Annotated in this window: 105 protein-coding genes, 1 tRNA gene and 3 riboswitches (2 of these 109 cut by a window edge); of the genes, 41 read left to right on the top strand and 65 right to left on the bottom strand. The window is 58.7% G+C overall.

The genetic code is table 11. From position 1 onward, the window contains the following. The 5 genes from WG939_RS10650 to gatC form a co-directional block, all read right to left on the bottom strand. Positions 1–499, bottom strand: partial view of an ABC transporter ATP-binding protein gene (locus tag WG939_RS10650; RefSeq protein WP_339985573.1) — the 5' portion only. 239 nt of this gene lie to the left of the window's left edge; 499 of the gene's 738 nt are visible here — the first part of the coding sequence; the start codon lies at positions 497–499; the stop codon falls past the left edge of the window. Next, on the bottom strand, positions 496–1,515 hold the full coding sequence (locus WG939_RS10645; RefSeq protein WP_445227901.1) for a FecCD family ABC transporter permease: 1,020 nt from the start codon (positions 1,513–1,515) through the stop codon (positions 496–498). The genes WG939_RS10650 and WG939_RS10645 overlap by 4 nt, the downstream gene beginning before the upstream one ends. A 42-nt stretch (positions 1,516–1,557) precedes the next feature. Further along, positions 1,558–1,677, bottom strand: a riboswitch (cobalamin riboswitch). Between the two features lie 2 nt (positions 1,678–1,679). After that, complete coding sequence (locus WG939_RS10640) at positions 1,680–2,720, bottom strand: NAD(P)-dependent alcohol dehydrogenase (protein ID WP_339985571.1); 1,041 nt, start codon at positions 2,718–2,720, stop codon at positions 1,680–1,682. Positions 2,721–2,932: 212 nt separating this feature from the next. Next, positions 2,933–4,423, bottom strand: a complete 1,491-nt coding sequence (gene gatA, locus WG939_RS10635; protein ID WP_339985569.1) for an Asp-tRNA(Asn)/Glu-tRNA(Gln) amidotransferase subunit GatA — start codon at positions 4,421–4,423, stop codon at positions 2,933–2,935. A gap of 3 nt (positions 4,424–4,426) precedes the next feature. Further along, on the bottom strand, positions 4,427–4,720 hold the full coding sequence (gatC, locus tag WG939_RS10630; protein WP_339985567.1) for an Asp-tRNA(Asn)/Glu-tRNA(Gln) amidotransferase subunit GatC: 294 nt from the start codon (positions 4,718–4,720) through the stop codon (positions 4,427–4,429). Between the two features lie 163 nt (positions 4,721–4,883). Between gatC and WG939_RS10625 the strand changes: the two genes are divergently transcribed. After that, positions 4,884–5,543: an amino acid-binding ACT domain protein gene (locus tag WG939_RS10625; protein WP_339985565.1), complete on the top strand. Its 660-nt coding sequence runs from the start codon at positions 4,884–4,886 to the stop codon at positions 5,541–5,543. On the opposite strand, the gene ligA is transcribed toward WG939_RS10625, so the two are convergent. Beyond that, a complete protein-coding gene (ligA, locus tag WG939_RS10620; RefSeq protein ID WP_339985563.1) occupies positions 5,536–7,566 on the bottom strand; it encodes an NAD-dependent DNA ligase LigA in 2,031 nt (676 codons plus the stop codon). The genes WG939_RS10625 and ligA overlap by 8 nt on opposite strands. Before the next feature lie 66 nt (positions 7,567–7,632). On the opposite strand from ligA, the gene WG939_RS10615 reads away from it, so the two are divergent. From WG939_RS10615 to WG939_RS10595, 5 genes are all read left to right on the top strand, one after another. Then, a complete protein-coding gene (locus WG939_RS10615) occupies positions 7,633–8,304 on the top strand; it encodes a 3'-5' exonuclease (RefSeq protein WP_339985561.1) in 672 nt (223 codons plus the stop codon). 185 nt (positions 8,305–8,489) lie between these two features. Then, positions 8,490–9,086 carry a peroxiredoxin gene (locus WG939_RS10610; RefSeq protein ID WP_339985559.1) on the top strand — a complete coding sequence of 199 codons (597 nt, stop codon included), beginning with the start codon at positions 8,490–8,492 and terminating at the stop codon, positions 9,084–9,086. 71 nt (positions 9,087–9,157) lie between these two features. Then, positions 9,158–9,682 (top strand): carboxymuconolactone decarboxylase family protein, encoded by a 525-nt coding sequence (locus tag WG939_RS10605; protein WP_339985557.1) that lies wholly within the window; start codon positions 9,158–9,160, stop codon positions 9,680–9,682. A gap of 406 nt (positions 9,683–10,088) precedes the next feature. After that, the gene (locus tag WG939_RS10600; protein WP_339985554.1) at positions 10,089–10,562 is read left to right on the top strand and encodes an RNA polymerase sigma factor; all 474 of its coding nucleotides are present in this window, start codon (positions 10,089–10,091) and stop codon (positions 10,560–10,562) included. Beyond that, a complete protein-coding gene (locus WG939_RS10595) occupies positions 10,555–11,514 on the top strand; it encodes a DUF4179 domain-containing protein (protein ID WP_339985552.1) in 960 nt (319 codons plus the stop codon). The genes WG939_RS10600 and WG939_RS10595 overlap by 8 nt, the downstream gene beginning before the upstream one ends. On the opposite strand, the gene WG939_RS10590 is transcribed toward WG939_RS10595, so the two are convergent. From WG939_RS10590 to mnmA, 5 genes are all read right to left on the bottom strand, one after another. Next, the gene (locus WG939_RS10590; RefSeq protein WP_339985550.1) at positions 11,511–11,906 is read right to left on the bottom strand and encodes a cupin domain-containing protein; all 396 of its coding nucleotides are present in this window, start codon (positions 11,904–11,906) and stop codon (positions 11,511–11,513) included. The genes WG939_RS10595 and WG939_RS10590 overlap by 4 nt on opposite strands. Before the next feature lie 5 nt (positions 11,907–11,911). Next, on the bottom strand, positions 11,912–12,664 hold the full coding sequence (locus WG939_RS10585; protein WP_339985548.1) for a hypothetical protein: 753 nt from the start codon (positions 12,662–12,664) through the stop codon (positions 11,912–11,914). Between the two features lie 78 nt (positions 12,665–12,742). Next, complete coding sequence (locus WG939_RS10580; RefSeq protein WP_339985546.1) at positions 12,743–13,798, bottom strand: hypothetical protein; 1,056 nt, start codon at positions 13,796–13,798, stop codon at positions 12,743–12,745. An 89-nt stretch (positions 13,799–13,887) separates the two neighbouring features. Beyond that, positions 13,888–14,787, bottom strand: a complete 900-nt coding sequence (locus tag WG939_RS10575) for a hypothetical protein (protein ID WP_339985544.1) — start codon at positions 14,785–14,787, stop codon at positions 13,888–13,890. A gap of 5 nt (positions 14,788–14,792) precedes the next feature. Beyond that, on the bottom strand, positions 14,793–15,866 hold the full coding sequence (mnmA, locus tag WG939_RS10570) for a tRNA 2-thiouridine(34) synthase MnmA (RefSeq protein WP_339985541.1): 1,074 nt from the start codon (positions 15,864–15,866) through the stop codon (positions 14,793–14,795). A 48-nt stretch (positions 15,867–15,914) separates the two neighbouring features. Here mnmA and WG939_RS10565 point away from each other — a divergent pair, with 48 nt between their 5' ends. The 6 genes from WG939_RS10565 (at position 15,915) to WG939_RS10540 (ending at position 22,093) form a co-directional block, all read left to right on the top strand. After that, positions 15,915–17,600, top strand: coding sequence for a hypothetical protein (locus WG939_RS10565; protein WP_339985538.1), 1,686 nt, complete (start codon positions 15,915–15,917; stop codon positions 17,598–17,600). Then, positions 17,593–19,182 carry a hypothetical protein gene (locus WG939_RS10560; protein WP_339985536.1) on the top strand — a complete coding sequence of 530 codons (1,590 nt, stop codon included), beginning with the start codon at positions 17,593–17,595 and terminating at the stop codon, positions 19,180–19,182. Before WG939_RS10565 ends, WG939_RS10560 begins: the two co-directional genes overlap by 8 nt. Positions 19,183–19,221: 39 nt before the next feature. Next, positions 19,222–19,650, top strand: a complete 429-nt coding sequence (locus tag WG939_RS10555) for an ArsR/SmtB family transcription factor (RefSeq protein WP_339985534.1) — start codon at positions 19,222–19,224, stop codon at positions 19,648–19,650. Beyond that, positions 19,647–20,612, top strand: a complete 966-nt coding sequence (locus WG939_RS10550) for a serine hydrolase domain-containing protein (protein WP_339985532.1) — start codon at positions 19,647–19,649, stop codon at positions 20,610–20,612. The genes WG939_RS10555 and WG939_RS10550 overlap by 4 nt, the downstream gene beginning before the upstream one ends. Next, positions 20,603–20,836 carry a hypothetical protein gene (locus WG939_RS10545; protein ID WP_339985530.1) on the top strand — a complete coding sequence of 78 codons (234 nt, stop codon included), beginning with the start codon at positions 20,603–20,605 and terminating at the stop codon, positions 20,834–20,836. Before WG939_RS10550 ends, WG939_RS10545 begins: the two co-directional genes overlap by 10 nt. 84 nt (positions 20,837–20,920) lie before the next feature. Further along, positions 20,921–22,093, top strand: a complete 1,173-nt coding sequence (locus tag WG939_RS10540) for an HNH endonuclease signature motif containing protein (RefSeq protein WP_339985528.1) — start codon at positions 20,921–20,923, stop codon at positions 22,091–22,093. 49 nt (positions 22,094–22,142) lie between these two features. Here WG939_RS10540 and thiC read toward each other — a convergent pair whose 3' ends face one another. From thiC to WG939_RS10480, 12 genes are all read right to left on the bottom strand, one after another. Beyond that, positions 22,143–23,819, bottom strand: coding sequence for a phosphomethylpyrimidine synthase ThiC (thiC, locus tag WG939_RS10535; RefSeq protein WP_339985526.1), 1,677 nt, complete (start codon positions 23,817–23,819; stop codon positions 22,143–22,145). Then, positions 23,811–23,924, bottom strand: a riboswitch (TPP riboswitch). It overlaps the preceding gene by 9 nt. 7 nt (positions 23,925–23,931) lie before the next feature. Further along, the gene (locus WG939_RS10530; RefSeq protein ID WP_339985523.1) at positions 23,932–24,663 is read right to left on the bottom strand and encodes an energy-coupling factor ABC transporter ATP-binding protein; all 732 of its coding nucleotides are present in this window, start codon (positions 24,661–24,663) and stop codon (positions 23,932–23,934) included. Then, on the bottom strand, positions 24,660–25,346 hold the full coding sequence (locus WG939_RS10525) for an energy-coupling factor transporter transmembrane component T family protein (RefSeq protein WP_339985521.1): 687 nt from the start codon (positions 25,344–25,346) through the stop codon (positions 24,660–24,662). The genes WG939_RS10530 and WG939_RS10525 overlap by 4 nt, the downstream gene beginning before the upstream one ends. Then, positions 25,315–25,602: an energy-coupling factor ABC transporter substrate-binding protein gene (locus tag WG939_RS10520; RefSeq protein WP_339985519.1), complete on the bottom strand. Its 288-nt coding sequence runs from the start codon at positions 25,600–25,602 to the stop codon at positions 25,315–25,317. The genes WG939_RS10525 and WG939_RS10520 overlap by 32 nt, the downstream gene beginning before the upstream one ends. Next, positions 25,599–26,246 carry an energy-coupling factor ABC transporter permease gene (locus WG939_RS10515; protein WP_339985517.1) on the bottom strand — a complete coding sequence of 216 codons (648 nt, stop codon included), beginning with the start codon at positions 26,244–26,246 and terminating at the stop codon, positions 25,599–25,601. The genes WG939_RS10520 and WG939_RS10515 overlap by 4 nt, the downstream gene beginning before the upstream one ends. Positions 26,247–26,290: 44 nt before the next feature. Continuing rightward, positions 26,291–26,449, bottom strand: a riboswitch (cobalamin riboswitch). A gap of 13 nt (positions 26,450–26,462) precedes the next feature. Next, positions 26,463–27,119, bottom strand: coding sequence for a hypothetical protein (locus WG939_RS10510; protein WP_339985515.1), 657 nt, complete (start codon positions 27,117–27,119; stop codon positions 26,463–26,465). Between the two features lie 7 nt (positions 27,120–27,126). Further along, positions 27,127–28,206, bottom strand: coding sequence for a cysteine desulfurase family protein (locus WG939_RS10505; protein ID WP_339985513.1), 1,080 nt, complete (start codon positions 28,204–28,206; stop codon positions 27,127–27,129). Further along, positions 28,203–29,069 (bottom strand): electron transfer flavoprotein subunit alpha/FixB family protein, encoded by an 867-nt coding sequence (locus tag WG939_RS10500; protein ID WP_339985511.1) that lies wholly within the window; start codon positions 29,067–29,069, stop codon positions 28,203–28,205. The genes WG939_RS10505 and WG939_RS10500 overlap by 4 nt, the downstream gene beginning before the upstream one ends. 12 nt (positions 29,070–29,081) lie before the next feature. Continuing rightward, entirely contained in the window at positions 29,082–29,861 is a 780-nt protein-coding gene (locus WG939_RS10495; protein WP_339985778.1) for an electron transfer flavoprotein subunit beta/FixA family protein, read from the bottom strand. Further along, on the bottom strand, positions 29,861–30,994 hold the full coding sequence (locus WG939_RS10490; protein ID WP_445227906.1) for a THUMP-like domain-containing protein: 1,134 nt from the start codon (positions 30,992–30,994) through the stop codon (positions 29,861–29,863). The genes WG939_RS10495 and WG939_RS10490 overlap by 1 nt, the downstream gene beginning before the upstream one ends. Further along, the gene (locus WG939_RS10485) at positions 30,988–31,749 is read right to left on the bottom strand and encodes an NUDIX hydrolase (protein ID WP_339985509.1); all 762 of its coding nucleotides are present in this window, start codon (positions 31,747–31,749) and stop codon (positions 30,988–30,990) included. Before WG939_RS10485 ends, WG939_RS10490 begins: the two co-directional genes overlap by 7 nt. Before the next feature lie 10 nt (positions 31,750–31,759). After that, on the bottom strand, positions 31,760–32,629 hold the full coding sequence (locus tag WG939_RS10480; protein WP_339985507.1) for an ABC transporter ATP-binding protein: 870 nt from the start codon (positions 32,627–32,629) through the stop codon (positions 31,760–31,762). A 49-nt stretch (positions 32,630–32,678) separates the two neighbouring features. Between WG939_RS10480 and WG939_RS10475 the strand changes: the two genes are divergently transcribed. Together WG939_RS10475 and glgB are read left to right on the top strand one after the other, a co-directional pair. Continuing rightward, on the top strand, positions 32,679–34,682 hold the full coding sequence (locus WG939_RS10475; protein WP_339985775.1) for an alpha-1,4-glucan--maltose-1-phosphate maltosyltransferase: 2,004 nt from the start codon (positions 32,679–32,681) through the stop codon (positions 34,680–34,682). A gap of 1 nt (position 34,683) precedes the next feature. Then, complete coding sequence (glgB, locus tag WG939_RS10470) at positions 34,684–36,801, top strand: 1,4-alpha-glucan branching protein GlgB (protein ID WP_339985505.1); 2,118 nt, start codon at positions 34,684–34,686, stop codon at positions 36,799–36,801. Here glgB and WG939_RS10465 read toward each other — a convergent pair. Further along, on the bottom strand, positions 36,798–37,619 hold the full coding sequence (locus WG939_RS10465; RefSeq protein ID WP_339985503.1) for a tetratricopeptide repeat protein: 822 nt from the start codon (positions 37,617–37,619) through the stop codon (positions 36,798–36,800). The genes glgB and WG939_RS10465 overlap by 4 nt on opposite strands. Then, positions 37,612–37,911: an MTH1187 family thiamine-binding protein gene (locus WG939_RS10460; RefSeq protein WP_339985501.1), complete on the bottom strand. Its 300-nt coding sequence runs from the start codon at positions 37,909–37,911 to the stop codon at positions 37,612–37,614. Before WG939_RS10460 ends, WG939_RS10465 begins: the two co-directional genes overlap by 8 nt. Before the next feature lie 42 nt (positions 37,912–37,953). On the opposite strand from WG939_RS10460, the gene mce reads away from it, so the two are divergent. After that, positions 37,954–38,406 (top strand): methylmalonyl-CoA epimerase, encoded by a 453-nt coding sequence (mce, locus tag WG939_RS10455; RefSeq protein ID WP_339985499.1) that lies wholly within the window; start codon positions 37,954–37,956, stop codon positions 38,404–38,406. On the opposite strand, the gene WG939_RS10450 is transcribed toward mce, so the two are convergent. From WG939_RS10450 to rho, 17 genes are all read right to left on the bottom strand, one after another. After that, a complete protein-coding gene (locus WG939_RS10450; RefSeq protein WP_339985497.1) occupies positions 38,403–38,675 on the bottom strand; it encodes a hypothetical protein in 273 nt (90 codons plus the stop codon). The genes mce and WG939_RS10450 overlap by 4 nt on opposite strands. Then, complete coding sequence (gene nucS / locus WG939_RS10445) at positions 38,675–39,364, bottom strand: endonuclease NucS (RefSeq protein ID WP_339985495.1); 690 nt, start codon at positions 39,362–39,364, stop codon at positions 38,675–38,677. Before nucS ends, WG939_RS10450 begins: the two co-directional genes overlap by 1 nt. Position 39,365: 1 nt before the next feature. Next, positions 39,366–39,821, bottom strand: a complete 456-nt coding sequence (locus tag WG939_RS10440; protein ID WP_339985493.1) for a DUF2550 domain-containing protein — start codon at positions 39,819–39,821, stop codon at positions 39,366–39,368. A gap of 121 nt (positions 39,822–39,942) precedes the next feature. Next, positions 39,943–40,317 (bottom strand): F0F1 ATP synthase subunit epsilon, encoded by a 375-nt coding sequence (locus WG939_RS10435; RefSeq protein WP_339985491.1) that lies wholly within the window; start codon positions 40,315–40,317, stop codon positions 39,943–39,945. Between the two features lie 14 nt (positions 40,318–40,331). Beyond that, entirely contained in the window at positions 40,332–41,780 is a 1,449-nt protein-coding gene (atpD, locus tag WG939_RS10430) for a F0F1 ATP synthase subunit beta (protein WP_339985489.1), read from the bottom strand. Positions 41,781–41,783: 3 nt separating this feature from the next. Continuing rightward, positions 41,784–42,761, bottom strand: coding sequence for a F0F1 ATP synthase subunit gamma (locus WG939_RS10425; RefSeq protein WP_339985487.1), 978 nt, complete (start codon positions 42,759–42,761; stop codon positions 41,784–41,786). 57 nt (positions 42,762–42,818) lie between these two features. Continuing rightward, entirely contained in the window at positions 42,819–44,459 is a 1,641-nt protein-coding gene (gene atpA / locus WG939_RS10420) for a F0F1 ATP synthase subunit alpha (protein ID WP_339985485.1), read from the bottom strand. A gap of 56 nt (positions 44,460–44,515) precedes the next feature. After that, positions 44,516–45,334 (bottom strand): F0F1 ATP synthase subunit delta, encoded by an 819-nt coding sequence (locus WG939_RS10415; RefSeq protein WP_339985483.1) that lies wholly within the window; start codon positions 45,332–45,334, stop codon positions 44,516–44,518. A 5-nt stretch (positions 45,335–45,339) separates the two neighbouring features. Then, a complete protein-coding gene (locus tag WG939_RS10410; protein WP_339985481.1) occupies positions 45,340–45,909 on the bottom strand; it encodes a F0F1 ATP synthase subunit B in 570 nt (189 codons plus the stop codon). A gap of 39 nt (positions 45,910–45,948) precedes the next feature. Next, on the bottom strand, positions 45,949–46,191 hold the full coding sequence (locus tag WG939_RS10405; RefSeq protein WP_339985479.1) for an ATP synthase F0 subunit C: 243 nt from the start codon (positions 46,189–46,191) through the stop codon (positions 45,949–45,951). A 96-nt stretch (positions 46,192–46,287) separates the two neighbouring features. Beyond that, positions 46,288–47,100 carry a F0F1 ATP synthase subunit A gene (gene atpB / locus WG939_RS10400; RefSeq protein ID WP_339985477.1) on the bottom strand — a complete coding sequence of 271 codons (813 nt, stop codon included), beginning with the start codon at positions 47,098–47,100 and terminating at the stop codon, positions 46,288–46,290. A 364-nt stretch (positions 47,101–47,464) separates the two neighbouring features. Continuing rightward, positions 47,465–47,815 (bottom strand): hypothetical protein, encoded by a 351-nt coding sequence (locus tag WG939_RS10395; RefSeq protein WP_339985773.1) that lies wholly within the window; start codon positions 47,813–47,815, stop codon positions 47,465–47,467. 71 nt (positions 47,816–47,886) lie between these two features. Then, positions 47,887–49,023 carry an MraY family glycosyltransferase gene (locus tag WG939_RS10390; RefSeq protein WP_339985475.1) on the bottom strand — a complete coding sequence of 379 codons (1,137 nt, stop codon included), beginning with the start codon at positions 49,021–49,023 and terminating at the stop codon, positions 47,887–47,889. 2 nt (positions 49,024–49,025) lie between these two features. Beyond that, positions 49,026–49,676 carry an L-threonylcarbamoyladenylate synthase gene (locus tag WG939_RS10385; RefSeq protein WP_339985473.1) on the bottom strand — a complete coding sequence of 217 codons (651 nt, stop codon included), beginning with the start codon at positions 49,674–49,676 and terminating at the stop codon, positions 49,026–49,028. A 41-nt stretch (positions 49,677–49,717) separates the two neighbouring features. Further along, complete coding sequence (gene prmC / locus WG939_RS10380; RefSeq protein WP_339985471.1) at positions 49,718–50,548, bottom strand: peptide chain release factor N(5)-glutamine methyltransferase; 831 nt, start codon at positions 50,546–50,548, stop codon at positions 49,718–49,720. Next, positions 50,548–51,621, bottom strand: coding sequence for a peptide chain release factor 1 (gene prfA / locus WG939_RS10375; RefSeq protein ID WP_339985469.1), 1,074 nt, complete (start codon positions 51,619–51,621; stop codon positions 50,548–50,550). Before prfA ends, prmC begins: the two co-directional genes overlap by 1 nt. After that, positions 51,621–53,606: a transcription termination factor Rho gene (gene rho / locus WG939_RS10370; protein ID WP_445227900.1), complete on the bottom strand. Its 1,986-nt coding sequence runs from the start codon at positions 53,604–53,606 to the stop codon at positions 51,621–51,623. Before rho ends, prfA begins: the two co-directional genes overlap by 1 nt. Before the next feature lie 222 nt (positions 53,607–53,828). Between rho and WG939_RS10365 the strand changes: the two genes are divergently transcribed. Beyond that, on the top strand, positions 53,829–55,544 hold the full coding sequence (locus tag WG939_RS10365) for a long-chain fatty-acid--CoA ligase (protein WP_339985465.1): 1,716 nt from the start codon (positions 53,829–53,831) through the stop codon (positions 55,542–55,544). A gap of 158 nt (positions 55,545–55,702) precedes the next feature. Here WG939_RS10365 and thrB read toward each other — a convergent pair whose 3' ends face one another. From thrB to WG939_RS10335, 6 genes are all read right to left on the bottom strand, one after another. Next, a complete protein-coding gene (gene thrB / locus WG939_RS10360; RefSeq protein ID WP_339985463.1) occupies positions 55,703–56,608 on the bottom strand; it encodes a homoserine kinase in 906 nt (301 codons plus the stop codon). Beyond that, a complete protein-coding gene (thrC, locus tag WG939_RS10355; protein WP_339985461.1) occupies positions 56,608–57,678 on the bottom strand; it encodes a threonine synthase in 1,071 nt (356 codons plus the stop codon). The genes thrB and thrC overlap by 1 nt, the downstream gene beginning before the upstream one ends. A gap of 3 nt (positions 57,679–57,681) precedes the next feature. After that, on the bottom strand, positions 57,682–58,971 hold the full coding sequence (locus WG939_RS10350) for a homoserine dehydrogenase (protein ID WP_339985459.1): 1,290 nt from the start codon (positions 58,969–58,971) through the stop codon (positions 57,682–57,684). Positions 58,972–59,044: 73 nt separating this feature from the next. After that, positions 59,045–60,379, bottom strand: a complete 1,335-nt coding sequence (gene lysA, locus WG939_RS10345; protein WP_339985457.1) for a diaminopimelate decarboxylase — start codon at positions 60,377–60,379, stop codon at positions 59,045–59,047. Then, positions 60,379–62,031, bottom strand: coding sequence for an arginine--tRNA ligase (gene argS, locus WG939_RS10340; RefSeq protein ID WP_339985455.1), 1,653 nt, complete (start codon positions 62,029–62,031; stop codon positions 60,379–60,381). The genes lysA and argS overlap by 1 nt, the downstream gene beginning before the upstream one ends. Positions 62,032–62,085: 54 nt before the next feature. Further along, entirely contained in the window at positions 62,086–63,687 is a 1,602-nt protein-coding gene (locus tag WG939_RS10335) for an L-lactate permease (RefSeq protein ID WP_339985452.1), read from the bottom strand. A 283-nt stretch (positions 63,688–63,970) separates the two neighbouring features. On the opposite strand from WG939_RS10335, the gene WG939_RS10330 reads away from it, so the two are divergent. The 6 genes from WG939_RS10330 to WG939_RS10305 all read left to right on the top strand — a co-directional run bounded on the left by WG939_RS10330 (position 63,971) and on the right by WG939_RS10305 (position 69,945). Next, positions 63,971–64,756, top strand: coding sequence for a (Fe-S)-binding protein (locus WG939_RS10330; protein ID WP_339985450.1), 786 nt, complete (start codon positions 63,971–63,973; stop codon positions 64,754–64,756). Then, positions 64,753–66,261, top strand: a complete 1,509-nt coding sequence (locus WG939_RS10325) for a lactate utilization protein B (protein WP_339985448.1) — start codon at positions 64,753–64,755, stop codon at positions 66,259–66,261. The genes WG939_RS10330 and WG939_RS10325 overlap by 4 nt, the downstream gene beginning before the upstream one ends. Further along, on the top strand, positions 66,254–66,898 hold the full coding sequence (locus WG939_RS10320) for a LutC/YkgG family protein (protein ID WP_339985446.1): 645 nt from the start codon (positions 66,254–66,256) through the stop codon (positions 66,896–66,898). Before WG939_RS10325 ends, WG939_RS10320 begins: the two co-directional genes overlap by 8 nt. Positions 66,899–66,974: 76 nt before the next feature. Continuing rightward, positions 66,975–67,047, top strand: a tRNA-Arg gene (locus WG939_RS10315). 87 nt (positions 67,048–67,134) lie between these two features. Continuing rightward, entirely contained in the window at positions 67,135–67,983 is an 849-nt protein-coding gene (locus tag WG939_RS10310; RefSeq protein WP_339985444.1) for a hypothetical protein, read from the top strand. A gap of 183 nt (positions 67,984–68,166) precedes the next feature. After that, positions 68,167–69,945 (top strand): Ig-like domain-containing protein, encoded by a 1,779-nt coding sequence (locus WG939_RS10305; protein WP_339985442.1) that lies wholly within the window; start codon positions 68,167–68,169, stop codon positions 69,943–69,945. A gap of 54 nt (positions 69,946–69,999) precedes the next feature. Here WG939_RS10305 and WG939_RS10300 read toward each other — a convergent pair whose 3' ends face one another. Further along, positions 70,000–70,233: a PspC domain-containing protein gene (locus WG939_RS10300; protein WP_339985440.1), complete on the bottom strand. Its 234-nt coding sequence runs from the start codon at positions 70,231–70,233 to the stop codon at positions 70,000–70,002. Between the two features lie 111 nt (positions 70,234–70,344). Continuing rightward, the gene (locus WG939_RS10295) at positions 70,345–70,806 is read right to left on the bottom strand and encodes a MarR family winged helix-turn-helix transcriptional regulator (protein WP_339985438.1); all 462 of its coding nucleotides are present in this window, start codon (positions 70,804–70,806) and stop codon (positions 70,345–70,347) included. 254 nt (positions 70,807–71,060) lie between these two features. On the opposite strand from WG939_RS10295, the gene WG939_RS10290 reads away from it, so the two are divergent. Then, complete coding sequence (locus WG939_RS10290) at positions 71,061–71,585, top strand: YceI family protein (protein WP_339985435.1); 525 nt, start codon at positions 71,061–71,063, stop codon at positions 71,583–71,585. A 47-nt stretch (positions 71,586–71,632) separates the two neighbouring features. Here WG939_RS10290 and WG939_RS10285 read toward each other — a convergent pair whose 3' ends face one another. From WG939_RS10285 to WG939_RS10270, 4 genes are all read right to left on the bottom strand, one after another. Further along, positions 71,633–74,233 carry an AAA family ATPase gene (locus tag WG939_RS10285; protein ID WP_339985433.1) on the bottom strand — a complete coding sequence of 867 codons (2,601 nt, stop codon included), beginning with the start codon at positions 74,231–74,233 and terminating at the stop codon, positions 71,633–71,635. Positions 74,234–74,236: 3 nt separating this feature from the next. Next, positions 74,237–75,355, bottom strand: coding sequence for a metallophosphoesterase family protein (locus tag WG939_RS10280; RefSeq protein ID WP_339985431.1), 1,119 nt, complete (start codon positions 75,353–75,355; stop codon positions 74,237–74,239). Positions 75,356–75,422: 67 nt separating this feature from the next. Beyond that, complete coding sequence (locus WG939_RS10275) at positions 75,423–76,223, bottom strand: hypothetical protein (RefSeq protein ID WP_339985429.1); 801 nt, start codon at positions 76,221–76,223, stop codon at positions 75,423–75,425. Continuing rightward, on the bottom strand, positions 76,224–79,292 hold the full coding sequence (locus WG939_RS10270; RefSeq protein WP_339985427.1) for a DEAD/DEAH box helicase: 3,069 nt from the start codon (positions 79,290–79,292) through the stop codon (positions 76,224–76,226). It lies immediately after the preceding gene. A gap of 191 nt (positions 79,293–79,483) precedes the next feature. Between WG939_RS10270 and putP the strand changes: the two genes are divergently transcribed. The 3 genes from putP to WG939_RS10255 are packed head-to-tail and all read left to right on the top strand — an operon-like array spanning position 79,484 to position 82,157. Next, the gene (gene putP / locus WG939_RS10265; protein WP_339985425.1) at positions 79,484–81,028 is read left to right on the top strand and encodes a sodium/proline symporter PutP; all 1,545 of its coding nucleotides are present in this window, start codon (positions 79,484–79,486) and stop codon (positions 81,026–81,028) included. Between the two features lie 46 nt (positions 81,029–81,074). Beyond that, a complete protein-coding gene (locus tag WG939_RS10260) occupies positions 81,075–81,698 on the top strand; it encodes an HNH endonuclease family protein (RefSeq protein ID WP_339985423.1) in 624 nt (207 codons plus the stop codon). 3 nt (positions 81,699–81,701) lie between these two features. Further along, complete coding sequence (locus WG939_RS10255; RefSeq protein WP_339985421.1) at positions 81,702–82,157, top strand: DUF2269 domain-containing protein; 456 nt, start codon at positions 81,702–81,704, stop codon at positions 82,155–82,157. 247 nt (positions 82,158–82,404) lie between these two features. Here the strand turns inward: WG939_RS10255 and WG939_RS10250 are convergent, their stop codons facing one another. Further along, positions 82,405–84,429, bottom strand: a complete 2,025-nt coding sequence (locus WG939_RS10250) for a DEAD/DEAH box helicase (protein WP_339985419.1) — start codon at positions 84,427–84,429, stop codon at positions 82,405–82,407. A 121-nt stretch (positions 84,430–84,550) separates the two neighbouring features. Here WG939_RS10250 and WG939_RS10245 point away from each other — a divergent pair, with 121 nt between their 5' ends. Both WG939_RS10245 and WG939_RS10240 read left to right on the top strand, forming a co-directional pair. Further along, entirely contained in the window at positions 84,551–85,357 is an 807-nt protein-coding gene (locus WG939_RS10245) for a hypothetical protein (protein ID WP_339985417.1), read from the top strand. 97 nt (positions 85,358–85,454) lie between these two features. Beyond that, the gene (locus WG939_RS10240; RefSeq protein WP_339985415.1) at positions 85,455–86,804 is read left to right on the top strand and encodes an amino acid permease; all 1,350 of its coding nucleotides are present in this window, start codon (positions 85,455–85,457) and stop codon (positions 86,802–86,804) included. Positions 86,805–86,897: 93 nt separating this feature from the next. On the opposite strand, the gene WG939_RS10235 is transcribed toward WG939_RS10240, so the two are convergent. The 6 genes from WG939_RS10235 to WG939_RS10210 all read right to left on the bottom strand — a co-directional run bounded on the left by WG939_RS10235 (position 86,898) and on the right by WG939_RS10210 (position 91,739). Continuing rightward, on the bottom strand, positions 86,898–87,824 hold the full coding sequence (locus WG939_RS10235) for a hypothetical protein (RefSeq protein ID WP_339985413.1): 927 nt from the start codon (positions 87,822–87,824) through the stop codon (positions 86,898–86,900). 255 nt (positions 87,825–88,079) lie between these two features. After that, positions 88,080–88,685: an energy-coupling factor transporter transmembrane component T gene (locus tag WG939_RS10230; protein ID WP_339985411.1), complete on the bottom strand. Its 606-nt coding sequence runs from the start codon at positions 88,683–88,685 to the stop codon at positions 88,080–88,082. Further along, positions 88,682–89,338 carry an ECF transporter S component gene (locus WG939_RS10225; protein WP_339985771.1) on the bottom strand — a complete coding sequence of 219 codons (657 nt, stop codon included), beginning with the start codon at positions 89,336–89,338 and terminating at the stop codon, positions 88,682–88,684. Before WG939_RS10225 ends, WG939_RS10230 begins: the two co-directional genes overlap by 4 nt. 106 nt (positions 89,339–89,444) lie before the next feature. Next, positions 89,445–90,512, bottom strand: a complete 1,068-nt coding sequence (locus WG939_RS10220) for an ATP-binding cassette domain-containing protein (protein WP_339985409.1) — start codon at positions 90,510–90,512, stop codon at positions 89,445–89,447. After that, the gene (locus WG939_RS10215; protein WP_339985406.1) at positions 90,497–91,390 is read right to left on the bottom strand and encodes a nucleoside hydrolase; all 894 of its coding nucleotides are present in this window, start codon (positions 91,388–91,390) and stop codon (positions 90,497–90,499) included. Before WG939_RS10215 ends, WG939_RS10220 begins: the two co-directional genes overlap by 16 nt. Positions 91,391–91,472: 82 nt before the next feature. Continuing rightward, positions 91,473–91,739 (bottom strand): hypothetical protein, encoded by a 267-nt coding sequence (locus WG939_RS10210; protein ID WP_339985404.1) that lies wholly within the window; start codon positions 91,737–91,739, stop codon positions 91,473–91,475. Between the two features lie 82 nt (positions 91,740–91,821). Between WG939_RS10210 and WG939_RS10205 the strand changes: the two genes are divergently transcribed. The 6 genes from WG939_RS10205 to WG939_RS10180 all read left to right on the top strand — a co-directional run bounded on the left by WG939_RS10205 (position 91,822) and on the right by WG939_RS10180 (position 98,915). Further along, positions 91,822–92,214, top strand: a complete 393-nt coding sequence (locus tag WG939_RS10205) for a (deoxy)nucleoside triphosphate pyrophosphohydrolase (protein ID WP_339985402.1) — start codon at positions 91,822–91,824, stop codon at positions 92,212–92,214. Continuing rightward, complete coding sequence (locus WG939_RS10200; protein WP_339985400.1) at positions 92,214–95,111, top strand: DEAD/DEAH box helicase; 2,898 nt, start codon at positions 92,214–92,216, stop codon at positions 95,109–95,111. Before WG939_RS10205 ends, WG939_RS10200 begins: the two co-directional genes overlap by 1 nt. A 107-nt stretch (positions 95,112–95,218) precedes the next feature. Further along, complete coding sequence (locus WG939_RS10195) at positions 95,219–96,025, top strand: hypothetical protein (RefSeq protein ID WP_339985398.1); 807 nt, start codon at positions 95,219–95,221, stop codon at positions 96,023–96,025. Positions 96,026–96,127: 102 nt separating this feature from the next. Then, positions 96,128–96,925, top strand: coding sequence for a hypothetical protein (locus tag WG939_RS10190; protein WP_339985396.1), 798 nt, complete (start codon positions 96,128–96,130; stop codon positions 96,923–96,925). A 79-nt stretch (positions 96,926–97,004) separates the two neighbouring features. Continuing rightward, positions 97,005–97,943, top strand: coding sequence for a hypothetical protein (locus WG939_RS10185; protein WP_339985394.1), 939 nt, complete (start codon positions 97,005–97,007; stop codon positions 97,941–97,943). A 21-nt stretch (positions 97,944–97,964) separates the two neighbouring features. Further along, positions 97,965–98,915, top strand: a complete 951-nt coding sequence (locus WG939_RS10180) for a hypothetical protein (RefSeq protein ID WP_339985392.1) — start codon at positions 97,965–97,967, stop codon at positions 98,913–98,915. Positions 98,916–99,152: 237 nt separating this feature from the next. On the opposite strand, the gene WG939_RS10175 is transcribed toward WG939_RS10180, so the two are convergent. Beyond that, entirely contained in the window at positions 99,153–100,373 is a 1,221-nt protein-coding gene (locus WG939_RS10175; RefSeq protein WP_339985390.1) for an MFS transporter, read from the bottom strand. Positions 100,374–100,461: 88 nt separating this feature from the next. Here WG939_RS10175 and WG939_RS10170 point away from each other — a divergent pair, with 88 nt between their 5' ends. Beyond that, the gene (locus tag WG939_RS10170) at positions 100,462–100,944 is read left to right on the top strand and encodes a hypothetical protein (protein WP_339985388.1); all 483 of its coding nucleotides are present in this window, start codon (positions 100,462–100,464) and stop codon (positions 100,942–100,944) included. Here the strand turns inward: WG939_RS10170 and WG939_RS10165 are convergent. Together WG939_RS10165 and WG939_RS10160 are read right to left on the bottom strand one after the other, a co-directional pair. Then, on the bottom strand, positions 100,941–101,792 hold the full coding sequence (locus WG939_RS10165) for a hypothetical protein (protein ID WP_339985386.1): 852 nt from the start codon (positions 101,790–101,792) through the stop codon (positions 100,941–100,943). The genes WG939_RS10170 and WG939_RS10165 overlap by 4 nt on opposite strands. A gap of 115 nt (positions 101,793–101,907) precedes the next feature. After that, positions 101,908–102,627, bottom strand: a complete 720-nt coding sequence (locus WG939_RS10160; protein WP_339985385.1) for a (2Fe-2S)-binding protein — start codon at positions 102,625–102,627, stop codon at positions 101,908–101,910. A gap of 40 nt (positions 102,628–102,667) precedes the next feature. Here WG939_RS10160 and WG939_RS10155 point away from each other — a divergent pair, with 40 nt between their 5' ends. From WG939_RS10155 to WG939_RS10130, 6 genes are all read left to right on the top strand, one after another. Continuing rightward, positions 102,668–103,480, top strand: a complete 813-nt coding sequence (locus WG939_RS10155) for a shikimate 5-dehydrogenase (RefSeq protein ID WP_339985383.1) — start codon at positions 102,668–102,670, stop codon at positions 103,478–103,480. Between the two features lie 52 nt (positions 103,481–103,532). Then, entirely contained in the window at positions 103,533–104,318 is a 786-nt protein-coding gene (locus tag WG939_RS10150; RefSeq protein WP_339985381.1) for a hypothetical protein, read from the top strand. Position 104,319: 1 nt separating this feature from the next. Continuing rightward, positions 104,320–108,072: an ABC transporter ATP-binding protein gene (locus tag WG939_RS10145; protein ID WP_339985379.1), complete on the top strand. Its 3,753-nt coding sequence runs from the start codon at positions 104,320–104,322 to the stop codon at positions 108,070–108,072. Positions 108,073–108,298: 226 nt separating this feature from the next. After that, positions 108,299–112,033, top strand: a complete 3,735-nt coding sequence (locus WG939_RS10140; RefSeq protein WP_339985377.1) for a multifunctional oxoglutarate decarboxylase/oxoglutarate dehydrogenase thiamine pyrophosphate-binding subunit/dihydrolipoyllysine-residue succinyltransferase subunit — start codon at positions 108,299–108,301, stop codon at positions 112,031–112,033. A gap of 122 nt (positions 112,034–112,155) precedes the next feature. After that, positions 112,156–112,743: a hypothetical protein gene (locus tag WG939_RS10135; RefSeq protein ID WP_339985375.1), complete on the top strand. Its 588-nt coding sequence runs from the start codon at positions 112,156–112,158 to the stop codon at positions 112,741–112,743. Positions 112,744–112,969: 226 nt separating this feature from the next. Then, entirely contained in the window at positions 112,970–113,584 is a 615-nt protein-coding gene (locus tag WG939_RS10130) for a hypothetical protein (protein WP_339985373.1), read from the top strand. A gap of 47 nt (positions 113,585–113,631) precedes the next feature. On the opposite strand, the gene ileS is transcribed toward WG939_RS10130, so the two are convergent. Beyond that, positions 113,632–115,343, bottom strand: the 3' portion of a protein-coding gene (gene ileS / locus WG939_RS10125) for an isoleucine--tRNA ligase (protein ID WP_339985370.1). It continues 1,417 nt past the right edge of the window; only the last 1,712 of its 3,129 coding nucleotides appear in the window; its start codon lies off the right edge, out of view; the stop codon is at positions 113,632–113,634.

Here is a 115,343-nt window from a genome sequence, read left to right as displayed (position 1 = left end):
ATTGGTGGCGCACGTCGAGGTGGTTCGTTGGCTCATCCAGCAGCACAACAGGCGTATCTTGCGCAATCACCCGCGCAAGATGCACTAGCCTGCGCTGACCACCAGAGAGTTCTGCGCACTTCCGGTGTTTGAGTTCAGCGATTCCTACCTGTTCCAGCGCATCAGTCACGTCGACGCTGTTCTGCCAGGGCTTGATATATGGCAGGCGGCCCAGACTCACTGCGTCCTCAACCGTGAAGTCCGAATCAAGCGATTCCTCCTGCCCGACGAAGGACATGAGCTTGGCCCGATCCTTGGGCTTCATAAGGTGAATATCCCTCTCGTCCAGCAGGATCGTGCCTGCCGACGGCGTCGACAAGCCCGCCATAGTGCGCAGGAGCGTCGTCTTTCCCACTCCGTTCACCCCAACGATGGCGCAGGAGGATTCCATTTCAAAGGTCACGTCGCGGACGATGGTGCGACCCGAAATTGCACAGTCAACATGTCGGAGAGAAATCACAAGTTACCTCCGAAGCGGTAACTACGACGCCCCATGATGAAGAGGAACAGAGGCGCACCAATTATGCCGGTGACCACGCCTAATGGGATTTCTTGTGGCGGAGCCGCAACGCGAGAGATCATATCCACCCACAGCAGAAACACCGCGCCCAGTGCCATCGAGATTGGCACCATCGCCCGATGTGTGCTGCCAACGAGCATTCGAGCCAAATGAGGGATGATGAGGCCAACAAAACCGATACCGCCAGCTACAGCGACCAACACTCCAACTAACACTGCGTGGCCGAAGAACAGGATACGTCGCAGATTCTTCACATCAACCCCCAGGGCAGCCGCGGTGTCAGCACCAACGGCGAGTGCGTCCAGGTGACGGGAAATGAGCAGTACCAGTGCCACTGAAACTACGAGCACAACCGCAGGAATCAACAGTTTCGCCCAGGTTGCTCCCGAGACTGATCCCAGCATCCAAAACATCACCGATTGCGCAGCACGTCCGTCGCTCGAACGGAAGATCAGAAAACTTGCCACCGCTGAAAACGCCGAGGACAACACAACGCCAGACAAAATCAGCCGCAGCGGAGTCAGCCCTCCTTGCCACCGAGCAACCAAAAATACGCACAACGTGGCAGCTAGCGCTCCCAGCAATGCTCCCAAAGACAAGGCATACATGCCACCGATGACGCCGAAGGTAATGACTGCGGTTGCCCCGACGCTGGCGCCACTCGACACACCGAGTAGGTACGGGTCAGCCAATGGATTGCGGACCAGTGTTTGCATGACGATTCCGGCGAGCGCAAGGCCGGCACCAACGAGCATGGCGAGTAAGCCCCTCGGCACACGCAGTTGCCACACTACGGCGTCAACTGGGCTGCCAGAGGCAGGTTTACCAAAGAGATGCGATGCCACTACGGCGCTAACGTCGTGCCAAGAGTAGGGCACGGCCCCAAGTTTGAGGGAATAGACAAAACTCAATGCCCCACACAAGGTGAGGCATCCAAACAGCACTTTGGGTGGCACTATTCTCCAAGCTGATACGGTTTCACCCTGGTCGCGAGGGGAAACAATACGGGCTACTTGGAAGGTATCGGGCTGTGACCGTTGCGCGCCAGCTCTGGAATTTCACCAGATTCCCTTATTAATGAAAACAAGTAGCGATAACCCAAAAGAGCTTAACAGATCTCCTAGAAGGTCTCGGTATCGATCACGAAACGGAACTGGACATCGCCGGCGACCACACGATCGTAGGCGGCATCCACGTCCTCCACACTAATCTTTTCGATGCGCGCACCGAAGCCGTGCTTGGCGCAGAAGTCCAGCATCTCCTGCGTCTCGGCGATGCCACCGATATTGGAGCCGGTGAGCACCTTGCGTCCGCCGATGAGCGCACCAAATTTCAGCGACTGCGCAGTTGGTGGCAGGCCAACTACTGCCATGACACCACGTGGCTTCAGCAGCCCTAGGTACTTGTTCAATTCAATGTCAGCACTGATCGTGTTGAGGATGAAGTCGAATTCGGCTCGGTGATCGGTGAAGAAGTTCTCTTCCGTTGTAGCCAGGGTGCGGGATGCTCCGAGTTCCTTCGCAACTTCCGCCTTCTTCAGGCTGCGGGACAGGACGGTGACGTCCGCTCCCTTAGCAACGGCAATCTGGACACCCATGTGGCCCAAACCGCCCAAGCCGAGAACTGCAACCTTCTGCCCTGCCTCAACCTTCCAAGTAGCCAATGGCGAGTAGGTGGTGATGCCCGCGCACAGTAGGGGCGCTGCGACATCGAAGTCGAGCTCGTCTGGGATGCGGCAGACGAAGTTTTCGTTCACCACGATCTTTTGCGCGTAACCACCTTGGGTAATCGTGCCGTCCACGTCTGTGGAGTTGTACGTACCTACAGAATGGGAGCAGTTGTTTTCAAAGCCCGCCTTGCATTCATCACATTCTTGGCAGGAGTTCACCAGGCAGCCGACGCCGACGCGATCGCCGACTTTCCACTTTGTCACTTTGGAGCCCACAGCTTCGACGACTCCCGCGATCTCATGACCAACCGTGAGCGGGAAGTGCGCCTCACCCCATTCATTGCGGATGGTGTGAATGTCGGAGTGGCAGATACCTGCGGCCTTGATGTCAATGACGACGTCGTCTTCGCGCGGGTCTCGGCGCTCGATGGTGACAACGCGGAACGGTTCTTCTGGACCGGTCTTTTGCAGGGCCTTGGTTGGGATACTCATGGCAGCCAGTGTAGGGATCATGCCCCCAACCTGCATATTTGCAGACTTTTTCAATAATCGATTGTCGTAATGGGTTGGTCGTAAAACCCCGCTTTACACCCAGACATGCGGCCAAAAACGGGGGTTTTACGACCAATCCTTCACGACATTTCCGGCAACGAGCACGAAAAGGCCCCCACCACATAAGTGGCGGGGGCAATCTCTAGAAGCCGTTACTTCCTACCCGCTTCGAAGGCTGCACCTACGCGGTACAGGCGATCATCGGCGAAGGCAGGCGCCATGATCTGCAATCCGACCGGCAATGAAGTGTCGGAAGCAAGGCCGGCCGGAACCGACATGCCGCACAGGCCGGCGAGGTTCAGCGGCAGGGTGCACAGGTCGAAGTTGTACATCGCCATTGGGTCGGAGACCTTTTCGCCCAGCTTGAAGGCGGTGGTTGGCGTGGTTGGAGCCACGAGGACGTCGCACTTTTCGTAAGCGGCGGCAAAGTCCTGTGCGATGAGGGTACGGACGCGCTGTGCCTGCAGGTAGTAGGCGTCGTAGTAGCCGACGGACAGGGCGTAGGTGCCGAGGATGATGCGGCGCTTGACCTCTGGGCCGAAGCCTTCGGCGCGGGACAGTGCCATGACTTCGTCGGCGGAGCGGGTGCCGTCGTCGCCGACGCGCAGGCCGTAACGCATGCCGTCGAAACGCGCGAGGTTGGAGGACACCTCACATGGGAGGATCAGGTAGTAGGCGGCGAGGGCGTCGTCGAAGTGCGGGCAGTCAACCTCGACTACCTCGGCGCCCTGCTCCTGCAGCTGCTTGACGGAGGCGTGGAATGCTTCGAGCACGCCTGGCTGCCAGCCTTCGCGGTCGAACTGCTTGACTACGCCAACCTTGACGCCCTTCAGATCACCCTGTGCGCCCTCGCGAGCTGCGGCTACGACTGGTGCAACCGGACGGTCCACGGAGGTAGCGTCAAACTTGTCGTGACCTGCGATGACCTCGTGCAGCAGCGCGGTGTCCAGGACGGTGCGCGCGGTCGGGCCAGCCTGGTCGAGGGAGGATGCGCAAGCGATGAGGCCGTAACGAGAAACTGTGCCGTAGGTCGGCTTTACGCCAACAGTGTTGGTCAGCGCTGCCGGCTGGCGGATGGATCCGCCGGTGTCGGTGCCGATGCCGAGTGGGGCCTCACCGGATGCGATGGCCGCAGAGGTACCGCCACCGGAGCCACCTGGGGTGCGCTCAAGGTCCCAAGGATTCTTGGTCGGGCCGAAAGCGGAGTTTTCAGTGGACGAGCCCATGGCAAATTCGTCCATGTTGGTCTTGCCCAGGATTGGGATGCCGGCCTCGCGGATCTTGCGGGTGACGGTGGCGTCGTAAGGGCTCATGTAGCCCTCGAGGATCTTGGACGCTGCGGTGGTTGGCGCGTCGGTGGTGGTCAGCACGTCCTTGAGTGCGAGCGGAACACCGGCGAGTGCGGATGGGACGTCGCCTTCTGCAACGCGCTTATCGACGTCCTCGGCAGCCTTCAGAGCGGCCTCTGCGCCGACGTGGAGGAAGGCATGCAGTTCGCCATCGATGTCGTTGATGCGGTCCAGGTGAGCCTGGGTGACCTCTACCGAGGAGACCTGCTTAGTGTGGATGAGTTCTGCGAGTTCCGCTGCCGACTTGGAAGTCAGTTCGCTCGCGCCTTCTGCTCCGACTAGGTACTTGTTCATGGATTACTCCCCCAAAATCTGTGGCACAACGAAGCGCTGCTCTGCAGCGTCTGGCGCCTGGTCGAGTGCTTGTTCGGCGGTGAGGGTCTTTTCCACGACGTCTTCACGCATGGTGGTTTCGATGTCGTGGGGGTGGCTCATCGGCTTGACGCCGTCAGCTGCGACTTTTCCGACTGCGCTGACGTTTGCGATGATGCTGTCGATCTGCTCTGCGTAGATGTCCAGTTCTTCATCGCTCAAGGCAAGCCTGGAAAGTTTAGCCAGGTGAGCGACCTCTTCGCGCGAAATCTCAGGCACGAGTGTTACTCCATTCGGTAGTTATGACAAAAGACGCTATTCAAAAAGTGTAGCTGAACAGCACCTTGGGGGCGCGTAGGGGTTGAAATGGAACAAAACCATAGTGACGTTCGTTATATTCTGTGAATAGTGTTGCCCACCCCGCGAAAGGCGGACCACTTCAATGTCGTATCTCATCCGTGTCATGATCCCTGATGCTCCTGGTAGCCTCGGTCGTCTCGCTGATGCTTTGGGGCAGATTAAGGGCAACATTGAATCCGTGGACGTGGTAGAAAAGTCGACCACTGGTGAGGTGACAGACGATATCGTCGTTTCCCTGCCTCAGGGCACGCTTCCTGACGCCATCATCTCCGCTGCTCAGGCGCTGCCGGGCGTGATCGTCGATTCCATTCGCCCGTTCTCGGGTCGCGTTGATCGTCGTGGTCAGATCGAAATGCTGGCGGGTGTTGCGCAGAACTTACGCAAACCAGAAAAAGCCATGGCAGAGTTCGTCGACGTGCTCCCCCGCACCATGACCTCGGGTTGGGCAATTGTGCTGGACAATGGCGACACGATGTCTCGCCTTGCAGCCTCCAGCGCCGCCCCCGAGGACGACGGGACGCACCCGCCTCACGCGGACGTCGACAAGGCGCGTGTGCTGCGCGACGAAGAAAAGTGGGTGCCGGAAAGTTGGCGCCTTCTCGACGCCTCCCTCTGCGCCTCCCCAATCGGAAACACAGGCCTGATGCTCGTGGTTGGCCGACCTGGTGGCCCGGATTTCCTGGCCACCGAAGTCGAACAGATTGGCCTGCTCTGCGATATCGTCGGCTCGATCCTTAAATAGCGCCGGTCTCCAGCAGTTGCACGAACTGCGCTTCGTTTAGAACGGGAACGCCCAGTTCGCGGGCCTTAGTTTCTTTCGATCCGGCGTTTTCTCCGGCCACCACATAGGTAGTTTTCTTCGACACGGAACCGGCTGCCTTGCCACCACGTGACACGATGGCTTCCTTGGCGGAGTCGCGACTAAAACCCTCCAACGTTCCGGTCACCACAATGGTCAGGCCTTCCAACACCTGTTCCGGCAGGTCAGTGACAGAATCCTCCATGGTGACGCCTGCCTCAGCCCACGTGTCCACGATGGTGCGATGCCAATCAACGTCGAACCAATCCTTGAACGACTGCGCGATGATCGCACCCACGCCCTCGGTGGTGGCCAAATCCTCCACTGAAGTGTCCCGGAGCACCTCCATCGAGCGATACCGGGCTGCGAGTGCTCGCGCAGCGGTCGGGCCGACGTGGCGGATAGACAGTGCAACGAGCACTCGCCACAGGTCCACGTTCTTGGCTTCCGCCAGATTCTTAAGCAGCTTCTTGCCGGAAGCATTGACCTTGCCTGCCTTTGTTACGTACACGCTGGTACGAGCAAGGGCATCCTCATCAAGATTGAACAGCTCTGCTTCGTCGATAAGCACGCCGGAGCGGATGAGGTCATGGGCCCCCTTCTCCCCCAGCGCTTCGATATCGAAGGCGCCACGGCCCGCGAGGTAGGTCAGTCGCGCTCCGAGCTGACCTGGGCAGGAACGGGTGTTGGGGCAGCGCCAGTCGGCGTCGCCTTCCTTGGCGGGTGCGAGCACAGCGCCACACTCCGGGCAATTCTTTGGGAAGACGTATTCCCGCTCGCTGCCATCACGCTTTTCGACGATCGGGCCGAGGACCTCGGGGATGATTTCGCCCGCCTTGCGGATGACCACGGTGTCACCGATGAGGACACCTTTCCGCTTGACCTCTCCAGGGTTGTGCAGGGTAGCCATTGAGACGGTGGAGCCTGCGACGAATACCGGCTCCATCACCGCAAATGGGGTGACACGGCCGGTGCGACCGACGCCGACTTGGATGTCGAGGAGCTTGGTGGTGACTTCCTCCGGCGGATACTTATAGGCAATAGCCCATCGTGGCGCACGGGCGGTGGCACCGAGTGCGCGTTGGGAGGCGATGTCGTCCACCTTGACCACGAGGCCGTCCATTTCGTGGATCGCGTCGTGGCGGTGGCCCTCCCAGTACTTCATCTTTGCCACGACCTCATCGGCAGTAGCTACTGCCTCCGTGTATTCGGAAACGGGCAGTCCCCAGGCCTTGAGCGCGTGGTAGGCGTCCAGCTGACTCGTTGGGGCGAAGCCTTCGAGGGCACCGATGCCGTGGCAGATCATGCGCAGTTTGCGCTTCTTCACGTCCTCCGGGCTCTTTTGACGCAAGGAACCAGCGGCGGCGTTGCGAGGGTTGGCGAAAGGCTTGCCACCTTCGGATACGCGCAGGGCGTTGACTTCTTCAAAGTCTTCAACCGCGATAAACACCTCGCCTCGAACTTCGAGAACTTCTGGGATCGGGTACTCGCCTGAATCAATCAATTCATCTGGAATATCTGGAATCACACGTGCATTCTCAGTCACGTCCTCTCCAGTCCAACCGTCACCGCGAGTTGCGGCTCTCTGGAATTTTCCATGGCGATACACAAGGTCGATGGACAACCCATCAATTTTCAGTTCGGTGAGATACCGAGTGGCCGGAGTTCTATATATCCAATCACGCAGCTCAACTTCATCGAATACATTGTCCAAGCTCATCATCCGCTCCAGATGTGTCACGTTTGCGAATGACGAACTAGCTGGTGCACCGACTTCCATCGTTGGGGAGTTGGGCACAGCTAGCTCTCTATGCTCTCTTTCAAGAGACTCAAGCTTCTGCAACAGCTTGTCAAAGTCAGCGTCAGGGATTTCCGGAGTGCCGTTGTAGTACAGATCCCGGTGTCGCCTTACTTCTTCGGCAAGATCGTTCCATTGTTTCCGCAGCTGCGCATGAATATCAGTCACGATCCCCGATTGTACTTCGAACGCTTAGGGGCACCCGTGTCCGGCGGTCGGTCTAAAGTTTGGGGCATGACTTCCTTTAGCCCATCCAAGATGCTGACGTTCGACTTGGAGACGACCTCAGCCAATCCTTTTGAAGCGCGCATTGTTACCTCTGCGCTGGTGCGTATTGAGGGCAGCAATGTGCAGCCCGAGGAGCTACTCGCTGACCCCGGAGTGGAGATCCCCGTCGAGGCCCAGAAAGTACACGGCATCACCACGGAATACGCTCGTGAACACGGCAAGCCTCATGATGAGGTAGTTGCACACACCGTCCAGGCGATCCAAAAGGCCTGGGAGGAGGGCCTGACTCTGATCGTCTTCAATGCACCTTATGACCTCACCGTCCTCGGACAGCTCTCCCCCGGCTTCGTCGTTTCCGGCCCGGTCTACGATCCTTTTGCCATCGACAAGATCAAAGACCCCTACCGCAAGGGCAAGCGCACGCTCACCGATTTGTGCGCGCTTTACGACGTCAAACTGGACAACGCACACGAGGCGACCTCCGACGCCCTCGCAGCCGCCCGCATTGCGTGGAAGCAGGTGCGCCAATGGCCCGATCTCGGCACGATGCCAATCGACGAGCTCATGGAATTTCAAGCAGTGGGTTACTACCGCTCCCAGGAAAGCTTCAAGCGCTACCTAGAAGGCAAGGGCTCGGACGCCAGCTCCGTTAACCTCTCCTGGCCCATGCAAAGCTAATTACCCACTGTTTAATTAATAGCTAAACACTTTCCCTGCAGCATGGACCCCTAGATTAGCTTTTACTATCAGTGATTAATACACCCACAGCATGAAACTCTTGCCGGGTGTTGCAAGCGCAGGCATAATGGCTATCAGGACCGGGGCACACGCTCCGGTAAACACTTCAAACGAGGAGAACACACATGGCAATCTTGACCGTTGGAGAGCAGTTCCCAGAGTTCAAGCTGACTGCACTCAAGGGTGGCGACCTCCACGAGGTTAACGCTCAGTCCCCAGAGGATTACTTCGAAGAGGTTTCCCTGGACAAGTACGAGGGCAAGTGGAAGATCGTCTTCTTCTACCCAAAGGATTTCACCTTCGTTTGCCCAACTGAAATTGCTGCCTTCGGCAAGCTCAACGAGGAGTTCGAGGATCGCGACACCGTTGTTCTCGGCGGATCCACCGACAACGAGTATTCCCACTTCAACTGGCGTGCAACCCACCCAGAGCTGAAGACCGTTCCATTCCCGATGTTCGCTGACGTGCGCCATGACCTGATCCGCGCACTGGGCGTTGAGAACGAGGGTGGCGTTGCTGACCGCGCTACCTTCATCATCGACCCAGACGGCGTTATCCAGTTCGTCTCCGTCACCCCAGACGCTGTTGGCCGTAACGTTGACGAAGTTCTGCGTGTTCTCGACGCTCTGCAGTCCGAAGAGGTCTGTGCTTGCAACTGGCAGAAGAACGACCCAACCAAGAACATCGACAAGCTCGAGGTTGTACAGGAATCCCTGAAGTAGGATCCCCACCTTGCCCCGCCGGTCGAGCCAGCGGGGCACCTTTTTACCCAAATTCCGACGAAGGAGAAATAATGTCCATCGATAACCTGAAGTCTTCCCTGCCAGAGTGGGCAAAGGACCAGAAGCTCAACATCGGTTCCCTCACCCGTTCCACCGAGCTGAATGAAGAGCAGCTCTGGGGCGCTCTCGTTGCAGCTGCAGCTGCTACCAAGAACGACACCGTGATCTCCGAGATCGTCGACGAGGCAAAGACCCACCTCTCCGACGAAGCACTGAACGCCGCTTTCGGCGCTGCCACCGTCATGGCAATGAACAATGTTGCGTACCGCTCTCGCCACATGCTCGGCGATGATTACTCCCAGGTCAAGATGGGCCTGCGCATGAACATCATCACCAACCCTGGCGTTGAGAAGGCCAACTTCGAGCTGTGGTCCACCACCGTTTCCGCAATGAACGGCTGCGAGGCTTGCCTCGTTTCCCACGCAGAGACCGTGAAGGCTGAAGGCCTGACCAAGGAGCAGGTCTGGGAGGCAGTGAAGATCGGCGCTGTGGTCAACGCTGTAGCACAGGCTGTCCAGATCGAGGCTGCTAAGTAGCCCATTCCTCGTTGAAAACCCATCGCCTCAAATGAAGCGGTGGGTTTTCATTTTGAGAACTCCCCCTTCTTGAAATACTCCCCCAATAAGGGTGGGTGCGAAAGTACCGTGTTTCGGCCAAGTCATTGGCAACGCTATTCCACCAAGCCATCATGGAACGCGCACACATTTTCATTTCCAAGAAGGGAGATACGTTATGGAAACTGCAAGCATCGTTCTCGAGGCCCTGGGTTCTATCTTCAAGGTCATCGGTGAGATCGTAGGCAACGCAAAGTAGCCTTACTCCAACAATTGGTTGCTTGACACAGCTGCGGAACTACCAAGTTCCGCAGCTCTTTCTTTTTCTCTCCGCTGTCAGATTCTGGCCTCCCCAGTCGTGTTATAGGTGAAAGTTAGAAAGGAACCTATGAATAGACAAGCAGAGGCCACACGCCTGGTCGGGGAATATTCCGATCTGATCGTTCGACTCTGTCATTCCTACCTGCAATCAACCGCCGATGCCGAGGACATCTGTCAAGAGGTGCTCCTCAAGGCACTCGACAACCGACAGCGTTTCACCAGCACCGAGCATGAAAAGGCCTGGATTATCCGAGTGACCTGCAATAAGTGCAAGGATCTGCTGAGGTCACCCGCCCGGCGGCTACGTGCAGAGGAGGCCGAGGCCGTCGATAAGCCTGCGCCGAGCTACGGCCCGCTTACCGACGCCATCGCCACGCTCCCCCGCGACCAAAGAATCGCTGTGTACCTGCATTACTACGAAGGCTACCGGGCAGCCGAGATTGCGGAGATGCTGCCCAGCACGCCGGATGCCGTGTATCAGATACTCAGCCGCGCCCGCGCCACGCTGCGGGAATCATTGATTGGAGATCGTCATGCTTGATAGGGATACGCTCATTCGTGAGCAGTTGGCCACAGAATACGAGCAGATTGGATTGTCGGAGGCACGGAAACAGCAGCTGATTGTGTCCCTTGCTCCTCGCAAGCGCACACCTGCCTTCGCCTGGCGCCGCGGAACCTCGCGTGTCCTCATCGCGGGAACCGCTGCGTTGGCTCTTGCGGGAAGCGCCGTGGCGGTAACCTCGTCAACTGGTATTACTCCTGCCGAGATGGCCTCTGATTTGTTTGGCCAGCCGGCGAAAACCGAAATTGTGGACAAGATTGGCAGGCCTATTGGGGCGTCGGATACGAGCAATGGTGTGCGAATTACAGCTGACTCTATTATTGGCGACGCACGCAACTTTGCGGTGGTGTACACGATCGAGAAGGAAGATGGCTCGGCGTTTGATCTGCCCGAACCGTCAGACAGTGGCTTGCTAAGGCTCAATTTCCAGCATTCGATGACCCGGATTCCGGGTGATGCCGGACTTGGAGGGAGCGCGTACTTCTTCGATCGAGATCCGGGCGATAATGCGATCCAATATGTCGAGCAGTCCTCAGTGTTCGGCATTGATTCGCTGCAAGGAAAAACCGCAAAGGTCAAACTCAAAGATCTGTCGTCGGTTGGCGGCACCATCGTGGCGGAGGGCACCTGGAAGCTTTCGTTCGATATTGGCTACGAGGAGATGAGCAAGGAACTTCCTGCGGGACAAAGAGCTGGTGAGACCACGGTGACTCGAGCCGAGGCGTCTCCGCTTGCCATCAACCTGGAGTATGAAGGCCCCAACTCACAACTCGGTCCGGCGGAAGCCACCCTGATAGGCGGCAACGCCATCCCTCTCACGTCGGGACCATTGTCCTGCCATCAAACGTTGGGTAAGCAACAGTGCAGCACGTCGCTGAGTTTTCCGCACCTCATGGATCCAGAGCAAGTGCAGGAACTCCGGTTGAATTAGGAACTGTGACGCTCACCAGTGAGCATTGTGAGCAGGAGAATGCTTCGGCCCGGAGCGTCCGCCGGGCAGAGAACCGAGTGTGGAATGTGGTCCCGCAAGTGCACCACTACGCCAGGCTCAAGGCGCGTTGTGGCCCCGGCGACCTCAAAATCCAGCTGTCCGGCAAGACACTGCACAGTAATCGGGTGGGCTGCCTTGTGCTCTGGCAACTCTTGCCCTGGCGCGAAGGTGAAGGCAATGATGTTGGCGCCGTCGCCCTGGAGCAGTCGCTGAACTGCTGGACGTGTGCGTTCAGGCTGAGCTTCGGGCGCCTGTTCCATCAGTCGCATCACAGTGGCATCGGCGCCAACAATCGCTGGAGCACCAAATGTTTCCGGCTTATTAGTATCCATAGGCCCTATTCAACCACTTCACCTTCCAGGAAGTCAGTGGCCTCATCCTTGCGACCCATGTCCTTGCACATGTCGAGGACGGTGGCACGAGTGGCTTCAACGACGGACTTGGCAAGCAGGTAGTTTGCACCACCGCCGAGAGCTGCACCGACGCCCATTGGAACGACCTTGCCGAGGGTGAACACACCGTAGCGGGTTCCGAAGCGTAGCGCGAAGTGGCGGGCGAGCAGGAAGTTGACCTGCTTCATCACCTCCACGGACTTCTTTTCCAGGAGGAAGTGGCCCCAGTCCTGCCCCGCGACTTCCTTCACTGCTGGCGAGTTGCTGCCACCGAGGAGAATGCTCATCACGAGGGCGCGCTCGTGCTCTTCGTCGGGAAGCTCAATGTTCATTACCTTCATGACGCCGTAGACGTGCGCGCAAGACAGGGCTAGGAAAGACACCGAGTCTGCGACAGCTCCGCCGAGGGCGGTGATGGTGCCGATGCCAGGCATGGTGGCGGCGGCACCTACTGCAGCGCCGGTGCCGGCGGTCTGCTGCATGAGGCGTCGTTCCAGGGTGGCGATGGCGTCTGCCTGGCTAATATTTGGGTCTTCGTCGTAAATGATCTCTACGTGCTTGTGGGCCAGGTACTTTGCCGGGCCAAAGGCCTGTTCGAAGGCCGCGGTCGGGTTGAGTTTTTCTGCCTGCTTCTTGGCGGATTCACCGATCTTGTTAAAAACGTCCTTGGCTGCCTTGATACGTGCGTCACTGAACATGAAAATAGCCCTTCCTTGGTGCATCAACTGTCTGTCACAAGCTTGGATGCACGGAAGGGCTGATTTGTTCCCGAGGTATTACTTCAATTCAAAGAAGCGCTTGTTTCCTACAAAACCAGGGGTCACGGCCAGGACACCGTTTTGAGCGTCAGCCGCTGGGACCTCAAATGGGAGGTTACCTGTGACTGTTGCACCGTTGTACATGACCTTGGAGGAATCGATGCGGTCAGGCGCCATGAGGAATGTATCGGTCCAAGAGATGCTGTTTCCGGATGGGGTGACAAAGTCGACCACTGGGAACAGGTACTCGCCTTCTGGCTTGTTGCCTTTGTACTTGTAGGTCAGGTTGACCAGGATCTGTTCATTACCAGGCTTGGCATCGTCGTTGTAAGGGTTTTCAGCCTTGATCTTAGCATCAGCCTTGAATTCGACGGAGTTCACTGTGACTTCCCAATCGTTGTTCTCGATGGTCGAACCGAGCGGCAGTGGGTTCTCGCGCGAGGTGCCCTTTTCGTCCTTGCCACCAACGAGGCCCTTCGGCGAGCCACCCGAGTTACCGCCGGACACAACGGTTTCACCGCCGGTGATCTCGTCGTCGATGTCCTTGAGGAAGTACACGAAAGCCATGACGCCCGCGATCATGGAACCGACCACGGCGATAGCGATGGCGGAGATGGCCGCAGCCTTGCCTTGGTTCTTCATGAACAGGGCGACGATGCCCATAATGAACGCGATTGGCAGTGCGATCCAGCCGACGACCATGACGGCCTTGATGCAGGCCAGGATCGTGCCAAGAATTGCCAGGCCAAGCGCGATGATGCCGAGGATATTGGTCTTCTTCGGTTCCTGAACCATCTGCTGCGGGTACTGCTGCTGCGCGAACTGTGGCTGGAACTGCTGCTGAGACTGTTGAAACGGCTGCTGCTGGAATGGCTGTTGCTGGAATGCTGGCTGCCCCTGGGAAGGAGGAGGCGGTGGCGGAGGGGTCTGCTGGTACGGCTGGGCCTGTGGTTGCGGCTGAGATTGAAGCTGCGGCTCTGGCGCTTGCTGAGGCTCAGAGGCACCAGGGAACGCCGGCCATTCCGGCTTGTTCTGCTGTGGCTGGTTGCCCGGCTGCTCAAATGGGTTCGTCACAAGAATCTCCAATTTTGATATCGATTTGCTACATCACAATACCTAACCACTGGCTGACGATTCTCGCGGGCAAATACCCCCATTTTTTGCTATAAATCACCCGCGTCACGTACTAGCATGTCCGCTACAGCCCTTGCGAACGCGATTGCTGCCCCCGCGTCGGCAAGTGCGAGCTTTTCGACGCCTACCGGATACACATCGACTTCCCCCAGCGACTCTCGACTGAGGCTCAGCTCATCCCACAATGCCGCCAGTTCAACGGCGACTGCGCGAGGCTTCTCCTTGAGCTCGTCCACTCGATCTGGCTTGATCCCGAGGCCTACGCGGGTTCCATTGGCCACGAGTTGCCCAAACCCGTCAAGGTTTTCGGAGCCACGAATGAGTTCGCGGGATACAAATACTTGAGGTACTTGCACGTCCCACTCAGGGGTGCTGAGGTGCAGAATGTCGGAGTTCATCAATTGTGGTTCGGGAATTGCCGGAATCGTTTCCCACTGCGTGGTGCCTTGCAAGCCTCCGGCGCGCACCACAGATAGAAGTGGTTCATCGACCTGGGTGATGACCTCACAAGAGAAGCGTTTGCACACGTCAGCGACGTGTTCCGCCAGCCCGAATTCAAGCCCTTCGCGGATATCGCGGAGAGCTCCCGGGTCGGTGATTGCCCGGTGTCCGTTGGACAGTTCCAGTGAGGCTGCCAGGGTCCACGGGCCTACGACGGAAACCTTGATCGATGGGACCGAGGTTCCCCACACCTGTTCGCACAGGTCAAGGTCCTCTTCCAGTCGATCCCACACCCGGCGCGTGACTAGCTGAGGCCGGTTGACCAGTTGCCAAGCTCGAGGCCCGGCCTCGACGTTGAAGGGCAGGAGGCCTGCTGTACGGCCGATGGGATCGGAGCCCAAACCGCGAGCGGGCAGCACCGGTAGGGGCAAAACTGAACATTCACCTGCGAGGACGTCGGCGGCGTCGACAAGCGAGGTGCCCGGCATGACTCCTAGCGCGTGGTGCATGAGATAGTACCGGAGCCGAGGACGATGTCACCGTCTGCGTCGGGTAGGTAGAGGACGGCGGCCTGGCCACGCGCAACGCCTTCGAGGGGTTCGTGCAGCTTCAGCTCCATCTTCTCCGGGCCGATTTCTGCCGTACACGGTACAACTTCGCCGTGTGCGCGCACCTGGACTTGGCATTCGATGGTGCCAGTCATTGCTGTGTGCAGGACTTTGAGGCGGTCGGCAGTGATCCCGGTGACGGCCAGGTCGGCTCGAGAGCCGACTGTCACTTCGCCGGTGGCAGCGTTGATGTCCGTGACGTAGCGTGGCTTGCCGTCGGCGGCCGGCTGCTTGATGTCGAGGCCCTTGCGCTGGCCGATGGTGAACTCGTGGACGCCCTGGTGTTGCTTCAGGACGTGGCCCTCCTGATCCTTGATCAGGCCAGGTCGCAGACCGATGTGCTTGCCCAGGAAGGCCTGGGTGTTGCCGTCCGGAATGAAGCAGATGTCATAGGAATCCGGCTTCTTTGCCACGGAAAACCCGTGCCGAGCGGCCTCTTCCCTAATTTGCGGCTTCGGGGTGTCTCCTACCGGGAACATGCAGTGGTCGAGTTCCTCGCGGGTCAGCACGCCGAGGACGTAGGACTGGTCCTTTTGCGGGTCGTCGCCGCGGCGCAGGTGACCATCGATGATCTTGGCGTAGTGGCCGGTGGCTACGGCATCGAAGCCGAGCGCCATGGCTCGTTCAAGCAGCGCACGGAATTTGATCTTCTCGTTGCAGCGCAGGCAAGGGTTTGGGGTTTCGCCGCGTTCGTAGGAGTCGACAAAGTCATCGATGACATCTTCTTTGAAGCGATCCGAGAAATCCCACACGTAGAACGGGATGCCGAGCTTGTCGCAGACCCGGCGCGCGTCCGCGGAATCCTCCAAGGAGCAGCAGCCACGAGCGGATTCACGCACGGCTTGTGGATCGCGCGAGAGCGCCAGATGCACCCCAACCACGTCATGGCCGGCCTCTACTGCGCGGGCTGCCGCCACCGCGCTATCGACGCCGCCACTCATTGCTGCCAGAACTCGCATGTTTTCCCCTTTCAGGTGGACTAGCTTAGTCGACGGTAGCCTGGGGTCATGAATGTCCACTACCGGCTGGTATTTGACGACTATGTGCTCGAGCGTTGTGGCTCGCACGTGCGCATCACTCGCGGCGGCAAAAATTGGTATTGGTACAACGGCTCGGTGACGTGGCGCTTTGACGATGACCTTCCTCTCGCACAGCCGGGCTTCCGTCTCCCTAGGTGGGAGGGGATCGCCGTCCTCGCGCTGGACGATGATGAGTTTTACGAGGAGCTCGGCGAGCACACGGTATCAGAAACCGAGTTCCTCGGTCGCCCCGCTCTGGAGCTAGTCATGGAACCCCGCGCGTCTGTCATCGTGGACAAAGAGACCGGGGTGCGGCTGGGGCTGCGGTCACCGCGCGCATCGCTCTTATCGACGTCCTTCGAACTCCTTCCCGGTTCTCTGAATGCCACGTGGACCGGGCCAACCAGAAAGATCGTGTTGCCCACGGAATTCGAGGGACGGGTCGTCGATACTCTGCCCGCTTTGGACACCGAGCTGCGGGTGATCACCAACCGGCACGAGCTGCAGGGCGAGCTGGAAGAGTACCGCGTGGGCAATCACGTGCCACTCGCGCTGCAATTTTCCACGGGCCAGGCTTGGCACCCGCAATGCGAGCAGACCATTCGTGGCTGGGTTCATATTGATAACGGTGAACCGGACCCCAACTGGCACGGCTTGCTGATCAGCAGGGGCTGGACCGCGACCTACTCCACCAACGAACCGCGACGCGGGGATCAGGAACTGACCGGTTTCTTCTATGACCTCGACAATCTCCATTGCCCAGTCACTTACGTGGAGATCACGGCGATCCATGCAGTCCTGTCGCATGCAGATGCTGAAGAGCAGCACTTCCTTCCGGTAGCCGATGCCTCTGCAGTCCCTACGGCGGGTGAGTGGAAAGCGGAGGAATTCATCATTGATGGGTTCAGCGTCGATCCCCCGCCGCTGGTGCAGTGGCAGCCAGGCTACGGGTACATGCTCGCCGACGATGAGGTGCTATGGGCAGCATGCGTCGATATTCCAGCTGTTGACGCCTATTCCTTGGAGACGGGCGAATTGCTGCGGCGGGTGCACGTCCCCGCGCCACTAGACCAGCATCGGAAGTTGGAAGCCGATCCTGAACATGGCGTCGTGATGACTTATGGGGAGCAGATTTTTGTGCTTCACTCCGGGAAGACTTTTTCCGGTTCCACTGAGTTGCAGACAACAAACCCGATGTGCCGGGAATTTGATCACGGAATCTCGCTTCGCAACCGCATTGATTCTGTCACCGACACTGACCAGATGATGCTCGTCATCGCCGGCGTATCCGAAATTCCGCTCACCTCCCCTGAGCCCGTTCCCGTAGGAATTAGCACTTTCATCCGAATTGATGCATTTTGGTTTGCAGGCCTCATCGTCACGATCGTGGGTGATAAGGTGCGGTTCTTCACGGCGGAGGGATCAGAAACTGCTCCCCTTGCTGGGATTGATTGGGTGAACGCTCAGCGGTTCCACAGCGTCATCATGGAATGGTCGGAAGAAAGCACCCGATTCTTTGATCCTGCGGACGGCTCGCTTATTACTTCGTTTGAGGGATCCGTCGAGAGGATCGTGCGCGGTGCACCCGAACACCTTGTTGTGCTCGCCGATCAGAAGATCTGGCAGTGGCGGCCAGAAAACGATTGGACCTTTGTGGAGGCATCTTTTGAATAAGCAGGACCTTACGCGCTTGTATGCCCGGGCCGAATGTGTGACGTACCAAGTCACCGTCGAGGTCACTGGCACACCACCTGGCCCACCGGAACAATTCATGTTCTTTGGCCCCACGGTCTTGTTTCACCCCAACTGGAATGGGGCCACAATCAGCCGCTGGGATTACCGCGGGCTACTCACCATCTCCCGAGATGATAAGCCACTGGCCATCCGAAACCGGGAGTCGATGTGGGTCTTTGGCCGCACCGGAGACGAGGAGATACCAGGCCACTACCCTTCGGGCACTTTGCTCACCTCGATCGAACCGAACCCCTTCCTAGCTCGAATCTGGAGCCAAGAATTCGATCTCCACGGCAACAGCAGCGTGATCAGTCGCCCGACGTGGCGACTGAAATATGATCAAGTCCTCGTTGACGTCGATCAAGAATATGGCATCGTCCTGGCCGCTGAGTACCCAGATTTCCGCATTACAGCCTCCTCCCTCACCATCCTCGACTTCTTCGACGCCGTCTGGAATGGGCCCACGGTCCCCCGCGATGAATTCGGCAATGTCATCAGCCCCAAACCAGCACCCACCCTTCCGGGTTCGATCGACCGCCTCCCGCCGCTTACCGACGGCCGACTCCGCATCCACGTGACAAAGGACGCACTCGAATACCACAAGGTCGATTGGACCGTCGGCGACGTCACCCCGATGCCACTTCGCTTCAACACCTCTCCCGGCGCGATTTCGGGGTTGCAGTGCGAAGTGAGGTGCCAGGTTAGACATGACGGGCAGCCTCCGGTCGTCGAGAAGCAGAAAGCGTGGTGGCACGGACTCGCGCTTGGCGACGGCTGGTGCGCACAGCTCATCTCGGACAGTCCGATATCTGGCGATGTCACTCTCGCGGGGCATTTCAGCTGGTGGGCTTACGACATTGACCGCACGAACACTTGGCTGCAGATCGAATCCTTGTATGCGGTCGTGTCGGACAACAATGATGTGGTGTTGCAGCAGCTTGCTACGGCTGAGGAGGAGTTCAACGATTACTCCCCCAACGGCTGGCAAACGAAGGGATACATCGTGGATGCAACTGTCGTCCCGTTGTCTAAGGCTCCGGTTTCGGAGCAGGTTTTCCAGGCGGGGCATGTGGCAGCGGATGAGAAGTATCTTTGGATCGCTGCCGTCGGGTTGCCGCTGGTTGAGGCCTACGATGCACGTACCGGTGAGTTCAGCCATCGGGTTTCTTTGGCTGCTCCAATTGGCCGCGATCCGCTGCTGAAGTTGGCCTCTGAAAGCCAGGTGGTGGCGGTGCTCCATGGAGAGGTATTCCCGCTGGGCGAAGCTCCGATTGCTTTCGCCGATTCATCGATTGACCGCTTCATCGAGCCTTACCGCGGGGTGTCGGTGAAACACGACTGGGGGTCGGTGGAGTTTTGGGGCGATGAGCTGCTGGTTTCTTTTGAACGACAAGGCGCGCAGCGAATCGTCGATGCCACGCCTGAACGCATCCGGATGCTCACCACTGGGCGGTTGCACCAGTGGACACCGGAGACCGGGTGGACCTCGATGGCGCTGACAGGTGGATCGTTCGTATTGTAGGCATTGCACCCGATTCCATATTTCTGTATTTTTAGAATTATGGATTTGGAGCAACGTATTGATGACTTAGAACGTCGACTAGCAGCGCTGGAGGCTCAGCAGCCTTCACTGGAAAACGGCGTCGTCAGCTTCCAGGGCGACGTCTTACTCGGCGATCGCACCTACCAGTACGCGTGGACCCGTCCAGCCAGCCATTTGACTGGCGCTGCCTTTTTCGAATCCCTCGAGCGCGTCAGTGCGCTCGCCCACCCCATCCGACACGCCATCCTGGCCCGACTCCTCGAAGGTCCCGCCAGCGTCAACGACCTGGTCGAGAGTGGCATTTCCTCCTCAGGCACCGCCTACCACCACCTCAGCGCGCTGCAATCCGCCGGCTGGGTACGCAAAACCCACGGCACCTTTGAAATCCCACCCGCCCGCGTCATCCCACTACTCACGATCATCGCAGCTAGCGAGGACCACACATGAGAAAAGCACTGGCCATCGCCATAGGGCTCGCGACAGTCGCAGCACTCGTCGTTTTCGGCCCCCAACCTGTAAAGCTTGCCGACACCCAAACCGGCAATCCCCAACTAGCAACCTTTCTTGCCGATAACTCCCCGCGAGGCGCCCACAACGTCACCGCGTTCGTTCTCGAAGGCGATCAACCAGTATTCGCAGGACTCGGCGCCGACCAGCACACTGAGGTGGAGATCGGCTCCGTAACTAAGACCTTCACAGCGGAATTGCTCCGACAGGCCATCGAAAAGGGCACAGTTCGGCTGGACACTAAAGTTTCCGACATCATCGACACTCGCGGTGCCCCGATTGGCTCTGCAACCCTTGAGCAGCTCGCCAACCACGAGGCCGGCCTGCCACGGAACCCGGGGTTGGGTTTCCTTCCGCTTTTCATTGAGCGCAACCCTTATGCCGAGGTGGATCGCCAGAAGATCTTTGACATGGCCCTGGATGCGAAATTGAAAGGCCAGGGCGAGCGCAATTATTCGAACCTCGGCGTCGCTTTTCTAGGCCAATTGCTGGCAGAAAAAGACGGCCGGACCTGGGAAAAGATGGTCGAGCAAGACATTTTCACTCCTTTGGGAATGAATGAGTCGTACGTGGCCACTATTGGTAGCGCTACGGACGCACCGCAGGGACTCAACGGGCGCGGAAAACCTGCCGCCAACTGGGAAATGGACGGCTACGCCCCAGCCGGTTCAATCCGCTCCACCGCCCACGACATGGCACTATTTGCCGCGCATTTGCGACGCGTCGGAGTCCCGTCCTACGCCTGGAAGCACAGCTCTTACGGCGCTTCCCACAACGGTGGCACTGGCGGTTACCGAACCATTCTGATTGTGGACCCTTCCGGATCAAAGGTGGCGTTTGCTAATACCGACTCAACCGCGAGCCTGGATGACCTTGGAAAGGAGATGCTGTCATGGTCTTGATCCCCACCGCATGCGTTTTGTGGCTCGCTTTTGAGATCTACTACACGAAGAGGCGATCTCCGCTAATGGCGGTTGTGAATGCGTTGGTGACGCTTGGTTCCGTTTGGTTCATTTGCATGGGGCCGGTCGAATGGACGACCAAGGCCCCGATCGGATTGTGGTGGGTGATTGCGCTGCTTTGCGGCGCGCTCGCCGCCGTTTCGACCTGGCCACGCCATAACTAATATGTTCGATTTTAACTCCATTCACTGTTGTCACAGATTTGAAATAGCTATTGCGTTCTAATGTAGATACGGTAGAATGGAGTTATGAATTTCGGGGGAATGAATACGCTTACCAAGGTCAAGGAGTTGCTTCAGCACTCCGTCGACTTTGGTGAGTCTTTCGAGAATTTTCCCGAACTTGTGGAGATCAAGGAGCTTATCGCCCGTCTGGAAACTGACATGGCAACCGGGCGCGAGCGACATGAGCTGGAACGTGCCGGCGTATCTGCGGGCGAAGCCCGACGCATTCATCGACGCTCACTCAGCCCCTGGAAAACCGGGGTCTCCGCCGAGCATCAGGACCTCATCCTCTCGGCACTGGAAAAGCTTTCTTCTGCATCCAACCGACGAACCGAGATTTACGAGCTGGCTGCTGCATCTGCGCTCGATTCCACGCCCAAGGCGACGCACGCCTACGCAAAGCAGCTTGTCCGGGAGGAAAATCGCCGGCTGGCGAAGGACCCGCACGAGGCCTACAACCAGCGTCGCTTCCAGCTGCGCGAACAAGACGAACACGGTGGATGCAGCTTCCACGGCTACGCCCCGGCCGCCCACGCTGCCCTGCTCAAGTCTCTCATGGACGATGCATGGCGTGGCGAACAGGCCACCGATGATCGTCGCAAAGAAGACACCCGCACCGTCGCGCAACGCCACGCCGACAACTTCTTCCAAGTCCTACGTTGGGCATCCACCACCCGCGTCGACAACACCGGACACCGCTCTCTCGTCATCGGAGTCACCGAAGAGGACGAATTCAATTGGGAAACCAAATTCAGCAGCAATGTTGGTATTGACCTCACCCTCTTCGACCTCGCGCTCCTCGACGGCCACCGGATCACCGACTACATCGTCGTCCATGACCACAACGGCGCAGTTAAAACCCTGGTCACAGCAAGCCGATCCGCAAACTTCCACCAACGCCTAGCAATGTTCTCCCGGGACGGCTGCTGCGCCTCCCCTGGCTGCGACGAAGCAATCAGCCGATGCGAATCCCACCACGTACTCCCCTGGAGCCGCGGAGGCCCCACCAGTATCGACAACCTGGCCCCGCTGTGCCCGAAACACCACGGCTGGAACGACGACAGTTACGTCGAAGCCCACATAGCGATGGTGCTGAGCGGACTGCCCGTCCAGGTGTGCGCCGACGGAACCCATCGAAGAAACAACAGCCCACAAGCTCGAAGATCCAACGCTCGAAGGCTAACTAAAGACGACTAGCGACCCCGCTAAACAACAAGCGGGGCCGCTAGCGCGCGTGCATCAAATGCTACTCAGCAGAGATCGGCAAGTACACGCGATCACCACCAGCAGCGAACTCCTCAGACTTCTCCTTCATGCCAGCCTCAATAGCCTCAACAGAAGTCAACCCCTTCGACTCCGCATAGTCCCGCACATCCTGCGAGATACGCATCGAGCAGAACTTCGGACCGCACATCGAACAGAAGTGCGCCGTCTTCGCAGGCTCAGCAGGCAGCGTCTCATCGTGGTACTCCAGCGCCGTATCCGGATCCAGCGCCAGTGCAAACTGGTCATGCCAACGGAACTCGAAACGAGCCTTCGACAGCGCATCATCACGTTCCTGGGCGTGCGGATGCTGCTTGGCGAGGTCAGCTGCGTGAGCTGCGATCTTGTACGTAATCACGCCCACCTTCACATCATCGCGATTCGGCAGACCCAGGTGCTCCTTCGGGGTGACGTAGCACAGCATCGCCGTACCAGCCTGGGCGATCATTGCTGCACCAATAGCCGAGGTGATGTGGTCATAGCCCGGCGCGATGTCAGTGGCCAGTGGGCCAAGGGTGTAGAACGGCGCGCCATGGCACCAATCCTCTTCCCACTCCACGTTGACCGGAATCTTGTGCATCGGCACGTGGCCCGGGCCCTCGATCATGACCTGGACGCCGCGGGAACGAGCGATCAAGGTGAGCTCGCCGAGGGTACGCAGCTCGGACAGCTGCGCCTCGTCGTTAGCGTCGGCAATGGAGCCTGGGCGCAAGCCGTCGCCAAGCGAGAACGTGACGTCGTACTTAGCCAGGATGTCGCAGAGCTCAGCGAAGTTCTCGTACAGGAAGGACTCGCGGTGCTCCTTCAGGCACCACGCAGCCATGATGGAACCACCACGGGACACGATGCCAGTGACACGATCAGCAGCCAGCGGGATGTAACGCAACAGCACGCCCGCGTGGACGGTCATGTAGTCAACGCCCTGCTCGCACTGCTCGATGATCGTTTCCTTGTAGATCTCCCACGTCAGCTTGGTTGGATCGCCCTTAACCTTTTCCAATGCCTGGTAGATCGGCACGGTACCAACTGGCACTGGGGAGTTGCGCAGGATCCACTCGCGAGTCTCGTGGATGTCCTTGCCCGTGGACAGGTCCATGATGGTGTCCGCACCCCAGCGGGTCGCCCACACCATCTTCTCCACCTCTTCGGAGATGGAAGAAGTGACAGCAGAGTTGCCGATGTTGGCGTTAATCTTCACCGCGAACGCCTTACCGATGATCATCGGCTCAATCTCCGGGTGATTCTTGTTCGCGCAAATAACAGCGCGACCAGCAGCAACCTCGGAGCGCACGAACTCAGGGGTCATGCCCTCACGAGCCGCACAGTACGCCATCTCAGGTGTGATCACACCGGCGCGAGCCCACGCCAGCTGCGTCTGCACCTTCAATTCAGGGTGCTCTTCGGACGCAGGAACTGCCTCGTGGCGCTCCCACGTACGCACTGGCTCCAGGCCCTTTTCCAGGTCCAGAGTTGGGTTATCCTCCGTGTAGATACCCGAGGTGTCGTACACGTCGAAATGCTCACCAGTGGTCAGATCGATGCGACGCGCTGGAATGCGAAGCGTCAGATCACCAAAGGGAACTTCGTTGTAAACCTTGTGACTGCGGTAAATCGGTCCCGTGGTGACGGTTCCGTTTTCAGGCAGAGCAGACTTAGACATGAAATTCCTCCCTACGCCGGCATTATCCGGACAGGTTAAACGGTCGACGCTCCGCGTGTTGCGTCCTCTCAGCAAAGAATCGGCTTTGCTCCCGTGTGACAAAATGGTTGTCTCAGTCTAACAAATCCTCGGGCGTATGAACCGGTTTTTCAAGAACTGAAGAAACCACCGGCGCCCACGGCATCCCCAGCTCCGACGGCTGGAGCAATTGGGACTTCCCCACCTCCAGCGTTCCCTCCCGTAGCACCGCGATGTCCGAGGCAAACTCCCAAGCAAAATCCACATCATGAGTGGTCAACACGACGGCACAATCCAGCCCCGCAAGCACCGACAATAGAGAGCGCACCGCGATTGGGTCGAGGCCAGCCGTCGGCTCGTCGAGAAGCAAAAAGCGCGGTCGCATGGCCAGTGCCCCAGCGAGTGCGACAAGTTTGCGCTGCCCGTAGGAGAGCCGGTGAGGCACGCGGTCGGCGAGGTGGGTGACGCCGGCAAGCCCCATGGCATCGGCAACCCGCTTTTCGACGTCCGACGCCCCCAAGTTCACCGGGCCGTAGGAGATGTCTTGCAAGACGGTCGGGGCGAAGAGTTGATCGTCGGGTTCCTGGAGGACCAGCTGAACTTGTTCGCGGATGTGGCGACGACCGCGGCGAGAATAGTCGTAGGGCTTCTCGAGCGAAATAGTCCCCTCGGCTGGTCGCCACGCGCCCGCCATGAGTTTGAGCAGGGTCGACTTTCCGGAACCGTTGGCGCCGAGGATCGCTAGTCGGGCACCCGCAGGGACGTCAAGAGAGATGCCACGGAGCACCCAGTCGTCGTGTTTGAACGACACATTGTCAAGTTTCATGTCAGGACCCATAGTGCGACAAAGCAGGCGCATGTAGCAAGTACGAAACCCCACCTAACGGGGCGTTTTACGGTCGAAACGGCGAGCGAGGCCGGATCGCCGCGAAGCTCCAAACCTTCCTGCAACGCGCGGGCGCGGAGGAAAGTAATGAGGAACAGCGAGCTCGCCTGCATCCCTGCGGAGGAGATACTCAGGCGACCGAGTCTCTGCGCCTGTGCCTGCCTCATCGACACGGCCGTTTGCGCCATACTTCCGATAAAGCGATACATCAGCGACACCACCTCCGACAGCGCTCGCGGCAGCCGAAGGAATCCCAAAATTTCAGGAAGAGGTGTGGTGAGCGCGAACAGCATCGTCGCGGTCATGGCAACGGTAGAGCGAATCACGACGTAAACAGCGTTTTCCCAACCAAGATAGGTGATACCGTCCGCCCCAAAGCTAAAGATCAGTGGCCCCACCCCCACGGCGATGAACGCCGCAGGAGCAGCCACGAGCACCGTCAGCAGACGAGGCGGGACATGAATCCACGCTGCTGCGCCAATCAAGATGACAAAAATGGGCAGCAAGCCCCGTGGTGGCAGGATCAAGGTCAGCAGGAGAAGCCCCAGGAAGAACAGGGCTTTCTCCCCCACATTGACCTGCGCCCAGCGACTAGACGCCGCTGCTCGTTCGATTGGATTCACGGTTACGACCGCGGTAGAAGCCCAGAGCATACCCGAGGACGCCCGCCCCCACGGCAGCCTGCAGCGCGAACAACCCGGACTCTACTTCGCCGGGCAGCTCACCAACGAGCGGAGCAGCCCACGGCTCATACTCGGGTGCTTGCTCAGCGACGACCGCTTCCGCGCCTGCGTCAGATCCTTCAAATTCGGAGTTTAAGAAGAACATTGGGGCGGCAGCAATGATTAGTGCTGCAATAATCAGGAGCCAGTTTTTCATGCTCGCACCCCCAACATCCGCAGTTCCGGCAAAGCGATAGTGGTCACCGTACGGAACAGCACCACCGTGACCAAGGCCTCCACCACGGCCAGCGGCAGCTGAGTAGGCGCATACAACGCGAGGAAAGTCCCCGCGGAGCCGATGAAACCACCATCATGATGCGCAAGTGCCAATTGGAGGGCCGTCACCACATAGGTGGAGAGATCACCGAAGAACGCCGCACAGAATACTGCTACGTCACGGCCTACGTTCTTTAGAAGCGTCCACACCCCAAAAGCAACCCACGGGCCCACGACACCCATGGAAAACACGTTGGCGCCGAGCGTGGTCAACCCACCATGAGCTAGCAACAGGGATTGGAAAATCAACACCACCGTGGCTATGAATGCCATGACGGGTGGCCGGAACACGATGGCCCCGAACCCGGTACCAGTGGGGTGGGAAGACGACCCCGTTACAGACGGGATCTTTAGAGCAGACAACACAAAAGTGAAGGCTCCAGCTGCTCCCAGCAGCATTTTGGTTTCCGGGTTTTCCCGGACTTGTTTGTTCACAGCCAATGCACCGTGAACTACAAACGGCGTGGCAAGTGCTGCCCAACCCACCGCATGTTCGATTGGCAAAAAGCCTTCAGCAATATGCATGAGGATCTACTTTCGACATGAGGTCCGCCATCTCACAGACCTTCAGATGTACACCTGCTGCAATCGGTCTCCTGGCTGATGTTCATCGCACTAGTGCCGTAGCCTTCCCAGTTTCCCAGTGACTACGGCGGGCTCAAGCGAACACGTACAGTGGCGAGGGCCGCTATAAAATTCCCGTAAGCATTGCAGCGTCCTCAGATTACCGGGCCCAAAAGACTAGCCCAAGCGTTTCGCTATATAAGGGGTAACCAAATATGCGACGACAAAAATAACGACCTTGTCTATCGGGTCCGACGCCCACCCATCAGCGGTAAAGGTGCCGACCATCGCCTGCCACAACACTTCCCCAACCTGGACACTGTCGTTGTGGACCAGCCGAATGGGGGTAGCTACCAAGCCAACGGCGAATCCCGCCAGCAGCGCAGAGACGATTACTGCCCAGATGCTGAAGAACCCGCCCATCTTCTTAAAGATTCCGGCCACGAAGGGAGCGACCGCGGATGCTGCAGCGTACGGCAACGCGAAGGGTGAAACGAAGCTCCACATCAGGGCGCCAAGTGCTGATGAGGCAACACCGGCTGTAGGGCCGATGAGGAGTGCTACGATCACGGCCCCGATTTGGTCTAGATACAGTGGCACTGTTTCAAGAGTTTCCATCAGCCAGCCGAACAGGAAATTCACCACTCCACCAGCAAGAATTACGGCAAATCCGCGGATGGTTACTTCTTTGACCACAGCGGTGCACAGCAACAAGAACGCAGCCAAAATCGGCAGCATCATCATTGTGTGGTCACTGACTCGAATCGTGACCATGTACAACCATTGGCCAACAAAGCACAATGCAGCAAGCAGCTGCAGTGCCCGAATAACCATGAGATCCCTATCTAGATTTGCGCGCTTGTTCCACAACTTCCGGCAGAACATTTATAAGATATTTCACTTCTTGCAAATTAGTAGTGTAACCCAAGGTGAAACGTAGCGCGCTTTGTGCCTCGGTCACCCCCATTGCAAGAAGAGTCTCAGAGGCTCGGTTGACGCCGTTGGAACATGCGGACCCGGTTGAGGCAGCAATGCCATGCATATCGAGCAGCATGATGAGGCTATCTCCCACTGCGCCTGGAAAACTGACGTGCAGATGGCCAGGCAACGCAGGCTCCTGGGTGTGCACAATTCCCCCCAACGAGACGGCGCATTCTCGCAGTTCATCCCGCAATTGTGCAAGACGTTGCGCCTCGGACTCCATTTCGGACACGGCTTCTTTCAGAGACACAGCCGTCGCAACGGCGCCCGCGACGTCGATGGTGCCCGATCGGATCCCGCGCTCCTGTCCACCGCCGAACAGAATTGGTGCGGGAGCAGGTGATCGCTTGGCCAACAAGATTCCGTTGCGAGGTCCGCCGAACTTGTGGGCAGATGCCGCCAGAGTGGTAACTCCGAGCTCAGAGAAATTCACCGGAATGTGGCCGACGGCCTGCACAGCGTCGACATGCACCGGCGCGTCCGTGGCAGCGACTATCTCAGAAAGCGGCTGGATCGCGCCGGTCTCATTGTTGGCCAACATGCAGGTCACGAGCGCAGCAGGCTCATCCAATTCCGGCCCGACCTGCACGTGTCCAGTGGCAGCAACCTCAAAGTACGCAACCGACGCACCGAGATTCTTTACGGTTTCTGCAACGGCTGGATGCTCAATGGGGCTGGCAACCACGCGGTCTAGGGGCGAAGCTCGAAAAAGTCCCTGCACTGCGATGTTATCGGCTTCCGTGCCGCTTGCTGTGAAGATTACTTCGATTGGTTCACAGCCCAGCAACTCAGCGATGGTCTCCCGAGCCTCGGACACCGCAGCTCGCGCTGCCCGGCCCAGTGCGTATTGGCCACCAGGGTTAAACGTCGATGCCGCCAACCACGCCTCACGCGCTGCGGGGCGCATTGGCGAGGTGGCGGCGTGATCGAAGTAGTTCATCGCAGCTTGGCGAGCAATTCCGGAACGATCTCTGCAGCATCACCGACGACGCCAAGGTCAGCAATCTTGAAAATCGGCGCATCCTCGTCGTTGTTGATCGCAATGATCTTCTTGGAGGTCTGCATGCCGGAGGTGTGCTGGATTGCGCCAGAAATACCGATCGCGATGTACAGGTCTGGGGAGACGGTCACGCCCGTCTGACCGACCTGGTACTGGCCTGGGTATGCGCCGTCATCCACTGCGTCACGGGTCGCACCGACTGCGCCGCCGAGGGCGTCGGCAAGCGGCTCGACGAGCTCAGCGAAGTTGCCATTCACGCCACGACCGCCAGAGACGACGACCTTGGCGGTGGTGAGCTCAGGGCGGGCACCGGCGACGGCTGGGGTGAATCCAAGCACCTGCGCGTCCATCACTCCGGCCCCAGGAAGCTCCATGGTGGTGACAGTGTTGGAACCGGCAGGCACTGGATCGACGGAGCCTGGGCGCAGGGTGTAAATCGGGCTGTTGCCACCCACAGCTGCGGTGCCGGAAATGGTGTCGCCGAAAATGGACAGCTCGGCGGTGCGGTCAGCGTTGATTCCCACGACGTTCGTGAGTACTCCAGAGGCGAGGCGAGCTGCGAGTCGACCTGCGATTTCGTTGCCTAGGGTGTCCGCGAGCAGCACGATCGGCTGCGGGTTCTGCGCAGCCAGCATAGACAGTGCGTCAACTGCAGGCATGACCACGCGCCCCTCGCCGGAGCAGCGAATGACCGGCGCTGGGTAGGTGGCGTCGTCGAAGGAAACGACCGTGACGTCGCCGAGTGCGGAGGCTGCGGCGATCAGTTCCAGGGTGTGGTCACCGGAAGCAAGAACATAAGTCATGGCTGTGAACTCCTAAATGAACTTCTCGTCGGTGAGGAACTGGTAAATGCGTTCAGCGCCATCGGTGTAGACCATCTCGCCACCGTTGCGGGCAGGACGCTCGGAAGCCGCAGTGACTGCGGTGGACGCGTGCGCGAGGCCAACGTTTTCTGGGGCAACACCGATCGCGGCCAGGTCGAGCATCGTGATTTCGGCCTTCTTAGCAGCCATGATGCCCTTGAAGTTCGGGAATCGAGGCTTATCAGTCTTCTCAGTGACCGAGATCAGCGCAGGCAGTGCAGCCTGCAGCTGGTAGGAGCCTTCTGGTGCTTCCTTTACACCGGAGACCACGCCACCAGCAACCGAGACGGAGGTCAGGTTGGTCATGGATGGGATCTGGCGGTATTCAGCGATGATGCCTGGCAGAGCGCCCATGGAACCATCGGAAGAAGCGTTACCAGCGATGATCAGCTGTACGTCGCCCACAGCGTTGATGGCGTTGGTCAGTGCCCACGCGGTGCCCAGCACGTCGGAACCTGCGAGGGCGTCGTCGGAAAGCAACACGGCGCGGTCGGCCCCCATGGCGAGGGCTTTACGCAGCGCTTCCTGCGCGCGCGACGGACCAGCGGACAGCGCGACAACCTCAAATTCCGGGTTAGCTTCCTTGATCCGCAGCGCCTGTTCGACTGCGTACTCGTTGATCTCATCGATCACTTCATCCACGCCGTCACGGTGCAGCGTGAAATCCGAATTTAGGGTCTTCACCGACCAAGTGTCTGGCACATTCTTGACCAGTACCACGATTGCGGGCATCATTCCTCCACTTCACTTTTGTTTGATCCTACCTGCCGCGCATTGCAGATGAATGCCACCCCCTGGGTACCGATTCGGGTCACAATAACAGCCATCTGCCTTTGGCCCCGCGGCCGGAGTTTCTTACGCAACACGTCAGGATCCACGTCCACACCGCGCACCAAAATCTCCAACGAGCCGGGATTATGTGGCGCGAGCGCTGCTTTGAGTTTCTTCAGTGGCACCTGCTCCAACACCTCGAAACCGCTATACCCGTGCGGAATCCGATCCCCGGTGACGTACGCGATCCGCTCGTCGAGCATCCACAGCCCCTCCCGCACCGCAAACTGCCGCACGAGCCCGGCGCGCACCACTGCTCCATCAGGATCAATGATGTAGCGCCCTGCAGGCCCCGCCAATTCGTCCGCCGTGGGCATCGAGTCGCTGAGCTTATCGACGGCTCCGCCTCGAATCACCACTGCCTCGCGCCGTTGCCCTTCTGCAAGTCCTGGGGTGTAGAGGCACGCCTCCTTCACGCCTCCGTCCACACTGACGACGGATACGAGCCCTTCCCATTCAGTGAAATCAAGACCCGGGGCGCATTTGACTGCAAGGTTTTGACTGTAGGAACCCAGCAGCGCCGAGAGTGGTGGCAGCAGTTGTTCTGGGTTGGTGATTCTTCGGCCTCCGGCCCTTCGCGCGGGGTCTGCGACGATTACGTCTGCAGTAGTGCACGGGGTGAGGGCGTCCGCCTGGAAGAAGGGGGCCTTGACGTTGGCTCGTGCCATCACGAGCCGCGGGAGCGACAGATCAGAACCCACATAGTCCAGCCCCTGGGCTAGACAGGAAGCGCCTTCCGTACCAATAGAACAGGTGACGTCATGAACTGTGACATCGCCGAGCACCCGCTTGATGCGCTGAAACCTGATGTCCGCGACCGCCAGCGGGGTGGCTTGTTGGGAACTATCGCTGTCCATGAACCAGTGCTCGGGAAGCTTGCCTTTGGATCGGGCGTCGAAAAGCTCGGCGACGGCGCGACCATACTCGCTGTGCTGTTCCTTGAGCAACGTGGCCCGCTTGATTGGGTCGGTTTCCGGGCAGGCGGAAATGTCGTGGGTGGTGAGGTATCGGGCCTCGTCAAGGTTGATCAAAATCGCTCCGGAATGTCTCCGTGTTGGAAGAATTCATCGAACCATGGATCTGTGGGGTCGCCGATGATGGGAGTCATGTCCACGTCAATGAGGGTGTCAAGTAGTTCGGCCACCGTGCGGAACTCTGCGAGTGCGGTGAGCTGGGACCATGTCGGAATGACCAGTCGGAGCAGTCCAGTGCGCCAGCCGGTCAGAATGAGCGAGGGCTGGAACCAGCCGGTGGACTTGGCCTCCCGCGTGTCTCCCGTCGGCATCTGCCCTACCGGTGCCTGCACTACGAAGGAAAAGGTATCGAATTGTGGGGTGTCCGGGCCTGGCCCGACCCAACGGGCGAAGGGGTATAGCAGGTCAGTTGCCACAGTAAGTTCGTTATCGCGAAGGAAGTCAGTGAATGCGAGTTCGTGGCTTTCTAGACGCTCACGCGCTGGCAGGTAGGGGGCCGAATCCGAGACGAGCTGTCCAGTGCGGTGCCGGGCCAGCAGAATTCCGGATTCTTCAAAGACTTCGCGGACGGCCGTCATGACCAGGCCGTGAGCCAGCTCTGGGTCGACGCCAAGTAGCTGCGCCCAGCGGGCGGCGTCCACGCCGTCGCCGTGCCCCAGATCGCGCTCGTCCAGACCACCTCCAGGGAACACGGTGGTGTTTGGGAACGTTGGCATCTCGGCCACGCGCTCCTGGACATAGACCTCAAGGCCTAGTGGAGAATCGCGGACGAGCAGCACTGTGGCGGCAAGTTTTGCCCCTCGGATTCCTTCCATGAGCGCAAGTTTAGCCTTTTCGGTGGCTGCCTTGGCTGCGAATCCGGCGCGCGAAGTAACGGCCGTCGATGCGATCGAGCTGAATCTGCTGGTGGAAGGTCTTGGTGAGGTTTTCGCTCGTGAGAACGTCATCGATCAGGCCTTGCGCGATGATTTCGCCTTCGTCGAGCAGCATCGCATGGGTGAAGCCGAACGGAATTTCCTCCACGTGGTGGGTAATCATGACGATCGCAGGGGCGTCAGCATCGAGAGCGAGCTCACCCAGGTAGCCCACCAAATCTTCACGGCCGCCGAGGTCGAGGCCGGCGCCGGGTTCGTCGAGAAGCAACATCTCCGGGTTGGTCATCAGGGCGCGGGCGATGAGGACGCGCTTGCGTTCACCTTCGGACAGCGTGCCCCACTTGCGTTTGACCAGGTGCAACGCGCCGACGCGCTCGAGGATGTCCATGGCTTGGTCAAAGTCCATCTGGTCGTATTCCTCACGCCAGCGACCGAGGATGGCGTAGGCAGCGGAGACGACCAGGTCCTCTACGGTTTCCTCTTTCGGGATGCGCATGCCGAGCGCTGCGGAAGAAACGCCGATCATCGTGCGCAGATCGCGCATGTCCGTCTTTCCGACGCGTTCCCCCATGATGTGGGCGGTACCCCCGGACGGGTATTCCTCGGCACCTGCCAGGCGCATGAGTGTGGTTTTGCCCGCGCCGTTCGGACCAATGATCACCCACCTTTCATCAAGTTCTACCTGCCAGGACACCGGTCCCAGCAGCGTGCGCCCTTCACGCACGAAGGTGACGTCCTCGAAGTCGATGATTAGGTCTGGGTTGTATTCGCTCACCCCACCATCATGGATCACAATGCGGTTGCCGTGTGCGATCGACACCACTCACCTACTCTGGATTAAGTAATGCACGCGCGCGAAAGGATGAATGATGACCGGACGACTCGGCATCGATGACGTACGCCCGAACCTGATCGGCGGAGCCTCGAAAGCGGTTGTCGGCGAGGTAGTGCCAGTGTTCGCGCTGGCATGGCGGGAAGGCCACGACGTAATCTCCGCAACTCTCAATGTGAAGGGCCCTGAGGAGTCGGCAGTCGCAGCGAAAACCCTGCGTACCATCATGTCCCGCGGTGAGGACCCGGACCAGGTGCATGGCATTTTCGTGCCGGACGTGCCGGGCAAGTGGTCCGTGCGTGTCGACGTCTGGTCCGACCCAATCGCTACGTGGAAGCATGCTGTCACTGCCAAGATCGAAGCGGGCCAGTCCCCTGAGGAGCTGGCCAATGACCTGGAAATCGGCGCTCAGCTGTTTGAACGTGCCGCATCCGGCGCGCCAAAGGTGCACCGCGATACCTTGATCGCAGTTTCAGAGTCTCTTCGTTCCACCGGTGATCTGCGTGCTCGCGTTGCACCGGCGTTCACTCGCGAAATTACTGGCATCCTGCAGACCCACCCGCTCCGCGATCTGCTCACCCGTGGCCAAACCAGCAACATCACTGTGGAACGCCGCAAGGCGCTGGTGAGCTCCTGGTATGAGTTCTTCCCACGCTCCACCGGTGGCTGGGATGCAGAAGGCAAGCCTGTTCACGGCACCTTCGCCACCGCGGCAGCTGAGCTGGACCGCGTGAAGGCCATGGGCTTTGACACCGTCTACTTCCCGCCGATCCACCCAATCGGTGAGATCAACCGCAAGGGCCGCAACAACACGCTGACCCCTTCGGCCACCGACGTCGGATCCCCATGGGCTATCGGTTCGAAGGACGGCGGCCACGATGCCGTCCACCCTGCGCTTGGCACCCTGGAGGATTTCGATGCCCTCATGGCTCGCGCTCGCGAACTAGACATTGAAATTGCACTCGACCTGGCCCTGCAGTGCGCCCCGGATCACCCATGGGCTTCAGCGCACCCAGAGTGGTTCACCGTTCTTCCCGACGGCACCATCGCCTACGCGGAGAACCCACCTAAGAAGTACCAGGACATCTACCCGCTGAACTTCGACAACGATCAGAACGGCATCTACAAAGAAATTCTGCGTGTTGTCCTGTTCTGGGTAAAGCGCGGCGTGACGACGTTCCGCGTAGACAACCCACACACCAAGCCTGCGAACTTCTGGGAATGGCTGATCGCCACCGTTCATGAGGATCACCCAGAGGTCATCTTCCTGGCAGAGGCCTTCACCCGCCGTCCACGCCTGTATGGCCTGGCCAAGATCGGTTTCTCCCAGTCCTACACCTACTTCACCTGGCAGACCTCCAAGAAGGAGCTGACGGAGTTCGGCAAGGAAATCGCCGAGATGGCGGATATTTCTCGCCCGAACCTCTTCGTTAACACCCCAGACATCCTGCATGCTTCCCTGCAGCACGGCGGACCTGCGATGTTCGCAATTCGCGCAGTCCTTGCTGCGACGATGTCGCCACTATGGGGCGTTTACTCCGGTTTCGAACTCTTCGAGCACGAGGCCGTCAAGCCTGGCTCCGAGGAATACTTAGACTCCGAGAAGTACGAGCTGCGCCCGCGCAACTACAACTCCTCCACCACGCTGGCACCGTTCATCACCCAGCTGAACAAGATTCGCCGGGAGCAGCCTGCACTGCAGCAGCTGCGTTCCATTCATTTCCATGACGTGGACAATGACCAGATCATCGCCTACTCCAAGGTCGATGCCCTCACCGGCAACTGCGTACTTGTAGTGGTCAACCTTGATTCTTACAACGCCCAGGCAGGCACAGTACGCCTCGATCTGTCCAAGCTGGGCATGACCGGCACTTTCCAGGTCCGTGACCAGGTCACCGGAAACGTGTACGAATGGGGAGCAGAGAACTACGTCGAGCTTCGTCCGTGGGACGACGTCGCGCACATCTTCGTTCTCCCAGAAATCCCTGAAGAGCGTCGCGAAGCACTCGCTTGGCGCGAAGTTACCGAATACAGGAGCTGATATGACTGACCTTTCTCGTCTGCTGAATTGCCAGCATCACGACCCGCACTCGCTGTACGGTCGTCACGATGGCAAGGTCCTGACCCGTCAGATCGGCGCCGTCAAGGTTGCTGCTCTCGTTGGTGGGGAGTCCTACGAGTTAAAGCCGATCGGCAACGACATGTTCGAGGGTGAAGTTCCAGAGGGCGCCTACGAGCTGCAGATCACCTGGCCAGGCATGACTGTGACCACGCGCGACGCGTACACCTTCCTGCCAACCCTCGGTGAGACCGACATTTACCTGATCAGTGAAGGTCGCCACGAGCGTCTGTGGGAAGCCCTTGGCTCTCACGTCCGCGAGATTGATGGTGTGAAGGGTACGTCCTTCGCAGTGTGGGCACCGAACGCCATTGGCGTCGCGGTTGTCGGTGATTTCAACGGTTGGAACGCCGCCCAGCACCCAATGCGCGTGCTCGGCTCCTCCGGCATTTGGGAGCTGTTCATCCCGGGCGTCGACGAGGGCACGGTGTACAAGTACGCCGTCCAGACCCCTGAAGGCCACCGCCGCGACAAGGCTGACCCGCTCGCTCGTCGCGCGGAGATTCCACCAGCTACCGGTTCCATCGTCACCTCCTCCAACTACAAGTGGAACGACGACGAGTGGCTCGCCTCCCGCACCGACGTGGCCGAAAAGCCAATGAGCGTCTACGAGGTGCACCTTGGTTCCTGGAAGCAGGGCCTGTCCTACGAAGACATGGCCACCGAGCTCGTCGACTACGTCGCAGAGCAGGGCTTCACCCACGTCGAGTTCATGCCGGTCTCCGAGCACCCGTTCGGCGGCTCCTGGGGCTACCAGGTTTCCGGTTACTACGCGCCAACCTCGCGCTGGGGTACGCCGGACCAGCTCAAGGGCCTTATCGACGCATTCCACGCCCGCGGAATCGGCGTGCTCGTCGACTGGGTTCCGGCCCACTTCCCTAAGGACGACTGGGCTCTCGCCCGCTTCGACGGCCGTGCGCTTTACGAGCACCCGGACTGGCGACGCGGCGAGCAGCGAGACTGGGGCACCTTCGTCTTCGACTTCGGCCGTGCGGAGGTTCGCAACTTCCTCGTGGCTAACGCACTGTACTGGCTGGAAGAGTTCCACTTTGACGGCCTCCGCGTCGATGCCGTGGCATCCATGCTCTACCTCGACTACTCCCGCAACGAGGGCGAGTGGGCACCGAACCAATACGGTGGCCGCGAGAACCTCGAAGCAGTGCAGTTCCTGCAGGAAATGAACGCTACCGTGCACAAGCTGCACCCAGGCGTGCTCACCATCGCCGAGGAATCCACCTCCTGGCCAGGCGTGACCTCCCCAACCTCTGAGGGCGGCCTGGGCTTCTCCCTGAAGTGGAACATGGGCTGGATGAACGACACCCTGGAGTTCTTCTCCAAGGACCCGATCTACCGTGGCTTCCACCACGGCGAGATCACCTTCTCCATGATCTACCAGTACAGCGAGAACTTCTGCCTGCCGATCTCCCACGACGAAGTTGTCCACGGCAAGGGCACCCTGTGGACTCGCATGCCTGGCGACGCCTGGAACAAGGCCGCCGGCGTTCGTACCCTCTTCGCCTACATGTGGGCACACCCAGGCAAGCAGCTGCTGTTCCAGGGCCAGGAATTCGCACAGACTCAGGAATGGACCGAAGCGCACTCCCTCGACTGGCACAACCTTGAGGGCTGGGAGTCCGAGTACCACCGCGGTATCCACCGCCTGGTCCGCGACCTCAACCTGGTCTACCAGCAGTCCCCTGCCCTGTACACCCAGGACAACAAGCCAGAAGGCTTCGGTTGGAACAAGTCCGACGACGCAGCGAACAACATCCTCTCATTCCTGCGCTACGGCTCCAGTGGCGAAACCTACCTGTGCGTATTCAACCTGGGTGGCAACTCCCAGCCGCACTACACCCTGGGTGTGCCACACGGTGGCACCTGGACCCGCATCATCAACACCGATGACGCCGTCTACGAGGGCGCCGGCAACGATTTGCCATTCTCCGTCTGGGCTCACGACGGCCAGTGGGATGGCTACCCACACTGCGTGACACTGCACATCCCTGCAATGTCCGCGCAGTGGTACCGCTGGGACGGCTAGAACAGCTTCATAGCCATCTTGGTCCGCGCGGCCTTCACGCGCGGATCACCAGCCTCGAACACGGAGAACAGCTCGAGCAGTCGCTTCTTGGCCGTCTCATCCGGGAGTAGCCCGATGAGGCGGTCAAATGCTTCCTCGACCTGCCCGATCGCAATCTGAGCGTCCGCGGCGGCAAGCTGCTTGTCTACGTTGCTTGGGTCTGCGTCGGCAGCTGAAATTGGGTCGCCTTCGGCGGTTGCCAAGCGAATGACGAGCTTTGCGTTGTCCAGTGCCTTGCGCGCATCCTTGTTCGCCGGTTCCTTCGCCAGGATCGCTTCGTAGGCCTTGATGGCCTCGTCAAAAGATCCCGCATCCAGCAGCGCGGCAGCTTCAATCAGGCGTGGGTCTTCCTCCTGCTCCCCCAGCCCTGGGAGCTTGGCGGCTTGCACCACGGCGACAGTCCATTGCTGCAATGCCTCTAGTGGTTGGCCACCTTCGAAATTCGCGAGGGGACGGCCGTCGGCAAGCGCGATGACGGTGGGCAGGCCCGTGATGCCGAAAGCCTGCGCAATTTGCGGGGTGGTATCAGCGTCGACGTAGGCGAACAGCCAGTTGCGGCCAGCCTGCGAGGCGAGCGTGGAGAGATTGTGACGCAGCTCTTCGGAGTCCTGGCTGCGCGCGGTGCCGATCAGCACGATGACCGGTGCCTTCATCGACAGGCCGAGCGTGCCCTCGAAATTCTTTTGGGTCAGCGTGATGGTGGTCGGTACGTCCTCGTTCGCCGCTGCGCGCGCCTCCGCACGTGCCTTTACCTCTGCCAAATCCACAAAATTAGCCATTGAGCCGCTCCTCCACTGCCTGTACCTTCCTCGTTAGCTGCCCCTCGTGACCAGGGCGAATGTCTGCCTTGAGCACCAGCGACGCGCGCGGGCTGACGGCGAGCACGGCGTCGGTGGCACGCTTCACGACGTCCATCACCTCATCCCACTCCCCTTCGATCAGCGTGAACATCGCATTCGTCTCATTCGGCAGGCCCGATTCTCGGACGACCCGGACGGCCTCCGCCACCGCATCTGCCATGTCGGCGTTTTCATTCGTCACCGCGGGGGCAACGGAGAAGGCAATAATCATGTTCCCCAGCATAGCTACCTGCCCGAGACTAAACTTGGGTGCATGTCTGATATTGCATCTATTGAAATTCCACACGAGTACGTCACCTGCCTCGACCACGTCGGCATCGCTGTTCCAGACTTCGACGCTGCTGTCGAGTTCTACCGCTCCGCCTTCGGCTGGGTTAACCACCACGAAGAGGTCAACGAGGAGCAGGGCGTCCGCGAAGCCATGATCGGCCCTAAGGACAAAACCGAGCGCGACGGCATGATCCAGCTGCTGGCTCCGCTGAACGAGGAGTCCACCATCGCTAAGTTCATCGACAAGAAGGGCCCAGGCCTGCAGCAGATGTGCCTGCGCACCAACAACATGGACGCGCTCTCCGAGCACTTGCGTGCCCAGGGCGTTCGCCTGCTCTACGACGCACCAAAGATCGGCACCGGTGGCGCACGCATCAACTTCGTTCATCCAAAGGATGCCGGCGGCGTTCTCCTCGAGATCACCGAGCCTGCCTAAGAAATAAACCTCTGCCAGCAGGCCTTGTGCCAATGCCTGCGGTCATCTTCCCGTCCGGGTTCCCATGCCACGATGTGGGCGATCCCGGGCGGGATATTTTGATTGCACCCCGGGCAAATGTAGAACTTGGTTGCCCTGCTAGCGCCCATTTGGCGTACCAGGAATTCGACACCAAACCGATCCGTGACGCTGCGGGTGCCAAAATAAGCAGCCCCGTCTTTCGGCAGTTGCCGCAATTCGGGGCGTTGGTGGTTGTTGCGCCTAGGCATTAGAACAGTCGAAGCTCGTTCGGTTCAATGCCACGCAGTTCCTGGTAATCCAAGACGACGCAGCGGATGCCACGATCCTCCGCAAGGGTACGGGCCTGCGGCTTAATTTCTTGGGCAGCGAACACACCCTGAACCGGTTTCAGAAGCTCATCGCGGTTGAGCAGCTCCAGGTAGCGGGTCAGCTGCTCGACGCCATCGATACCGCCCCTGCGCTTGATTTCCACGGCCACCGTGGCGCCCTGGGCGTCACGGCACAGAATGTCTACCGGCCCAATGGCGGTCGGGTACTCACGGCGGATCAGCGAATAGCCGTCGCCAAGCGTGCTGATGTGCTCGGCCAGCAGCTCCTGAAGGTGCGCCTCAACACCGTCCTTCTCGAGGCCAGGATCGACGCCGAGGTCGTGCTCGACGTCAGCGTAGATCTCCTTGATGGAGATGCGCAGCTGCTCGCCCTTCTTGTTCTCCACGATCCAGAGTTGCTCGCCGGTGTCTTCTTCATCGAAAAGCACAGGCTGCTCAGTGAGCGTGCACGGCGGAGTCATCCAGTTCAGGGGTTTGTAGGCACGGTCGTCGGCATGCACGCTAACAGAACCGTCCGCCTTCACGAGCAGCAGGCGCTTGGCCTCGGGCAGGTGAGACTCCAAACGGCCCACGTAGTCAACAACACATCGGGCGATCACAAGACGCAATTTATTTGTCCTTAAAGTACTTTTGCGCGGTCTTCACATCCATCCGCTGCAGTGGCTGCGTCGGTGCGGATTCTACCCAGGCTAGCAAGGCCATTTCGGCGTGGCGATCAAGTGCCCACTCAAATTCACCTCGGGGCGTCTCGACGCTCAAGATCCGGTACCCCGGCTCCATGAACCTTTGCTCAAAAGCCGTCTGCTCGCGACGGCCCTTCAGCACAAATCCATGACGCACGAAGGTGACATCTGGTGATGGTGACACTGAGCGGAGCTTGAAGAAGTCAATAATGTCGCCCCGGTAGCGAATGACACCGTGCCGCCAACCTCGAGAATTAGAGGCTGGCATTCGACGAATCAGTGCCTGGGTGCCATTGGCGCGGTATGCGAGGAAACGCCACAGGGCAAGTAGGCAGACAGCAATGAACAGGCCGATGAAGAGCCAGCCAAGAATTTGTTGCATTGCCTTATCCTTCCCCTTTTCTAAGCATTGTAGAGCACACGACACCAATAGGGCCAAAACCGCATGGAACACAGAAAAGGACCCACCGTGAGGTGGATCCTTTAGCTGTAAACCAGGAGTTTTAGCTCTCCTGTGCGCGTCGTACGGCGCGCAGTTCTGCTTCGGCGCGTGCCTTGGAAGACTCGGTCTCGGCAGCAGACAAAGCAGCCTCAGCTTCGGAAGTGTTCACTTCATCAGCCCAGATTGCGTAGTCAGCCAAGATGGTTACCTTGTCGATGCCGACGGAAAGGAAACCACCCTGGACGGCAGCGGTAAGCTTGCCGCCGTCCACTGGACGGATGGTCACTACGCCATTGTCGACCAGCTGGCCGAGCATTGGTTCGTGACCAGGCAGCACGCCGATTTCACCCTCGATCGTCTGCGCGGTGACAATCGTGGCCTTTCCAGACCACAGCTTGCGCTCAACAGAGACCAGTTCAACGGTGATATCAGCCATTGCTTAACGCCCCTTTACTTCTCAGAGAGCTTCTTGTAGGCAGCTTCGACGTCGTCCAGACCGCCGAGGCCGTTGAATGCCTGCTCTGGGTAGGAGTCGAACTCACCGTTGCAGATGCGCTCGAAAGCGTCGATGGTGTGCTCGAGTGGAACGTAGGAGCCTGGGATACCGGTGAACTTCTCAGCGACGAAGAAGTTCTGGCCGAGGAAGCGCTCGATACGACGTGCGCGGGCCACGGTGATCTTGTCCTCTTCAGACAGTTCGTCCATACCGAGGATGGCGATGATGTCCTGGAGTTCCTTGTTCTTCTGCAGGATGCGGATAACGCGCTGAGCAACCTCGTAGTGACGCTCACCGACGATACCTGGCTCGAGGATACGAGAGGTAGAGGTCAGTGGGTTCACTGCTGGGTAAATACCCTTGGAAGCGATACCACGGTCAAGTTCGGTGGTTGCGTCCAGGTGGGCGAAGGTGGTTGCTGGGGCTGGGTCGGTGTAGTCGTCGGCAGGAACGTAAACGGCCTGCAGAGACGTAATGGACTTGCCCTTGGTGGAGGTAATGCGCTCCTGGAGAACACCCATCTCGTCAGCCAGGGTTGGCTGGTAACCCACTGCGGAAGGCATACGGCCGAGCAGCGTGGAAACCTCAGAACCTGCCTGGGTGAAACGGAAGATGTTGTCGATGAACAGCAGCACGTCCTGGTGCTGAACATCGCGGAAGTACTCCGCCATGGTCAGACCGGACAGAGCCACGCGCATACGGACTCCTGGAGGCTCGTCCATCTGGCCGAACACGAGTGCGGTGTCCTGGAGAACGCCCATCTCTTCCATTTCGAGGAAGAGGTCGGTGCCCTCACGGGTACGCTCACCAACACCTGCGAACACGGAGGTACCGGAGAACTCACGTGCAATACGGGTAATCATTTCCTGAATCAGAACGGTCTTACCCACACCTGCACCACCGAACAGGCCGATCTTGCCGCCCTTAACGTAAGGGGTCAGCAGGTCGATGACCTTAATGCCGGTTTCGAGGATCTCGGTCTTACCTTCGAGCTGGTCGAATGGGGGTGGGTCGCGGTGAATGCCCCAACGCTCTGCACCTTCAACAGCCTGAGGGTCATCGAGGCAGTCGCCGAGGGCGTTGAAAACGTGGCCCTTAACGACGTCACCGACAGGAACCGAAATTGGCTTGCCGGTGTTCTTAACCTCAACGCCACGGACGAGACCGTCGGTAGGTGCCATGGAGACGGCACGAACCAGGTTGTCGCCGAGGTGCTGAGCAACCTCGAGGGTAATGGTCTTTGCGACTGCTTCGAGGGTGACCTCAACAGTCAGTGCGTTGAACAGGGCCGGCAGCTCGCCGCGCGGGAACTCCACGTCGACGACCGGACCGATGACACGCACGACACGGCCAGAGGCGTATGCGCCTGGCTGTGCGTTCTGCTCTGCAAGAGCTGTAGTCATAATCTAGTCACTTTCTCCGCTTTCGGCGAGCGCGCCTGCGCCACCGACGATCTCTGTGATTTCCTGGGTAATTTGGGCCTGACGTGCCTGGTTTGCAATGCGCGAGAGGTCGTTGACCAGCGCGGTTGCGTTGTCGGTCGCGGACTTCATTGCATTACGACGCGAAGCAGACTCGGAAGCAGCTGCCTCCAGCATCATCGCGAACAGGCTGCGAGACACGTACTTTGGCAGAAGCTCTGCCAGCAGGGTGTCTGCGTCTGGCTCGAATTCGACATCCGGATGGACTTCGCCTGGGTTAACCAGGATGCCCTCATCGAACTTGTATTCTTCGTGCTCGATGACAGGTTCGATCGGCAGCAGCTGGTGTGCCACGGCTGTCTGAGTCAGCATGGACTCAAACTTGGTGTACACCACGTGTACCTGGTCGAAGCCCTGGATTCCCTGGCCTTCAGCGACATTCAGACCCTCGCGGTACTTTGCAGTACCGGCGGATCCTGCGATGAAGCCATCGATCAGGTGGCGACGCACGTCGTGCGTATCCTTGTAGCCCGGATCCTGAGAGAAGCCGGTCCAAGAACCTGCAACCTCAACACCACGGAACTTGTAGTAACCAACACCCTTGTTGCCGGTTACGTAGGTTACGGTCTCGTAACCCTTTTCTTCAAGCAGAGCGCGCAGTTCACGGGTCTTCTTGAAGACGTTGTAGTTGTAACCACCGGCCATGCCGCGGTCACTGGATACCACCAAGATCGCAGCACGCTTGCCGTTCTCACGTTCACGCAGCATCGGGTGATCGAGGCTGGACGCCGCCAGCAGGTGTTCCATCACGCGACGGATTTCATCTGCATAAGGCTTGGACGCCTCGACTCGAGCCTGAGCCTTGGTGATGCGAGAAGTTGCAATCAGCTCCTGGGCCTTGGTGATCTTCTTCGTTGACTTGACCGACTTGATGCGGTCGCGAAGCTCGCGAAGATTAGCCATGTTCTGTACGCCTCCCTTCTATTGCTTAATGGTGTCTTGTTCTTCGATTAACTCGAATTACTTGTTCACCTTGCGGGAGACGGACAGCTGTTCCTTGCCAAGTTCGCTCTCAGCAAGTGGTGCCTCTTCAGGCTCGCCAATGACAGGAGCACCACCGGTGGTGACGAAGATTCGCTTGAAGTCTTCGGTACCGGAGATCAGAGCCTGCTTGGACTCGTCGGACAGTGCAGCACCGCCGGCGATCTGCTCGTAGACACCTGCAGCGTGCTGCTTCAGGTAGTCCTGGAGCTCTACCTCAAAGCGACGGACATCTTCGACGGGAACGTTATCGAAGTGGCCTTCGCCAGCCAGGAAGATGGAAACGATTTGGTACTCAACTGGCTGAGGAGAGTTCTCAGACTGCTTGAGCAGCTCGACCAGGCGCTGGCCACGCTGCAGCTGAGCCTTGGATGCAGCATCCAGGTCAGAAGCGAACGCTGCGAATGCCTCGAGGTCGCGGTAAGCAGCCAGATCCAGACGCAGGGAACCTGCGACCTTCTTCATGCCCTTGGTCTGAGCGGCACCACCAACACGAGAAACCGACACACCGACGTTGATAGCAGGGCGAACACCCTGGTTGAACAGGTCAGACTCGAGGAAGACCTGGCCGTCGGTAATGGAAATCACGTTGGTAGGAATGAAGGCAGACACGTCGTTTGCCTTGGTCTCGATGATCGGCAGTGCCGTCATGGAGCCCTTGCCCATGTCGTCGGAAAGCTTTGCAGCACGCTCCAACAGACGGGAGTGCAGGTAGAACACGTCACCTGGGTATGCTTCACGTCCTGGTGGACGACGCAGCAGCAGGGAGATTGCGCGGTAGGCTTCAGCCTGCTTGGTCAGATCATCGTAGATGACCAGAACGTGCTTGCCCTGGTACATCCAGTGCTGACCCAGTGCTGCACCTGCGAATGGTGCAAGCCACTTGAAGCCGGCGGAGTCAGATGCTGGAGCAGCCACGATGGTGGTGTACTCCAGAGCGCCGTGCTCTTCGAGGGTCTTGCGGACTGCGGCAATGGTCGAGCCCTTCTGGCCAATAGCAACGTAGATGCAGCGAACCTGCTTGTTTACGTCGCCGGACTCCCAGTTTGCCTTCTGGTTCAGGATGGTATCGATGCAGACTGCAGTCTTACCAGTCTTACGGTCACCAATGATCAGCTGACGCTGACCGCGACCGATTGGGGTCATTGCGTCGATTGCCTTGATACCGGTTGCCAGTGGCTCTTCGACCGGCTGGCGCTGCAGCACGGATGGTGCCTGCAGTTCCAGTACGCGGTCTTCTTCCTTCTCGATGGCGCCAAGGCCGTCGATAGGCTGACCCAGTGGGTTGATAACGCGGCCGAGGAATGCATCTCCGACCGGAATGGAAAGGACCTCGCCGGTCCGCTTTACTTCGTCGCCCTCGGTAAGAGTCTCGTAGTTACCCAAGATCACGACGCCGATACGGTCGGTGTCGAGGTTCTGTGCGACGCCAATGACGCCGTTAGGGAACTCGAGCAGCTCATTCGCCATAACAGACGGCAGACCAGAAACCTGGGCAATACCGTCAGCTGCCGAAATGACCACGCCGACCTCCTCACGGGAGGCCTCCGGGGAGTAGCTCGAGGTGTAGTTCGCAATCGCGCTACGGATCTCATCGGAGGAGATCGTCAGCTCCGCCATGTTCTTCCTGCTCTCGGTTGTTTCTTCCAGCAATTTTTGTCTTCTATAAGTCGTGTCTAGACGAGGCTCGTACGCAGCTTCTCGAGCTTGCCCGAGGTGCTGCCGTCGATGACTTCGTCGCCAACGCGGATGATCAGTCCACCGAGGAGGCTGGGATCAACCTCAGTGTGGATGCTCATCTCACGACCGTAAATTCGGCCCAATTTGGCTGCCAGTTGATCAGCCTGGACTGCGTTCAGTGGCTCAGCCGAAGTAACAACTGCAACTTCCTTGCCACGTAGCTCTGCAGCTACGCCGGCGAGAGTCGCCATGTCGTCAATTGGGTTTGCCTCTGGGCGTCCGACTGCCTGCTTAGCCAGTGCCTCAGTAACGGCAGTTACCTTGCCGTAGAGCACAGTGGCCAAGAGCTCGCGCTTGCGGTCAGCCTTCGTGTTGCGGTCTCCCAGCAGCTGAGCAAGTTGAGGCTCATCCTTGAGGATGCGACCGAGCTGGAACAGCTCATCTTCAACCTGGGTCAACTGGCCCTGCTGTTCTGCAGAGCGAAGCAGGGCACGACGGCCCAGCTCGACGAGTCCGGAACGGAACTCGCGGGGAGTAGACCAAATGCGCTGTGCAGCTTCGATGGCGAGATCCAGAGTCATCTGGGAAACCTTGCCAGCAAAGACGGTGCGCATAAGTCCAGAACGCTGCTCGGCGGTGGCAGAAGCGTCTGCCACAGCGACACGCAAGCCACGGTCGCCGTCAAGAACCTCAACGATGCTGAAGAGTTCAGCACCAGTTTGGGATGCCACTGCGATACCGTTGTCAGAGTTCTGAATCCACTGATCCAGGGTCTGAGCGGTGTTCGTCAGTGCTTCGCGGCTAGCTGCGTGCATGTCGCCTACTTTCCGGCCGGAGCCACAGTGTCGAGCTCGGACAGGAACTTGTCAATCGTGCCGGAACGCTTAACGTTGTCGGACAGCTGCTCGCCGATGAGGCGCTCAGCAAGATTGATGGAGTTCTGGCCCATCTCCTGACGCAGTTCTGCAACAACCTGCTGGCGCTGTGCTTCCAGCTGCTTCTCGCCTGCGGCGATGATTCGGTTGCTGTTTTCAACTGCTTCAGCCTGCATCTCAGCGATGATCTGCTTGCCCTTTTCGCGAGCTTCTTCGCGAATCTGGGCAGCTTCGGCACGTGCCTCTGCAAGCTGTGCATTGTACTTTTCAAGGGCAGCCTTGGCCTCAGCCTGTGCAGCCTCTGCGCGCTGGATGCCCCCCTTGATCCGGTCCTCACGCTCAGCCAGGACCTCCTGGAACTTCGGAAGAACAAACTTGCCGAAGATGAACAGGACGACGAAGAGCGGAATGAGGGACCAGACGATGTCGTATGGCGCCGGCAGGAGTGCGGAGTTGCCCTTTTCGAGAGGCAGTCCACCTCCCTCGGCCGCGAGGTAAGTGATGACGTTCGTCATAATCCTTGTGCTTTCTCTAGCTATCGAAGTCTGTTGCTATTAAACAAGGATGAAGCCGGCAACGAGGCCGATCAGGGCGAGAGCTTCAACGAAAGCGATGCCCAGGAACATGGTGGTACGGAGCTGGCCGGCCATCTCTGGCTGACGTGCCATGCCCTCGAGAGCCTTACCAACGAGGATGCCGATGCCGAGGCCTGGGCCGATGGTTGCGATGCCGTAGCCGATGGTTGCGATGTTACCGGACATGCCAGCAGCGTCTGCAGCGAGGATGACTTCGTTCATTGTGTCGTTCCCTTTCTGGGTGCTTCCGAGCTTTTCTTGGAAGCGGTGGTATTGGAGATTTTCAGAAGATGTGGAGCTCGTGCGAGCCCCGCGGGGTTAGTGTTCGTCTGCGTGCAGCGACAGCTCGATGTAGACGGCGACCAGCAGGGAGAAGATGTATGCCTGCAGGAAGACGACCAGAATCTCGAACAGCGTGAACGCAATCGCGGCCAGGATGGTCACAGCGGACATTGCGGTCCAACCGTTGAACTGCCAGAAGAAGAAGTTCGTGGCAGAGAACAGCAGAACCAGAATGACGTGGCCAGCCAGCATGTTAGCCATGAGACGCAAGGTCAGCGTGGCTGGTCGCATGATGAACGTCGAGAAGAACTCAAGTGGAACCACCAAGACGTGGAGAAGTGGTGGCAGGTTTGGAATAACCACGGAGGACTTCAAGTACTTGAAGAAGCCGTAGCGCTTAGCGCCGGCGTAAATGAAGACAACGTAGCCGAACAGCGCCAGTACGAGTGGCATACCAATACGTACGTTTGGCGAGATGTTCAAACCAGGAATGACGGTCGGCGCGTTCATGAAGAGGACCAGGAAGAAGATGGTCGCGATAACCGGAAGGAACCGACGACCCTCCTTCTTTCCAAGGATGTCCTCGGCGATGTGAATACGCACGAAGTCAAGGCAGAGTTCTGCGAAGTTCTGCACGCCGGAAGGGATGAGCTTCGGGCTGCGCATTGCGATAACGAAAAAGACCGCGAGGATGAGAGTCATCAGAAGACGAATCAGCATCAGACGATCAAGTACGAACCAGTTGCCAGCGAAACCAGTGAGCCACAGGCCCACTACATCGCCATCACTAGTTACATGCCCCGGGAAAAGTTCATGGTCCAGATTAGGTGCGTGAAACTCACCCTTCATGGACAAAGTTGTAACGCTCAGCGTTCTCTCCCGTGTTCGGGCCGCTTTTTCGCAAAAGCGGTGCGATGGAGGTCTAAAAATCTATCCCGATTCACTTTGGACTCCGTCGCACATCATCAAAGTGAACCTGCGGAGAAACCCCACCAGTCGCTTCCCCGCACATTTTAGACATGCGGATCCTGATGGAGGTTGCCCGTAAAGCACACTAGCAGGACTATTGGACTTTTACCCAAGTTAGGTGGGGGGTAGCGAATTCCATTTTTTAGTCGATTTTGAAAATAGGCACTGACCGGGACTTTCAGCGCCTGTAAGGAGGATCACAGCCCGAACCGGGGAACATATTCGGGGGTACAAAAATTGTTCACTACTGAACGTAGGTCACCTTACTGGTGACAACACCCCAAACTTCGCTGCCGAGCACCACGATCAACGCGACTGCCACCGTCACTACGAAAGCGAGGCGATCGTAAAACTGGGCGTCCTTAATGAGGAACAGCACGATGAGCAGGATGATGATCTTGAGCAGCCATCCGCCAAGGACTACTGCGCCCGTCGTAGAAGCGCTCGTGTTTGACGTCGCGAGCACGCTGAGCGCGGTCAGCAACATGAAGCCACCGCCTATCGACGCCCCAAGCACCACCCCCCAAATGCCGGGGAGGTCTCGCATTCCACCCCACACCGCGAGGGAGATAATTGTGGCCACGATGAGGCTCATCCAGCCGTACTTGAGGGCGCGCAGCAGCGGCCGCCTGTGGTCGTCATACTCACTTTTCACAAGCAGCTACCCTACCTCACTCGTTTGCGCATGAGTGGAATGAGAGTCCACCCGATAGCAAGGATGATTCCGACAACGATGCCGATCAACGCAATTTTTGCGGGAAAGACCGTAAACCCGACGGCACCGAACGCAACCACTGTCACCCATGCGTAGAGCACCAAAACTACGTGGCGATGCGAGTGTCCAAGCGCAAGCAAGCGATGATGCAGGTGCATCTTGTCTGCTGCGAACGGCGATTGTCCCTTGGAAACGCGTCGGACGATAGCAAGTACCAGGTCAAGCGTTGGAACGAACACTGCTGCCACCACGACGATGATCGGCGACATCACTGCAACAATGTCAGCCGCACCATAAAGACTCATGTTGATCTTTCCGGATGCCGAGGTGGCGGCAGCCGCAAGCATGAGTCCGATGAGCATCGATCCAGAGTCGCCCATGAAGATGCGAGCAGGCTCGAAGTTGTGTGGCAGGAAACCGAAGCAGATTCCCACGAGCGCGGCGGCGATGATCGCTGGCGGGTAGGCGGAGACTGTGCCACCTTGGTCATAAAGCACCGTGAGTGAGAACGCGAGGATTGCCAGAGCGGCAATCATTCCAAGTCCCGCAGCGAGTCCATCAAGGCCGTCCACAAAGTTGATGGCGTTGATCAGCATGACGGTGAACAGCGTTGTCAAGACTGTGGACTGGATCTGGTCGAGGACGACGACTGTTCCACCGTCGAGAGGCATATAAAGCAACGTCCACGACAGGCCCAGCACGCTCATCACCACGGCACCTGCGAGTTGCCCAAAGAGCTTGGTGACGGCGTCGAGTTCAAAGAGATCGTCTAGTACGCCCACGAGGACGATGACGAAACCTGCCCACACCACCGCGTCCATCTCTGGGGTGACCGGTCGGAAACCACGAGTGAGGGCCGGTAATTGCCCGGCAAGGTAGACCGCCGAAAGGAATCCGGAGAACATCGCCACACCACCGAGTCGCGGCTTCGGCACGGTGTGGACGTCGCGTTCGCGGATGTCCGAAAGCTTGCCGTACTTGACCATCAAATGGCGAATTATGCCGGTGGTCAAGAACGTGACGGCGGCGGCAACCACAATGACGAGGGCGATTTCCCTCAGTGGCACGCCCACAGCCCCTGTTCCCATGATTAGCGCAGGCTTTCTGGATCCACTCCTAGCACCTTGCCGATTTCCTCCGCGGAAATTGCGCCCTCACGCAGCAGCTTCGGGGTTGCGCCCGACAAATCCACGATGGAAGAAGGCTTACCCACTGGGCACTCTCCCCCGTCAAGGTAAACGTTCACTGCGTTGCCCAGCTGCTGCTTTGCAGCAACCGCGGTGGTCGGAGGCGTGTTACCGGAGATGTTGGCGGAGGAAACGGCCATTGGGCCAGTTTCGCGCAGCAACTCGATAGCTACCGGGTGCAGCGGCATACGAAGCATGACTGTGCCACGGGTGTCGCCGAGGTTCCAAGTAAGGGATGGTGCCTGTGGCACGACGATGGACAGACCGCCTGGCCAGAAAGCCTCGACAAGAGTGCGAGCTTGATCCGTGTAGGAGTGCACGAGCCCCTGAATGGTGTCCCAAGAACCAACGAGAACCGGCACTGGCATGTCAGGGCCACGGTGCTTGGTCTGCAGCAGGTTAGCCACAGCCTGGTTGTCAAAGGCGTCGCAGCCGAGTCCGTACAGCGTGTCCGTAGGGATTACGACGAGTCGACCGGAGCGCACGGCATCGGTCGCAGCTCGCAAACCTAGAGCGCGGGTGTCTGGGTCTTGGCAGTCGTAGATACGGCTCACTGTGTTATCTCCTGTCCAAAGTTGTCAATTACTCGAATAGCTTACTCGGAAGTCTTTCGTGCGGTGACGTAGCGATCCCGTCCCGCCAGGTCCTGGTGCGAGGTGATCTCGGTCAACACGCCCTGCACCCGCAGCACATCCATCACGAGTGCGGCCGTGGCGTCGTCGTGCTCAATGGCCAGCACTCCCCCAACCCGCAGCATGCGCACCATGTTCGGCACCATCTCATTGATGACGTCCATGCCAGTCACGCCGCTAAACACTGCGTGGTGCGGGTCGCGCTCCACCTCCGGGTCCACCGCCGTACCCTCCGGCACATACGGCGGGTTGCTCACCACGGCGTCGGCCTCGCCAACGATCTCCGGCAGCACCCGTGGATCCGTCACGTCCCCGCGAATGAGGGTTACTCCGAAGCGCTGTGTGTTTCGCTCCGCCCACGAATAGGCTTGTTCGTCCAGCTCAACCGCCGTCACACGTGCCTCAGGAAGTGCGTCCGCGAGGTAACACGCCAACGCACCACTGCCGGTGCACAGGTCAATGATGCAGGGCTTTTCGACGCCCATCGCACGCACTGCCTCGGCAGCCCACGCACCGAGAAGCTCGGTTTCTGGTCGAGGAACAAAGACGCCAGGGCCCACCTCGAGTTCCAGGGCTCCCATGGGGGCTGTCCCGAGAATATGCTGCAGTGGCTCCCTCGCTGCGCGACGCGCGACAAGCTGCTCGTATTCCTCGGGCAGTTCCTCTTCCGTTCTAAGGAAGAGCTCCATCCGAGTGCAGCCTAGGACGTGGGCTGCCAGCTCTTGCGCGTCGTAAAGCGGCGAAGCCACCCCCGCTGCTGCGAGAGTGGCTGCTGCTTGCCTGATTGACGTCATTATTCGGCTTCGAGGCGGGCCGCGCGATCGGCAGCCTGGAGGGCTGCGAAGAGGTCGTCCATGTCACCGTTTAGTACGGAGTCCAAGTTATTGGACTTGTAATTGATGCGGTGATCGGAGATGCGGTTTTCCGGCCAGTTGTAGGTGCGGATGCGCTCGGAGCGGTCCATGGTGCGCACCTGAGCGGCGCGTCCCTCGGCGGCCTCTGCTTCCGCAGCCTCTTCCTGCAGCGCCTGAAGGCGAGCAGCAAGAACCTGCATGGCGCGGGCCTTGTTCTGGATCTGCGAGCGTTCCTTCTGACAGGTGACCACGAGGCCGGTTGGCAGATGCGTAATGCGGACTGCGGAGTCCGTGGTGTTCACGCCCTGGCCACCCTTACCGGAGGAACGGTAGACGTCGACGCGGATGTCCTTGTCGTCGATCTGCACGTCTTCGACCTCGTCAGGCTCTGGGTACACCAGCACGCCGGCTGCGGAGGTCTGGATGCGCCCCTGGGACTCTGTCACTGGGATGCGCTGCACGCGGTGAACGCCACCTTCGAACTTGAACACGGACCAGGCACCATCGCGGGATGGCTGCTTGGAGCGGATCGAGATCGTGATGTCCTTGACGCCACCAAGGTCGGATTCGGCAAGACCGAGGATTTCGGTGGCGAAGCCGTGCTTTTCGCAGTACTTCTGGTACATCTTCAGCAGGTCGCCGGCGAAGAGGGCTGCCTCTTCACCGCCGGCACCGGCCTTGATTTCCATGACAATGTCGTCGCCATCGTGTGGGTCTCGTGGCGCGAGCAGGTCGGTGAGCTGCTCTTCCAGTTCCAGGACGCGCGGCTCGAGACGATCGACTTCCGACTGGAAGTCGTGGTCCTCGTATGCCAATTCTTTTGCTTCAGCCAGGTCTTCCTGGGCCTGCTTCAGCTCACGGTAGCAGTTGATGATCGGCTGCAGCTCAGAGTATCGCTTGCCCACTTTGCGCACGCGGGCAGCATCGTTGGCGAACTCTGGGTCCTGCATCTGCATTTCCAGGCCCTGGTACTCCGAGAGGATGTCGTCGACAACGGAAACTTCAGATGCCATTAGGAGTAGTCCTCCTCATTGGCGGCATCCGCTGCCATTGGCGCGGAGGAAGCAACCTGCATGAGGAATTCGCCGTTGGACTTGGTCTTCTTCAGCTGCTTGATCAATAGGTCAATGGCCTGCTGGTTGTCCAGCGCAGAGAGGATGCGACGCAGCTTGTGCATGATGCGAGCTTCCTCAGGAGCGAGCAGCAACTCGTCCTTACGGGTGCCGGATGGGTTGACGTCGACGGCTGGGAAGACGCGGCGCTCGGAAATCTTGCGATCCAGCTTGAGCTCGGCGTTACCGGTGCCCTTGAACTCTTCGAAGATGACGGTGTCGCCAGCGGAACCGGTCTCGACCATGGCGGTAGCGATGATCGTGAGGGAGCCACCGTTTTCGATGTTGCGGGCAGCGCCCAGGAAGCGCTTCGGTGGGTACAGCGCGTTGGAGTCCACACCACCGGAGAGGATACGGCCGGATGCTGGGGAGCTGTTGTTGTAAGCGCGGCCCAGGCGGGTGATGGAGTCGAGCAGCACAACGACGTCCTGGCCCTGCTCCACGAGGCGCTTTGCGCGCTCAATGGCAAGCTCAGCGACGGCAGTGTGCTCGCTTGGCGGACGATCGAAGGTGGAAGCAATGACTTCGCCCTTCACGCTGCGCTGCATGTCCGTGACTTCTTCCGGACGCTCGTCCACCAGGACAACCATGAGGTAGCACTCAGGGTTGTTGGTAGCAATCGCGTTGGCAATGTTCTGCAGAATCGTCGTCTTACCAGCCTTTGGTGGGGACACGATCAGTGCGCGCTGGCCCTTACCGATAGGCATGATCAGGTCGATAACGCGGGTGGTCAGGATCTTTGGATCCGTTTCCAGGCGCAGACGCTGGTTCGGGTACAGCGGAGTGAGCTTGGCAAACTCTGGGCGGTTGCGGGCCTCATCAACGGTCTTACCGTTCACAGAGTCAACGCGAACAAGTGCGTTGTACTTCTGACGGCCACGGCCACCTTGGTGCTGGCCCTCGCGAGGCATCTTCACCTGGCCAGTGATGGCATCGCCGCGGCGCAGACCGAACTTGCGGATCATCTGCTGGGTGACAAAGACGTCAGCAGGGCCGGCCTGGTAGCCGGTGGTGCGCACGAAAGCGACGTTGTTGTCCACGATGTCCAGAATGCCGCCTACTGGCTGCAGAACATCATCTTCGCGGATCTCATCATTGTCGCGGTTCTCGCGGTCGCCACGGCCCTCGCGGTCGCGGCGGTTACGGCCACGTTCACGGCGGTTACGACGGCCACGGCGCTCGCCGCGGTCACCGCGGTCACGGCCCCCTTCGTTCGAGTTGTCTTGTGCGTTGTCGGAGGTCTGAGCTGCGTCGCCACCATTGTTGTCGGAGGTTGCTTCCGCTTGTGGCTCCTGTGGGGTGTCCTCGCGGCCTTCGCTACGAGACTCTTCGCGGTTTTCTTCGCGGTTTTCTTCGCGGTTTTCTTCGCGCTGAGCGTGACGTGCGCGGTTACGACGAGCGCGACGAGCAGCAGAACGGGACTCGTACTTTGGCTCGTTCGAAGAAGAGTCTTCGGTCGAGGCTTCCTCTTCAGCTGCAGCTTCTACCTTCTCTGGCGCTGGCTGCTCAGCATCCTGCGCCTTGGTGGTGACACGACGGCGACGGGATGGACGAGTCGCCTGCGCTTCTTCCTGCTTTTCCTCCCGCTTTTCTTCCTGCGCTGGAGCTGGCTCCACTGGCTCTACTGCCTGACGCTTCGTGCGGGTGTTCTTTGGAGCTGGAGCAGCTGCGCCACCTGCTTCGATGGCAGCGATCAGCTCGGACTTGCGCAATCCGGAGATACCTCGGATGCCTCGTTCCTCCGCAATCTTGCGAAGCTCTGGCATACGGAGTGCGACAAGGTTGGTAGGAGCGCCGTTGTTTGAGGTGGCGCTTTCTGCTTGAGTCACAGAGGTCCTTTCGCGCTTAACCAGGTCATCTGCCCAACTTTGGCAGTCTGGAAGCATCGGTGGAATTCATTATGAGGTGCTTAACACCATGTGTGACGCAGGTCCGAAGACGATGTGTTCCGGGATTCCGGCGTCGAAATAAATAAGGGAAGCCGACCCGCGTGAAAAGTCCGCGATTACGGTAGCTATGTCGGTTCACGCACAAGTGTAGCGCATGGCTGAACAATAGTTGGCATTGACTGTGCATAGGCTGCGCCTCGGACAGCTAGAGTAGATCTCATGCTGAGCACGATGCAGGATATTCCGCTGCTGGTTTCCCGAATCCTGGACTACGCCAAGTCCGTCCACCGCGACACAACCGTCACTACCTGGACCGATGAGGGGCCTGTTGAACAGACTTTTTCCCTCATTGCTGCTCGCGCTGCCGGATTCGCTCACGTTTTGGACTCGGCCCTGGGTGTCGATGCCGACCAACGCGTCGGTTCACTCATGACGAACCGTGTCGAACACCTCGAGGTGATGTTTGGCACGATGTGCAAGGGCGCCGTCTTCACTCCGCTCAACAAGCAGCTCATGGGCGATCAGATTCAACACATCATCAATCACTCCGAGATGGAAGTGATCGTCGTCGAGCCGAGCCTGGTGCCGGTGCTCTGGCCGCTCCTCCCCAACTGCCCCAAGGTGCGCGCGGTCGTCGTAACGGGCACCTCCACCATCGACCGCTCTGAGCTGCCCGAACGCATCGAGCTGCACTCATTTGAGGCGCTTCTCGACGGCCGTCCCTCCACCTACGATTGGCCCGTGCTCGACGAGCGAACGGCAGCCGCCATCTGCTATTCCACCGGCACCACCGGCGCCCCGAAGGGCGTTGCGTATTCCCATCGTTCGCTCTACCTGCAGACGTTGAGCCTGCGGACCCAGGATTCGATGGGCATCGCCCACGGCGACCCATTCCTCTGCTGTATCCCGATCTATCACGTGCTGTCTTGGGGCGTACCGCTGGCTGCGTTCATGTCGGGCACTCCCCTGGTGTTCCCTGGCACTGAGACGTCGTCTCAGGGGCTGGCAGAGATCATCGCGAAGACGCACCCGCGCGTGGCGCATGGCGTACCAACCATTTGGATTTCGCTCATGGTGCACTACCTGTCCAATCCGCCGGAGCGCATGAGTTTGCAGGAGATCTTTGTCGGCGGCTCCCCGGTGCCACCAGTGCTAATCAAGCTCTGGGAAGAGCGCTACGGCGTGGACATCGTGCACGTGTGGGGCATGACGGAAACCGGCACCGTGGCCACCGTCGCCCGCCCACCGCGAGGTGTTTCCGGTAACCAGCGCTGGCAGTACCGCATCAGCCAGGGCCGCTTCCCCGCCTCTGTGCAATACCGAGTGGTCAACGACGGCCGAATCATGGCGTCCTCCGACACCAACCAAGGCGAAATCCAAGTCCGCGGCCCGTGGGTCACCGGTCGCTACTACCACTCCGTTGCTACCGATAATCACGGCCCAGCCTCCGTTTTCCGCGACGAGGCCGTCGAGGACGCTCCACAGCAATTCACCGAGGATGGTTGGCTGCGCACCGGCGACGTCGGCTCCGTTTCCGCCGACGGCTTCCTCACCGTTGAAGACCGCGCCCGCGACGTCATCCGCTCCGGTGGCGAATGGATCTACTCCGTCCAGCTGGAGAACATGGTCATGGAGCACCCGGACGTGGTCGAGTCCGCCGTCATCGGCTTCCCCGACGACAAATGGGGCGAACGCCCACTCGCTGTCACCGTTCTCCACGACGGCGTCGAACCAACCAAAGCCACCGCCGAGCGCCTCCGCGATTCCCTGCGCGAACGACTACCCCGCTGGATGCTGCCCGAATACTGGGCCTTCGTCGACTTCATCGACAAAACTTCCGTGGGCAAATTCGACAAGAAGGACCTGCGAGGGCACCTTGCCGACGGCGAATACCACGTCATCAAGTTGCAGGGCCCAGGCGAAAGCAAGAAATAGCGGAAATCTTTCCCGTATTTGGACAGGGCGACCTGGTGATTTGCCGGAAAACGGGTCCAAATGGGGGAAAGATTTGCCCCGGAAAGAAAAACATCCCCTGTTTGGACCGCCTATCCTGGGCTTTTGCCCAAAACCTGGTCCTAATAGGGGAAAGATTTCTAGACGACCTCGACGCCTGCGGCGATCTCCAGATCAAAAACCCGGTGTCCCTCTGCGAGGGCGGCTTCCTGCAGCTCAGCAGGAAAATCATCGGTGTGCAGCGCCAATGCGGTTGGCCCTGCGCCGGAGACGAATGCTGCTAGTCCCTTGCCACGCATGCGCTCGACCCAATCGGTGGTCACTGGCAGTGCCTTGGCCCGGTATCCCTGGTGGAGTCGATCCTTGGTGGCTTCGAACAGCAGGGATGGGTCGTGTTGGATGGCGTGCGTGAGCAGGGCTGCGCGCGCGACGTTGAATCGTGCGTCGACGTGCGGAATGGATGCCGGCAGAACCTTGCGAACCTCGCTGGTTGAGGCATGCGTCGCCGGAACGATGGCGGTCGCTTTGATGGCGGGGTGAGCAGGAACTGTCACTGCCTTGTAGACAGTTTCACCGTCCTGGCTTTCGGTCCACGACACTACGACGTCGCCCAGGACCGACGCCGAGGAATTGTCCGGGTGTCCTTCGAAGGTGGCAGAAAGGTGCACCATCTGCTCTGTTGTGAGCACACCGCCGGACAGCGCTTGGGCGATGGCGATACCACCGACCGCCGCCGAAGCAGAAGAGCCGAGCCCTCGGGACTGCGGGATGCGGTTGACACAGTGCACCTTCAGGCCTGGTGCTGAAACTCCTGCCTCCGACAGTCCCAAGTTAATGGCACGAATGACCAGGTGCTTCTCGGTGCGAGGAAGCACGTCAGCGCCTTCGCCTTCGATGGTGAGCTCGAGGCCTTCGGAGATGACTTCGGCCTCGATGTCGTCGTAAAGGCTCAGCGCGATACCCAGGGTGTCGAAGCCCGGGCCGAGGTTGGCGGAGGAAGCGGGCACGCGGATGTGGACCCGCGTGCCGATCTCGAGCTCGCGCATTACTTCAGTCCGAGTGCGACGGCGACGGCTGCCGGGTCGACCTCGATTGGGTGAGGCTCAGACATGGACAGCAGTGCGGTGTCTGGGTCCTTGAGGCCATTGCCGGTCACGGTGCAGACGACGGTCTGGCCTGGCTCAAGCCAGCCATCCTCGTGAGCTGCGAGAACGCCAGCGACGGAGGCTGCGGAAGCAGGCTCGACGAAGACGCCTTCCTTGGCAGCGATGAGTCGGTAAGCTTCGAGGATCTTCTCATCGGTGGCTGCATGGAAGCGACCGTTGGACTCTTCCTTAGCGTTCATCGCGCCGTTCCAGGAAGCTGGGTTACCGATGCGGATTGCGGTGGCGATGGTCTCCGGCTCGAGCACTGGAGCGCCGCCCACCAGCGGTGCCGCACCTGCTGCCTGGGTGCCCAGCATGCGAGGGAGCTTGGTGGCCTTGCCCGCAGCGTGGAATTCCTTGTAGCCCTTCCAGTAGGCGGTGATGTTGCCGGCGTTGCCCACTGGCAGTGCGTGGATGTCTGGGGCGTCGCCAAGCACGTCGATGATTTCGAAGGAGGCCGTCTTCTGGCCCTCGATGCGCATTGGGTTCACAGAGTTCACCAGTGCGATCTCTGGGTATTCGGCGCAGGTCTTCTGGACGAGTTCGAGGCAGTCGTCAAAGTTGCCCTTGACCTGGATGATTTCGGCGCCGTACATGACAGCCTGGGCCAGCTTGCCCATGGCGATCTTGCCTTCTGGGATCAGCACGCAGGACTTGATGCCGGCGCGGGCGGCGTAGGCTGCAGCAGATGCGGAGGTGTTACCGGTGGAGGCGCACATCAGCACCTTCTTGCCCTGGTGGACGGCGTCGGTGACGGCAACGGTCATGCCACGGTCCTTGAAGGAACCAGTTGGATTGGCGCCCTCAACCTTGAGGTAGACCTCACAGCCGGTGATTTCGGAGAGGTGATTGGCACGAATCAGCGGGGTGGCACCTTCGAGAAGGGTGACGGCCTCAACGTCGTCGCCGAATGGCATGTACGCGCGGTACTCGTTGATCAGGCCTTTCCAGCCACGGTGAATTGCGTTCATTGTTTACTCACTCTCCAGTCGGATAACGCTGTTAACAGACTTTACTTCGTCCATGCCCTTGAGCTTTTCCACCACTCCAGCAAGATCACGCTCGAATGCGTGGTGGGTGACCACGATCAGGCGCGCGTTCTCGCCCTTTTCTTCCTGGCGCACGGTTCGCAGGGAAACACCCGCGTGGGAGAACTGATCCGCGATGCGAGCCAGCACGCCCAACTGGTCGTTGACATCCATGTCCACGTGGTAGCGGGTCTCCACGTCGCCGAAGTCAGCGATCTCCATGTTGGCGTAGGTCGATGCACCTGGTGCGCGGCCGCCGTGCACCTTGTTACGAGCGGCGCCAACGAGGTCACCCAAGACTGCAGAAGCAGTCGGGGCACCACCGGCACCATTGCCGTAGAACATCAGGCGACCTGCAGCCTCTGCCTCCACGAACACGGCATTGAAGGACTTAGAAACGCTCGCCAGCGGGTGCTCACGCGGCACGAGAGTTGGGTGGACGCGGGCGCTGACTTTGTCACCGATGCGCTCACAAATGGCCAGCAGCTTGATGGTGTAACCGGCGGCCTTTGCAGCCTGAATGTCGGCTGCGGTGACCTTGGAAATGCCCTCGCAGTACACGTCATCAGCGGTCACGCGAGTGTGGAACGCCAGGGATGCCAGGATGGCGGCCTTGGACGCTGCGTCGTGTCCCTCAACGTCTGCGGTTGGGTCGGCTTCTGCGTAGCCCAGGCGGGTGGCCTCAGCCAGCATGTCGTCGTAGGAAGCGCCGGTGGAATCCATCGCGTCGAGGATGAAGTTCGTCGTGCCGTTGACGATGCCCTTCACAGCCACTACCCGATCGCCAGCCAACGAACGACGCAGTGGGCCGATCACTGGGATGGCGGCTGCCACGGCAGCTTCGTAGTACAGGTCGACTCCGGCGCGGTCCGCGGCGTCGTCAAGCTCGGCGGAGTGGGCGGCAACCAGCGCCTTGTTCGCGGTGATGACGGACTTGCCGGCGTTCAGCGCTGCGAGGACGAGCTGGCGTGGGTAGTCGATGCCACCGATGACCTCGACCACGATGTCGACGTCCGCGCGCTCGATGAGCGACATGGCGTCCGTGGTCATGAGGTGTGCAGCTGGAGAATCCTTGTGCTTCTCGACGTCCGAGACAGCCACACCCTTGATCTCCAGCTCACCACCGATGCGGTGGCGCAGATCCTCGGCGTACTCACCCATCAAGCGAAGCACCTCGCTACCCACGGTGCCATGGCCCAGAATTGCCACACCGACTTTGCGAACTGATTCACTCATTGGATTTCCCCTAACGTCGAAGCGTACGAATAGTTTCCATATTATTGCAGACTATTCGTACGGTGACTACGGGTTACCCCTCCAAAGAGAGGATGTCATCCAAGGTTTCACGGCGCAGCATGAGCTTGGCACGGCCACCGCGCACGCTGACCACGGCGGGACGACCAAACTGGTTGTAGCGGGAGGACATTGCGTAGCAGTATGCGCCGGTTGCGGCGAGTGCGAACAAATCTCCCTGCTCGATGTCATCTGGGTACTGCTCGTTGTCGATCAAAATATCGCCAGACTCACAGTGGCTGCCAACTATACGGGTGTCCGTTGTTTCTCCATCAACGAAGCGATTGACCACGCGGCCGTCGTACTTCGCCTGGTACAAAGCTGGGCGAATATTATCGCTCATGCCTCCGTCAACAGCGACGTATCGACGCGTCTGAGTATCGGTGACGTGCACGTCCTTGATCATGCCCACCTCGTACATCGTGACCGTGGATGGACCTGCGATTGCGCGACCCGGCTCCACCATCACCGTTGGGGTTGGCTGCCCCAATTCTGCAGCGAACTTACCCACGGTGGTAATCAGGTCAGCTGCCACGGTCGCCACGTCGAGTGGCGCTTCATCAGCGGTATAGGCAATGCCGTAGCCACCACCGAGATCGAGCACCGTGAAGGTGTCGAACAGCGAGGCACCAATTTCGTCATGGAGATCACCGACCAACCCAAGCACGCGCTCCGCCGCAAGCTTGAAGCCGTTAGCGTTGAAGACCTGGGAGCCGACGTGGCAATGCAGTCCGATCAATTCAAGGTTTTCCGCCTTTTGGGCAGCCAGAGCAGCTTCCTTAGCGGAACCGGAGGCGAGAGAAAATCCGAACTTCTGATCTTCATGGGCGGTGGCGATCATCTCGTGGGTGTGGGCCTCTACGCCTGGCTTCACGCGCACGAGTACGCGCTGGGTCTTCCCTGACTTCGCTGCGATGAGGTCGAGCATTTCCAGCTCCGTCGCGTTGTCCAGGACAACGGCTCCCACGGAGTTATCCACGCAGGCCTGCAGAAACGCCACCGACTTGTTGTTGCCGTGCACGGTGATGCGCTCTGCAGGAAAATCCGCTGCCAGGGCGATGCCCAGCTCGTTTTGCGAGGCTACGTCGAGGCTGAGTCCTTCCTCATCCACCCACCGAGCGATGGTGCGAGTCAGGAATGCCTTGGAGGCATAATGCACGTTATCCGCACCGAAGGCATCCGCCATGTCACGGCAGCGGGAACGGAAGTCATCCTCGTCCACTACGAACAGTGGCGTGCCGAATTCCTCTGCCAAGTCAGGCAAAGGTACGCCACCGATGGTGACGACGCCGTCTTCTTCGCGACGCGCCGTGCGTGGCCAGACGTGAGCTGGGAGGTCGTTAAAGTCCATTACATCTTTTCCGGTGCGTTAATGCCTACGAGTCGCAGGGCGTTGGCCAGTGTCTGCCGGGTTGCAGCTGCGAGTGCCAGGCGCGCGCCGTGAATTGGTTCCTTCTCCTCGCCAGCCTTTGGCAGGATCTGGCAGGAGTCATAGAAACGGTGGAAGCTACCAGCGAGCTCTTCAGCGAAACGAGCGATGCGGTGTGGTTCACGCAGCTGAGCTGCGGACTTTACCACTGCTGGGAATTCACCGAGGGTACGGATGAGGTCGCCCTCGCGCTCATGGGTCAGCAGCTCAAGGTTGTCCGTTGCTGCCTCGACGCCGAGTTCAGCCGCCTTACGCGCGATGGAGCACAGACGTGCGTGCCCGTACTGCACGTAGTAGACCGGGTTTTCGCTGCTTTGCGACGCCCACAGGCCCATATCGATGTCCAAGGAGGAATCTACGGAGGAACGAATCAGGGAGTAACGAGCGGCGTCAACACCCACTGCCTCAACGAGGTCATCCAGGGTAATGACGGTACCAGCGCGCTTGGACATGCGAACGGCCTTGCCGTCGCGCACCAGGTTCACCATCTGGCCGATCATGACTTCGACGGAATCTGGGTTGTAGCCGAGCGCTGCTGCGGACGCCTTGAGACGAGCGATGTAGCCATGGTGGTCTGCACCAAGCATGTAAATGCACAGGTCGTGGCCACGTTCGATCTTGTCCACCACGTAGGCAATGTCGCCTGCGATGTAGGCGGCGTTGCCGTCGGACTTGATTACAACGCGGTCCTTTTCATCACCGAATTCGGTGGCGCGGAGCCACCAGGCGCCGTCCTTTTCGTATAGTTTGCCGTTGGACTTCAGCGTTTCGATTGCCTTGTCCACTGCACCGGACTCGAAGAGGGAGTTCTCGTGGAAGTAGACATCAAAGTCGGTGCCGAACTCGTGCAGGGACTTCTTGATGTGCGCGAACATCATTTCCACGCCCTCAGCGCGGAAGGTCTCTTGCATCTCATCCTGTTCCAGCGACAGGACATCAGGGTTCTTCTGAACTACTGCAGCTGCGATGTCATTGATGTATTCGCCTGCGTAGCCGTCCTCTGGCGTTGGCTCATTCTTGGCAGCAGCAACGAGGGAGCGAGCGAAGCGGTTGATCTGCTCGCCGTGGTCATTGAAGTAGTACTCTCGGATCACGTCAGCGCCGCTGGCTGCCAGGATGCGGCCGAGGGAATCGCCGACGGCAGCCCAGCGGGTGCCACCCAGGTGGATTGGGCCAGTCGGGTTCGCGGAGACGAACTCCAGGTTGACCTTGGTGCCCTGGAAATCGTCATTGTTACCGTAGGCCTGACCAGCATCGAGAATGGTCGTGACGATGCCACCCTGCGCAGCTGCAGCCAGGCGGATATTCAGGAAGCCAGGTCCTGCGATCTCGGCGATCTCAATGGCCTCGTTCTTGCCGAGAGCCTCAGCAAGCCAGGTAGCGAGTTCGCGTGGGTTCACGCCCACCTTCTTGGCGATCTGCAGCGCCAAGTTCGTCGCGTAATCACCATGTTCTGGGTTACGTGGACGCTCAACTACTACCTCCGCAGGCAGCGCAGAGGTATCGAGGCCTTTGGCCGAGAGAACGTCCGTGGCGGTTGTCTTAATAAGAGTACTGAGGTCTGCAGGAGTCACGTTCGCCTATCCTAGTGCACTTATTAACAACGCCCCGAATTCACCATGCGGTTTTTATGCGAGCGTGAACACGACAGCACACATGAAGGCGAGGAGGCCGAGCGAAAATCCGATGATCGCCTTCATGATCTCCGCTTCGCCATGATCCATGTTCGCTGCAGCTGCAGCGATGGCGACAGTTTGCGGAGACAGCATCTTGCCGGTCACCGCACCAGCGGCATTCGCGGACACCAGCAAGGTCGGATCTACACCAATCTGGGTGGCTGTGCTGGCCTGCATGGAGGCAAAGAGCGCGTTTGACGAGGTAGCGGAGCCCGTAACCGCGGTACCCACCCAACCAAGGACCGGAGAAATCGCTGGGAAGATCGATCCAGTGGTTGCGAGTACGGCGCCGATTGCCGTGGTCTGGCCCGAGAAGTTCATCACGTAGGCAAGGCCCATGACCAGCGCGATGGTAAGGAAGCTGAACTTCATGCGGCCGAGGCCGTCGATAAGCTCGCGGGGGCCGTCGCTGACCTTGAAGGACGTGTCGGCGCGGGAGTACACGATGGTGGTGACCACACCGCAGAGCAGCAACAGAGTGCCAGGGCCGGAAAGCCAGTTGAAGTTGAACAGTGTGCCGTTGGTGGCCAGGTGACCGTGTAGGCCGGGCCATGGGATTTTGATGTCCGTGGCTGCGAGCGCTGCGGGGAGATCGACGCCGAGTCGCCAGAGCTTTGCGACGCCAAAGACAACCACCACCAGCAGGTACGGGAACAATGCCAGTGCCGCGCCTACCTTAGTGAGCGGGGTAGCCGAGACTTCGGACTGCTGCTCATCGGGTGTCTTCGGCCCCCACATCTTGAGGAAAACGATGCCAACGGTCAGGGACAGGAGGCTGGCGACCACGTTGGTGAGTTCGTAGGTGAGATAATTGGAGGCCACGAACTGCCCGCCGCTAAACGTAAGTCCGAGTACGAGTGCGACCGGCCAAATTTGGCGGAACCCACGCATTCCGTCCAGGACAAAGCACAGGACAAAAGGAACGACGGCGGCCAGGATTGCCATGAGCAAACCGGTGGTCGAGGCGACGTCGTGGAGCGGGCGTTCCGAGAGAATACTGGCCGTGGTGACCGGGATGGCCATGGCGCCAAACGCGACAGGTGCGGTGTTAGCCACCAGCGTCGTAATGACTGCCTTGATGGGCTTGAGGCCGATGGCCAGCAGCATCGCAGTCACAATGGCAACCGGAGCGCCGAAGCCAGCCAGCGCTTCGAGCAAGCCGCCGAAGGAGAACGCGATGAGCAGCGCCTGGACGCGCTTGTCTCCCCTACCCAGGGCTGCGAAGATTTGGCGCAGGTCTTCAAATCGGCGAGCGCGCACGGTGAGGTCGTAGATCCACACCGCCATCCAGATGATGAACACGATCGGAAAGAGGCCGAACACAATGCCCTCGGACATGGACAGCAGCGCCAAGTCAGTAGGCATTCTGAAGCCAAAGATTGCCACTAGCAGCGCGACCACCAGGGACACTGCCGCAGACGTGTGGGCCTTCATTTTCAGGCCCATCAGGCAGAGGAAGAATGTCAACAGCGGTGAAATTCCAGCCAAGGCGGTGAGAGGCAGATTGCCTGCTACGGCGTCGATCGCCGGTTTAAAGACCTCAGTATTTTGCATTTGCTACATCCAAACGTTGAGTTGTGTTGAGTTTGGCATCCGCTCAGCAACATTCTAATCCCGTTTGGGAGATTCTTATGGATGCCAAATCCATGCCTTTTCCACTATGCATTGATAGATATGGGTTAACGCAACCCATTTTTCTGTGATTTTTCTTTCTCGATTCAGACAAGCTTCACGCGGTTTTATTCAGGTATCCTGGGTAACAGTCCGCGATGGCTAGGAAGTGCGTTGATAGCCATCTCGAGCTTTTGATTCAGTCCGCAATCCTTAAAGGAAACATATGCGAATAGCACTCTTTTCCACATGCATCGGCGATGTCATGTTCCCGGACGCAGTAAAAGCAACAGCAGTGATCCTGTCCCGCCTGGGATACGAGGTCGTTTTCCCACCTGAGCAAAGCTGCTGCGGTCAAATGCATGTCAACACCGGATACCAAAAACAAGCGATCCCACAAATCCGGAACTATGTCGACGCCTTTGCCGACCCATCCATCGACTACGTCGTCTGCCCATCCGGCTCCTGCACCGGCGCTGTCCGCGAACAGCACGAACACGTCGCGGAGCGTTACGGTGACGCCGCGCTTGTCGACGGCGCCCGCAAAGCCGCCGCCAAGACCTACGACCTCTCGGAATTCCTCATCGATATCGCAGGAACCGACCAGCTGGGCGCCTACTTCCCACACAAGGTCACCTACCACGCGTCCTGCCACAGCCTGCGCTTTATCGAGGTTGGCGATCGCCCACTTCGACTCCTCCGCAATGTCGAAGGACTAGAGCTGCACGAGCTTCCCAATGTGGAAGAATGCTGCGGCTTCGGTGGCACTTTCTCGCTGAAGAACGCCGAAGTGTCCGCCGCCATGATGCAGGACAAGGTGCGACACGTGCTTGAGACTCCAGCCGAGTATGTCACCGCCGGCGACGCTTCTTGCCTGATGAACATCGGTGGTGGCCTCGCCCGCCAAAAGACGGGTGTGCGAGTGCTGCACCTGGCGGAAATCCTGGCTTCCACCAAAGAGCATCCTTGGTCCCCAACTTCCGCGATCTACGGTAAGGAGGCAATCCTGTGAAAGTAGAACTCGGCACCCCTACCCTGCCACCACGCGCAGCCGACATCAGCTTGCTGCACGGCGACCGCCCGTTCACCAAAGCAGCTCACGACGGCCTGCGCAATGAAACCCAGCGCAAGAACCTTCACCACGCGACCACCACGATTCGTGGCAAGCGCCAGAATGTGGTCGATGAGCTGGACGATTGGCAAGCACTGCGCGAAGCTGGCTCCAACATCAAGCGCGATGTGATGGCTCGCCTTCCGGAGCTGCTTGAGCAATTCGAAGCAGCCGTCACCGCTCGTGGTGGCCATGTCCACTGGGCCCGCGACGCCAAGGAAGCCGGTGAGATTGTCACCCAATTGGTGCAGGAGACGGGCGAAAAGAAGGTAGTCAAGATCAAGTCGATGGCTACCCAGGAAATTAACCTGAACTCGCAGCTGCGCGAGGCAGGCATTGAGGCCCAGGAAACTGACCTGGCCGAGCTGATTGTGCAGCTCGGTGGCGATCGCCCATCCCACATCCTCGTACCTGCAATTCACCGCAACCGCTCTGAAGTTCGCGAGATCTTCCTGCGCGAAATGCCAAACACCGACGAGTCGCTGACCAATGAACCTGCGGAGCTGGCAGAGGCGTCCCGCATGTTCCTACGCGAACAGTTCATGCAGGCCAAGGTCGCAATTTCCGGCGCCAACTTCGGTATCGCCGAAACTGGCACTATCACCATCATGGAGTCCGAGGGCAACGGTCGCATGTGCCTGACCCTGCCGGAAACTCTGATCTCCGTGATGGGCATCGAAAAGTTGCTCCCCACCTTCCAGGACCTTGAGGTATTCCTGCAGCTGCTGCCACGTTCGTCAACTGGTGAGCGCCAGGCGCCATACGTGTCTACGTGGTCGGGCGTGACGCCGGGCGACGGCCCGCAGAATTTCCACGTGGTGCTCGTCGATAATGGCCGTACTGCCGTGCTGTCCGATCCGATCGGCCGTGAGGCGCTGAAGTGCATCCGCTGCTCGGCGTGCCTCAATGTGTGCCCTGTGTACGAACGTGCAGGTGGCCATGCATACGGGTCCACCTATCCAGGCCCGATCGGCGCAATCCTCACGCCACAGCTGACCGGATTCGCTGACCACCACGACCCCAACGCATCGCTTGCCTATGCATCCACGCTGTGCGGACGCTGCAACGAGGTGTGCCCGGTCAAAATCCCGATCACCGATGCCCTCCTGGAACTGCGCCTCAAGAAGATCGAGAACGCCAAGCCGCCTGCAGAAAACGCCATTTTCGCAGGCGTGGGCCTCGCTTTTGGAAATCAGCACCTATGGAGCCTCATCGCGCGCCTGATCTTCATGGGACGAGTCATGGGTGGCACCAAGGGCGCCATCACCTGGCTGCCGGGCTTCCTCGGCGGCTGGACTGACGCCCGCGATACCCCGATCCCGCCAAAGAAGAGCTTCCGCACCTGGTTTAACAGCGAGGAAGGCAAGCGCTTGCTCGCCGAAGAACGAAAGAAGGGCCATGAATAACAGGAATCAAGACGCAAAACAGGAGATCCTGCGTCGCATCCATGCTGCCCACGATCTCGCGGGCACGCCTGCCGGAGCGCACCCGGTTCCCCGGGACTACCACACCACGTTTGACCTCCCGGTCGCCGAATTGCTGGACACACTCGAAGATCGCCTGCTCGATTACAAAGCACAGGTCAGAAAGTGTTCCGAGGCAGAACTAGCAGCCACGATCACCGAGGTGCTCACCGACCGCGGCGCCCAGCGAGTGGTCTACGCACCGGGCCTCGACGCGTCGCTTTTCGACGGCTTCGCCGGCACAGCCACTCCAGATGACCTCGAGTCTGATCCGCGCGACCTCAATGAAGTCGATGCCGTGGTGACAGATTCCCACGTCACCTCCGCACAAACCGGAACAATCTGCCTGACTGCTGGCGATGTGTGTGGCAGGCGTTCTCTCACCCTCGTTCCCGACGTGCATCTTTGCATCGTGCGTCGCGACTCTGTGGTCTACTCGGTGCCGGAAATGATCTCCCGCATCGATCCTGCCAAGCCAACCACCATGATTTCCGGCCCATCAGCCACCTCCGACATTGAGCTTTCTCGTGTCGAAGGTGTCCACGGACCACGTACCCTCATCGTGATCATGGTCGACTAACTGACTTGCCGTGGGGCAGTTTCCACTGCCCCACTCGCAGGTGTTAATATCTTTCCATCGCTTACGCAGCGATCCCGCCCTCGTAGCTCAGGGGATAGAGCGCTGGTTTCCGGTACCAAAGGTCGGAGGTTCGAATCCTCTCGAGGGCACAATTTTTGCCAAAAAGCCGTGTCTTTTGACGCGGCTTTTGACATGTTTAGGCCCCAGAATCAGCAGTTTCCCTTTAAGATAACACTATGATTCGGCTAAAGAATACGATCCTTGTGTTGAGCGCCCTCGGCTTAGCAGCCTGCGGCAATTCCACGGCTCCGGAAACTCCCCAGGTTGTCACCGTGACTGCCAGCGAGTCCCAGCAATCCGCCCCTAGCAGTTCTGCTGCAGCCGACCCAGGTCAGCGAGCGGAGGGCGATTTCCGCAATCCTGCTTTGAACATGTACGCGATCTCTTCCCCAGATGGGAAGGTGTCCTGCTTCCTCCCCACTTCCCAACCTGAAAGCATTCACTGTGGCGTAAAGTTCGTTGACCCTCCTGTCGACACCCGTGGCCGAGTGAACTGGGAGTCCAACGCCGTGCAATGGCATTCCGGAACTGGTTTTACCGTCCTCAACTCGGAAGAAGATCCAGGCCAGGGGGCCACTCCGGCAGTTTTGAATCCTGAAGAAAAGGTCCAGATCGAGGGCTACACCTTCGAAACTGACAAGTTGGGCGCCTTTAAGGCCTCCCGCGATGATCACTACTTCCAGACCTTTGCCGGTGACTATTTCTCCGACACCTTCCCGCCGAAGCCAGGCAGCATCAATTCGGTGTGTGGCGTTCAGCAGACCTACGTCGGCGAGCAATACATTTATGTACGCAAGGAAGGCACCGACTGCAACGAGGCCAAGCGGATTGTTCAAAAGTACTTCAGTGGCGAGGTTAAGCCTCAGGGGTCGAGGGGTATGGCCGATTTTGACGGCTGGCACTGTGGCTCGGGAGCTCCACAAAACTGGCCTGACGTCCCCGGGAATAGGCTCGTGGGCTGCTCAAAGGCCGATGATTCCCAGTCGGTCGTGCTCTACAAATCTGGTTCGAAAGTAGCCCGCTAGCCCCGCCACAGAAGCTAAGTTAGCAAATATACTTTTTACAACAAACCTATTTCATTCTTGGACTTTTCCCGTCTTTCTAAAATTTCCCTTGTAGCCTTGGCCACGAGCTGAGATGTTGACAAGAACACATAAGTGTTCCTGCATATCAGCTGCGCAATGCTGTACAAGGCGAAAGGAATGACGGTGTCTCGGCCACTTACGAATAGGTTTGTTGGGGTTTTCCTCACAGCTTTTCTTGTTATTGTCTCAGCCCTTACTTTCACTCCCCGCGCCAGCGCAGCTGTTGGCGATATCGTTCTCGACAATCCCCAGATCACCACGACCAAGGACCAGCTCCAACAGTGGGATTACGCCCAACTCACCCTTGATTGGTCCGCCCCAGACGGCATCCAAGGCGGCGAAACCTTCGAGATCGAATTCCCGCCCGAAATCTCCCCAGACCAGAACTTTAGCTTTCCCCTCGTGAGCTCAGATGGCGTCCAGGGCGGAACCTGCCAAGTCACCCCAACCTCAATGGTATGCACGCTTAACGACGCCTTCGCAGGCATGGATAACGTCAACGGAACTGTTTCTATAGAAGTTCAAGCCAAGGAAGTCACCGCACCTGGCGAAACCTCCGTCGAACTCATCCTGGACGGAGTACTTGTCACGGTGCCACTACCTGGTGACGGCATCGTCGGCTCAGTTAGCCCTTCCATCACGGGCTCTCAAAAATGGGGTTGGGCAGAAAACAACTACACCGAGTTTGTCTGGCCGGTTATTATCTCGGGCGAGGACGTCGCAAAGCTTGGAACCGCACCGCTGACCATCACTGACACCCTCGGTGGCGGTCACGTCTTCCCAGAAGAACCGGGCAACTTTAGCTTCTATGAGCTGACCCCGGAGCAGTTCGAGACCAACCCGTGGCACCCGTCTCCGGATAGCCACCTGCCGATCCAGTCCATCACGGTCGATCCCTCCCGGACGAGCGCGGACGTCGTCGTCTCCGCGCCAACTGGCGGGTGGGATGACAGCAAGATCTACATCCTGTTCTATCGCACGGTCACTGAAGACGGAAAACCTGCGAACAGCCAGGACAGCTTTGAAAACACCGCCACGGTAAATGGCATGACTTTGTACGAAAAGGTCGTTCGCGAAGAAGGCGGAGACGGATCGATTGAAGGTGTTCCGCGTGGATCCTTCGACATCGAAAAAGTGATGGCTGACAGCTCGGTAGCGCTTCCTGCGAACACCACCTTCACCGTCGAGGCAATCATCGACTCCCCCGCCGATTCTTTCGACGGCACGGAAACCTACACCATCACGGCAGGAAAGATCACCAACGGTGGCACCGAACTACCTGCTGGCACGAAGGTAACACTGCACGAAGTAAACCTCCCGACCATTGACGGCTACACCTTTAACACCCCGAAGTTCACCACCATCGATGCAGGTGATGGATCCGTTGCCATCTCTGACGACGGCGCGACCGCAGTAGTGACCATCGCATCAACCAGCAACGTACAACTGCGACTTACCAACACCCTCCAGGCGGTGGCGACGACCAGCTCCACAGTGTCCTCTTCAGCACCTTCGACCACTTCGTCTACGGAGCCGACTTCCGCTGCGCCATCTTCCACTGCGCCGGTCTCTAGCGAACCGACCCCTAGCGCGCCGACGCAACCGACAACTGTAACCACAGCATTCCCGACCACCGGCAATTCGATCATCCCAATCCCATTGCCGATTCCAATTCCAGGAAGCCCTGGCTCAAGTGAGCCATCTACAACTCCGACTGATGCCGTGTTGGGAGTGCGTAATGCTCCACCTGCTCCGGCAGCTTCCCAGCAGACAGGACAGCCACAGAAGACCTCTCGCATGCTGGCCAACACCGGCGCCAACTCTGCGTTCGTACTTCTTGCAGGTAGCCTGCTAGCGCTGGTTGGTATCGGATTGATCAAACTCGCAAGACGCGCTAAGTAAAAACAGCAAGAAGCCCCTCCTGCCTAGACGCACAGGAGGGGCTTGTCGGTCGTTTTAGGTCTTCCACATTAGGTATGCAGCGATGATGTATACCAGTGCCATAGGCTGGAAGAACAGCGTGGTTACCGCGACGATGATGCGCAAGAAAGTCGCATCCATGTTGTAGGTTTCAGCGATTCCGCCAAGTACACCGAAAAGCATCGAATCTGTCTTGCTGCGGTGCAGCTTTCGGTTGAGGAATGGGATGGTTCCATCCTGGCGGGTGTAGTCATTGTTTGGGGTGGTCATGGCGTGGTCCTTTCCGTGAGAAGTGAAATCCTTGGCGCTTCTTTCACTTTCCAGTATTGCGACTTCGCCACCTGACCACATCAGGTACAACCCTGAGGTCCACCCTGATTTTTATCCGTGAGGATTGGTCTCCATCAGTTTGCCGAAGAACTTGCTCAGCATTGCAGCTTCATCAACAGTGAGGTGATCAAAGACCATCCGGCGAACGGATTCCACGTGGCCAGGAGCTGCTGCTTCCAGGCGCTTCATGCCTTCGTCAGTCAGGGTTACAAAGACACCACGTGCATCGTCAGGGCACTTTTCCTTGACCACGAGCCCTCGACGCTCCATGCGGGTGATCTGGTGGGAAGCTCGGCTGCGATCCCACTCAAGCTGCTGGCAAAGGTCGCGAAGTCGTAGTGAACGACGTTCCGCCTCGGAAAGAACTACGAGGACGGCAAATTCGCTAGCCCCGAGTCCCGACTCCGACTGAAGCGTGTCCTCCATACCTCGTTCCAAGTGCCTAATTCCACCGAGAATGAGACGCCACAGAGCTTGTTCGTCGTCAGTGAGCCAACGGGGGCTAGTTGTCATAGCTATCAACCTTGTCTAGCTGGGATTGCATAAAAATGTTCGCGGTGCAAACTATTGGAAATTACTTTCTACATTTAGCCATATAGCCTATGTAGAAAGTCAACAATAACCAAATCATTGTGACATTTGACATGACCACTTTCAAGCATTGTGAAAATAATTCCGTAAATGTTGTAGACATGTCAACATTGATGGGTTAGTGTGGGTACCACGGACGAACCAGTCCCCCATAATTACTTTTTCAAGGAGAAACAATGTCTGACTTCAACGGTACCTACGCTCTTGACCCAACCCACTCCCGCATCGGCTTCTGGCTGCGTCACGCAATGGTGACCAAGGTTCGCGGCGAGTTCACCGAATATGAGGCTTCCCTCTCCTATGGCGAGAATAACTCCGCGACCGCCACCATTAAGACCGCCTCTATCGACACCAGCAACACTGACCGCGACGCTCACGTTCGTGGCGAGGACTTCTTCAACGTTGAGCAGTTCCCAGAGATGACCTTCACCGCTACTGAGTTCAACATCAATGGCACCGAAGGCACCGTGACCGGCGACCTGACCATCAAGGGCATCACCAAGCCAGTCACCCTTAACGTTGAGATTGCTGGCGTTGCAGTTGACCCTTACAACCAGACCCGCCTCGGCTTCGAAGCCACCACGAAGATCAACCGCAAGGACTTCGGCATTGACTTCAACGCCCCACTGAACACCGGTGGCGTTCTCCTCGCCGAGGAAATCAACATCGAGATCGAAGGCTCTGCAATTCGCCAGGGCTAATCACCTCCAGCACAAAGGCCAGGACGCTAATCGTCCTGGCCTTTTCGCTATTCCACCGCCTTGAGCTCTGCCATTTCGTAAGCTTGCTTGCCCACCACATCCGCATAGCGGGAAGGCATGCAGGTAAGCACAAATACCTGGTGTTGTTTACCCATGAGCCCAAGCAGGTAATTCATTCGTGCAAGTCGCTCAGCGTCGGCATAGCCAAGTGCGTCATCAAGGAAGATTGGTACGCCCTCGTGGTCCGACACCAGTTCGGCCACGGCGAAGCGCGTCAATATTCCCAACTGTTCCCGAGCGCCACCGCTGAGATCAGACAACGTGACGGCAGTGTCATCGAGGATGCGCTGCTCGATGTCTAGCTGATCCGTCAGCTCAAACGAGACCTGTGGCCCGAAAAGCACGCTTGCCAAACTAGTCAGCTTTTCTGCGAAAGGTTGAGCGTAACGGGCTCGAGCTTCATCGCGGTGGCGCAGCAACGTCTCCCGCAGCAAAGCGATTCCCTTTGCTTGTTCGAGAACCCGATCAAAGCGATACTGCGCAGCCTCCGCTGCTTCCCTGCACCGAATGAGTTCTTCGGCAGCGCCCTCGGCGGCGTTGATCTGCCCACGACGTAACTCAATATTCTTTTCAGCGCTGTGCATGGTTACTTGCAGTTGTTCCAGCTTTGCTTCGGCGCCTTCCAGCAGGCCCTTCACCAATTGCATATCAGGAGTTGCGGCCTTGAGTCGTTCAACTTCCTCTTGAACCTCGGTTACATGGGCGGTGGCAGTTTGGACATCCTGATCCAACTCCTGCTCTGTTTGTGTAGCCGTCGCGAGCGTTTGGGCAAGCTTTTCTTTCTCACTTTGGGCAGCCTCGAGGTAGGTTTCCTGCACTTTGAGCTCAACAATCTTGTTGTTCTTGGATTCGGATTCCAAAGCACGCTTGGAAGCCTCCATCTCGTTTTCAGCTTCGGCGAGCGTGGTTTCAAGCTTCTCAACCTCAAGCTTTGCTGCTTCGAGGTCTACTTCGTGCGGATCCGATTCAGCTACTTTACGAGCCAGCACGTCAGCTGTAGCGCGAAGAGCCTTCTCGTCTCTACCCGCTAGAGCCACATCCCGCTCGCGCAGCGCAGCGTCCAACGCACGCACCAGCTCTTGTTCAGCTTCAAATTTCGCGTGTGCTTCATCGGCATCAGAACATTCGAGCTCACGCAGCAGATGCTGCAATTTTTCACGAGCAGAAGAAAGCTGCGCTTTATCTGACTCGCCACCTGCAGCCGGGGTAAAAGTCGCGGAAACTGTACCGATCTGCAGGTTGGTTTCTTCAGTCAGCGCAATGTTGCATTCGCCGAGCGTGACATCTTTTCCAGCCACCTTAACTGTTGTTGGGCTGGAGGCACTCAAGGCAATAGTTGCGGACTGTGCGCTCACCTTTGCTTCGGCAATCTTTACTGCGAGTGTGGCCTCGTTGAGGGCTTGAATCGTGGCGGCCTCGACCGGGTTCGTCGGAATGCGTTCGCGCAATTCGCGCACCGCGGAATCACGGGCGTCGAGGTCTGCCAGCACTTCCTTGATGCTGGAAAGTTCAGTTACGGCCCGTGCTTGGTCGAGAGTCTGGCGCGCAACAGTGAGCTGCTGTCGCAGCTGCGCCACAGCGCTCGTGGACTCCTGCTCTTGTTTCTGCGCAATGGCCATCCGCTGAATGTGAGTGTCTTGAGCTGCACGCAAGTCTTCCAGTGCTTCGCCTAGTTCCACGCACTTCTTGTTGGCGACAACCAATTCTGTCTGCAGCAACGTCCGTTGCTCCCGGGCAGCAATGGCAACAGAAAGACGATGTTCAGCAGCTTGTACTGCCGCCATCGCTTTATCAAGCTCAGCCTGCTGCAGCAATGCGCTCTCGTGTTCGGCACGTCGCGTAGCTAGCTCAGCCTTAGCGTTGGGAATGGCTTCCGCAGCGTCTGCAAGCCGGCGGTTTTCGCGCTCGATGTGGGCGACATCGTCCTCCAGTCGGCGGACCTCAGCCTCTGCTGTCTCGAGTTCCGCCAGCGCTTTATCCTGCTCACTTTGAGCGGACTCAAGTTCCAAGCGAGGCTTACCCTTCAGCGTGTAATACCGCTGGTAGCGCTCGTCTACTGCTTTCATTAGTTCGGTGTCATCGGTGTTCGAGGCGTCACCATCGAGCTGTTCCAATGCTGCACCAAGTGCGGGGATTCCGGCAGCGTTGATCACCGGATTTACCTCACCTTGAGGCACCAAAAGTGCCTGCGCGAGGGATACATCAAGGTGCTCGGAAAGCAGTTCGCGGAACTTGTCTTCTGCTTCTTTGCCCTTGTACTCGGCCCGGCGTGGCGCTTCAATAGTCAGTACCGCTGAAGTCTTCTTCTTGTATTGCTTGGCAATGCGGAAAGTCACGGGCCCCAGGGTCGCACGCATGGATACGAAAATTGGCTGATCATCACCAAGGGTTTGGATGCTCTTTAGCTGCGCGGTGTTGGAATCGAACTTGACCTTGGGGTTTTGCAGCAACTGGAGCGCTTCGACCACGGTGGACTTGCCGGCTTCGTTGTCTCCCGAAATGACGATGACACCGTTGTCAGGGATATCGGTGAGCTTGAAGTGCTTCAGGCTGCGGAAGTTGCAGATCTCAATGTCATGAATGCGCATGTCTTAGGCCCCCTGAGCTAGTCGGAACATGAGTCGAACGGCGGCGTCAGCAGCGGGATCATCCGAAGCCATGAGCTCCTTCAGTGCCTCCCGCGCGTAGCCAGTGATGTCAAGGTTGGCCAGGTCATCCTCAGTGGGGACTGCCATCAATTCCATTCGTCGCTCGCGTGGTTTAAGGGAAGCAAAAATCTGCTCAAGCTCCTCCAAACCGGTTTCGAGGTCCCGCAACGCCCCAACATCCAGAGTGCCCTGCAGTCCATATTTAATAGCCACTTGGGATTTATCTGGATAGGCTCGCAGCTTCGAGAGAAAGGCCGCCACGTCTTCCTGGGAATTGAGTTCCTCATCCAGCGCCTCGAACGTCCAGGTTCCGATCTTGACTGGAGTGACCTTGAGTGCATCACCTACCTCAACAACCAAGGCATTGCCCGAGTTGTTCTCGCCACCGGACATGGAGGCATGATCACGGAAATCGGTAACTTCCGGGGAACCAGAGAACCACACTGCCCCAGTGGAGCCAAGTGATTCAGTGGAGTGGGTATCGCCTAGCGCGACATAGGCGATGCGCCCGTCGGCAAGCGCGGCTTCGACGGTGGCTAGATCGATGAGGTCGGGGCGGAATTCGCCGCGCGCGGCAACCTGGCCGTGTCCGACGAGGATACGGGTAGTTCCGGACGGTATTAGCGGAGCGAGCGCCTGGCTAACGAGGTCGGTGGCTGCGCGTTTGGAAAGTAGTGGCGCACCGACGATTTCCACTCCCTCGGCAACCGTGATGGGCGTGCTATCCGCGATGACGTGCACGTTTTCCAGAGCCTCGGTCCGGTGGAAGATGCTATCGGCGGTGAGTGGATCATGGTTGCCGGGAAGTAAGTACACCGGGACAGGTAGTGCTTTGAGGGTGTCTAGTGCTCGGCCCATGGTTTGGGGGTGCAAGGAGTTCGCGTCAAAGACATCCCCTGCTACCACGATAAAGGCGCAGTCATGCTCGCGCGCCACCTCACCTAATCGTGTGATGGCGGCTAAGCGGGAGGCGTCGAAGCGCGCTTGAGCTTCCTCTGAGAGGAACCAGCGGGTCATTCCAATCTGCCAGTCCGAGGTGTGCAGAAATCTAATGTTTGTCATGGCTCAACTCCTATCACGCGCCCCGGACACCATCCGGAAATCATTCGAACATGCCTGCTCACGGCCCTTATTGTTGGCGAGTGAGGAAATCGTAGAGATCTTCCAAATCGCTCACAGCCCGCAGCTCTTCCACCGCCGTGTAGGACACGGTGCGCATGGCCTTGTGCAGGATGTCTGGGTCGGCGTCGTCGATGGCGGGAGCTACCTTTGGGCTTGGCAAAGTGGGTAGCTCGCCGCCGTCCCAAAAGTGCTCGTTGTCAACGTTCACGGAGGCAGTGCGCGAGCGGGCTTCCTCCTGCATTGTGCGTTCGAGCTGTGCGAAGTTCAGTCCGCGCATGTCGAAGAGCATCGCCGGGGACTGCCCTACCTTGTCTGCAAAAATCTCTAGTGCAGCGACCCCGTGCTTGCAGCAATCAGAGTTGTCGGGGCAATCGCAGAGGATGCGGACATCGGTGGGAGCGTCTGCGAGCAAGGTTGTGACCATGCCCGGCGTGAGCCGCCCGGCGCGTGCATTCGCCAGCGAGCCGGGTTCACTGAGCAACGCTGTGGTGAGTGCGCGCATGTCATCGGAGGCGCGTCGAGGGAAAACGACGGCAACGGTGAAGGGGTCGTTCTGTGAGCCTGCAACTGACGCGAGAATTCGGTCTCTATGCACGGCAAAAGACACGACGTTGCCATTGCGGGCGTAGGCAATGCCACGGGAAATCCTGCCTGAATCGGCGCGGAGCTCGTAGATCTCTTTGATGAATGCCTGCTGGTGGGAAAGTCCGACGGTGCGTCGTTTTTCCGCCGGTGGCGGTGTCTCTACTCTGGTCTTTCCACCGAAGTTGGCATAGATGACATTGTCTTTTCGTGCGCGCACCGACATTTACGATTCCCTCCCTCGGTAACTCATGAGCAGCGCCAGGTCATCTGGGGACAGCTCAGTGATCCACCCCTCGCCTGCGCCGACAATGGCGCTGGCCAGGTGCATCTTTCCGTCCAGGATATCTTGAATGGATTCTTCCATGGTGCCGCGCGTGATCATCTTGTACACGCGCACGTCGCGGCGCTGTCCAATGCGGAATGCGCGGTCGGTCGCTTGGTTTTCTACCGCAGGGTTCCACCATCGGTCCATGTGCACGACCACATTGGCAGCGGTGAGGTTCAAACCAGTGCCACCTGCCTTGAGCGACAGGATCATCGCAGGCGGACCGTCTGGGGATTGGAATTCGGCCACCATGCGGTCGCGCCCGGTTTTGGACACGCCTCCGTGCAGGAACGGGATATCGCGGCTCAGTCGCCCGCTCAGGTACGGCACGAGGAGGTCGCCGAAGGCCTTGTACTGGGTGAAAATCAGCATCTTCTCCCCGTTTTCCGTACAGGTCGCCACCAAATCCATCAGCGCCTTGACCTTGCCAGAGCGGTGCTTGCCACGCCTGGTCATCAGCGAGCCATCTTGCAGGTAGTGCGCCGGGTGGTTGCAGATCTGTTTGATGCGGGTAATGGTGGACAGCACCAAGCCACGCTTCGCGATCCCCTCCGCCGACGCGAGCTTTTCCTTCACGTCCTCCACCAGTGCGGTGTACAGCGCGGCCTGCTCTGCCGTCATATCAACGGTTAGGATCTCCTCGCTCTTTTCCGGCAGGTCATCGATCACAGCCGGGTCAGTTTTGAGGCGTCGCAGGATGAACGGCGCAGTGAGGTCACGCAGCCGCTGCGTCATCATCTCATCATTTTCCCGCTCGATGGCCTTGGCAAAGTGGTTGCGGAAAAAGGACGCCGACCCCAGCACACCGGGGTTACAAAAGTCCAGGATGGACCGCATTTCCGACAGTCGATTCTCCACCGGCGTGCCCGTCAGCGCGATGCGGTGCCGCGAGGGCAGCGAACGCACGCTTTGCGACGCCTTCGTCGAGGAATTCTTGATCGCTTGCGCCTCATCGAGCACCACGCGATCCCAGTCGACCTGTCCCAAGAGTTTGAAGTCCCTGCCGACCACGCCGTAGCTCGTGATCACCAGATCGCATGCCCGGGCTTTCTCCAGGAACTCCGCCCCCGTGAGACGAGCTGTTCCGTGGTGGGACAGTGTCTTTAGCGATGGCACGAAGCGTGCAGCCTCTGCCATCCAGTTCCCAACCACGGACGTTGGGCATACCACCAGGGTGGGGCCACGGTCCGGGTATTTGTCTTTTTCCACTGCTACCAGGGTGAGCAGCTGGAGGGTTTTGCCGAGGCCCATGTCGTCGGCAAGCACGGCGCCGAGTCCGGTGGCGCTCATCCACACGAGCCAGTCCACGCCGCGTCGCTGATATTCGCGCAGCTGGGCGTGGACGGTGTCGGGGATGGCGACTCGTTCGGGTGCGGGAGTGTTGGGCCCGCCGAGGAGGGCCGTGTGCCAGCCGGTGCCGGTGAATTCGATGGGGACGTCTTCGGCTAGTTTGAGGGCCAGTTCGCGCAACTGCGCGATACTGACCTGGGAGATCTCCTCCAGGCCCTTGTTGAACCGCTCGAGCATTTCCTGTGCTTGCTGCTCGAATTCATCGGCTCGTGGATCGCCGTTGGCGCGTGCGAGCTGGGCCCGCATCATGGCCGTCTCCATGCGCTTCTTCAGCGACTTCCGGGAGGTTTTTGACAGCTCCTCCACGTATGCGGAGATCTTGTTCAGCGCATCCGTGTTCGCCATGACCCACTGGCCACGCAGGTTGATCAGCCCGGCCTTCGAGGAAACGAGCTCGGCCATCTCCTCCTCGGTGAGCTCAACGTCGCCCAAGCTAAGCTTCCAGTTGTACTCAACCAGCTGCTCCAGCCCAATCTGGGACTTCGTCGGGGCGATCGCCCTATCCCCAGGATCGGTGGTTTCCAGGCGCATCTTCGGCTCGTAGACTGCCCACGCCTTTGGCAGGAGCACCACGAAACCGGCGGCACGCAGCTTGGCGACGTCATTGGTAATAAACGATACCATTTGCTCGGTCGTTAGCGAAACATCCAGGTCACCTGTGCCGTCCCGCAGGAGCGCGTCCGAACGGCCGGCTTCATCGGCGAGAACTGGCGCCGTGTTTTCCAGAAGTTCTTGAAGCCGCTCTAATAGCTTCCGGGTCACCGGATCCAGCTGTGAGGTGCGAATAGGTTGCGGGGAATCTGAGTCGAGACGGATCTGCACCCGAACCATCCACCCACGATCATCAGGGGCGATGCTTTCCTCTTTGGGTTCCTCAACAATCACCACGAGGGAAACGTCTGCCCCTGCGATTGATTCTTTCCATGCCTTGAGCTGCGAGACCAGCTGGGGACCACCACGACGAATAGGCGTGGAGCTGAGCAGAGAATCGGCAAAGTCGTGCCACGCGTACGGACGCGGCAGTTCATAAAGCGGTTTGAGCAGCGCGTTGGCGATCCAATGTGGCAGCTCGTCGGCCAAATCCTCCATCACCCCGGAACCGCCATTGGCGATGAGTACGCCAGGAGCAGCTGCCGTCATTTCGGCCATCCAACCGAGCTCACCAAGACCGGTGGCCAATTGCCACTGCGGCCACCACTTGGAGTCCTCCCAGCGGGTGCGCAGCACCACTCGGCCCGCTTTTACAAACCGTTCCAGACCTATGAAAGCCCTGATCAGCCACAGCAAATCTGGGGCGATGAATGACCGCTGCGCCATCGGGGTAGCAGGAGTCTCGAGGTCGAAGATCGCCAACTGGGCAAGCAACTCGACCGCCTGTGGTGGGGCGTAGGCCGCAGTAGGGATATCGAGGGATACTTCCCTCCCCTTCGGAGTGCGGAGCGTTGTTTTATGCACGTGGCGGAAGCTTTTGCCGTCGAGAAGCGCCGTGATCAGCGGAGGTAACGCATCTGCGGGGAGATTTTCGGGCACCATAATTTTGTGCCCCTCCACCTGCTCAATCCACAAATGGAGCCCGGAGGAACGCGTCCAGAATCCGTGGAGCAGGTGCGAGGTCATATATAAGGTTCTACCAGTTATTTGGCAGGGGGCTGCAAAAATGACAAAAGGGCGCCCGGGGCACGATAGGATACTTTAGCTATATGCGGTCCCACGCATAATTAAGTGGATCTTCCTCGGAAGGTTCGTGGCCCAAAGCTGCCGCGCAACGCCACGTCATACGACAAGCCCCTGGAGGAGAACGCCCTACCGTGAGTGAACACAGTTGGTTCATCGTTGCGATCATCATCTACATGGCAGTGATGCTCGCCATCGGCTACTGGAGCTACCGCCAAACCAAGCGGTACGACGAGTACATGCTCGGTGGACGAGGCCTCGGCCCGGCGGTGGCCGCGCTGTCGGCGGGAGCGTCGGACATGTCCGGCTGGTTGCTGATGGGCCTTCCCGGCGCACTGTTTGTCGCCGGTTTCTCTGAACTGTGGATCGCTATCGGCCTGTTGATCGGCTGCTGGGCGAACTGGAAGTGGATCGCGCCGAGGCTGCGCGCCTACACGGAGGCTGCTAAGAACTCGATTACGGTTCCGAGCTTCATCGAGAATCGCCTGGGTGATTCCTCCCATATCCTGCGCGTGACGTCTGCCCTGGTCATCCTGGTGTTCTTCACCTTCTACGTGTCCTCGGGCATGGTGTCCGGCGGCAAGTACTTTGAGTCCACGTTCGGTGGCGATTACCTGACGGGCATGCTGATCGTCGCGTCGATCACCGTCGCTTACACCTTCGTGGGTGGCTTCCTCGCGGTGTCCTACACCGACGCTGTGCAGGGCCTGATCATGTTTAGCTCGTTGATCATCGTGCCGGTCATGGCCCTGATTGCGCTGGATAATCCGATGGATATTTTCGGCTGGCAGACCACGAACGACTACGGCCCTTACACCAGTGGCGAAGGCAACCCGCACTACTTCAGCATGATTTCCGGTGTTTCCCTGGCCGCGATCATCGGCAACATGGCGTGGGGCTTGGGTTATTTTGGCCAGCCGCACATCATCGTGCGTTTCATGGCCATGCGTAAGCCTTCCGATGCTGTTCCTGGCCGTCGCATCGGCGTGTTTTGGATGCTGTTCTGCATCCTGGGCGCCGTGTTCACCGCGATGATCGGCACCGTATTCTTCGCTCAGAATCCTGACATCCAGGTGACTGACCGGGAAGCCTTCGAAACCGTCTTCCTGGACATGGGCCGGATTCTCTTCCACCCATTGATCGCAGGCCTCGTGCTCACCGCAGTCCTCGCCGCCATCATGTCCACGATTTCCTCCCAGCTGCTGGTGACCTCCTCCGCTCTCATCGAGGACCTGTACATGATCACCGTCAAGCGCCAGCCTCGCCAGAAGAACCTCATGTGGCTGTCCCGACTGTCTGTGCTGCTCGTCGCCGTTGTCGCGGGCGTGCTGGCCATCAACCCATCCGACTCGATCCTCGGACTGGTCGGCTTCGCCTGGGCGGGCTTCGGTTCGGCGTTCGGCCCGCTGGTCATCGCCTCGCTTTACTGGAAGCGCCTCAACGTGCCAGGCGCCATCGCCGGTATGGTCGTGGGCGCGGTGGTGTCCTTCGCATGGGGCCAGAGCCCGCTTTCCGACGTCCTCTACGAAATCGTCCCAGGCGTCCTCGCGAGCGTGCTGTTCATGGTTGTCGTGTCCCTCATGACCAAACCACCAGCAACCCACATCACCAACACCTTCGACAAGGCAGTTTCCCTCTCCCGCGAGAAGGGCGACCTGACCCCGGAGATGCTTCGCTAACAAATTCGAAGGATCCTTTTGAGGCGGTTTCGCAGTCTAACTAAGTGTGACTAGAAACCGCCTCTTCTTCATTTCCCTTGTCCTCACCACGCTCATCCTCACAATCCTCGACCGCCCCACCTACCCCTCACCCACCCCATCGCTCAACAAAACCCTGCCGCACGTCCCCACCGTCCCGCAGCGCCAACTGGTGCACGGCTACGACCGCGACAAATTCGGCGACTGGGCCCCCACGCTTATCGACGGCCATAGCTGCACCACCCGGGACCTCATCCTCTCCCAGGCCTTTTCCTCCCCCGTCTCCCCGTCCTGCTCCGTCCCGAAGACAGCCGCCCTCGACCCCTACACCGGCTCCCCACTAGGCGACGACATCCAAATCGACCACATCTACCCCCTCCGGGCAGCCTGGGACCTCGGAGCCCACTCCTGGAGCGCCGAACAACGCGCCCGCTTCGCCAACGATCCCCTCAACCTCGTGGCCGTCTCAGCTGCAGCAAACCAAGAAAAATCCGATTCCTTGCCCTCTGAATGGCAACCAACCCTCCGCACCCGATGCTGGTACGCCCGCAGGCTCGCCCTCATCGCAGCCACCTACGGGCTTCCCCTACCAAAAGATGACATCGCCACCATGAAGCGAGCCTGCTATGGTGAACTGTTGTTTCGTCCCTAAACTTTGGAGCTCAACTTGCTAATCCTGCACATCCTGACCGCCATCCTGTTCCTCGGCCCAGTCACCGTCGCTACCTCTACCTTCCACGTCAAGGCACTCGCAGCACACAACGGTGACGCCGACGCACGCGGCGCAGCAGCACTCCTGCACAAGATCAGCAACACCTACGGCATGCTCTCGCTCCTCGTCCCACTGCTGGGCGTCGGCGAATTCATCGAAAAGGGCCTCTTCGACAAGGGCCAGTTCCACGCAGCCATCGGACTGTCCGTAGTGGCCTGGGCCGTCCTCTTCTTCCTCATCCTCCCCCGCCAAAAGAAGATGATCGCAGCCCTCGGACTCGACCCAGAAACCCCAGCAACCGAAATCGCCGACTGGAAGAAGGCCAAGGGCCAGCTCTCCATGTTCGGTGGCATCTTCGCGCTGCTGTGGCTGGTCACCGCCGCACTGATGTTCATCTAGGGAAATCTTTCCCCTAATTGGGCACGAATTCTGGCGTTTCCCCAGGACAGCGTGCCAAAGGACGGGAAAGATTTCGGAGGGGAGGAAAAACCTCCCCTCTTAGGACAGGTTTTCCGGCAAAAAACCAGGAAGGCTTGCCCAAAGACGGGAAAGATTTCCTCCCGACACAAAAACATCCCCCATTTGAACCTCCTGTCCTGGCATTTTGCCGGGATTCTGGTCCAAATGGGGGATGTTTTTCAGCTTTTTAGCGTCCGCCGCGGTATCCGCCTCGGCGGTCGTCGCGATCGCGTCCGCCACGGTAACCACCGCGGTCGTCACGGTCGCCACGGTATCCGCCACGATCATCGCGATCGCCACGGTATCCGCCACGGCCACCACGATCGTCACGGTCTCGGTCGCCGCGGTATCCGCGTCGATCGTCGCGGCTGCGACGGCCGTCGGAGTCGCGGTCACGGAAGCCGCCACGTGGGCCCATGTCTGCGCCTGGGGCTGCTTCGATGTGAATCAGCTGGCCAGAGATTCGGGTGTCTGCGAGACGTTCCAGCACGGAGGCTGGCATGTTCTTTGGCAGCTCGACGAGGGTGTGGTCGACGGCGATGGTGATGCGGCCGAAGTCCTTGGAGTTTAGGCCACCTTCGTTCGCGAGGGCGCCGACGATGGCGCCTGGGCGCACGTGCTGACGCTTGCCCACTGCGAGGCGGTAGATCTCCATGTCGCCGTTGCGTTCAAAGCGAGAACCACGGTCGCCGCGGTCACGGCGCTCAAAACGATCGCCTCGGTCGCCACGGTCATCGCGGTCAAAGCGATCGCGACGGTCACGGCGCTCTGGTGGCAGTTCCTTCATGAGGAACTCGTCGCCAGCCTGTGCCTGGGTGGCCAGGGCTGCGGCGATGTCTTCGAGAGGCACATCGTGCTCTTCGGAGTATTCCTTCACCAGGGAGCGGAAGAGCGCGATTTGCGAATCTTCGAGGGACTCGGTGATGGAGTCAGCGAACTTGGCCTTGCGGGACTCGTTGACCTCGTCGACGGTTGGCAGTTCCATTTCCACGAGGGTCGCGTTGGTGGCGCGCTCGATGGAACGGAGCATACGGCGCTCGCGTGGGGTCACGAAGAGGATTGCCTCGCCGGAACGACCTGCACGACCGGTACGGCCGATGCGGTGGACGTAGGACTCGGTGTCGTGAGGGATGTCGTAGTTGAATACGTGCGTGATGCGTTCAACGTCAAGGCCACGGGCAGCAACGTCGGTAGCGACGAGGATGTCCAGGCGACCGTCCTTCAGCTGGTCGACGGTGCGCTCACGCTGTGCCTGAGCGATGTCGCCGTTGATGGCGGCTGCGGAGAAACCGCGGGCGCGCAGCTTCTCTGCCAGCTCTTCGGTTTCGTGCTTGGTACGCACGAACATGATCATTGCTTCAAACTCGGTGACCTCGAGGATGCGGGTCAGGGCGTCGAGCTTGTTGCGGTGCGCCACGTTGAGGAAGCGCTGGGTGATGTTCGTGTTGGTGCGTGTTTCCGACTTAACGGTGATCTCGCGAGGGTCGTTCAGGTACTGCTTGGAGATGCGGCGGATGCCGTTTGGCATGGTCGCGGAGAACAGTGCGATCTGCTTGGACTCAGGGGTGTCAGCGAGGATACGCTCGACGTCTTCCTGGAAGCCCATGTTGAGCATCTCGTCGGCTTCGTCGAGGACGAGGAAGCGCAGGCCGGAGATGTCGAGGGAGCCCTTCTCCAGGTGGTCGATCACGCGACCTGGGGTACCCACGACGATGTGGGCGCCACGGCGCAGACCGGACAGCTGAATACCGTAGGCCTGACCACCGTAGATCGGAAGCACATTGAGGCCACCGAGGTGATCAGCAAATTGCTGGAAGGAGTCCGCAACCTGCAGTGCGAGTTCACGGGTAGGAGCAAGCACGAGGGCCTGAGGCGCGCGGACTTTAGCGTCGATACGCGCGAGGATTGGCAGCGCGAAGGCGGCCGTTTTGCCGGTACCGGTTTGAGCGAGGCCGACGACGTCGTGGCCTTCCATCAGCACTGGGATTGTTTGGGATTGGATCGGGGACGGGGTCTCGAAGCCAACCTTGGCAATAGCCTTCAGCACTTCTGCAGGCAGTCCCAGGTTTTCGAAACCTTGCGTGGTGTCGTCCTCAGAAGTGTTCGCGTCCCTGATGTCGTCATTGACATCCAGCGAAGTTTCCTGAGTTTCCGACGTTGTGACATTTTCCAGCTCTTCTACGCCGCTGGCAACGTTATCGGTGTTACTCATCGCTTAACCACGCTACGCCACTTGGGGCCAGATTGCGAAGTTAATCAAAAATTGCCCTCAATTGATAACAATTCGTCAACGACGCCCTCACGCTAGATTAAGCGAATTTATAGTCGATTTTATGAAAAAGTCACTTGCCCTCATTTTCCTATCAGTTTTGGCCACCACTTCCCTGACCAGCTGTTCCGGATCCTCGGAATCTCACGATTCCGTAAAAGACAAGGACGGTCGCACGGAAAAAGAAGCACAAGTGAATGAATCAGAGGTGTACGTTGACGGCCGCCTGATGAAACTGATCGGCGGGGCTAATCCTGACGACTGGTCGGTCGAAATGACGGCGGATGAGTCCGTAAAGCTGATCAAAAAGGCTCAGGAGGACTACCGCGCTAACCCAAGCAAGCCAGTGGCGGTCCATGTGACGGTCGACGGCACCTCCACCGAGGTCGTTTTTGAGGACCCTGCGGTGGATCTTGCTGGGCCGTGGGAGAAGTTCGCGAAGGAAAGCACGAAGCTGAAGGACCTGCCGGACACCGTCCACCACTTCGCGGGCACCGAGTCGCACCTCGACAACGAGCTGTCCTCCTACACCGACCGCGTTCCCGTGGACCAGTGCGTGAAAAATATTCAGGACATGGCCAGTGCCCTCGCCACCCTTGATCCTGCCCTCGACAATGACTACGCCGCCCACATCGGCGCCTACTCCTGCGGCGAACAGGAATCCGAGATCGTCTTCCACATCTCCCGCAAGCAGGCCGAGTTTGCCAAGGATATGGCCGCAGCCTACGGAAAGATCGACGGACCAGCCACCTACTCCGAGATCTACTACGACGGCACAACCGGCGAAACCACCTTCACCCCAGATGGCGGTGGCGAGAAGTTTGCCGCGCTGCAGGAGGTCGTCGAAAAGCACGCCAACGTCGCGCACTAACCCCGCGCTTATCGACGAGCGGGTGCATTTTATGCGGAAGGCCGGAAGAAATGTACAGTTAGGCTGTCACAATTCTCTATGAAGACAAGGTAATCCCATGTCCCCAACCGTCAAGGGTGCCGGGCTGAAGGCCCGTCACATTCACTTCATCGCCCTCGGCTCGGCGATCGGCACCGGACTGTTCTACGGCTCCGCCGGAGCAATCCAGGCGGCCGGCCCGTCCGTGTTGTTGGTTTACTTGCTCGGCGGCGCTGTCGTTTACTTCATGCTCCGCGCACTCGGCGAGATGGCTGTCCAAATGCCTATCGCCGGGTCCTTTGCAGAGTATGTACGCGTGCACCTTGGCGGCTGGTCCGGCTACATCACCGGTTGGATGTACGCCTTCGAGATGATCATCGTGTGCTTGGCGGACCTCACCGCCATCGCGATTTACATGAAATTCTGGTTCCCTGACACGCCACAGTGGGTGTGGGTAGCCGTCACCCTCCTTATTGTTGGCGCTGCGAACCTCGCCTCGGCCCGCTGGTTCGGCGAGCTTGAATTCGGCATGACCATTATTAAGGTCTCCGCAGTTGTAGCGATGATCCTCGGCGGCGCAGCCATCCTGATCTTCAACCTCGGCGACGGCAATCAACACGTGGGCATTGACAACCTCTGGAACGACGGCGGCTTCATGCCAAACGGCGTCACCGGCATGATCTCCGCATTCATCCTCGTGCTCTTCGCCTTCGGCGGTACTGAGATCATTGGTGTCACCGCGTCCGAGGCTGAAGACCCGGAGAAGACGATCCCGAAGGCTGTAAACACTGTCCCGGCGCGTATTTTGCTGTTTTACGTGCTCGCGATCTTCTTCATCGTCTCGATCAACCCATGGCGCACTATTACTGGCGAGCAGTCCCCATTTGTGCAGATCTTCGGCACCTTGGGCGTGAATTGGGCCGCCGCGCTCCTCAATGTTGTGGTGATCTCCGCGGCGCTCTCAGCCATTAACTCTGACTTGTTCGGTGCTGGCCGTGTGATCACTGGCATGGCTCGTTCTGGCCAGGCACCTGCGTTCATGGGTGTGACCAAGCGCGGTGTGCCAGTGATGACCACCATTTGCCTGCTGATCGTCCTCGTGGTGGGCGTGGTGGCGAACTACTACATGCCAGAATCCATCTTCTCTACTATTGCAGAGCTGGCTACCTTCGCCACGATTTTCGTCTGGCTGATGATCCTCCTCGCCCAGGTCGCCTCCAGGCGAAACATGCCAGCCTCCGAAGTCGCTGAGCTGAAGTTCCCAGTGCCGTTCTGGCCATACGGACAGTACTTCGCCATCGCATTCATCCTGTTCACCTTCGGAATCATGATCTGGCAATCCGACTTCCACTTGGCACTGATCGCCGGCGTCGTGTTCACCCTCATCATGAGCGTCCTGTACTTCGCGGTGCGGGCGGAGAAGAAGTAGGTAGTCAGGACATTCCCGCGTTTCGCGGCAACGATAATCCCCGTTAGATATTGGACGTGTAGCACTTTTGAAGTGGCGATTATCTAACGGGGATTATCGCTGTCGCGGAGGCCTCCGCGTGACTGGCTCCCCCAGCGCCAACCGCTCGCGCACTTCCCGGATAAAGGCCGTCTCCTCTCCTAGATATGTCCGCAATTTCGCCTTCGTGATTCGAAGCATCTGGAATCCCGCATTGATGAGGGCATCGGTCCGCTTCTTCTCTTTCACCAAATCCGCTGGATCCGTATACTTTTCGAGCCCGTCCACCTCAACAATCAGAAACCCTCCGATGAGGATGTCCACTCGATACCGCCCCAGAAGCCAAACTTGCAGGTCAAAGTCGGTGATGGAGGCTTCGATCAGTTGCGCTCTCGCTTCGGACTCGAGTGGGCTTTCGCTTCGACCGTCGGCAAGCCCAAGTGCCCTGCGCACCTGCTTCATCCCCGGCAGCCCCGCGAAACGCTCGAGGGTGGTCGTGAGTTCATCGCGGGTGGCGTGGCCGTGGCGGAGGGTGTAATCCATGATGGCCAGGGCGTCGGCGAGCGATCCATATCGCGACACATCAAAGATCACACGCGACCGGATAGCCACACGGACGCCATCCTTCACCACAAAATCATGTTCCGGCAGCTTCCAATTGACGTAACGCGTACCGGCGAACCACTGACTGCGTGGCGGAACAGGAACGTCGCCGGGCAAACACAAGGTGGCGGGACCGTCGCGGAGAACTGGCATGCCCCACACGCGCGCCGCTGCCTTGCCGACGAGCACAGCCCGATACACCGACATGCCCGCGGCAATCGCCCGGACCCGGGATTGCTCCCAGGGCGCTAGGTCCAGGTAATAGTCCTTCCTCACCACAACCTCACGAGCCAGAAACATGAAGGCGCTCTTGTGGGAGAGCTCCCAGATCGCACGAGCTTCGGAATCGAGCTTTCGGAGATGAATCAGCTGGCCAGGTGCAAGATCTTCAAAGTTCATGCCTTGCACTATTGGCACAGGATGAGGAGGAAGTGAAGCACCCCCGGCGGAAGGCTGTGGATAAGTCGGGTTATCCACAGCCTGGCACATGAAGGCGGGGCCCGGGGCTTTTGGGTTGGCGTGGATTCTGGTAGTTAGGGTCGGCGGTCCGTCGCCCCAACGATAATCTTCGTTAGATAATGGCCACTTCAAAAGTGCTACACGTCCAATATCTAACGGAGATTATCGCTGTCGCGGACCCCGCGACAGCCCCGCCTACCCCACCACCGAAGCCAACGCCCCTACTACTGAAAGACCACACACCGCCCAATCAATAGCTCGGAATGGGACTGGCCGAAGAACGGTCCGCTTTCCTGGCAGTAGGACTCCGGCGGTTTCAAGGGGCAATTGTCGGCCCGTGCTGTGGACGAGCATGCGCGTGATGAGGGGAAAGATGACGTATCGAACCCGACCCAAAACCGACTGACCAGAAACCGAATACGCCGAGGCGTACCTGCGCCCCATGGGCAGCAGGTTCAATGCTGTACCCAGAACATAGGTCAGGCGTTGATTTACCCCTATGGATTGGAGCGCTTTGGCTAGGTCGGAGATCCGAATATAGGCGCTGGCTGCGAGGAGGCTGGCGATGAGGGCGCAGCCACGCATGCCTAGGGATAGGGCGAGATCCCAGTGGCCGCTTGGCACGTGGATGATGGCGAGGGACGCGAACATCGGTAGGCAAAGGCCGAGGAGGACCGGTAGGCGTCGCCAAGCTGCGATCAAAGAGACCACAACTATGGAAAGAGAAAACCACACGTCGTTGACGCTGAGCACGGCAATCCAGGTGCTCAGCGCCAACAACAACATGGTTAGTGGGTTCATTGGGTGACTCGGGCAGGGAGGGATCGGACGACGTAGTAGACGATGGCGAAGACGGCGGCTTTGTCGAGGGGGTCGGAGATGAAGGATTGCATCGTCACGGATTGGAGCAGCGAGTTGCCCATTTCGCGGAAGGCGGAGACGATCGCGCCAGTGCCGACACCCGCGGTGCCACCGTAAACGAAAGCCGCGATTGGCGCAGCGAGTGCGCCACAGATGAGGCCGATGACGGCGCCGCTGATGATCCAGGTCCATATGCGATCGAAGAGGCCACGTTCCTTGGCCAATCCGGCGAGTAGGCCGGTCAGAGCGCTGATAACGGCGAACGGCAAGGCTGCTGGGTTCAGCAGTCCCCAGACTACGGAGCTCAGCGCACCGGTTGCCAGGCCAGCGGCGGAACCTGCGAGAACGGCGACGAGCACGGTGCCGATGGAGTCGAGGTACAGCGGAATACCGATGGAACCGATCACTTGGCCCAGCACCATGTTCAGCACGAGCGCGACCGGGATGAGGGTAAGTGTGCGAGCGCTGAGGTTAGGAATTGCGCCGGCGAGCAGCAGCGCCACGCCGAGCAGGTATCCGCCCAGGGTGATTAGTGCCTCCGTTGATCCGCCGACGGATTCCCAGGACGATGGGCGCACGAGGACGAGGTACATCCACGTGGCGATAATGACAACGAAGCCCGAAATTGTGAAAATGCGTGACACAGTAATCCCCTAGTAAGTACAGTGACTAGCCCCCTATGTCACCTCGGGGAACAGCTCATTCTAAAACCAGTTGGTTCACCGGAGCAAAGACGCTACACAATTCCGCGAATTCTTCCTGGTGGGATACCAGCACGGCGCCAGCGCCAGGGGTGGCTAGATGTTCGGAAAGTGCCTGGAGGAACAGCGTGGTGCCACGGGGATCTAGCCCCACATCGGGCTCATCCAGCAGCAGAATTAAACGCCCCGTTCCAAGGGCTGCGCCGAGTTGGGCGAGTTTCATATCTGTGGTGGACAGGTCAAAAGGGTGGACAGTAGCGTCCAGTGCCAACTTCGAAAGCCACGGCTCCGGAACCATCGCACCGACTGTGGTGTGGATGAGGGCGTCGTAGGGGTCTTGCACCATGTATGCGCAGTCGTCCCGGTCAGCTAGCGCGCGCAGCAGCGTGGTCTTCCCTGAACCGTTGGGGCCGCGCAGCCAGAGGACTCCGCCTGCCGGAACGTGGATGTGAACTGGGCCGATGTGGAAGTCGGTGCGGGCTGGTCGCAACCATTTCTTTTTCGTTCCGCGGGTGCCGGTCAGCTCCACGTCGAGTGCGACCCCGGTCTGCGTTGGCACACGCGCAGGCAGCTGTGGTGGGGTGCGGGGGTCATCGCCGATAAGTGTTACGGGCAGGTCTGGATAGTGCTGGTGGGTGGAAAACAGGGTGACAGTGGTGGGCAGGGTGGCGAGGAGTTCACGCAGGTCGGTGGCGGATTCGTGGTCGAGGCCTGCGAATGGGTCGTCGAGCACAAGGTTCGCTGGTTCCAGCACGAGTACGGAGGCGATGGTGAGTTTGCGTAGTTCACCGCCGGAAAGGGTGAGCGGGTTGCGTTCTAGCAGGTGGGTGATGCCGAGTTGCTGTGCGATATCTTCGCAGCGTTGTTGCATCTCTTCGCGATCCACCCCGCGATGCTCCATCCCCACTGCGATCTCTTCGATCACCGTGGAGCGCACGTAGGACAGGTGGTCTTCAGCAACCGAGGAAACGTACGCCGCGCCCTGCTGTTTTGCCAGCTCTTTGGCCCGGCGCGTCAGCCCGGAGCCGGAGTAGCCGAGGTATTGGTGGATCATGGCAGCTGGCACGCCCGGAGGAATTCTGCGTGCGCCGCCTCGATATCCACCGAGGTGACCAGGTGCGCGTTTGCTTCCCTGCCCCAGTGCCCGCGGAAGTCGGCGATGGTCTGCCCGCGGGTGAGGCCTTCCCGCTTATCGACGTCTACAGTCACATCCACCCCGTCACAAGGCACCTTTCCCAAGGCGATCATGCAGGTGAGCAGGTCGTGGATCTGCGCGAGGTAACCTTCGCCTTGTACTTCGTGGAATTCGAAGTAAAACCGCAGCATGTCCGGCAGGTATCCGGAGATCGGAAGATGGCTGGTAGCGGCGATAATCTCGTCCAGCCGTTGTGGGTCAATGGTGAATTGTTCGGTCACTTCGAGGGAGCACACCGTTGCTTTGTTGTGCGCGAAGAACTCGGCGGCTGCGTCCGGGTCGACCCAGCTGTTCCATTCGGCTACCGGGGTGGTGTTGCCGCGGTATAGGTAGGCGCCACCCATGATGGTCTTCTGGGCGGGACTGTCGCACATCGCTGCATTGGTTGCGGGACCTGTGATGATCAGGTGGTCGTGCTGTTGGCGCCACAACTGCTGCCAGTTGGTCTTCACCTCAACTGGCTCCGGCGTGAGATATCCGAGTCCTGCATCACCGTGGGTTTCTGGGGTGGTGACCAGCTCTTTCTCCAGCGGTCCTGCTTGTCCTGCTGCTATTGGCACGTCCGTGACGTTGCATTTTTCCAGCACGAAGTGCGTATTGATCGCGCCCTGCTCCGCCGTCGTATTTCCCGCTGTGGTGGTCACCCCGACGAGCCGAATCTCGCCAGCCCGATGCAGCCCAGCCAGGTAAACCAGGGCGAGGGCGTCGTCGATGCCGGTGTCGCAATCGAGGAGAACAGCTGGAGTCACGGTGGCCCTTTCTTAGCGAAGCTACTGCCCCAAGAGTTTAGTTGCGATCAACCCACCCACGCTTATCGACGGCCAAAGGTTGTCAGCCGACCTCCAAACACAATCGCGCACCAGAACCAGCGATGACCTCTACCCTGCCATTTTCGCTCGTAAAGGCGCTATCCCCGTCCAGCTTCACCCAACTTTGAAGCATTTCGACGGCGTACTCCCCTTTCCCTTCTGCCAGAAGAACTTCTAGAAATAGGGCAAGTTCCTCCAGCGTTAGCGCTGCGAGGATATCCGGAAGAAACTCACTGGTGGCCAAGTCAGAAAAGGAAGGCACCACAAAATTCGTCTGCACGCGTGACATAGCTACGCAGCCTAGCCGGCAACCCTACAGCGGAACTGCTAGTCTCGGGCCTAATACCAGCAGCTAGAAGGAGTGTTTAGGCGTGAAGAAGCGCATCGAAGTTACTGGAGCCGTCATCGTTAAGGATGGAAAGGTTCTTGGCGCAAAGCGAGGCGAAGGAAAGTCGCTCGCTGGCTACTGGGAATTTCCAGGTGGAAAGATCGAGCCCGGCGAAACTCCAAAGGAAGCTCTGGCCCGCGAACTTCGAGAAGAACTGCACATCGACGCTGAAGTCGGCGAGTTTGTCACTACGACTGAGCACGAGTACGACTTCGCAATTATTGTTCTTTCCACCTACTACTGCTCGCTTGAAAAGGGCGAGCCAAAGCTGACCGAGCACGCAGAAGTTCGCTGGCTCACAGGCGCTGAAATGCTCGAATTGGAATGGGCCCCAGCAGATATCCCTGCCGTTGAAATCATTGCCAAGGAGTTCTAATGAAGGGGGCTTGGCACTCAAACCTGATAGATGATGTGATTCACGGTTTTGTCGATCGCGAGCACGATTCACATCAGGTTTTTGACCCGCGGCTCATTGCAAATGCCAACGAAAATGAGACGATGCTCGCTGCCATTCAGCACGAGCTTCATAACTGTTCTTCCTTCAAGTTTTCGATCGCTTTTATTTCCGCGAGTGGTTTGTCTTTCCTAAGAGAAACCCTTCGAGAATTCCCTGGCAGGGGCACGATCGTCACCTCTCGCTATTTGGATTTCAATGAGCCAAACCTATTCCGGGAACTGCTTGAAATCGAAAACCTCGATGTGTTCATTTATGACCATCCTCATGCTGGTTTTCATGCCAAAGGCTACATATTTGAAAACTCTCCATTCTTAACGGCAATCATCGGAAGTTCCAATCTCACCGCGAAAGCATTGGTTGCCAACCAGGAATGGAATATTCGCTTCTCCACCCAGGAATCTGGCAGCATCGCTTTCCAAATTTCTGACGCAATTGACCGCCAGCTGCAGCATTGTGTGCCACTCACAGAAGAATGGATCCAGCAGTACGAAAGCGAAAGAAAGACGCTCGTACGTGAAGCTGTCATTGACCTGTCGGACGAAACCAGTCTCCAGCAAGACACCATCGAGCCAAACGCAATGCAGGTTGAGGCTCTAAAGTCCCTCAACGAGCTCGTTGAGCTTGGACAGAAACGGGCCATCATCGTATCTGCGACTGGTACCGGTAAGACGATCCTCGCAGCACTTGCCGCAAAGCAGTTCAATCCAGAAAAAGTTCTGTTTGTCGTTCACCGCGAACAAATCGCGAAAAATGCATTGCAGGAATTCCAAAAGGTATTCGGACTCCCGGAAAGCGAATTCGGTCGTTTTACCCAAAATATTCGTCAATTGGATCGACGATTTGTCTTTGCAACTTCCCAGACACTCTCGAAGCCAGCAACCCTTGCTTCAATTGATCCAGAGTTTTTCGATTACATCATCATCGATGAATCTCACCATTCCGGTGCAAAAACATTCCGCAGCATCATCGATCATTTCAAACCGAAATTCCTCCTTGGGCTCACCGCAACGCCAGAACGAACCGACTCGATCAATATCTACGAGTTGTTTGACTACAACCTGGCCTACGAAATTCGGCTGCAGCGCGCATTGGAAGCAGGTCTTCTTGCACCGTTTCACTACTACGGTGTTTCTGATTTCACTCGAAATAGCGTCACATCCGACGAGACGTCCGACCTTGCCTTCCTCGTCAGTGAAGAACGCGTCAAATTCGTGGCAGAGAAAATGCAGAAATACGGTTGGGCTGACAACGTCAAGGGCTTGATCTTCTGCAGCCGAAAGGATGAAGCACGCGAGTTGTCGCAGCTATTCAACAAGAAGCGCGTGTTTGGAAAGCTCCTGCGCACTGCAGTACTGACAGGCGAGGATTCAGCCTCCGTACGTGAAGCCACCGTGCGAGAGCTCGAAGAAGGACGACTCGATTACATCCTGACCGTCGACATCTTCAATGAAGGCATCGATATCCCATGCCTCAATCAAATAGTCATGCTGCGACCGACTCAGTCCAGCATCATTTTCACCCAACAATTGGGTCGTGGCCTGCGTCAGTACCGCGGCAAGGAACACCTGCAAGTTATCGACTTCATCGGCAATTACGCGAACAACTTCATGATTCCAATCGCACTTTACGACCGAAAATCTCGAAGAAAGGAAGACCTGCGCAAGATGGTTATTGAACGAAAATCAATCGCAGGCCTGTCCAGTGTCAACTTTGATGAAGTTTCAAAGGAACGAGTTCTTCGTTCAATTTCTGCCGCGAAACTCGATTCCATCGCGGAGCTCAAGAAGGACATCAATCAGTTCAAGGACGCACACGGTCGTCTTCCAAAGCTCATCGACTTCGCAAGCCTTGATCTCACAGACCCAGTCATCATGGCGACTACAAAGGATTCGCCAAATTACTGGAGCTTGCTTCACCGGTTGAAGTTCGTTGAAAGCAAGCCTTCGGATTCTCAGCGGCGCTACCTCAACTTCCTGTCCGGAGAACTATTGAACGGCAAGCGCCCTCATGAGCTCATCGCGTTGCAAAAGCTTCTTTCCGAAAAGAAGGCCTCCGCAGCAGATTTGAAGCGAGCGATTTCTCGCCAAGCAGTTGAATCCGATGACTCTACTTTCGAATCCGTTCTTCGAATGCTGACGTTCGAATTCCTAACCTCCCAGCAGAAAACGGAGAAGAAATACGGCGCCGACCCAGTACTTGTTCGTGATGGCGCAAACTGGGTGTTGCACCCTGATTTCGAAAATTCCTACTTTGCCAAGGACAATTCCGAATTCCGTAGTCACGTCGACGACATCATCGAAACTGGCCTTTTCCTGTCCCGCGAGCGTTATTCGCTTTCGAATACCTTCACCATTGGCCAGCGTTATTCACGCAAGGACGTCTGTCGTCTCCTCAATTGGGAGGGCAACTACGAAGGAATCGTCTACGGATACAAGTGCGACCTCGCTACCCATTCCTGCCCCATCTTTGTCACGTATCACAAGGGCCCTGACGTCGAAAGCAGCGTGAACTACGACGATCAATTCATCGATCAGTCAACCTTGCTTTGGAATTCACGAAGCAATCGAACTCTCAAGAGCAAGGACGTTGCACCAATCGTCAACGGAGACGTCGACGTCCACGTCTTTGTAAAGAAAGACGATGGAGAAGGCACTGATTTCTACTACCTCGGCACCGCACTCCCAACGAATGTCCGTGAAGGAACCATGTCCGGTAAGGAAGGCGAGGGCCTCAGCGTCGTTCGAATGGATCTCAAGCTGGAACACGAGGTCGATCGTGAGCTGTACGACTACCTAGAGACCCCTTCCTCCGAGTAGTCCGCCAAGCCACCGGCCCGTCGATAAGCCCTTACTTTTACCCCCGCGGGAACTTATTTCTGCGAGGGTTCATCATATGTGGTGATATCTGTCACCAAGGAGGGCTTATGAAGAAGGCTTTGGTTGTTATTGTTGCGCTGGTGCTTGCGTTGATTGCGCTACGGCCGGTGATTGTCGAGCATGTGGTTTTGCCACTGCAGCTGCGGTCAAGTGGCATCAAAGACACGAAGGACAGCAATGACTATGAGAGTGAGCTGTCGAAGATCGCGCCTCGTGGCACGGACCTGAGGGTCAAGGAGATGACTTCGGTAGATATGGTTTCCGCGACCATCATCCTGCCGGAGAACACCTCGAAGGAGGAGGTGAAGGCGTTCTTGGATAAGGCCCAGCCTGTGGTCGAAGAGCAGGCTGCGAAGAAGAAAACCAAAACCAATGTGCATGCGAAATTGGATGGCAAGAAGGTGATTTTCAGTCACGAGGAACGCACCCCACCGCTTTCTGAACAATGGTCGAAATCCGAAGCATTGCTGCCGCAAATGGGCGACAAGGCGGACACGATGATGTTCTACCTCGAATACATCACTCTTTCGGACAACAAGGAGTACAGCTCTGGGGCCGAGTGCGCGAAGGCGCTTTCCGCGAAGCAGGGCATTCTGGCCGGCGAGTTCACATCCATCAGCACGCTCAAATGCAATGGCGCGCACGTCTCCTTGGACAAGTCGGACAAGGCGGACGAGTACATGAAGGACTTCGCCGCCATCATGGAAAAGCTTCCTGGTATTCCCGAAAAGACCTCCATCTCCATTGAAGAGAACGGCTTCCTGTTCATCCACAAGGAAAAGGAACTTCCTGCAGAGGCAAAGTCCGCCTTCGAGGCGTGGCCGCACGGGGAAACCAAGACCTACAACAAGTAGTTTCGCGCTGCTCCGCCCCCTTTTTACCCCCGCGGGAACATTGCCCTGCGGGGGTTCATCTCATGTGTTGTTATCAAAAACAAAATCTGAAGGAGGTTCAAGGTGAAGAAGCTGCGGTGGCAACTCACTGGACTTGCCATCCTCATCGCGTTCGCCTGGGTCAGCAACACCTTTGACAAGGCGGTCCAATGGTTTGAGCGACGCGAAACAGAAAGCCAATTCACCACGCAAGAAAGCAAAGACTACCAGCGCGAACTAGAGGCCATCGTCCCGGCAGGGTCCGAAGTCCGTACCGCGGATCTCACCGAGTCCAACGCCATGGCCGCCTACATCACCCTTCCGCCCAGCAGCCCCACCGACATCCGCGCTTTCCTCGAACGCGCCCAACCTGTCATGGACGCCCAGCTGGCAAAGAAGGACACGGTGAGCTCCATCGACGTGCTTTTCGACGGCCATCCGGTCACCTTCTACCACGAAGACGAGCTCCCGAACCTAGCCGAACAGTGGGACATGGCCAACACTTACCTGCCCCAAATGGAACACAAAACAGACACGGTGAATTTCCTGCCATCGACGGTCGAATTCTCCGAAAGAGAGACCGCATCCCCCGCTACCTGCGCCAGCATCCTGCCAGCCCGCAAGGGAGCGTTCGATTCCAGCTTCACCACGGTGATGTTCTCGAATTGCGGTGGGACCAGAGTGTACTTCACCGAAGATACCTACCTCACCGATTTCGCGGAGATGATGAAGCAGCTCGAGCCATTTCCACCAGATTCTTACCTTTTCGTCCGAGAAAACGGCGAACTCGACATCCGCCTTTCCAAGGACACCTCAGCTAGAAACACGGCGGTACTGAAAAAGTGGCGCCATGGCAACGTCCAAATAGAAACGAAGAGATAACAATTCGCATTACCCCAGGACAAGGAGAAAAAGCCTTGATAGTTTATACGCACAACTTTGATAATCAATTGAGGATGTCATGAACAACACCAAGAAAGTGCTGGCCATCTTGGCTGCCATCGCAGTCGCCGTCATCGTCGCCGCCAGCCTCACCTTCGTGACTCTCAAGGACAAGTTCACCGGAGATACCCAGCCCGTAGCGGCAACTGAGACTCCAATCGAAACTCCGTCCCCTTCCCCAAGCTCCTCCGCTTTGCCTTCCGATCCGGAAACGTCCCTGACGCCGGTAGCTGGCAAGTTCGAGGACGTCGAAAAGCTCGCGTCCGAGCTGCAGCCGCTGCTTCCGGAGGGTGCGCGCGTCACCGTCGACCCTAAGGGCAAGATGCAGACCGTGACGGTGTCCGTGCCAGAAGAAGTCAAGGACGAGGACATCGCCCTAGCACTGGAGCGTATGGAGAAGGTTTCCGTTGCCGCATGGCAGGCAAACGGCGTCAAGACCGTCTTCGGTCGCCGCTACAAGGACGACTTCGTGATGCTCGTCGAGCCATTCACCGACCGCGAAGCCGGCAACTTCCCCGAGGTTTGGAATGCCGCAATGGCTGCCACCCCAGCTGTCCGCGACTTCACCAAGGTGGCCCGCACCACCCCAACTGCGGTGTTCCTCCTCGACGAAAAGGAACGCACCCCCAAGGACTGCACCGACTACATCAAGCAGGTCCGCGGCGAGCTCAAGGAAGACCTCCTTCCAGATAACTACGACTTCGTCTACAAGGTCCGCCACTGTGGCCCGAACAGCATCAACGTGATCGCCAAAAAGCACCACATGGACGCCAAGCTCGACGCCGCCGCCGGCCTCATGGGCGAAGGCACCGTCCTGCCGAACGACACCCACGTGGTCGTGCGGATGGACAGCGACATCGACGTCTCCAACCCCACCCCGCTTGACGACGCCACCCTGGCCAAAATCCAGCAGGCGTGGCCATTGGGCGAAGTCATCCACGTCAAACACCAGCAATAACAACCACTTCAAGGACACAACATGAAACGCACACTCTCCGCACTCATCGCATGCCTTGCCCTCGTGGGCTGTAACTCCAAGGACGAGCCAATCGTTGCCCCGGCGCCATCTTCGTCTTCCGAAGCGCCTTCTTCTTCTTCTGCTGCTGCTGGCTCGGAACAGATCGCACCACCTGACAAGACCAAGTCCAAGAGCTCCGAGGATGAAGTCAACCAGGCAGCCTCCGACAACGCAGCGCCGGCCACCGCCGATGACCAGGTCTTCGTGGAAGAAACCATCGGCCAGTACATCTCCATCCTGCCTCCAGGCGTACAGGTCAAGGGCGACCCTAAGGGCCTAGACAAAATGATCGCCGTCGATCTCCCAGCTGACCTGCAGGGCGAGGAGCTCAAGCAGGCAATGAACCAGATCCATCCGATCGCCGTCCAAGCATTCCAAGAACACCAGATCAACACCCAGGTCGGCCGCCGTGACGACGGACTGCTATTCATCGTCTCACCATGGTCGTACGACATGAAGGAAGGCCTCGTTTACGACCAGTACGAAATGGCAAAAACGAACCGTCCAGTGATCAAGGACTTCTTCGACTACGCCCGCATCACCGATCTGTCCTTCGTCCTCAACGATTTCGAATACTACGACAACGCAGGCTGCGTTAAGGCCCTGCGCAACATCTCCAACAACTTCGAAGACAAGGACCTCAACCTCTCAGGCCAGGAACTCTTCATCAAGATCCCTGACTGCGGTGGCATAAACGTCATCGTCCACGGCTACGCCGGATACATGGATCCAAAGCTAAACAAGATCGCCGACATCATCGAAGCCCAAGGCACCATCCCAGAAGGAACCCAGCTCAAGGCATACTACGATGGTCATCTCGATGTAGTCATGCCAGCGCCAGTCGACTTCACCGTCAAGGACCGCGTCAAGCCATTCTGGAACCTCGGCGAAGTCGACGTCCGCCAGTACTAGAAATCTTTCCCCCATTTGGACTGACTTTCAGGCGTTTCCCCAGGTCGCCTTGTCCGATTGGGGGATGTTTTTCTTCGCAACCGAAATCTTTCCCGCCAAAAGACACCTTTTCAAGCGTTTCCCCAGGACACCTGGCCCGAATACGGGAGGTTTTTCCTCCCCACCGAAATCTTTCCCCTGAAAAATCACCATTTCCAGCGTTTCCCCAGGACACCTGGCCCGAATACGGGATGTTTTTCAGACCTTCTGAACTTTGACCCGCGCAAGCGTTTCCTTGCCATGGAAGATCCAGACGATGGCTGAGATCATGGCGACCAGGGAGCACGCTAGGAATGCGGTTTGGTAGCCGTAGGCGTCGGCAAGCATGCCCACGAGGATGGGGCCGGTGATGGCGCCGAGGTCTTGGGCCATTTGGAAGTTGGCGAGTACTTTGCCACCGGAGCGGTCGTTGCCGATGAGGTCGGCGAGGGTGGCTTGTTGTGCTGGGTTGAGGAGGCCGCCGCCGATGCCGGCGAGGAAGCTGAAGCCGATGACCATGAGTGGTGTTGTGGCGAAGCCGAGGACGCCGGTGAACAGCAGGTTGAGGAGCAGGCCGGTGACGATCATTGGTTTGCGGCCGTTGGAGTCGGCGAGTCGTCCTGATACTTGGATGGAGAGGGCGCTGCCGAGGGCGAAGGCGGCCATCGCGAAACCTGCGATCGCGCCGCCTTTGTGGAAGACGGAGGCTGCAAACAATGGCAGGATGGCCACGCGCACGCCGAAGTTCACCCAGCCGTTAACAAACCCGGATAGCAGCGCCGATTGGTAGGACGGGTGGTGGATGACCTCGCTGACGGGCATCGCCGGCGTCGCGACCTTGACCTGTTCCTCCCCTGCCTTAGGCCTAAGCAGGAAGCCGACCATGCAGGTCACAAACAGCAGCGCAACGCCATAGATGATGAATGGGATGCGCATACCCAGCGGCTCGACGAGCGCTCCCAGTACCGGCCCGAGCACATTGCCGATGAGGAAAGCGCTGGCATATGCCGAGGATGCGCGCCCGCGGATTTGTGGCGGCGAGTGCTGCACGATAAAGCCCATCGCAGACACAGTGAACATGGTTGAGCCGATGCCACCGATCAGTCGCAGCGCCAAAATGTGCCAAAACTCCTGGGCAAACGCGATACCACCGGTGGTCAGTGCGACGATGACCAAGCCCATCATGTACACGCGCCTGCTGCCGAGCTTATCGACGGCCATGCCTGAACTCGGGGCGAACAGGAGCCTCGACAAGGCAAACACCGACACAACGGCACTAGCTGCGGCAACTGGGACATCAAAGCTTCGCGCGAACTGAGGCAGGATCGGCGCAATGATGCCGAAGCCCAAAGCGATAACGAAGGCGCCCGAGACGAGTACCCAAATTTCGTAAGGGATGGCGGTTTTTTGCTTGTCAGCTGCGGAGGATGAGGTTGTCATGGCAGTAACCAGGCTATCATCAATTAATTTTCGAACACCTGTGCTATTTTTGGATTAACGTGTCCACCCCATGTTTTAGAGTTGCGCCATGATCAAATCCACGAAGAAATCACCGTTCACCGCCACCATTCATGACCTTCGCCGCCTCCATTGCACGCCACTTGAAACGGTGGCCATGACGATGAAGCATCCACGCTCACTGGCACGAAACACGGCTTCTTGGCGCCCACCAACAATCCACATGCCCGCCAAATCCGCAGTGGATCCCATCGCCATCACTGTGACTAGGCACCGCGTTGGACACCTAGCGAGGGCAAGAATTCGCGGATACGGCGAGTCACGCACCCCTGCTTACATGATCGCCATCCGCCTGACGTCTCCTGAAGGGCGCACCATCGGCAAGACGGAAGCTGAAACCTGGGCGCGCGCCCTCCTACCCGATTCGGGCAGATTTTCCGTGCACCGCATCGATGGTTTGGGCGCGCCAACATTTTGCTGGATCGTAGATCAGCACTTCATGCCTATTGAATCCCCTGCGTCCCTGTTTGAATCGCAGAGGTCAGCAGCCTAATCCTTGTCGGTAGCTTCGACATCGTCCTCGCCGTCGGCTTCGTCATCGAAGTCGTCGTCGAGGTCATCCTCCAGGTCGTCCTCGAAATCCTCGAAGTCATCTTCCGCCAATTCTTCGGCAAAGATGTCGTACACTTCCGGCTCGAACTCGTCCTCGTCAAAAGCGGTGAGCTGGGACTCCCAATCTTCCGCCTGGTCAGCAGCGAGGGAAAGGATATCGAAGAGGCGATCAAAGTCGGTGAAACTGCCCAGGTCAAGGATCTCGCTGACCTGCGAAGCAACATCGGACTGAATGGACTCGAAAAGACGAGCACGATCCTCGTCGCTCAGCTCAGACGCGTCATCGCTTTCCCACACCTCGGAAATAGCCTCATCGACCATCTCCTCGTAGGAATTGTCCACGGACACGAACGCCACAAAAGCAGTAGGTACGTCCTCATGAACATCCACCAGAACGCGGACCTCAGAGTTCTCGGCAACGTCAGCGATCACCAAGTTTGGATCGTCGGTGCTCTGGTAGAACTCCAGGTCAGCGATGCGCTCATCAGTGCCGAGCAGCAAGTCGCTCAGCAGGGTAACCACCTGGTCTGTAGCAACATGGCGATTCACAGTGGTCAGCGCATCCTCAACGGAGAACACGACAGACACCAGCACAGCCTCAAAATTCTCGTCATCCTCATCCACGTCAGCTGCGGCAATGTAAACGTTGGCAGCTGGAAGAATTGGATCGATTTCCACGAACTGGATCTCCAGTTCAGCGGTAAGTGGAACGAACATAGTGTCGTCGTTGACGCGAGACTCAATGCCCTCTGCATCGAGGGCGGCGGCGATATCTTCGAAAAAGCTCATAACGTGACACGTTCCCTTCGTCGAAACAGTGCTGGCAGGAGTCCAACTCGTTTCAGCCTAGTCGCACATTCAACAAGGCGCTGGGAAACCCGCGCAACACAAGCACTTACGTGCGTTAAAACATCTGCTCTGCCAGAGCAATCATGTCCCGTTCCCGGCGCGCATCCGGGCGCTTCGGACACGACGTACACAGCCCAGAACCCGGAGTTCGATAAATCATGCAACACGAAGCCCGACGGGCAAACACAAAACAGTCATCGCCAAGTTCCGGTTCAAAGTCGCAAATCGCCCCGTCAACCACGGCCCGGATAGGAACATCAGGCCCCGCACCAAGGCCCGCAACCAGTTCTTCTCCCACCTCGACTCCCAAAGCAGGATCGAAATTGTTGTTGCCTGCCTCCAGCGCAGTTTGGCGAAGCGCATCCGCAGTAATGGCCCACAGCGGAGCAGGGCGCAATGAGAATTCGCTGCACAGCACGTCGATAAGCGGTGCCACCGACTCCGCAAGCTGAGCACCCGCGTCCCGCGGGCTAGACGCAGCCACATCGGTGTGGAACCCACACCAAAAGCCCTCGTTGCGCAGCTGGCCCTGGGAGAAATCGAACGACGGGACGGCCTCGTAACCAACCATCAAATGCACGGAAGGAGCGATCACAGAGTTGCCAAAACAAAACCACCAGAGCTGCGCCAACGGCTTCTCCCCCATGCGGAACTCCGACTCGCCACTGCGGACCACCTCAGCGACCCAATCGGTGCCATCGACAGGCGTGCCCGCGTACACAAAATTGTGGAAACGCGGAACGTCGGACACGAGCTGGGCCCACGGCAGGGACATATTTCTCCTCTGGAGGTCGGGAAGCACTACCCTTGTCATTATGGTTAATATCGTCGATCGCGACACCACTTTGTGCATTTCTCTTGCAGCCCGCCCATCCAACCACGGCGTGCGCTTTCACAACTGGCTCTACGCCGAACTCGGACTGAACTACCTCTACAAAGCGGTGGCACCCACCGATATCGTTGCAGCCATCGCGGGTATGCGTGGCCTGGGAATCCGCGGCGCAGGCGTATCCATGCCTTACAAGGGCGACGTGATTTCCCTGATCGATGAGCTTGACCCAAGCGCAGCCCGCATCCAGTCCGTCAATACCATCGTCAACACCGACGGCCACCTCAAGGGCTACAACACCGACTACATTGCTGTGGCTTCCCTGTTGAAGTCCCATCAGGTGGATCCCAGCCTCAAGGTCGCAATCAAGGGCTCTGGCGGCATGGCGAACGCTGTCGTCGCAGCCCTCGATGACTTCGGAATGAAGGGCACCGTCGTAGCCCGCAACCACGTCACAGGTGCAGCCCTCGCGAGCCGCTACGGTTGGGAATACTCCACCGAGGTACCGGCCGATGCCAAATTGTTAGTAAACGTTACCCCGATGGGAATGTACGGCGACGACGAAGCCGTCCAGGCGTTCACCGACGAGCAGATCCAAGCAGCCGAGATCATCTTCGATGTAGTGGCCTATCCAGTACAAACGCCACTGATCACGGCCGCCGAGCGCCTCGGCAAGCCAACGATCAACGGTGGCGAAGTTGTTGCCCTCCAGGCAGCGGAACAATTCGCTTTGTACACCGGAATCCGCCCAACAGACGAGCAAGTCATGGCAGCTGAGGAATATTCGCAGCAGAATTGATGTTGGACTGATCCTGGCCCCATGCCAGGCAACCAACACGAAAGGCAGCAACATGACAAACCCAGTTATTACCGACGCTCTCGGCTCCGACGCCGCCCGCCTGAACGACAATGCCGGCCCCACCGGTCGCATGCTTATCGGCGGACTCGACCATGCCGTCCGGATCCAAACCGGAGCGATCGAAGGCTATGTCAACTGGCTGCGCCGCAATAACCCACAAGCGACCCCTGCCGACCTCCAGCGCGAAATGGACAAGCACTTCAAACGCCTTGCCACCGGCTCTGGAGGCGCTGCCGGCCTCGCCGCCGCCGTCCCAGGCGTCGGCTTTGTTACCGGTGCAGCAGCAGTGGGCGCTGAATCCCTCGTCTTCCTCGACGCCGCAGCTCTCTACACCGCAGCATCCGCGCACCTGCGTGGCGTCGACATTCGCGACCCAGAACGCCGTCGCGCGCTGATCCTCGTCGCCGTCCTCGGCGCACCTGGCACCGCGCTCGTCGACACGCTCATGGGCGACATGGACACCAAGGAAGAGCAAGACGTCGCCACCCGCATCAACCGCATGAGCCTGCCGACGCTCAACACCATCAATGCCCAGCTGATGAAGATGGCCCGCTCCCGTCTGACCAAGAAACTGAAGACCATGTGGATCGGCAAGATCCTCCCACTGGGCATCGGCCTCGTGGTCGGAACCATGGCCAACCGGAAGCTCGCCGATCAGGTGATCAGCAACACCCGTGAATCCATGGGGCCAATCCCGGCACAGTTCCTAACCCCGCTGCCGGCAGCACCGGAAAACACCGACAGCAAGCCGAAGAGAAAGCGTTTCCTTTTTAAATAACATGCCCAGTCGTTCCCCGATGAGGCGACTATGGGGAATCATCGCCAGCTATCCCCTCACCACCGCCTCCGCAGTCCTGGCCACCATCGGCGTGGTGACGTTCGAGCTCTGCATCCCACTGCTGACTCGAGACGCCGTCGACGTCGCCACCGGCCAGGCTTCGGGGAGCACAGCAACTCGGCTACTGCCGATGTATCCAGAGCTCACCGCCATCGTCATCGTGATGATCGCGGTGGCTCTCGCACGTTTCCTCTCCCAATTCGGGCGCCGCTACACCGCAGGGCTGCTCTCCATCAACGTCCAGCACCGCATCCGCATTGCCCTGCTCGACACCCTGCAGAAACTCGATGGCCCAGGTCAAGACCGCATCCGCGTGGGACAAGTGGTCAGCCGATCAATCTCGGACATCAACATGGTCCAAGGCTTGGTCGCGATGTTCCCCCTCGCGGTCGGACATATCCTCAAGCTGGCATTCACCGTCACCGTCATGGTGATTCTTTCCCCACTGCTGGCCGTCGTGGCACTGGCCTCCCTACCACTGATCTTCTTCGGAGCACTCGCCTCCCGAAAGCCCCTGTTCGCGGCCACCTGGGCAGCACAACAATCAGCAGCAGACCTTGCCACCCACGTGGAAGAAACCGTCACCGGAATCCGCGTGGTGAAGGCGTTCGCCCAGGAAGAACGCGAAATCGACGCGCTGGAAAAGGCAGGACGCAAAGTCTATGCCATGCGCATGCGGGCGGCCCGCCTTAGCGCAAAGTTCCAACCGCTCGTCGATCAGCTCCCCCAGCTGGCAATGGTTGCGAACATCGCGCTTGGTGGCTGGCTCGCAATGTCCGGGCGCATCACCATCGGCACCTTCGTCGCCTTCGCGGCCTACCTCTCGAGCCTCACCAGCGTCGCCCGCATGCTGTCCGGACTTGTACTGCGCATCAACATGGCCGGCTCCTCGGTCTCCCGTGTCTTCGAAGTCCTCAGCCTCACCCCGCACCACACAGACCCGGACAACCCCACCCTGATCCCGAACGGGCCCGTGGGATTGCGCTTTGAGAACGTAAACTTCAGCGACAACAGGCACCACATTCTGCGCGACCTATCTTTTGAAGTTCGACCCGGGGAAACACTCGCGCTTGTCGGGCCGCCAGGCTCCGGCAAAACCATGGCCGTGCAGCTCATGGGCAAGTTCTACCAACCGGACTCCGGCCACATCGCGCTAACCAGCGCATCCGGATCCATCCCGTTCGAAAATCTTGCCGACACCGATCTCCGCCAGGCCCTCATCTGCGTTTTCGACGATTCCTTCCTCTACAGCGACACCATCCGAAACAACATCACCATGGGTGGTGACTACTCAGACGAAGACGTCGAAAAGGCAGCTCGTGCGGCCCAGGCACACGAATTCATCATGGGCCTTGGGAAGGGATACCAGGAGGTCGTCGGCGAGCGTGGCCTCACTCTTTCTGGCGGGCAACGCCAGCGCATCGCCCTCGCCCGAGCTTTGCTCGCCCGGCCACGGATCCTCGTACTCGACGACGCCACCTCCGCCATCGACGCCACCACCGAAGCACGGATCTACCAGGCACTTCGCGAAGATTTCCGCGACGTCACCATCATCGCCGTCGCACACCGCACCTCCACGCTCGACCTCGCCGACCGCATCGCACTATTCGAAGACGGCCACGCCACCGCCGTCGGTACCTTCTCGCAGATGCGAGAAAACGAGCGCTTTGCGCACCTCATGGACCTCGGGTTCCGCCCAGTGTCCGAGGAAGGCCTGCCTTTCGACGACGGCACCACCGAACCCACCTGGGACGAACTCTGGCCTGATGCCTCACCCACTAGGAAACCAGGCATGAGCTCGGCAGCCGCAAAGGCTGCAGTGTCAATGGTTGGTGGCCCAATGGGGCGCGGAGGCGGAGGCAAAGGTGGCATGGCCATGGCAGCAGCTATGCCCGCTACGCCAAAACTCATGGCGCAGGTAGCAAAGCTGCCACCGGCAACGGAAGAACCAAAAGTCGACGCTCACCACGCCCGCACCACTACCGAGCCGTTCGCACTCATGCCACTATTCCGGCAGGTGCGCTGGCTAATCCTCGCAGTCATGGCCTGCCTGATTATCGGCGTGGCTGTGGACCTAACGTTCCCGAGCCTGGTCCGCTTCGCCATCGACCACGGCGTCATCCGCCAGGAACCCGGAACGCTATGGACCATAAGCGCGGTTGGCGTCGCGATCGTCTTCATCGGCTGGCTCACCGCAATCGCCCAAACGATCCTCACTGCCCGTACAGGCGAACGCCTCCTCTTTGGGCTGCGCCTGCGCACCTACGCGCACCTCAACCGCCTGGGGCTCGACTACTTCGAGCGCACCATGTCTGGCAAGATCATGACCCGCATGACCACGGACATCGACGCCCTGTCTTCATTCCTGCAAACCGGCGTGGCACAGGCAATCGTCTCGCTAGGAACTTTGCTCGGTATTTCCGGAATGCTGCTCGCCACCGATTTCAACCTCGCTCTGGTCGCATTAGCTGTCCTACCGATCCTGATCCTCATCACCTGGATCTTCCGCCGTGTTTCCTCCCGTCTTTACACTCAGGCACGCGAGGAGATCAGCCAGGTCAACGCCATGTTCCAAGAGAACATCTCCGGCCTTCGGATCTCCCAAATGCACGGCATGGCTGACCACTCACTCCGCGAATTCTCCGTGGCAGCCGAAAAATACCGAAGGACCCGCATCACCTCCCAGACCGCGGTCGCCCTCTATTTCCCCGGTATCGGCGCCCTCAACGAACTCGCCTCCGTCGCCGTCCTCGCCTTCGGTGCAGTCCAGGTGCAGCGCGGCGAGCTCTCCCCCGGCGTACTCATCGCGTTCATCATGTACATGGGCCTGCTGTTCGGCCCGATCCAGCAACTCTCCCAACTCTTCGACGGCTACCAACAAGCCGCCGTCGGCCTCACCCGAATCTCCGAACTACTCGGGATGCGGGCCAGTGTCGTCGACAAGGGCGAACGCGCGGTGGGCGACGCTGCGCGCGGGGAGCTGGCGCTTAACGACGTCACATTCTCCTATGCGCCCAACCTGCCGACCATCAACTCGGACTTTTCCCTCTCCATCGCCCCAGGCAGCACTGTCGCGTTGGTAGGCCCCACGGGCGCGGGCAAATCCACCGTGATCAAACTCCTCGCCCGCTTCTACGACCCCGTCTCTGGTTCCGTGTCGGCATCTGGGTCCGACATCCGAGAATTCCCGCTGCACGACTGGCGACGCACCATCGGCCTCGTCCCACAGGAAGCCCACCTATTTAGCGGAACCGTCGCGGACAATATCGCCTACGGCAGGCCAACAGCCACGCCTGAAGAAATCACGGACGCAGCCCGTCGAGTAGGCGCGCTCACCGCAATCTCTGCAATCCCTGGCGGCTTCAACCACCCAGTTGGAGAACGCGGCCGCGGACTGTCCTCCGGTCAACGCCAGCTCATCGCTTTGGCCCGCGCCGAGATGTGCCAGCCAGACATCATGCTCCTAGACGAAGCCACCGCCACCCTCGATCCCGCCACCGAGGCTACGATCCTGAACGCCTCCGACCGCGTGACCTCAACGCGCACCTCCGTGATTGTGGCGCACCGCTTGGCCACGGCGGCCAGGGCAGACAGGATCATCGTCATCATGGACGGCGCGATCGTGGAGGACGGCAGCCACGAATCACTACTTGCGCTGGGTGAGCGATACGCGGGCATGTGGAACGCAAGTTAAGGATCCGATCCTTTAATTAATCAGGAAAGAAATACACAGCTCACAGGCCCACAAACCCCCTCCCCATTCCTCATGCTGACTGATCAACAGCATTACTTCCGGGGGTACCTCTCGAATTGGCGGTTAACCGCGTGACTTTATGGGCTAAAACACGTTAGCCTGTAGGGAACTACTACAGTTGAACCTGACGTAATTTTTTACAACGGAAATGAGGCGAGACCCTGCCGTGAGCAGCGCTAGTAACTTTGGTCAGAACCAGTGGCTGGTTGATGACATGTTCCAGCAATTCCAGAAGGATCCGCAGTCTGTAGATCCAGAGTGGCGCGAGCTTTTTGAAAAGCAAGGCGCCCCTGTTGCACCTGAGGCCGAGAACGCCCCTGCTACCCCCGAAAAGTCTGCTCCAGAAAAGCCAGCGGCTTCCGAATCGAAGCAGGCACCGAAGGCAGAGAACCCTGCTACCAGCAAGCCGTTGCGCAGCTCCGGCCCTGCAAGCAATTCCCTCGAGGCTCAGCTGAAGAAGCAGAAGGAAGAGAAGCTCGCTAAGTCCCCAATGGGCCGCGCGAAGGATCTTCCTGAGGCTGAACAGGCTGCGCTGAAGGGCATTTACAAGGCAATCGCGAAGAACATGGACGTCTCCCTGGAGATTCCTACCGCGACCTCCGTTCGTGATATGCCAGCTCGCCTGATGTTCGAGAACCGCGCGATGGTGAACGATCACCTCAAGCGCACCAAGGGTGGCAAGATCTCCTTCACCCACATCATTGGCTACGCGATGGTTCGCGCCATCATGGCTCACCCGGACATGAATAACGCTTACGACGTCATCGACGGTAAGCCAACCTTGATCCGCAACGAGCACATCAACCTCGGCCTGGCCATCGACCTCCCGCAGAAGGACGGCACCCGCGCACTCGTGGTTGCTGCCATCAAGGAGACCGAGAAGATGAACTTCGCCGAGTTCATCGACGCCTACGAGGACATCGTTAAGCGCGGTCGCGAGGGCAAGCTGACCATGGACGATTACCAGGGCATCACGGTCTCCCTCACCAACCCTGGTGGCATCGGCACCCGCCACTCCGTCCCACGCCTGACCAAGGGCCAGGGCCTCATCGTGGGCGTTGGCTCCATGGACTACCCTGCTGAATTCCAGGGTGCATCCGAGGACCGCCTCGCGGAACTGGGCGTCGGCAAGCTCGTCACCATCACCTCCACCTACGACCACCGCGTCATTCAGGGTGCGGAGTCCGGCGAGTTCCTGCGCACCATGTCGCAGCTGCTTATCGACGACGTGTTCTGGGATCACGTCTTCGAGACGATGCACGTTCCTTACACCCCAATCCGTTGGGCTCAGGACGTACCAAACACGGGCGTGGACAAGAACACCCGTGTCATGCAGCTCATCGAGGCTTACCGCTCCCGTGGCCACCTCATCGCAGACACCAACCCACTGCAGTACAAGCAGGAAGGCCTGCCGGTCCCTGACCTGCGCGACCTCGACATTCAGTCTCACGGCCTGACCCTCTGGGACCTGGACCGCACTTTCCACGTTGGTGGCTTCGCTGGTCGCGAAACCATGACCCTGCGCGAGGTCCTCAAGACCCTGCGCGCTGCATACACCCTGAAGGTTGGCTCCGAGTACACCCACATCTTCGACCGCGACGAGCGCACCTGGCTGCAGGATCGCCTCGAAGCTGGCATGCCAAAGCCAACCCGCGCTGAGCAGAAGTACATCCTGCAGAAGCTGAACGCGGCTGAGGCGTTTGAGAACTTCCTGCAGACTAAGTTCGTTGGCCAGAAGCGCTTCTCCCTCGAGGGTGCTGAGTCCCTGATTCCTCTGATGGACGCTGCCATCGACACCGCTGCAGGCCAGGGCCTCGATGAAGTTGTGATCGGTATGCCGCACCGCGGTCGCCTGAATGTCCTTGCCAACATCGTCGGCAAGCCGTTTGGCCAGATCTTCAACGAGTTCGAAGGCAACATGTCCATCGACACTGCTGGCGCTTCCGGTGACGTGAAGTACCACCTCGGTGCTGAGGGCAAGCACATCCAGATGTTCGGCGATGGCGAAATCAAGGTCACCCTGACCGCGAACCCATCCCACCTTGAGGCCGTCAACCCGGTCATGGAGGGTATCGCCCGCGCTAAGCAGGACATCCTGGACAAGGGCCCAGACGGCTACACCGTCGTCCCAATCCTGCTCCACGGCGACGCTGCGTTCGCAGGCCTGGGCATCGTCCCAGAGACGATCAACCTGTCTCAGCTGCGTGGCTACAACGTCGGTGGCACCATCCACATCGTGGTGAACAACCAGATCGGCTTCACCACCACCCCAGACTCCGGTCGCTCCAGCCACTACGCAACGGACCTGGCAAAGGCCTACGGCTGCCCAGTGTTCCACGTCAACGGTGACGACCCAGAGGCTGTCGTATGGGTTGGCCAGCTGGCCACCGAGTACCGCCGTCGCTTCGGCAAGGACGTCTTCATCGACCTCATCTGCTACCGCCGTCGTGGCCACAACGAGGCCGATGACCCATCGATGACCCAGCCAAAGATGTACGACGTCATCGACGACAAGCCAGGCGTTCGCGCACAGTACGCTGACAACCTGCTTGGCCGTGGCGATCTGTCCGACACTGAGGCTGAGGCAGTTGCCCGCGACTTCCACGACCAGATGGAAGCCGTCTTCAACGAGGTCAAGGCCGAGGAGAAGAAGGGCCCAGCGCACCAGGAAGGCATCACTTCTTCCCAGAAGCTGCCTCACGGCCTGGAGACCAACATCTCCGAGGCGGACCTCGCCGAAATCGGTGGCGCATGGCACAACATCCCAGCTGACTTCAAGGCACACACCCGTGTCGCCCCAATCGCTGAAAAGCGCGCCAAGGCTGCCATCGAAGGTGGCATCGACTGGGGTTGGGCTGAGCTCATCGCCTTCTCCTCCCTGGCAAATGCTGGCAAGACCGTCCGCCTCGCTGGCGAAGACGTGCGCCGTGGTACCTTCACCCAGCGCCACGCTGTGATGATCGATCCGAACACCGCTGAGGAATACAACCCGGTCCACGAGCTCGCTCAGGCCAAGGGCAACGGCGGCAAGTTCATGATCTACAACTCCGCTCTGACCGAGTACGCAGCCATGGGCTTCGAGTACGGCTACTCCGTTGGTAACCCAGACGCCGTCGTCGCTTGGGAAGCACAGTTCGGTGACTTCGCCAACGGTGCTCAGACCATCATCGACGAGTACGTCTCTTCCGGCGAAGCTAAGTGGGGCCAGGAATCTGGCGTCATCCTGCTCCTGCCACACGGCTACGAGGGCCAGGGCCCAGACCACTCCTCCGCTCGTATCGAGCGCTTCCTGCAGCTGTGCGCTGAGGGTTCCATGACGGTTGCTCAGCCAACCTCCCCTGCGAACTACTTCCACCTGCTGCGTCGCCACGCACTCGGCGAGCTGAAGCGTCCGCTGGTCGTCTTCACCCCTAAGTCCATGCTCCGCATGAAGGCTGCCTCCTCCTCCGTGGAGGAGTTCACCCAGGTGAAGAAGTTCCGCTCCGTGATCAACGACCCAGCCATCCAGGATGCATTCGGCAAGGTCATTGGCGACACCTCCAAGATCAAGACGGTCCTGCTGGTCTCCGGCAAGCTGTACTACGACTTGGAGAAGCGCAAGAAGAAGGATGGCCGCGAGGACGTCGCAATTGTTCGCCTCGAGCAGCTGCACCCAATCCCTCACAACCGTCTGCGCGAAATCTTCGAGATGTTCCCGAACCTCGAAGAGGTCCGCTTCTGCCAGGATGAGCCTGCAAACCAGGGCCCATGGCCGTTCTACGCACTCAACCTGCCAGAGCTGCTTCCTAACCTGCCAAAGATGAAGCGCGTCTCCCGCCGCGCCCAGTCCTCCACCTCGACGGGTATCAACAAGGTGCACCAGCTCGAGCAGGCAGCGCTTATCGACGAAGCATTCGCCTAAAGCTCTCTAGACTAACGGCCCTTCCAAGGATTTTCTTGGAAGGGCCGTTTTGTGCGCAATAGATCCCTCCCACACAGTAAGATAGATCTGCTTAGATATTTCTTAGGCTCGAAAGGTATTTCATGTCGTCGCGCCTGTTCCACCCAGCCGAGCTGGGGGATCCATACGACATTGCCGATCAAAGCACGGCAATGTTCGGCGCCGGTACTTGCCTTTTCGGTTTTGTATTCTTTAATGCCTGCGCGGACTTCACCCCTGCAGATTCCATCGTTTCTGCCCTTACTCGCTTCGCCGGTGCAGCTTGCGCAATCGGCATTGTCCTAGCCACCCAGTACGCCCTGCCGAAGTCGATGAAGCAGCTCAAGATCCTTATCGTCATCTTCGGCACGGTTGGCGCACTGTGCCAATTCATGGGGATCAACCGCCTCATGCAGGCCCAGGCAGAGGTTTCCACCTTCATGGGTTTCCACTACTTGGCGCAGCTCTTTTATACCCTCTGCCTGAGCACTTTTGCCCTCTGTATTTTCAGGCACAGGTACATGCCCAATTGGATGGCGATTGCACTCCTGTTTGCCGAGCTCATCTGGACCGTTAGATACTTCAGCGAGCTCAACTCCCCCCCGCTCCGCTGTGGATCAGCCTTATGGCGTGGGGTCCTGGGCTTTGGGCAGTACTTGCAGCGAGCGCTGGTTTCATTCTCGCAGGAATGAAGATGAAAAGGACCTCAGCTGCATCAATGCAGGATCGCCATTAGCAAAATCGATACCCCGCCACTACATTGGACCAAACTGGCAAGATATTCAGACTTTTTGCAGGTTGTAACTGCTGTGCCGTACCTTCGTTTTTGCAACACATCAAGCAATTAACGATTTCACGTTGCCCTAATCAACCCTGCTAATATTTAGCTGTCGACAAAACAATCATCTGGGAGGTGCCATGCAGAAAGCTGCATTAGGCACCCTCTACGAAGGCCGCGATCAAGGCCAGGCAATGCTGTACGCAGCCTTCGGCTGGGCGTTGTACCTAATCCTGGTGACTTTCGCGGATGTCAATTGGCCAGATGGCGCAGACTTCAAATCTATGATTTCCGCGTTGGCGCGGTTCGGGTCCATCATTGCTTTTTTGGGCGCTGCAATTGCGTTTTCCCACTCGATGCCTCGCTCGTTGCGCACTCCTGCGATCATCACGTCAATCCTCGCAGTTGTGGGTGGAGCGATACAGCTCTCAGGCGTCATGGATCTCATGCAACGAGTGCCCGACATTGGCGCTTTTAATGCCACCTTCCTCGTCGCCCAATTCGTGTACTCTCTGGCGTTATTCCCGCTGTCTTACTGTCTCAGGAGGCACCCGCTCTTCCCTGAATGGCTCGGGGTGGGGCTTGCGATCGATGGCCTCTTCTGGATCCTTTACTACATCGTCAACTTGCGGGACTTTGAAAACTTGTTCTTCGAAATCCTAGCCTGGGGACCATCGATGATCATCGAAACTCTGGTGGGAATTTACTTCATTCGTGCAGGCATCAAACTGGTCAAGATGACTCAGCCAGAATAAAAGGGGCGCCGACCAAAAGGTCAGCGCCCCTTCTACTATTTCAGGTGTTATGCCTTTGCCACCCGGGCAGTAACGCCCTTGAGCACCTCGGTACCTTCCACAGGATCCGTGGTGACCTCAAAGGATGTAGCAAGCGTCTCAGCAGCCATGTGCTCTGCGTGACGCTTAGCCCACTCTTCCTTATCGGCAGGAACGGACAGGACCACAGTGATGCGGTCAGAGACATCGAAGTCTGCTGCCTTACGAGCATCCTGCAGACCACGGATGATGTCGGCTGCCCAACCTTCAGCTTCGAGTTCTTCCGTGACTGTCATGTCCAGGGACACGAGGCCACCAAAGCCGTCCACCTGTGCGGTGGATTCTGGGTTTGCGGCGACGAGTCGTTCGGTGAATTCGCCGTCGTGAAGCTCGATGCCGTCGGCAAGCACCACGTCGCCGGAGCGGGTGTAGTTGCCGGCCTTGACAGCCTTGATGGCGCGCTGGACATCGCCACCGAGGCGCGGACCTGCGACCTTGGCGTTGACAACGACCTCGAAGCGGCCGACGGAGTCAACGTCATCCGACAAAACAACCTCCTTCACATTGACCTCATCGCGGATGATCGCGGTGAAGTCAGCCAGGCGTGCGGACTCCGGCAGTGCCACGGTCAGGGATGGCAGTGGCAGGCGGTTGCGCAGCTTGTTTGCCTTGCGCACAGAGGAGGCTGCGGAGCAGACACCACGCACACCGTCCATGGCCTCCACCAATGCAGCATCGGCTGGGAAGTCAGCTGCGGCTGGGTAGTCCGCCAAGTGGACAGAGCGCTCCCCTGTCAGGCCCTTGTAGATCACCTCGGATGCCATTGGCAGCAGCGGTGCAGCCACGCGGGTCAGGGTCTCCAGCACGGTGTAGAGGGTGTTGAAGGCCTCTGGGTGTGCCTCGTCGCCCGCCCAGAAGCGGTCGCGGGAACGGCGCACGTACCAGTTGGTCAGGACGTCGCAGAAAACGCGGATTTGGTCGCACGCGGAAGCGATATCCGTGTTGTCCAGCGCCTCCTGCATGCCGGCAACCAGGTCGTGGGTCTTGGCCAGGATGTAACGATCCAGCACGTCCTCGGAGTCGACGGACCAGGTAGCAGGCTTGGAAGCGTAGAGCTGCAGGAAGCTGTACGCGTTCCACATTGGCAGCAGCGCCTGGCGCACGCCCTCGCGGATGCCCTGCTCGGTGACGATCAGGTTGCCACCACGCAGGATTGGCGAGGACATCAGGAACCAGCGCATCGCGTCGGAACCGTCGCGATCGAAGACCTCGTTGACGTTCGGGTAGTTGCCCTTGGACTTGGACATCTTCAGTCCGTCGTCGCCAAGCACGATGCCGTGAGCCACAACCTTCTTGAACGCTGGGCGATCGAACAGCGCAGTAGCCAGGACGTGGAGGGTGTAGAACCAACCACGGGTCTGGCCGGAGTACTCCACGATGAAGTCAGCTGGCGAGTGGGTGTCGAACCATTCCTTGTTCTCGAATGGGTAGTGCTTCTGGGCGAACGGCATGGAACCGGACTCGAACCAGCAGTCAAGAACCTCTGGGACGCGGCGCATCATGGACTTACCGGTTGGGTCGTCTGGGTTCGGGCGGGTCAGCTCGTCGATGTATGGGCGGTGCAGGGAGGTCGGACGCACGCCGAAGTCGCGCTCCAGCTCGTCCAGAGAGCCGTAGACGTCCACGCGTGGGTAGTTCTCATCGTCGGAAACCCACACTGGGATTGGAGAGCCCCAGTAGC

This window comes from Corynebacterium sp. H130, assembly GCF_037572395.1.
Lineage (GTDB): Bacteria > Actinomycetota > Actinomycetes > Mycobacteriales > Mycobacteriaceae > Corynebacterium.
This window is presented reverse-complemented; position numbering and strand designations above follow the sequence as displayed.

What these genes read in the sequence shown, in the direction of transcription:
- WG939_RS10585 (WP_339985548.1), bottom strand. Translation starts at nt 12,664, where the DNA reads ATGTTCAGTGACGCACGTATCAAGGCAGCCAAGGACGTTTTTAACAAG.
- WG939_RS10245 (WP_339985417.1), top strand. Translation starts at nt 84,551, where the DNA reads ATGAAAAAGTCACTTGCCCTCATTTTCCTATCAGTTTTGGCCACCACT.
- WG939_RS10520 (WP_339985519.1), bottom strand. Translation starts at nt 25,602, where the DNA reads ATGAAAAACTGGCTCCTGATTATTGCAGCACTAATCATTGCTGCCGCC.
- WG939_RS10425 (WP_339985487.1), bottom strand. Translation starts at nt 42,761, where the DNA reads ATGGCTAATCTTCGCGAGCTTCGCGACCGCATCAAGTCGGTCAAGTCA.
- glgB (WP_339985505.1), top strand. Translation starts at nt 34,684, where the DNA reads ATGACTGACCTTTCTCGTCTGCTGAATTGCCAGCATCACGACCCGCAC.
- WG939_RS10310 (WP_339985444.1), top strand. Translation starts at nt 67,135, where the DNA reads ATGATTCGGCTAAAGAATACGATCCTTGTGTTGAGCGCCCTCGGCTTA.
- lysA (WP_339985457.1), bottom strand. Translation starts at nt 60,379, where the DNA reads ATGGACTTTAACGACCTCCCAGCTCACGTCTGGCCACGCACGGCGCGT.
- WG939_RS10640 (WP_339985571.1), bottom strand. Translation starts at nt 2,720, where the DNA reads ATGAGTATCCCAACCAAGGCCCTGCAAAAGACCGGTCCAGAAGAACCG.
- WG939_RS10510 (WP_339985515.1), bottom strand. Translation starts at nt 27,119, where the DNA reads ATGGTTATTCGGGCACTGCAGCTGCTTGCTGCATTGTGCTTTGTTGGC.
- WG939_RS10505 (WP_339985513.1), bottom strand. Translation starts at nt 28,206, where the DNA reads ATGAACTACTTCGATCACGCCGCCACCTCGCCAATGCGCCCCGCAGCG.
- WG939_RS10230 (WP_339985411.1), bottom strand. Translation starts at nt 88,685, where the DNA reads ATGAACCCACTAACCATGTTGTTGTTGGCGCTGAGCACCTGGATTGCC.
- WG939_RS10175 (WP_339985390.1), bottom strand. Translation starts at nt 100,373, where the DNA reads ATGACAACCTCATCCTCCGCAGCTGACAAGCAAAAAACCGCCATCCCT.
- WG939_RS10235 (WP_339985413.1), bottom strand. Translation starts at nt 87,824, where the DNA reads ATGAACTTTGAAGATCTTGCACCTGGCCAGCTGATTCATCTCCGAAAG.
- WG939_RS10610 (WP_339985559.1), top strand. Translation starts at nt 8,490, where the DNA reads ATGGCAATCTTGACCGTTGGAGAGCAGTTCCCAGAGTTCAAGCTGACT.
- WG939_RS10225 (WP_339985771.1), bottom strand. Translation starts at nt 89,338, where the DNA reads ATGTACCTCGTCCTCGTGCGCCCATCGTCCTGGGAATCCGTCGGCGGA.
- WG939_RS10460 (WP_339985501.1), bottom strand. Translation starts at nt 37,911, where the DNA reads ATGATTATTGCCTTCTCCGTTGCCCCCGCGGTGACGAATGAAAACGCC.
- WG939_RS10250 (WP_339985419.1), bottom strand. Translation starts at nt 84,429, where the DNA reads ATGAGTAACACCGATAACGTTGCCAGCGGCGTAGAAGAGCTGGAAAAT.
- WG939_RS10415 (WP_339985483.1), bottom strand. Translation starts at nt 45,334, where the DNA reads ATGCACGCAGCTAGCCGCGAAGCACTGACGAACACCGCTCAGACCCTG.
- WG939_RS10405 (WP_339985479.1), bottom strand. Translation starts at nt 46,191, where the DNA reads ATGAACGAAGTCATCCTCGCTGCAGACGCTGCTGGCATGTCCGGTAAC.
- WG939_RS10275 (WP_339985429.1), bottom strand. Translation starts at nt 76,223, where the DNA reads ATGTCGGTGCGCGCACGAAAAGACAATGTCATCTATGCCAACTTCGGT.
- WG939_RS10600 (WP_339985554.1), top strand. Translation starts at nt 10,089, where the DNA reads ATGAATAGACAAGCAGAGGCCACACGCCTGGTCGGGGAATATTCCGAT.
- thrB (WP_339985463.1), bottom strand. Translation starts at nt 56,608, where the DNA reads ATGCGCGAGCTCGAGATCGGCACGCGGGTCCACATCCGCGTGCCCGCT.
- WG939_RS10200 (WP_339985400.1), top strand. Translation starts at nt 92,214, where the DNA reads ATGAAGGGGGCTTGGCACTCAAACCTGATAGATGATGTGATTCACGGT.
- WG939_RS10440 (WP_339985493.1), bottom strand. Translation starts at nt 39,821, where the DNA reads ATGCAACAAATTCTTGGCTGGCTCTTCATCGGCCTGTTCATTGCTGTC.
- thrC (WP_339985461.1), bottom strand. Translation starts at nt 57,678, where the DNA reads ATGAACGCAATTCACCGTGGCTGGAAAGGCCTGATCAACGAGTACCGC.
- rho (WP_445227900.1), bottom strand. Translation starts at nt 53,606, where the DNA reads ATGCTTCCAGACTGCCAAAGTTGGGCAGATGACCTGGTTAAGCGCGAA.
- WG939_RS10335 (WP_339985452.1), bottom strand. Translation starts at nt 63,687, where the DNA reads ATGCAAAATACTGAGGTCTTTAAACCGGCGATCGACGCCGTAGCAGGC.
- atpA (WP_339985485.1), bottom strand. Translation starts at nt 44,459, where the DNA reads ATGGCGGAGCTGACGATCTCCTCCGATGAGATCCGTAGCGCGATTGCG.
- WG939_RS10145 (WP_339985379.1), top strand. Translation starts at nt 104,320, where the DNA reads ATGCCCAGTCGTTCCCCGATGAGGCGACTATGGGGAATCATCGCCAGC.
- WG939_RS10500 (WP_339985511.1), bottom strand. Translation starts at nt 29,069, where the DNA reads ATGACTTATGTTCTTGCTTCCGGTGACCACACCCTGGAACTGATCGCC.
- WG939_RS10410 (WP_339985481.1), bottom strand. Translation starts at nt 45,909, where the DNA reads ATGACGAACGTCATCACTTACCTCGCGGCCGAGGGAGGTGGACTGCCT.
- WG939_RS10550 (WP_339985532.1), top strand. Translation starts at nt 19,647, where the DNA reads ATGAGAAAAGCACTGGCCATCGCCATAGGGCTCGCGACAGTCGCAGCA.
- WG939_RS10285 (WP_339985433.1), bottom strand. Translation starts at nt 74,233, where the DNA reads ATGCGCATTCATGACATTGAGATCTGCAACTTCCGCAGCCTGAAGCAC.
- WG939_RS10590 (WP_339985550.1), bottom strand. Translation starts at nt 11,906, where the DNA reads ATGGATACTAATAAGCCGGAAACATTTGGTGCTCCAGCGATTGTTGGC.
- thiC (WP_339985526.1), bottom strand. Translation starts at nt 23,819, where the DNA reads ATGTCTAAGTCTGCTCTGCCTGAAAACGGAACCGTCACCACGGGACCG.
- WG939_RS10390 (WP_339985475.1), bottom strand. Translation starts at nt 49,023, where the DNA reads ATGGGAACAGGGGCTGTGGGCGTGCCACTGAGGGAAATCGCCCTCGTC.
- WG939_RS10435 (WP_339985491.1), bottom strand. Translation starts at nt 40,317, where the DNA reads ATGGCTGATATCACCGTTGAACTGGTCTCTGTTGAGCGCAAGCTGTGG.
- WG939_RS10130 (WP_339985373.1), top strand. Translation starts at nt 112,970, where the DNA reads ATGCAGAAAGCTGCATTAGGCACCCTCTACGAAGGCCGCGATCAAGGC.
- mce (WP_339985499.1), top strand. Translation starts at nt 37,954, where the DNA reads ATGTCTGATATTGCATCTATTGAAATTCCACACGAGTACGTCACCTGC.
- WG939_RS10395 (WP_339985773.1), bottom strand. Translation starts at nt 47,815, where the DNA reads ATGAGCCTCATCGTGGCCACAATTATCTCCCTCGCGGTGTGGGGTGGA.
- WG939_RS10475 (WP_339985775.1), top strand. Translation starts at nt 32,679, where the DNA reads ATGACCGGACGACTCGGCATCGATGACGTACGCCCGAACCTGATCGGC.
- WG939_RS10300 (WP_339985440.1), bottom strand. Translation starts at nt 70,233, where the DNA reads ATGACCACCCCAAACAATGACTACACCCGCCAGGATGGAACCATCCCA.
- WG939_RS10290 (WP_339985435.1), top strand. Translation starts at nt 71,061, where the DNA reads ATGTCTGACTTCAACGGTACCTACGCTCTTGACCCAACCCACTCCCGC.
- prmC (WP_339985471.1), bottom strand. Translation starts at nt 50,548, where the DNA reads ATGACGTCAATCAGGCAAGCAGCAGCCACTCTCGCAGCAGCGGGGGTG.
- WG939_RS10155 (WP_339985383.1), top strand. Translation starts at nt 102,668, where the DNA reads ATGGTTAATATCGTCGATCGCGACACCACTTTGTGCATTTCTCTTGCA.
- WG939_RS10240 (WP_339985415.1), top strand. Translation starts at nt 85,455, where the DNA reads ATGTCCCCAACCGTCAAGGGTGCCGGGCTGAAGGCCCGTCACATTCAC.
- WG939_RS10495 (WP_339985778.1), bottom strand. Translation starts at nt 29,861, where the DNA reads ATGCCCGCAATCGTGGTACTGGTCAAGAATGTGCCAGACACTTGGTCG.
- atpB (WP_339985477.1), bottom strand. Translation starts at nt 47,100, where the DNA reads ATGAAGGGTGAGTTTCACGCACCTAATCTGGACCATGAACTTTTCCCG.
- WG939_RS10555 (WP_339985534.1), top strand. Translation starts at nt 19,222, where the DNA reads ATGGATTTGGAGCAACGTATTGATGACTTAGAACGTCGACTAGCAGCG.
- WG939_RS10365 (WP_339985465.1), top strand. Translation starts at nt 53,829, where the DNA reads ATGCTGAGCACGATGCAGGATATTCCGCTGCTGGTTTCCCGAATCCTG.
- WG939_RS10595 (WP_339985552.1), top strand. Translation starts at nt 10,555, where the DNA reads ATGCTTGATAGGGATACGCTCATTCGTGAGCAGTTGGCCACAGAATAC.
- WG939_RS10515 (WP_339985517.1), bottom strand. Translation starts at nt 26,246, where the DNA reads ATGCATATTGCTGAAGGCTTTTTGCCAATCGAACATGCGGTGGGTTGG.
- WG939_RS10575 (WP_339985544.1), bottom strand. Translation starts at nt 14,787, where the DNA reads ATGCCGGGCACCTCGCTTGTCGACGCCGCCGACGTCCTCGCAGGTGAA.
- WG939_RS10280 (WP_339985431.1), bottom strand. Translation starts at nt 75,355, where the DNA reads ATGACAAACATTAGATTTCTGCACACCTCGGACTGGCAGATTGGAATG.
- WG939_RS10185 (WP_339985394.1), top strand. Translation starts at nt 97,005, where the DNA reads ATGAACAACACCAAGAAAGTGCTGGCCATCTTGGCTGCCATCGCAGTC.
- WG939_RS10485 (WP_339985509.1), bottom strand. Translation starts at nt 31,749, where the DNA reads ATGGAAGGAATCCGAGGGGCAAAACTTGCCGCCACAGTGCTGCTCGTC.
- WG939_RS10465 (WP_339985503.1), bottom strand. Translation starts at nt 37,619, where the DNA reads ATGGCTAATTTTGTGGATTTGGCAGAGGTAAAGGCACGTGCGGAGGCG.
- prfA (WP_339985469.1), bottom strand. Translation starts at nt 51,621, where the DNA reads ATGGCATCTGAAGTTTCCGTTGTCGACGACATCCTCTCGGAGTACCAG.
- WG939_RS10295 (WP_339985438.1), bottom strand. Translation starts at nt 70,806, where the DNA reads ATGACAACTAGCCCCCGTTGGCTCACTGACGACGAACAAGCTCTGTGG.
- WG939_RS10565 (WP_339985538.1), top strand. Translation starts at nt 15,915, where the DNA reads ATGAATGTCCACTACCGGCTGGTATTTGACGACTATGTGCTCGAGCGT.
- WG939_RS10195 (WP_339985398.1), top strand. Translation starts at nt 95,219, where the DNA reads ATGAAGAAGGCTTTGGTTGTTATTGTTGCGCTGGTGCTTGCGTTGATT.
- WG939_RS10320 (WP_339985446.1), top strand. Translation starts at nt 66,254, where the DNA reads ATGAATAACAGGAATCAAGACGCAAAACAGGAGATCCTGCGTCGCATC.
- WG939_RS10135 (WP_339985375.1), top strand. Translation starts at nt 112,156, where the DNA reads ATGTCGTCGCGCCTGTTCCACCCAGCCGAGCTGGGGGATCCATACGAC.
- WG939_RS10150 (WP_339985381.1), top strand. Translation starts at nt 103,533, where the DNA reads ATGACAAACCCAGTTATTACCGACGCTCTCGGCTCCGACGCCGCCCGC.
- WG939_RS10545 (WP_339985530.1), top strand. Translation starts at nt 20,603, where the DNA reads ATGGTCTTGATCCCCACCGCATGCGTTTTGTGGCTCGCTTTTGAGATC.
- WG939_RS10540 (WP_339985528.1), top strand. Translation starts at nt 20,921, where the DNA reads ATGAATTTCGGGGGAATGAATACGCTTACCAAGGTCAAGGAGTTGCTT.
- WG939_RS10450 (WP_339985497.1), bottom strand. Translation starts at nt 38,675, where the DNA reads ATGCCTAGGCGCAACAACCACCAACGCCCCGAATTGCGGCAACTGCCG.
- WG939_RS10625 (WP_339985565.1), top strand. Translation starts at nt 4,884, where the DNA reads ATGTCGTATCTCATCCGTGTCATGATCCCTGATGCTCCTGGTAGCCTC.
- WG939_RS10165 (WP_339985386.1), bottom strand. Translation starts at nt 101,792, where the DNA reads ATGAGCTTTTTCGAAGATATCGCCGCCGCCCTCGATGCAGAGGGCATT.
- WG939_RS10615 (WP_339985561.1), top strand. Translation starts at nt 7,633, where the DNA reads ATGACTTCCTTTAGCCCATCCAAGATGCTGACGTTCGACTTGGAGACG.
- WG939_RS10605 (WP_339985557.1), top strand. Translation starts at nt 9,158, where the DNA reads ATGTCCATCGATAACCTGAAGTCTTCCCTGCCAGAGTGGGCAAAGGAC.
- WG939_RS10350 (WP_339985459.1), bottom strand. Translation starts at nt 58,971, where the DNA reads ATGAGTGAATCAGTTCGCAAAGTCGGTGTGGCAATTCTGGGCCATGGC.
- mnmA (WP_339985541.1), bottom strand. Translation starts at nt 15,866, where the DNA reads ATGCGAGTTCTGGCAGCAATGAGTGGCGGCGTCGATAGCGCGGTGGCG.
- WG939_RS10270 (WP_339985427.1), bottom strand. Translation starts at nt 79,292, where the DNA reads ATGACCTCGCACCTGCTCCACGGATTCTGGACGCGTTCCTCCGGGCTC.
- atpD (WP_339985489.1), bottom strand. Translation starts at nt 41,780, where the DNA reads ATGACTACAGCTCTTGCAGAGCAGAACGCACAGCCAGGCGCATACGCC.
- WG939_RS10530 (WP_339985523.1), bottom strand. Translation starts at nt 24,663, where the DNA reads ATGAAACTTGACAATGTGTCGTTCAAACACGACGACTGGGTGCTCCGT.
- WG939_RS10210 (WP_339985404.1), bottom strand. Translation starts at nt 91,739, where the DNA reads ATGTCACGCGTGCAGACGAATTTTGTGGTGCCTTCCTTTTCTGACTTG.
- WG939_RS10180 (WP_339985392.1), top strand. Translation starts at nt 97,965, where the DNA reads ATGAAACGCACACTCTCCGCACTCATCGCATGCCTTGCCCTCGTGGGC.
- WG939_RS10160 (WP_339985385.1), bottom strand. Translation starts at nt 102,627, where the DNA reads ATGTCCCTGCCGTGGGCCCAGCTCGTGTCCGACGTTCCGCGTTTCCAC.
- WG939_RS10330 (WP_339985450.1), top strand. Translation starts at nt 63,971, where the DNA reads ATGCGAATAGCACTCTTTTCCACATGCATCGGCGATGTCATGTTCCCG.
- gatA (WP_339985569.1), bottom strand. Translation starts at nt 4,423, where the DNA reads ATGAACAAGTACCTAGTCGGAGCAGAAGGCGCGAGCGAACTGACTTCC.
- WG939_RS10170 (WP_339985388.1), top strand. Translation starts at nt 100,462, where the DNA reads ATGATCAAATCCACGAAGAAATCACCGTTCACCGCCACCATTCATGAC.